The following is a 115,343-nucleotide window of genomic DNA, read 5'->3' as shown; positions in this document are numbered from 1 at the left end:
GGTATGTTTTTTATTGGTCCATGGTATCCTTCACCTTTGTGGCCACGACCATCTAGATGTAGAAGAGGAACACATCATGTTAGCGCAACAACGAATGATTATGGAAGCTTTGGAAGAAGGCGAACCTCCCTCCCGCGTTTGGGCTCATTGTGCGAGGTCGAAGGCATAAACGATGAATAGTATACGTCCTGATGATTGGTCTAGTCTTATTGTCATTGGTATTTGCCTCATAGCTTCTGCATTCTTCTCGGCGTCTGAGACCGCCATTACGTCCCTTGGAGCCCTCAAAGCACGCCACCTTCTAGATCAAAAAGGTAAGGCTGTCGCTCAACTTCGCTTGTGGTTGCAACACCCGTCTCGCGTTCTCACGACCATTCTTATTTTTAACAATCTCTTTAATATTCTAGCGTCGGCTCTCGCCTCGGAACTTGCTGGCCACTACTTCAAGAGCCAGGCAGTAGGTATTGCCACAGGTATCATCACCTTCCTCGTTTTGATTTTTGGCGAGATTGTTCCTAAGTCCTTTGCCCGAGCAAACTCAGAGAAGGTCGCCATCATATCCATGGCCGTCATAGGCTTTATCTACAGAATATTCTTCCCCGTGGTGTGGATGTTCTCCGAGCTTGCCAACAACGTGATCAAACTACTGGGTAGCGAGCAGTCACTGCAGCCTGCAATCACAGAGGAGGAGCTTGAGTTCCTGATCGAAGTTGGTGAAAAAGCAGGAGTACTTGAAGATACCAAAAAGAATATGATCAGCGGCGTCTTTGACTTCGATGAGACTAAGGTCCGCGAGATTATGACACCAAGAACCGACATCATCGCCGTAGAAAAAGAAGAGAGTATTGAAAACTCCGTAAAACTCATCATCCAAACTGGTCATTCGCGACTCCCCGTATACGAAGACCGAATCGACAACATCAATGGGGTTGTATTTGCGAAAGATCTCCTTCGCCTGCTTTCAGATCAGCAGAAAAAGGTCACGCACCTTACCCAAGTGATGAGAGAACCTCTTTTTGTACCAGAAAGCAAACCCCTCATGGAGGTTTTCAAAGACCTCAAACGAACCAAGAACCACATGGCCATTATTATTGATGAGTACGGTGGTACCGCTGGTATCGTAACTATGGAAGACATCCTTGAAGAAATCGTAGGTGATATCCAGGATGAGTTTGATGCTGAAGAGGCCGAGATTCTAAAAATTGATGACGACACCTTCGATGTGTCAGGATCAGTGAATATTAGTGACTTCGTTAACTACTTTGGCCTTGATGACTCCTTTGAGAAAGAAGTGGAAGGCGATGTGGATACCATAGCCGGCTGGATGACACAGCTTCTAGGTAATCTCCCTGAGGTCGGGCAAACTATGTCCTACGGACCATTAACGATCGAAGTCACTGACGTCGATCGCCACCGTATCGAACGACTGAGGGTCACAAAAGGAATGACTAACTTATCAGAAGAGAGTGGCTCGTAAGGAATTAACTTTATGCGCTGCATCCTGAAGCCTTTTGCTAAAGGCTGGGCTTTGGGCAGCTTCTCCTCTCAAACGCTCCAGGGCCAGCTTGCAGCGCCCCAGATCCCGACATACCAAGACCATATCAGCCCCTTGAGAAACCGCCTCGATAATTGCATCTGCCCAAGACTGCTCGTCCTGCGGAATTGCCTTCATATTCATATCATCGGTCACTAGTACACCACGGAACTCCAGCTCTTCCTGCAGCAGATCAACCATGATTCGCTTGGATAGACTTGCCGGTTGGGAGTCTATTTCCGAAAAAACAGCATGAGAAAGCATTACCATGCTAGCCATAGAGAGCATGCTTCTGAAGGGAAGCAGCTCTCGATCCCAGAGAACGTCGCGGCTTATGGGAATCGTGGTTCCCTTTAGATGCGTATCGTCACCCGCATCACCCTGCCCCGGAAAATGCTTCAAACACCCCTTCACTCCAGACGACTGTAAGCCGTTAAGAAAAGCCTCGGCGCGGCGAGCGGCGTGTTTTGGCTCATTTGAAAAGGCTCGATCACCAATTGCAATATTGCTAGGGTTGGTATTCACATCGCAAACCGGAGCAAAATTGACATTGATTCCCAGCCCTCTTAGGGAGGAGCCCATAATAAAGCCGTAGTTCTCTAGGTAAATCTGCTCGCCGATTTCGATGGGGTCTTGGATGTCTTGGGGAGCACCCAAATTGGGAAAAGGGCTGGGTATCCTAGAAACCCTACCGCCTTCTTGATCGATAGCAATGACTGGGGGAAAATTACGGTCTAAAAGGGAATGCAATTGCTGGCAAAGACTACGGATAGCTACAAAGGATGAGCTTAGATTACGCCGGAAAAGAGTCACACCAGCAGGACATTCTCGCTTGAAGAAACTCTGCTCTTCCTGAGAAAGCGTCAAGCCCTCAAGGGCAGCAACCAGAATCTGACTGGCAGCATCGGGACCAGACATTTTTACTCATCGATAATTTGTAGGATATAGCGACGATTTAACTTCGCAGCAGCGCAATTAAGAATCGTTCTGATCGCGTCAGCTGTTCGTCCCTGGCGGCCAATCACCTTGCCAATATCCTCTTTAGCCACTTTAAGTTCGATAATGTTAGTTTGGTTACCCGTGATCTCGCTGATCTCAATGCGATCAACCTCATCAACAAGAGCTTTCGCAACGAACTCAACCAACTCTTTCATGGAACCATCATCATTAGACATATCTACCATCCATTGTTAGATCAGTTTCCGCATTCAAGAAGCCACTCAAAAGTAGACTATCCGCCTGGTATTAATATTACCGAATTATTAGCCATCTGAAAAGGAGTCAATCCAAAAACGCCAAACTTTTGTCCCAAAAAACAAAAAACAAAGTTTCGAGATTTTAAGCTGCACTCCTTGCAAGATCACCTGACAAAGCTGCTGGAGTCTTACGAGGCCATATGCTGCACACTATGTATGCAGTGCTAGTACAGCACGACAGTAGTTGCCATTTTCGTCGCAGCACGAGACCTTTATCTTGACGACCTTCATAATCCCAGTCAGAAGCTCTATTTTCTACCCTATACGAGGCTTTGTAAGCCTTCAATATAATTAATTATATATAGTTTCCAGATTCAATTTTTTCAATGATTATTTTTTCTGGCATCTGAGGGTCACGGGGATCTACAGTGAAGTATGCCTGCTGCTCACAGCGGCGCTTGTGCTCAAGCAGCCAATGAAGAATGTCGGAGAGCCCCTTATTCTTTCGGCTCCTAAAAAACGGATCGTTTTCAAGAGCATCACGGGCCTTTTTCAGGGCTCTCACTTCTTGAGCATCACCTTCTTTTACTGGATAATCGTTCAAGTCGTAGCGCTTGATATCTTCCGGGAGAACTCCTAGAAACCTAACTTCAGGAGCCGAAAAGTCTGAGTTCCGAATGAGTGAAGCCGCTGATCCTGCTTTAAGAGTTCGATAAATGTTTTGTAAGGTGTAGGCATCAAGATCACCGAAAAAGTATAGGGGAATTTGAAGCTGATCCTGGATTCTCTTCAACCATCCCCGCACAGCATTGGAAGGCACCCCTTGAGCACCCACCACAATAGAGTTATGCCTCTTGGTAAAACCATTCGCTACCAGTGTATTGGCAGTACCTTCAGACTCTACAATCAAACAAAAGTCGATCGGCTGCTTGGCTTTGAGTTTAAGATTCTGTGGCCTATTTTTAGGCTGAAAAGGTGACGTTCCCAATGCTGACAAATCGATGGTTGCGGTTGTTCCATCCGCCATCGTTTCTTCTACAACAAGTTGCTTCGAGTAAGTTTGCCCGCCACGATCGTTGGCATAGCAATTCAGCTCCTCTCGATAACATTCAATGATCTCACAAACGAAGTCAATGATTGCATCTGACTCATTCTGCTCGTTAAAATCGAGCGGCTTTAGCAACGGGTTATGTTTCACCTCACCTTTGCTCATATAGTAAAGTTCGCGCTTGGTATTGACGTTGCCTGACTGTATGTTTCTGAGCAAGATTTCGAGCATGAATATGGTTCGTGACATCTTCTTTACCGAGGCAACATTAAGCTCTGTTTTAACTTTTTTTGAGCCAGGAGTTAGATAGCCTAGCTTTGGATCGTAGTTGGAATTATCAAGGCTACATTTTGTGGCTTGGATAAGGGGTTTCTTGGCCTTTTCTAACTGACTCAAGAGCCGATCGCAAAGTTCGTAGCTAATATCAGGGATATCTTCTTGAAGAACTCGCTTTGTCTTTACCATGACTTACACCTTATGTCCGATGATTCAATTTAGGTTAGTGAGATCCTAGCGCTTTTTCTTTACAGACTTGTTCTTAATTGCTCTCTTTTTGGCAGTCTTCTTAGCAGCCTTTGTTGACTTTTTCTTAGCTGCTTTCTTTTTGGCAGTCTTCTTGCTTGTAGAAACTTTCTTAGCAGCTTTTTTCTTAACTGCTTTCTTTTTGGCGGTCTTCTTAGCAGCTTTTTTCTTGACTGCTTTCTTTTTGGCAGTCTTCTTAGCGGCCTTTTTCTTTGCTGCCTTCTTTGGCGCCTTTTTCTTCTCCGCCCTCTTTTTGGCGGCTTTTGCTGCCTTCTTCTTGGCTGATTTTTTCTTTTTAACCCTATCCGCTTGGGTACTGTCTTCTAGAGAATCATCTAGCTCACCACTTTCGGCCTCTCCATTTTCCTTTTCCGACGCTTCCAAAGCTTCATCTTTTTCGAGCATAAGTGCCACGTGGCCAAGGCGTTTCCTCCGACTTTTCAAGTGCTTCTTGAGTTTATCCTCAGCAACTTCAAGATCCTTCTCAGCCTCACGGGTCTCGCGCCCTAATATTTTTAGTAGGCCTTTATGCGCGCGATCCTTTCTCGATTCGTCAGACTCGGTTATTCTTACTAGGCCCTCAACCAGAATCGGTGCAAAGGATTCGATATGTTGGATCTTGTTTTCAAGGATAGCCTCCTTATGCTCCCGACGAAGGTGCCGCCCTAGCCTTTGCCCAGCTTGCATCAGGGCACGCCTAATCTCCTCGACAAGTTCATCAGACGCATCGACTGTCTCCTTTGATGCGTTCTTAAATTTAATGAATGGTGAAACGAGACTGACTGCAACAATATAGGGGCCATATGGTAGCGACCCTCGGGCTTGCCTCAAACCGTAGGGTTTCCAATTAACGCTAGTAATTCCTTTAACTATGGCACAAGATGCCTTATCAAACTGCAAGGGCACTCGATTGGCAAAACGCAGGACTTGGACAGTTTCTTCACCTTCTCCTGGCTTTCCTGATAACCTCGCCAAAGCAACCTCGATCTGCACAGGTTTGAAGTCACAGATCGTAGGCTTACGGGTCAGTACGGAAAAATAATCAACATCTCCGAGTCGGAGGATGCTTTTAGCCAGCCCTTCTTCCCCAATAGACAAAACAGTTTTTGTAGATGGTGGCTTGAGTTCTGTGTCCTGAATCTTAATAAAAAGGTTTTTGAAGTCGGCTTCCTTTAGCTCATGCAAGCTCTTATCCAGCAGTGATTTTTTTACTCCAGCCTGCTTCAGAAGTTTGATACTTTCTTCATTGACCCGAGAAAATGCTGTCTTTAGCCATTCATAGGCGGAGATTTTACCAAACAACCTTGCATGAGCCAAAAACTCACCAAGCTTCATGGTGTGGGGGTGTGGAGCCATGGCCTCTGGGATTCTTGGTACATCCTCGCTAACACGCTCAATGGTGACAGGCTTTTGATCTAAAATCTGATAGCTCAGAGTTAGGTGGGGATTGACCAACACATTGCTCCTGAGAAAGGCGAGGATGCCTGCCTCGCCATTCATCTGCACCCTACCATCGATTAAGAATTCAACAAGGGTCCCATGGGGTCGATCCCATTTCACATCCTTCTTATCTTTGATATGACCCTTATTATGTTTGAGATCAACCTGGACCCGACAAGAAGTCGCTAACTTTTGCTTGGCTGTCTTGGTAATGACATGAACCCCCTTCGCGGTGGTTTGCATGGCCCAAGTGGTTGCAGCGGAAATTCCAATACCTTGCTGGCCTCGGGAGCAACGACCCTTGCCAAATTTTGAAGACGCCAAATACTCGCCAAAAACCTTAGCAACATCTCTCTGTTGAATTCCTGGCCCGTTATCCTCAACCCGGATCATGATCTGATCCGTATTCCGTAGAGAGCCCCGACCTTTCTTATCAATCGTAACCCTAATCTCAGGCAAAATGCCGTTTTCTTCGCAAGCATCCAAAGAGTTGTCAACGGCTTCTTTTAGAGTCGTCAAAACCGCTTTGGTAGGTGACGAAAAACCAACCTGTTGGAGGTTTTTCGCAAAGTATTCGGCTGTGCTACTCGCTCGAATGGTTCCCTTTTTGGAATCTTTTGAGGCCATATGAGATCCTGCTTTTGAATTCAATTCCGCCACATGCCATTACCTAATTGTCAGGTTTCCTCTTATTTTAGCAGAAATCTCAAAACTTGAGCACTAAGCAGAATCTTCTTCCCTGGACTCATTCTTAAAAACCCTCATCTACACTGCGAAGATATTCAAAACTATGAGCAAATTTATTAAAAGCTCCAATTCGGTCTTTTACTAGTAGGAAACGTTTAGCTACTCTGCCGCCCTTCTCTCCAAAAGCCTCACGAGAGACGAGAACAAGTCGGTAAATTTCTTCTATTAACTCTTCCAGAAAATGACCGACTACTCACAAGACGAGGAATGAAGGAATCGCCATGAACTCAGATACCAAGGTAAAAATTCTATTCGTCGACGACGAGATAGAAATTATCAACCCCCTGGCAATGGAAGCCGAGGAACAAGGCTTTGTGGCCCTTGTCGCGCAAAATGGTATAGAAGGTTTGGAACTCCTGAACGAGCATGCGGAATCTGTTGCTTTGGTCTTTGCCGACTATCATATGGGCGAGATTAACGGGCTAGAGTTCAGAAAACGCATGCTACCTGAGCTACAATCAATTCCCTTTATTATCTACTCAGGTTTCGTCAACAAGGAAATGCTCAGAAACGCTCTTGATCTCAAGGTATCTCGATTTATCGATAAACCCTTCGACGTTTATCGCATCAATGCGGTTATTAAAGAAGAAGCCAAAGACCGCATCGAACAGATCGAAGAAAAGCTTACTTTGAAAAAAATCTTTGTGGAGGAGGCCCGAGACCTTTTAGAAGATCTTGAAAATGAAATTCTCGCCTTAGAAAGCAGCCCGACCCCAGAGGCTATCAACAATATCTTCCGCTTGGTTCACACTATCAAAGGCGGTTCTGGAGTTCTGGAGTGGCCAGAGTTTACCAGAACGGTGCACTCATACGAAGATCTACTCAGTAAGATTAAGAACGGCGCACTCGATGCCACCAAACCTGTAGTTACTGTTCTACTCAAAGGGTTCGACTTCGTTTCAACAGCCATCTCAGAGCTTGAGGTGGGTACTAAAATAGATATCGATGTGGACCATTGGCAGGGCCTGTTCTCCATTGAAGAGAGTAAACAGCTTAATCTAGCAACAGGCGACATTGACCATGGTCAAGCAGCAGCTAAGAAATCTGAAGATGATGTCATCAAAGTTCCAACCAAAATACTTGATGAATTCATGGAACTCTCCGGGGAAATCACTGTCATTCGTAACACTGTCAATAAACTCGTATCAAACCTTCAAAAAGAATTTAAAGGTCACGCAGATCTCTATCTTCTCGCGGAGTTTTTGGATGAGATGCATAAAATCAACTCTTCCATGCAGAGTAAAATTACCGAGCTCCGAAAAGTCTCGCTAAAGAGCATTTATCGTACCTTCCCTAGAACTGTGAGAGACTTAAACCTGAGCCTAGGTAAACAGATAGACTTAAAAATCGTCGGTGACGAGCTGCGGGTTGATACCAAGTTAGCCCAGGTTTTGAAAAACAGCCTCATTCACGTGATACGCAATAGCGCGGACCATGGGATCGAATCCCCGGATGATCGAGCTTCAAAAAGCAAATCACCAAAGGGTGTGATCGAGCTTCGATCTTATGAGTTGGGTGACGATGTCATCGTTGAGGTGGAAGATGACGGTCGGGGCATTGATGCTCAATTTATTTCTAAGAGGGCCGTAGAGAAAAATCTCTACTCGTCTTCCGACGTTGCTAGCATGTCCGATAAGCAGATTTACAAAATCATCATGGAAGCTGGCTTTTCCACAGCCGCCCAAGTCACAGATATTTCAGGCCGTGGAGTCGGCATGGATATGGTAAAATCTTCGGTTGAGTCGATTGGAGGAAAAATCGATATAGACTCAGCTTTGGGTATGGGTAGCAAGTTTAGCCTTAAACTCCCCATTCCAAAGTCTGTCATGATAATCCAGTCATTGCTCGTGCGTATCGGTCAACGAGAATTTAATATCCCGCAAGATAACATCATACGCCTGATCAAAATCGATCAAGATAAGCGCGACGTCATGATCAAGCAGGCTCAAGGCTGCGAGCTATTGTGCCTCGATGATCATCTGGTAGAGCTTATTGAACTTTCTCCGGAGCTATCTCCTGAAGACAAAAATCCTATTCCGCTCAGACAGCGGTCCGAAATAAATATTGTTTTAGCGCGATCTGAAAAGCTAACTTTTGGGATGGTCGTTGATGAAATCAGTGATACCGAAGAAATAGTTGTTAAGAAGATCCCCCCACAGATCAAGGATCAAATTTTCAAGGGTGCGACGTTTATGGGAGATGGCTCGGTTGGCCTTATCCTCGATGTGGACGGAATTGCTGAATTTTACCAGCTAGGGGAATCCCATCAATTTGATGACACAATTTCAGGCCAAGAGCTTCATCAAGAAAACCATGACGGTGAAGAGTACATCATTTTTAGGCTTCCAGCCCGCGGCCTATTTTGTTTCCACCTGGACCAAATCTTCCGATTAGAAGAACTGCATACCCGCGACTTTACTAAGGTAGCGGGTCGACTCAGCACGATCTACAGAGAATCAGTTGCTCCTTTAACCTACGTGCATGAGAAGCTTGGAATTAAACCAGACTACCCATTGGTCGAAAGAGAGAAGCAGACAACAATCATAATCAAGGATCGCGACACGTTTCATGGGCTCATCATCGATTCGATTCGAGACATCAAAAGGATCAACAGTTCTTTGGATAGCGAACTAGCTGATCGAGATGAAATTGAAGGCAGCTTCATTTTCAATGACGAGGTTGTGACCGTACTAGACATCTATAAGTTAACAGGCATAACCCCTCCGGAAAAGCACGACCATCGTGTGGAGGACTTAGGCTTGCAAGATGATAAGCAAGAAAGTGACAACGAAGTCGAGGCAAGTGGCTGGGGTCTATTTTAATAAGAGGATCGTTCTATGTCGGCAATGGAAGAAGCAATTCAGGAGTTTACGAATGAATGTGAGGAAATGCTTGAACGCATCTCACTTTCGCTCAGTAGACTTGAAAAAGAAGGACCTGATAAGGAGACTCTTAGTAGTATCTATCGTGATATGCACACCATCAAGGGCTCATCGCAGTTATTTGGCTTCAATCAGATTGGCATGATCGCTCACGCAATGGAATCAAGCCTCGACCCACTTCGCCAAGAAATCACACCACTAAACCTGAACTTAATTGACATCATCTATCGTGGCTGTGATGTCATCGGCCAGCTATTAAACAGCATCAAAGATACTCAGGCCGAACATGAAGCTAAGGGTGAACTTACAGAAATCATCCCTCAGCTAATCGATCTCACTGTCTCATCCATGGGAGGGACTTCCAGATTTCTTAGAGACGACTTCGTTGGCTACGATATTAGGGAGGGCAAACAAGATAGCCAAGGAGCATTAGCTAAACCGACTGCTCAAGAGACGGCAAGCCCAAACCCAGTATCCCCTTCACCAGAGCCTTCCCAGCCCCAGACGGAAGCATCTCTCACGGAACCTGTTGCTCCTCCACAGGCTACCAAGCCAGAACCGAAACCAACTCCTCATGCACCCCAAGCACCTCAAACAGCGAAGGTAGAGTCAGAGAAACCAAGACCTGCTGCGGTTTCAGAACCGAAACAACAGTCCAAGCCTGAGCAACAATCCACGAGCCCGAAACCAAGTGATGCAAGCTCTACGGCTACAAAGCCAGAGCCTACCAAGCCAGTATCTTCTGAGCCATTAGCCAAGGCAACGTCCACAGAGTCTCGCGAAAAGAAAAGCGAAGGTGGTCAAGAAACCATACGCGTACAAGTCGCTTTGTTGGACAAACTTATGAATTTGGCCGGTGAACTTGTCTTGGTGCGAAACCAAGTTCTCAGATTCGCTACCGAACAAAAGGATGCTGAGTTCTCGAAGCTATCACAACGAATTAACCTGGTGACGACTGAGATACAAAATGAGGTTATGAAAACAAGGATGCAGCCTGTGGGCAGTGTTCTTTCAAAGTTTCACCGTGTTGTTCGCGACCTCGCCAAAGAGCTTAATAAGAAGATTGAACTCAAACTTGAAGGCACGGAAACAGAGCTTGATAAAACCCTGATAGAAGCGGTCAAAGACCCACTCACCCATATCGTCAGGAACTCCGCCGACCATGGCCTGGAAACTCCAGAGGATCGAAGGTCGGCAGGGAAGCCCGAGTTAGGTACCATATCGATTAAGTCCTATCACGAAGGCGGACAGGTTGTTATAGAAATCAATGACAATGGCCGAGGCCTAAGCCGAGATCGCATCGGCGAAAAGGCTATGGAAAAAAACATTATCAGTAGCGATCAGCTTAAGATGATGTCTGATAAAGAAGTCTACCAGTTAATATTTGCACCAGGGTTTTCTACGGCAGCAGCCGTGTCTAACATTTCAGGGCGTGGCGTCGGGATGGATGTCGTTAAAACCAATATTGAGCGCATTGGTGGTATCATCGATCTCAATGCTATCCCTGGCGAAGGAACGACGATTTTTCTCAAGATTCCGCTAACCCTCGCCATCGTTCCCGCTCTCCTTGTGCGAGAAGGACCATCGCGCTTCGCGATCCCTCAGGTGAAGCTACTAGAGCTTCTTCGCATCAATCAGGAAGAAGAAAATAAAGAAAATAGAATCGAAATTCTTCATGGCAAGCCGGTCTACAGACTGCGTGGCCAGCTTCTACCACTTGTAAGCCTTGCACAGATTACGGGCCTCGAAAGAGAAACGGATCACTTTATTCACAACGCCATCTGCAACATTGTTGTTCTAAAAGCTGGAACGGCGGTATTCGGCCTTATTGTTGAAGAGATTGAAGACTCGGCTGACATTGTCGTAAAACCACTGACAAGCTTCCTGAAAGCTCTCGGAATCTATGCTGGGGCGACCTTACTGGGTGATGGTAACGTGGCCCTGACACTGGACGTTATGGGCGTTGCTGAAAAAGCTATGATCAATCTTGGTGAAGACGAAGTCGACTTCTCTGCAGTTGCTAAGAAAAACAAAGAATTCCTCGATTCGATGACTGACTACCTTGTTGTTGATATTTACGACCACTGTAAGTATGCTTTTCCACTGCCCATAGTCAATCGACTCGAAGAGTTCAAGCAAACAGACTATGATTATTCTGGCAACCAAAAAGTCGTGCGCTATCGTGGATCACTGCTACCAATCATCTCGGTCACCGAGTTTTTCGATACCCACCATAAACACGAGCGGGAGGACGACGAAACAGATGCCATTGTAGTCATCCAACGATATGATCGATTATTTGGCCTACAGGTAGGGGGGATCTTGGATGTTATCAGCTCCACATCGAAAATCGATGATCAGATCAACTCTCATGTAGGCATCATGGGCAGCATTATAGAAAAAGATCGTGTTTTGGTAGTTATTGATGCCATGCGCCTTATCGATCATTACTGTTTCAATCATAACATAAAGCTTGGTGAACAAGGTGGCAAGGAGACAAAAACTTCTCAGGGCAAGACTCATATCCTCGTAGTCGAGGATAGCCGTTTCTTCCGCAACCATATCAAATCAATTCTTGAGTCCAATGGCTTTGAAGTTTCAACGGCAGAAAATGGAGAAGACGCTTTGGATCAAATGTACGAGCTTAAAGACGAGATCAACCTCGTTATCTCTGATATCGAAATGCCAAAGATGGACGGCTATGCCCTTGCTGGTCAAGTGCAGCGAGACGAAAATCTATCGAAGATCCCAATGATCGCTGTGACAACTCGATTCCGTCAGGCTGATATTGATAAGGGGATGGAACTTGGCTTTATCAAATACTTGGAAAAGCTCAATGAGGAGCAGCTCTTAAACTGTATTCAAGAAATTGTGATGAGGGGAGGTAGCGATGCCAGGTAATAAGGTTCAAAATACCGAACAATTCTCGACTTTCTACGTTTGTGATCGCTTGTATGGCTTAGACGTCACTCGGGTCCAAGAAATTGTTCGAGACATGCAAACCACAGGGATACCATTGGCACCAGCATACGTCAGAGGTCTCATCAACCTCAGGGGGCAGGTCGCTACTGCTATCGGCTTGCGGGAGCTTTTCAGCCTTCCCAAAGATGAAACATCCGAGGTACTCAACGTGGTTTGTAAGATCGAAGGATTCTTGATCTCGTTCCAGGTAGATAAGATCGGGGATGTTATGGAAGTTCAATCGAGCGACTTTGAGCCTACTCCCAACACAATTCCAGAGAGTACTCGGCGATTTTTAGCGGGCGTTTACAAGGTTTCGAGTCAGCTCCTGAGCATCATCGATATTGATAAGGTCATGTTCTATCTGAATGAGCAGAACAATAATGATAAAGCAGCGTAAGGAACGCTTATGAAAGCACTGGTTGTAGATGATTCTGTAGTATTTCGTAGCCAGATCAAATCGGCGCTGACATCGTGCGAACACTTTAAGGATATTGATGTTGCTGCAAATGGCAGGATTGCGATCAATAAGTTGGCCAAAGGCGCCTACGACTTAATAATTCTCGATCTGGAAATGCCGGAACTAAATGGTATAGAGACCCTTCAAGAGATGAAGCGCCTCGGCCTAAGATCGAAGGTGATTGTTTTCTCATCGCTAACTGCTCGTGGAGCTGACGCAACTTTAGAAGCTTTAGAACACGGCGCCTGTGATTTCGTTACCAAACCCCAGAACGTACAGAACTTCGAACTGGCGCTTCAGCACGTTAAAGATCAATTAATTCCAAAGGCCCTACAATTCACAGGTCGGTCCACAAACACAAGTACAGGAGCAGGGGTGGGAGTCAGTACTGGAAAAATCGCTGTTGGTGATACCACTATAGCCCCGCGAAAAAAAATTATCGATGCCCCGCCTCCCAAGTGGAAAAAGTATACACTCGCAAACTTTATTCCTAAAGTGTGTGTCATCGGCAGCTCAACTGGGGGTCCGGTTGCCCTCAAGGAACTGTTTAGCACCATTCGAGGGCCTTTGAAAACCCCTGTTCTGATAGCTCAACACATGCCGCCGGTCTTCACCCGTACTCTGGCTAAGAGTATCGAGGATCAAACAGGCATTCCAGCAAAAGAAGCCAAACACTTCGAGCCCATTGAGAATATCATTTATGTGGCTCCGGGAGACTTCCACCTGAGCCTAAAAATTTCCAATGATCGGATCTATACGGCCCTAGACAAGCGCGACAAGAGAAACTCGGTACGACCCGCTGTAGACTACCTTTTTGAATCCGCCGCAGAAGTTTACGGCAAGGGTGTATTGGGAATGATCTTGACTGGAATGGGTGGTGATGGTGCTGATGGTTGCTGCGAGATCAAGAATCATAACGGCTGCGTAGTAATACAAGACGAGAAGTCTTCTGTTGTATGGGGTATGCCTGGATCAGTTTACCGAGTAGGGGCTTATGATGCCGTACAAAGTATCGAAGAATGCTGCCATTCCATTGCTCGATTGATTGGGAGAAGCCAATGAGTCAATCTTTTTGTAAATTTCTAGTTCACGATGGTTGCATCAGCGCGGACGACTTGGTGAATGCATTTATCAAGCAAGCTCAGGCGAACCCAAGCTTGCCTACTCTGCTATTTGAAAATAGGATTTTGTCTGAAGATGAGATGCTGCAAGTTTATGCTCATCAAGCACAGAACGAAGTTAGCTTCGAACAAAGTTGCCGAGATCTAAAGATTTGGTCCAAAGCTATCGACCAAAAATTGGAAGCTGTGATTATCAAAGAAGTTCCTTCCATATTTAGAATTCTAGTAGATGAAGATCTGATCAGCCTGGAAGACCTTACAGTAAAGATGGATGAGTATATTTCCAATGTTATCGAAGACCCCGAGGCCTATGGCCTATCGGCCGCATCTTAGGAGCTGTGAACATGAGTTTTTTTGGAACCCAATTGATTGATAAAGGTTTGATACAAAAGTCAGATCTAGTGAAAGCATTGGTAAGCCAAAGCAACCAGCTTCCATCTCCTATTCAAATTGTCTACGAAGATGGCCTTCTCACAGCTGAACAGATTATCGAGGCAATTTCGGATCGCGATCGAGGTGAGTCGTTTGCAGCGACCTGCAAGTCCCTGAGCTACTGGAATGACGAGATTGACCAAAAGGTGAAGTCCATTCAAAAGAGGGAGCGCTCCCCTATTGGTCAAATATTAGTCGATCAGTTTGGAGTCGATCTATCGACCCTGAGTGATGAACTGGCACACACCAATGCTCCGACGCCAAACCAAAACATACCCGCACCAACCGACCCAAATCTGAGCTATGATTTCACATTTCCGCAGGTAAGTGGCGAAACAAAACGACAGTATATCGACTTTTTCTCTGCCGAGGTCAAAGAGTCTTTAGAAAAGGGGTTCCATAAATTTACGGAGGGCACCGCTGACGCTGAAACCTTGGCCAATCTAGAAGAAATTGTACAGCAGCTAACAGCAGCGGCAAGCTTTGCACGAATGGAAGTATCATTCACTATTTGCGAGAAGCTCGCATGTCTTGTCGAAAAAATCTCCCATCAAGGCTTAGGATGTTTTCAAGATCTAGCCTCGTTACAGCAGACATGCCTGAAAACTCTCGATGTCATGTGGGAATTGCACCGATTTATCGATGTCAGTGGCTCAGAGCAGGAATTCTGGGTAAACGATATATCAAGATCAAATTTTTCAAACGTGATTTCTCGTTTGAACGAATATGTGGCTTAGGAGACAATCATGAAAATTCTAGTTACCGATGATTCCCGATCCGTACATGGCTTTATCGAAGCCATGTTTGTGGATACTCCCCATGAGCTGGAGCACGCCTACGATGGAACAGAGGCTCTCGATCAAATCAAAGGAGGCCTCTCGGTCGATGTAATCTTACTCGACTGGGAGATGCCGCAGTTGTCTGGCGTAGAAGCGCTCAAGGCCCTCCGTGAGCAGGGCTGTGCAATTCCAATCCTGATGGTGACATCGCGAAACAATGTGAAGAACATCGCGGAAGCCCTAGAAGGTGGAGCCAATGAGTACATTATGAAACCATTTACCAAAGATATTCTATTTGAGAAGTTGGAAATGGTTTTGGGGCGAAAGGTAGCATAACATGGATATTAACGAATCAGTCTTAGAGTCCTTCTCTAAGTTTATATTCGATAGAATCGGCATTGTTTATACCCAAGTCAATTACTATCAGTTAGAAACACGACTTGAAAATGCGATGTCTCACTTTGGTTTTGCTTCAATTGATGAGTTGCAACGAAAAGCGCTGATCTTAAAGGATGATGCCGTCATTCGCTATATACTCGATATCGCAACCAATAACGAAACTTCGTTCTTTCGAGATGCAAAGGTATTTCATGCAATCATCAAAGAAGCCATCAAGCCCCTTGCGGCGGAGCCGGGCCATAAAATCCGAATTTGGTCGGCTGCTTGTTCCACTGGCCAAGAGCCCTACTCTTTGGCTATGGAGTTAGAAAACCTAAGGACCATCTACCCACAATTAAACTATGAAATATTCGCCACAGACTTTTCGAAACGAGTCCTCGATAAGGCTCAGTCTGGCCTTTACACGCAGCTTGAGGTGCAACGGGGCCTTAGCTCAATCAATCTGGTAAAGTACTTTAAGCAATCGGAACAATCCGACCCAACAGGCCCTCTGTGGGAGATTTCCGATAACATTAGAAATCGAGTGAAGTTCTCTCACTTCAACTTACTTGAATCGTGGAACTTATCAGGGAAGTTTGATCTTATCCTGTGTCGTAACGTGCTGATCTATCAGACTCCAGAGATGAAGAAAGATATTTTAAAAAAGCTCAACCAGTATATGAAACCAGAGAGTTATCTGGTGCTAGGCTGCGCTGAGTCCATTACCGGACTCCAAGACATGTACGAACCGGTCCAATTCGAAACCGCACGTTTTTTTAAGAAGGTTTCCAATGAAGGTGAAGAGAAAAAAGCCTCTTAGATGAGGCTAGTCAGTAGCCATCAACCATGCTAAAAGCCCTTTCGGATTTGTAACGTGAGGGTCTTCATGCTTGGCATTATTATCGCAATTGCGTGTGCGTTTACTTGGTCACTTTCGGTTATCTTGCTCAAGATAGCGAGCAATCACGTTCACCCGATCGTACTAAATTTAGGCAAGAATACTCTAGGCTTGGCCCTACTCATTCCCACGGCCTATCTCGTGGATGGCCCCCTGCCTGAGATATCCACCTTGAACCTGACACTCTTATTCCTGTCTGGCTTTTTCGGGATCGGGATCGCAGATGCAATGGTGCTCAAAGCCATGAACCTCCTGACGGCATCCAAAGTTGCTATTTTAGAATGTTTATTCGCCCCCTTCGTCATCACTCTGTCAGTGATTTTCTTCGGTGAAACCATCAACTTCACACAAGGACTTGGCGTTCTGGCTATCGGCGCCTCACTGTTTTTGGTTTTACCTAAAAAAGGCTCACAAGCAAAAACTGAGAACTCGCTAAAAGGCAGTATCTTAATGAGCCTCGGCCTCCTAACCATGGCCGGAGGAATTTTGATCGTGAAACCTATGTTTGAAGAGGTCCCCCTTTTTTGGATAATTACGATTCGTATGGTCGCTGGAGTTTTAGGCTCCCTGCCGCCAATGTTTCTTTTGAAGCATAAGCGCGCGGAGATCCTCCAGCTTTGGGGTATGCAGCGAAAGTTTCTTGTGTTTATCGCATTCTTTCTCAGTGCCTATGTCTCTATTAGTCTTTGGATTGCAGGTTATAAGTACTTGCAAGCTTCCGTAGCATCCGTACTGAACCAAACCTCCACCATTTTCACAGTCATATTGGCTGTAGTTGTCCTAAAAGAGGAGTTCACAACGCGAAAGGCTGTGGCAGCTATTCTGGCAACTGTCGGGGTGGTGATTATCTCAGCCCATTGACAAATAGTCTCTTAGACTTACATTGTGAAATGACTGGGCCCGCCCAACTGCACAATGAAGGTTAATATGTTCTTTAGACTTTTTCTGTTAATGACGCTAATCCCCATCCTTGAAATAATCTTTCTCCTTAAGATTCACGGTCACTTAGCCAGCTTTCTGGGAGGGGGAGAAGCTCTCCTTGTCACCATAGGTTCGATTCTACTAACGGGCGCTATTGGCGCAAATCTCGCAAGATCTCAGGGCTTTCAGGTTCTCAGGCGCATGCAGGAAGCCTCTGCTCGGGGTCAAATTCCTGGTGAAGAGCTTGTGGACGGCGCCATGATTCTAGTTGGTGGGGTTTTACTCCTCACGCCAGGCTACTTCACCGATGTGGTTGGCTTTATCTTGATGATTCCAGTGTCTCGAAACGCCCTTAAGGGCACTGTGAAGCGTTGGCTGCAAAACCAGGTGCAACGAGGTCATGTTCACGTTGCCTACTACTCATCGTCACCTGGCACCACCAACGCCCCCAGGCATCAGCACGATCCCAATGTCATCGACATCGATCCCATTTCGGATCGATCCGATCGCTAAAAGTAGATCTGCTTCATACAGAAAACGCTTCCACCAGATTTTATGAACTCACTGGTATCCAGCGGGATAGGAGTGAAACCAGCGAGCTCCAGAAGCCTTTCGGTTTCTGGGTTACCTTGCTGCAAAATCACATGCTTGCCATCGGGGCAGTGAGCGTTACAAGCAAAACCTGGGGAGTCTGCCTCCACCAATGGAACCATAATGATCTGATCAAAGACAGTTTCTAGTGCCTGCCAATCAGAGTCTTGAAATGCCTCCCGGCACGCTAGAATAGTGGTTTCATTCAATATGCTCAAGCATGTGTCCAGATGATAGAACTTTGGATTCTTAAGCTCTAAAGCTAAGATAGGCGCATCAACAAGCCTCGATACCGATTCATAGATACTGGCATGAGTTCGAAAGCCATAGCCCCCGCAGATGAACCGCTTTCCGGGAACCCAAAGCGCATCTCCCATACCTTCGAGCAAAGTTGTTGGTGTTCGCTCCGGTAGGTAGGAGGTTTGAAAGCCGAGGTTTTTTAAAGAATCAGCAATAGACTCAACTTCAGCATGGCGGGTATCATCTGCCATATTGCTCATCAAAGCAGATGGTCGACCTTGCTGATCTAGGTACGGAAAGGACTGGTTGGCGCAAAAAACCATGTCCGGACAGCCTTGTTTGGCTGCAAGTACCTTGGTTTGCAAACCTAAGCCCTGATAAACCTCTTTGAGGGCCTGCCATTGCTCATCTGCCAAGCTCTTTGAAATTTTGTGAGGCTTGCCATCGGCATCAAGCATATGAGGATTTAAGGCATGGTCCACATCGAAGTAGTCCGGCTTCACAAAGAACACACCACGGGGCATCGGCATCGTAGCCGCTTTCTGAATGGAATGGCGATCGAGTGATTCTTTACCGAAAAGGTGGCGTCCCATAAATTCTCCTCAACGTTTAGAGAGTGACTATTTTAGTCATTTATTAAGGAGAATTGAATAAAAGACAAGTGAAAGAAAACAACAGAGGCGCAGGACGCCTCTGAATTGACTAGGACTTATGGAGCTTCACTGACTTCACACTTTGGCGACTTAGCTTATTTCCAATAGCCTTAACTCCCTTAGGCTGCACGATGTCAGAGAGATCCAGAACCTCTGAATCTGGGGTGCCACGTTTGCCCTTCTTGAAGCTCACTTCCACGGCGGGTTCCGGATTGAAACTTAGAATAAGAAGCTTCGTTCCAGGCTCCTGAGGAATAAACTCCTCGCGACGACCGATCGACAATTCTTCCATTTTGAATCGCTTCACATAGTAGTCTTTCTTCTCACCGTGGTAGTAGACACAGCTAATAATAATGTCGTCACTGTACTTGCCCATGTGGAGAATATTTTCATCAAAATAGGTATCTAAATCATACCCCGATAGCTCGATGGAACCAGAACGATAAAGAGTAAAGATCTTATCATCTCCTGCAAAGGAGCCTAACTTTTTGCCTTTCTTATCAACATTGAGTCGTCTCAACTTGCTATCGAACCATAGATCAACAGACTCTACCACCGGAGCATCGCGACTCACAACGTCGACATTCGCCACTGGCTCTTTGGTAACTAGTAGCCCTTTTACAGATCGGGTTTTAATAGCAAGCTCTGAAAAGTCTACATCGATTACCTTATTGCGTGCCTTGGCCTCGGGTTTTAAGATCACTTCAACCACTTCACCCTCTCCCGAGGGGTTGACACTAAAGTGATGAACACGACTGCCCTTGTTACCACGGGTCAGATCGTAAGCCCGATCGCGGGTTGCCGCGGCCATTGCGAAACGTTTCTGGTAGGTGGGGCCCCCGCGTCCGTCTTGATAGATCATATGGTAGACAGTCTTATCATCACCACGTGTAAACACTCCAGCATAGATGATATTTTTTCCATAGAAGGTCTTTTCACTGACCTTGCTTACCATACACTGCCCGTCTTTAGTAAAGGCAACGATTTCGTCCAAATCTGAGCAATCGAACAAGAACTCGTCTTTTTTAAGGGACGTACCGATAAAGCCTTCGCGACGGTTGATATAGAGCTTCTGATTAACCACAGCTACCGCACGGGCCTCCACGGTTTCAAACACCTCGATCTTAGTTCGCCGCTCCCGACCAGGACCATACTCCTTCTTGAGCTTTTTGAAATAGCTGATAGTTGTCGCGACCATATCTGAAAGCTTATCGTCCACCTCTTGAATCTGTTCCTTGAGTTTGACGAGATGCTCTTCAGCCTTACTACGATCAAATTTTGTGATGCGTTTGATTTTAATCTCTGTGAGCTTTGATATATCGTCATCAGTAAGCTCTCGGATCATATCCTTGCTAAAAGGCTTCAAGCCCCGCCTTATGGTGGCTAAAACCTGATCCCAATTTTCGGCGTTTTCTATTTTGCGGTAGATCTTATGCTCAATAAACAAAAGTTCTAGGCTAGATAGGTGAAGCTTCTCTAATAGTGCTTGCTTTTGAATTTTGTATTCAAGTTCAAGCAAGTCCTTACTGTGGTCGACCGACTCCTGTAACAGGTCGGTTACCGAGCAGAAATACGGCTTGGTGTCCCGAATTACACAACATGAAGGCGCAAGACTAACTTCACAATCTGTGAAGGCAAACAGAGCATCCATTGCCACATGGGGCGATACCCCTGGGCTTAGATGCACCAGAATCTCCACAAACTCGGCGGTGTTATCCTCAACCTTTTTGACTTTGATCTTACCCTTATCGTTGGCTGAGATGATCGAGTCGATCAAAGATGCGGTAGTGACTCCATAGGGTAGATCCGCAACCTTGATGGTCTTATTATCCACGATCTCAAGTTTCGCACGAACCTTGACTCGCCCTGTTTTTCGCCCATCTTTGTACTGCCGTACATCAACTGAGCCACCGGTTAGAAAGTCAGGATACAAAGTCACCGACTTGCCTTGCAAGTAGCCAATCGCCTGATCGATCACTTCATTAAAGTTATGGGGCAGGACTCTTGTGGATAGACCTACAGCAATCCCTTCGACGCCAGTGACCAGCAACAGAGGGAATTTAACGGGCAGGGTCAAGGGCTCCTTATTCCTGCCATCATAGGATGACTGCCACTCGGTAACCTCATCCTTAAAGAGAACTTCCTTGGCAAACTTTGTCAGTCGAGCTTCGATATATCGGGGTGCAGCAGCCCGATCACCTGTTGCAACATTACCCCAGTTTCCCTGCGTATCGATCAAGAGATCTTTTTGAGCCATCTTCACCATGGCGTCTTCGATCGCCATATCGCCGTGAGGATGGTAGCGCATGGTATGACCAATAATATTGGCAGCCTTATTATAACGGCCGTCTTCTAGTTCGCTCATAGCATGAAGGATGCGCCTTTGTACCGGCTTGAGTCCGTCGTATAGATTTGGTACTGCCCGATCTAAAATTACATAACTTGCATAGTCCAAGAACCAGGACTCATACATGTCTTCAACATCGCCACGGCCTCCCGCTCCGCCAGGGGCAGGAGGGACTGACTGGGAGGGTACGCTGGCCGAGCCCTTGTCATTAGTGGTTTCTTGTGTCACGCTTCCGCTCCTTCAACGATTGGTTCTTCAGCTCGGAGGTTATCAATAATAAATTTCTGTCGATCCTGTGTGTTCTTACCCATGAAGTAACTAAGGAGATCGGCGACGGCTGTTTGCTGAGACATGCGGACGGTTTCAACCCGCATGTCGTCTCCGATAAACTGGCTGAACTCTTTGGGAGAGATTTCACCTAGACCCTTAAACCGGGTGATTTCGGCCTTCTTGCCAATTTTACCAAGGGCAGCCTGTTTCTCACGATCGTTGTAGCAGTAGATCGTCTTTTCCTTATTTCTAACTCTGAAAAGAGGGGTCTGAAGAATTTGAACATGGCCTTCGCGGACCAACTCTGGAAAGTACTGAAGGAAGAAGGTCATCAGCAGCAGGCGAATATGCATACCATCCACATCAGCATCGGTCGCTATAATGATATTGTTATAGCGAAGGTTCTCGACACCGTCTTCTACATTCAGGGCGTGTTGCAATAGATTAAACTCTTCGTTTTCGTAGACGACTTTCTTGGTTAGTCCAAAGCAATTGAGCGGCTTTCCTCGAAGGCTGAAAACTGCTTGGGTTTGAACATCCCTGGCCTTTGTCAATGAGCCACTGGCCGAGTCGCCCTCAGTAATAAAGATCGTTGACTCATCTTTTCGATTTTTTTTGCTATCCAGGTGAACTCGACAATCTCGCAACTTCTTATTGAATAAGTTAGCTTTCTTCGCTCGCTCGGTGGCAATCTTTTTGATGCCTGCCATCTCTTTGCGTTCTTTTTCAGACTGAAGGATTTTCTTCTGCAAGGCGATCGCGACTTCCGGCTGCCGATGCAGGTCATTATCCAGTTCTTTCTTAAGAAAGTCGACAACCCAGCTACGAACCGTAGGTCCCTCAGGGCCAACGTTCTGGGAACCAAGCTTGGTTTTAGTCTGAGACTCGAAAACAGGATCTTGCACCTTGATACTGATCGCAGCAATCATGCCAGAGCGAATGTCAGACGCATCATAGTCTTTTTTGAAGAAGTCACGGATAGCTCGTACCACACCCTCACGCAAGGCAGACTGATGACTACCTCCCATAGTCGTGTGCTGACCATTGACAAACGAATAGTGCTCCTCGCCATACTGCTCACCATGGGTGACCGCCACTTCAATATCATGTCCCTTCAGATGAATGATAGGGTAGCGAATATCTTGAGATTGAGTTTTCCTCTCAAGCAAGTCGAGCAGGCCTCGCTGCGAGACATACTTTGTGCCATTAAAAACGAGGCGCAAGCCAGCATTGAGGTAGGCATAGTTCCATATCATCTGCTCGATAAAGTCGGCCCGAAATTTGTAATCGACAAAAATGCTAGGGTCAGGTTTGAAACGAACTTGGGTGCCATTGGATTCTTTGGTAGCAACAACTTTCTTCTCTTCCACCAACTCGCCTTTGGCAAAGCGGGCGACCTTGCACTTACCGTCGCGATACGATGCTACCTCAAAACTGATTGAAAGGGCGTTGACAGCTTTTGTACCCACCCCGTTGAGACCAACTGACTTCTTGAAGGCTTCAGAGTCATACTTGCCTCCTGTATTGATCTTAGAAACACAGTCAACCACCTTACCTAGAGGGATACCACGGCCATAATCACGAATGATAACTTCTGTATCGTCGACATTGATGTCGATCTGTTTGCCAGCCCCCATCACAAACTCATCGATGCTGTTGTCCATGATCTCTTTAACAAGAACGTAGATTCCATCATCGGGTGCATGACCATCGCCTAATTTACCGATGTACATGCCTGGACGCATGCGAATGTGTTCTTTCCAGTCGAGGGACCGAATGTTATCTTCCGTGTAGTTGACCTTAGGCATTTTTACTCCTGTGCCAAGCGCTCAAGTTCTGCGTTAGAAAAAGAGTCCGATATCAATACTATATTTACTTCAGCCGATCCGACAACGCGCCAATTTACCCCATCAAGAACGGAGACGAGTTCCTGAACTCAGGGACTATTACACATAATGCCTCGTTGAGCTGATGTAAAGAGCTTGAAAGACGATAGAAATAAATGTCATGGCATAGAAGATTCGATTGGCATGTCATGAGTGGTAGGACAACATCAAGCCTAGTGACAATCTGATGAGCTGGGTCTTGATGTTGTCATAGTAAGATTAAACCGCGTCGACCCAGACACTCATCCAGGGGTAGTCTGTCTCCAGTTTGACATCCCTAAGCCCCTCATGTGCCGTTCCGACACTTAGCACCATCCGCGAGAATACATCGGAAATGCCCGTATTCTGCGACCACAAATAGTCTGAAAGATACTTGCCAGGCGAGATATAAACCGCCTCCGCAAGCGTCAACGATACATCCTGAAGATGACAGTCGTTGCGATCGAAGATACGTATCCTGACTTGCTTCTCCACATCCAACCTCCTATCTAAGATTGCTTGAAAAATTGCGATACCCCCTTTAAGCCGGAACGATCGAGGCTAGTCGATTGTTCGAAATTCACTAGTTAGAATGCATTCTGATTTGATTATATGGGATAAATGCACTGAATCATAGATATTGGAATTACCAGACCTTCGATCAGGAAAGGATTCTGACAGCTTGTGGTAAGATTACGGGGCAAATTATCCGCCATTCAAGATTCTTGCTTATACTCAGCCGAAATGTAGATATTCTACGCAAGTTTTGTTCTCGTTCACGAAGAAAACTTTTATTTCCAACTGCTGTTGCTTGGGTTCATTGCGCGATAAAGTTACACTTTAAATGTGGAAACAAGCCCATTCCGAGACATAAGTCCTAGCTAAGATAAACTAAGATGAAACTCCTAAGCCTTAGTCATCAAGGCCTAGAGCCCTAGAATCATTCGCCGCGAACCCTTGGAACTAAAATTGCTCCTATAAGACCGAACCAATACTAAGGAGTATCGACATGCGTCTCATGGGAATCACAAGCCTCTTATTCTTACTAAGTCAAAGCACTCAAGCTAACGAAGCTCCAGACCCGTCAAAGGTATACATAAAGAAGATCACTTGGGCTGGAAGTGGCTGCGCCGACTCTACCGCCGTGGGCTCAAACATCTCTGCGGATGCTCAGGCCTTTACGTTAACCTTCAATTCATTCTCAGCGGAAATTGGGCCAGGTATTCCTCTGGGCGACCGCCGATCCAAATGTAAGATCAAGGTCGATCTTCGTATTCCAGGGGGCTGGAGCTACGCGCTATTTGATGTGGACTATCGTGGTGAAGTCGCCCTTGAGGAAGGTGTCAATGCAACCTTCAACTCTCAGTACTACTTTCAATCGAGGTCGTCCGATCGAGTTATATTTGAAAGCCATCTTCAGGGAGAGATTTTCGACTTTTTCCAAAGGCGGGATACAGTTGGTATTTCAGATGTGGTCTGGTCTCCTTGCGGCAAAAATAGGGCTCTTAACATTGAAAGCGAAGTTTCTTTAGATACCGATCACTCCGATCGCAGCGGCGCCTTCTACATAGACTCGATGGATGGTTCCTTCACCCAAGTCTATAGCATTCAGTGGCTAAAATGCTAAAAGTAAGCATATAACCACTCCTGAGGAGTACAGAAGTTTGCATAGGAAGCTCCTTTCCTATTCCAGTGCCCGGTGGTTTCGTTTAGGTTTGTCCTCGAAATTAACCGCCTTTTAGGAAAGGACTTCTTATGAATTATAAAGCTCTACTCACCATCGCAGCCTTAAGCTCAACATTTTCTGCACACGCTGGAGAAAACTGCGGCAAGCTACTAAGACAGCCTTGTGTCACTGTCTACGAACCAGCAATTTGTACGATTATCGGTACGAATTCATCATTTCACGGCAGCAACAGCTGTGTCGCGCGGAACCAAGCGCTCTATTACGGGTGTGTTGAGGATCTCAATATCACCTACAGTGATATCAAGTGTGAAACTGACCTGGAATGGGGACTGCTAAAGGCTATCGCTCCTCAAAAGTGCCCCGTATTCTCACCACCTGCTCCTGGCTTCTGTGAAGATGGCGAGCTTGTTGTCGACGAAGACGATCGCGGTTGCCTTCTTCCACCTCGCTGCGTTCGCTAAGATTTAGGCAGTTGGTTAAGAGATCTTAGGAATCGCTTAAATGCATCCTAAGATCTACGATGATAAAAATATTTAACCACCCTGAGCACTTTCCTAACTTACTAAAATCAATATTCATTCCTCAGTATTCACGCAATAAACAAATGTTCAACATATGAAAAGTATTCATTACGAATGTTGACGGGAGATCCCATCAAAACTAGAACTTCCAAGAGTTCTAAGCCAACAATGGGATCAAATCATGGTGAGTGTCACGAAGTCAGTATTGCTATCGCACTCTGGAATTGAGTCGCTAGAAAAAATTATCGCCCTTCGAAAAACTGAGAAGCCTTCGTTCTCCAAAAACTACATCTCTAAGCGAATCGGCCTGAAATCTCGGGGTTATCTTACCGATGTCTTTAAAGGTCGAAAGAAACTGAGTGCCCGCTATGTAGGGCCCATCATTGAGACTTTGAGTCTCGATACCACTGAAGCAACTCTACTTGAAAAGAAGATCCTTTTAGAGACTGAGTTCGCCAAATCTGAAAAGGTTCGCGATCAATTAGATCGTGAAATTAAGATCCTAACAAAAACACTTAAATATCACGAAATCAATATGGACGACATGAGAGATATCTTTACTTTCTCACTTGTCTACCTGAGCCTCTTCTTGTTCCCAGAACATCAAGCTTCGGAACGAGAACTTATGGCCATCTTGAAAGACGTCCCCGCGCAAAGAATTCAAAGCGCCCTCCGCTGCCTTCACCAACGGGAGTTGGTTACTAAAGCCGACGGCATTTACAAGATCAATCACAAGAAAGACTTCTCCTTTCTATTCACAAATTTTAGCCAGCAGCATGAGATCAAACACTTGCAAAGCGCTATCGATGAAAGTCGAAGTAAGGTTCCCGATATTGCTAAAAAGCGGGATGAGGTGCTTTTTCTCAGCTCACTGTTAACAGTTAAAAAACAAAGTTATATGGAGGCCATAGATAAACTTAAAGATACGTTTCGAACTGTCCATTCTGAATTAGAAGACGATGAGCCCGATACCCTGGTTCGTCTCAATTTACAAATGTATCCTGTAATCTCAAAAGAGAAGGAGAGGTGTTTACATGAAGCTTAAACTCATATCAAGCCTATGTTTGGTTATGGCTAGCGGTTCTGCTTGGGGCCAATCGATATCTGAGGACAGATTTTTCGAGATTCTAGAGTCCAACCCTGAATCCCATGAGATTCATTATGAGAACACCAAAACCTATCGAAGTGGTAGTCGCACCATTCTAGCGATGGAAACTGCGAAAGTCTCTGCTCAAGATTTTTGTATATTTGGAATAGAAGCCCCAGACAACTTACAAGAGGGGTCATACTCTGGTGAATTCAATACCGTATTCGCCTGCCGTTTCAACGAAGGACTGGTTGAAATCAATCCTCTGCCTCCTTTAAGACCATCTCCTGGAAACGATGGTCGAACACCAGTCGTTGTCATAGGCAACCTCAGTGTCGGCCAATATCTATCAAGTACTTTAGACTATCCTGGTTCCATCCAGCTTCGTCTCAACGTCGACTGATCCGGTGTGGGCCCTTGAGCCCACACTTCTATATATTCTAAAGCGATAAAAGCTTAGTCAAGTTCCCTTTCCAAGAAATCCTGACTTTCCATCGAATTGATATCAACAAACTTTTGATATTGAATCACTTCATCTTCTGCGTTTCGCCCGTAGCTCAAGCCAGACGTGATACCAGCGAGCTGCCCTCGCACAAAAAGAGGCTTGCCTGGAAAAATATCTAGTGCTGTCATACTTTCATTGAGAGATCGAGTATCGCCAGAGCCTAGGTTGCTTTCGGCTACCAGCATCCCATCCAACTTACTAGCAACGTAATCCTGAGCAAATTGCTTTTGAAGCTGTGTTAGCCCGGGCTCATCTTCCATGGGATCACCTTTCGCCTGGAGAAGGCTATAGCCGACCACTGCAACTTCCTGTGCAATACTAGGCGCCAGTGATGCGAGGCTCCTCACTCCTGGAGCCGTGTATGCTGGAAACTTGATGATACCAATATCTTGACCGTTCACACCACGACTCTGCCATCGGGAGTAATTTGGATTCAAAACAAGCTCTTCAGCCTGGGCCCTTGGATAAAACGATAGCTGACCATCAACCACACGAGGCTCGACAATCTGAATATTCGGATTCGAGACCCTGGTATCGAAAACGCAACTTGCTGCTGTAATCAATTGTGAGTCATTCACAAAGGTTCCTGTGCAAAAGTCACGACCATTGACTCGCAACAAAACAACACTTGGATATTCGGAGTGATCAATCTCCACACCATTCGACACCTTTAACGTCATCACGTCAGAACTGTTTTTGCCACAAGCTAGCAAAAGACTAGCTGAGATAAGGCTAAACGCGCCACTCTTTGCCCGAAGATACAAACGCCTTTTCATGTGACTTCTCCTTATGTGGTATTGCAACCCTAGAGTAGCGTAGACTGAAGAAATAATAAATTGAGCTCTTTTTATCGAATGTCGATAAACCAATAAAAACCCTACGAAAAAGGGCCTTCTGATGGATATTTAGTGCTAAATGCAACACCGATCGCTGCAAAAATAAAGTAAGTCCGTGGTTTGCCGCAAGGTGTAGGATGTAGTTTATCCAACTCTGGAGTGGAACATCTCCCCAACCCTGACAGCAATAATTCGCCTGGTTTCTTCTCATTCCCGTTCAGTCAGCATCTAGCTAGTTATGCTGTTTAGAAAGCTGTGGAAGCGATATGGTCCGTCTAGTCTTCGGCAATCAAGCCATTATGACCACTAACTTTCAATATGAGGAAACATTCCATGAAGATCATACGAGCCTTATCAATCATGTCCACTCTAACGGCAGCCTTCGTCGGTCTAACAGCTTCTGCCTTCCCCGGTGGCTTTGGCCCTGAATGCTACGAAGGTCGCGTATTTTACAGCCAATCGCGCTTGGAGCGAACCTATTTAGATTCATGGCAGGCAGTTCTTGACCCAGCTTTGGGAAAGATAAATTTCTATGAGCTGCAGCGACAAGGCAATCTAATCCAGCTAGAGGCTTATAAGTACGATCAAGCTGTAGAGCTCGATCTTGATCATGGCACGATTTCCTTTTCTGGAGAACTGGTGTCCAAGACCTACCCCATTGCTAATATGGGATATCGATGTCTTTACAACCCATGGCTTATTAATAGTGTCACATACAATGAGCGAGGGCGATTCGAAGTGGTCGACATGGAAGCATCGGGCGGCCTCTCTTGGGTAGAAAAAGGCCTTATTGGCGATGTCATCGATAGGTACCGCGAGATCGAACGTTTTCCCAACGCTATCATTTTGCAATCTAAATCTCGCCCCGATCTGCAAGTTACCATGCATCTTGACTCTAAGACCATCGCCTACACCACGAAGCCTTGGGACGATGATATCACTCGTTTTACAACAGCCGATAAGGACCTAGACTACCAGCTTTGGAAGATCTCAGCGATTCGGCATAGCGGTGGTGGCCGCTTTGAACCCACCGTAGATAGTGAAGGCACTATTACTTGGATTGAACGAGACCCTCATGGAGCTGTTATTTTCAAGTTTGAGAGATTTTATAGAGGTGGTTCACAGCTTGAGCTTGTGGACGAGGACCGCAACCTATCCCTCACCATAGATCTAAAACAAAAGAATATCGACATGAGTCTATACGAATCAGGTGAGAGCTTCTGGCTATACCACGTCACAGGTGTTGATCTAAATCAACAATAAGTCTCATTGCACGAGCTGAACAGCTCGTGCCCTTTCGCTACCATGAGATGCTACCGTCATCTGGAGAGATGGTCCAAGACCTCCCCAAGAAACATATGGTAGTTTTCTTGGCAAATATCTGAAACCATGCCTCCCGTACCATTTACTAGGGATAAATAGCTAGCTGGGTTGGGTGGCTCCTGATAGTAGCCCGATGAAGCACAACGCTTCGGTGCAGACCAAGGGGGATCTTCAAGGAGTAGTAGAGCAAAGACAGTGGTTTCAAAAAAAACCTGATTAAAGTAGTCGTCCGCAGACTGAAACCCTTGCCCCTGGCAGCTTTCTTGAACTGCTGAACCACAGTTTTTCTCGTCTGTTAGCAAAAGGGCTGCGACCTCAGCATCATCCCGCAACCATGGGGTAATCCCCTGGGAGCATTGCCCAAACAGTCCCTTTGTTAAAGACTCGATGCCACGCTCTATAGAATTACCCTGATCGCCCACCTTGATCATCGCTTCTAGATTAGTAGCGACTTGTTCAGAGTTCACCCTGTATTGATCTCTGGTTAGAGTCAACTGATTGCCAAGAGTTCTCACAAGGCAAGGACTAGACGTGGTTACAACTGCAATCTGCCAGTCAAACCGATCTGTCAGCTCAGGAAGAGCTGCCCGCCATGCCGTTGATAAATCCCTTTGATATGCAACCATTGAAGCACTATCATCTATCACTAGAAGGATGTCGAGCTTCTGGCTAGGATCGTCACTCACGACCTGGTTACAAACCCTATCCTGAATAATGTCATCATACGTCTTACCAATCTCTATTTGGCCATCAATACAAATGAGATTGTAGAAACCGTCATCGCGAAGCTCTAGCCTAACAATGTCTCGAAACGCCATAATTTCTTGGCTGGAAGCAAGGTGAGTTGCAAGAATCAGAGACATCACCAGTAGCAATCGAAGCATACTATTCCTCCATATAATACTTATGGCCTCTTGGCCACGACAGGATGCATCGGCGCTTGGGAGCAGAAAATTGAATGGAGACCTTATCAAACACGAGAGAAATGGGCTAGGCTTCTTATTATTTAGTAAGGTTGACTCAGAAAATTTACTGAGTCAACCATGTACAGGTTATTGAATTCCTATCATTGGAAAGTTTTCCGGTAAGCTTACCTGCCATTTCCTAACAGAAACTTGATCCTTAACTTCTAGTCTTGCCTCGTCAATCGCCTGTGCAATAGGCATAGCAGAGCTTTTCTCTGCTGCTACGATGGCCCTATCACGATTGACAATTCCCGAGGACGAGACTTTATCTTGGAATTCGTCCCGCTGGTCCACGGTTGCCATGATGATCTTTTTGAGATCCACGGGGCGCAGAGCGGGATTGATGTCTTTAAGCTCAGCAGCTAAGCCAGCAACATAGGGTGCTGCTTGGCTTGTTCCACTGAGTTTCAGATAGAGGTCATTGGGAATCGCTGATCGAATCGCAACTCCCGGTGCAAGCACATGTACCGCTTGGCCGTAGTTAGAGAACGGTGCCAAGGCTTGTAATCCAAACGTCGCTCCTACAGTAATACTATTCTCTGCACTGATATTTGCTGGTGACACAGGAAATTGATCGTTGTTGGTTCCATCATTGCCCGCAGCAAAAACAAATAGGGTATTCGGCGCTTCTTCAACCAGTATACGTTGCTCAGCCACGGTACGATTCACGAAAAAGATTGCAAGATCTTCCACAGATTTTGGGTCAGGCGTATTTCCTCCCATCGCTAAGCGGACAATCGGTTCAATGATAAGCTTAGCTTGCATTACGCCAGTTCCTAGAGATGCATTGGCGACATCTGAATTGTGGCCATGGATATAGCTTCCCACTGAAGCAAAGGCTTGCCCTTGGGCTTTCGCGAGAAGATATAGGCCTCCTTTTATGATTTCCTTTAATATAAAGTTGAGAGATTTACCCTCTTCCAAAGCTCGTACTACATCCTTTTCTAGCTGTTGAAGAGGATTGTCAACAGGCAGCAACCTAATGGTAAGAATCCGCGCATCTTCATTTGAGCCTGCTGCTATAGACGCTACATGCGTCCCGTGAACATAGGCTCCGAACTTATTGAGCCTTGCCACAAAATCTCGATTCTGTGCCTTCTCCTGAAGCCAACGAAGATCCTCAGGCTCAATGGTACCTTCAAGTGCCAAGCCTTGAAGCTGAAAGAAGCGTTCGATATCACTATCGAAGAGGTCATTGTACTTGTAATCAATGATGCGATTGTTGTTACCGAAAAAGTTCCAACCCCAGATATCATCTCGATAGCCATTGTTATCTTCATCTCGGCGATTCACAGTATTATCCACTGGATTCTCCCAGATTCTCCCTTGTAAAAATTCGTGCTGATAGTCGACCCCAGAATCAACGATCGCTATGGTAGAGGCTGTTGCTACGCTAGATACCATGGCACAACTTGCCACCAGTGATAAGAGCTTCATAATGACTCCACAATGATAAAATCCGCAATTAGAAATATTTGCGAACGATTCTTGAGCATCTGGTGGTGCTAGTCAATAGGAAGGCACCTGCACGACCTTATCTCTAACTTCGATGAGGTAGGAAAGAATACACCCATCGGTGTATTCTTCTAGGGTAGCTACTTAGAGACATAGGAATCGCTAACTTAAGATTTTGAGTAGAAGTCGAGGTTTCTGAGCGAGCCCCATCACGGTAGCAATTCGAATCATAGGATCTAAGGCAAAAGCTCGCGAATAGATACCACCATGGACCTGTTCAGCGAATAGTTGCTGCGGATCATCCTGCACTTTATGATCCTGATTTAGCAGATCGTAGAGTAGCAGCAGACCACTTAACGCCTGGGTGGTTTGCACTTCAAAGATCTCGACTCCAAAAGTCTTAGCTCCCAAGAAGGCAGCTTGAAACACCGGGTGCTGCAAGGAGCGAGTTTTCGTGATGCCAGCGACATTTGCCGAAACCCGCAATGGCTTGGCATCACCGTCAAGGCTAACCCCTTGAGTCGCAAACACTTCTGCTGCTAAAGTTTTTGAAATGTACTGGGCTGCCTGATAGCCAACGCCTTGAAGAGGCACGATCGCTCGTGCTACGGGAAGCCCTTCCTTCTCGAACTGGTTTTCCAAATTCAAAAGTCCCAAGGTTTTAAGGACTCCTTGCCAGGCAGGAGGGCTTCGATGCATGGTCTTGGCTCGATCGAGGTCTTCTGGCTGCATGACCGCTGGTGAAGTTGGTGAAACCAGCATAGAAACCGAACCCACGATAGAAGGCTCAAGGCTTCGAACGATGCCATTCATAGTTGCTGTCAATCGCCACTCTTGACTCGCACCAGCAGCATAGGCAAACATTCCGATATGAACAGGCTCACCATCAGCAAAGGCTTCGATCGTTGATCCAATCGTTTGTGGCTCAAGGAGTATGTTTCGAGCTTTTTCGCCAAAGTATAACGTACCACTCAAACCTTTATGACGATCGACAAAGCTCTTGCAATCTTGAATGTCAACCCAAAGGACTGACGCACCCGCCTTGAGCAACATCGCTGTTGGAGCTAGCTCCGCTGATGCTCCCAAAATCACAAACTTCTGGCCCTTCAAGTTGATACAACCATCATCATTGAGCGCTTCTCGACTTATCCAAGTGATTGCCTTTGCTGCAGCTTTCGTGATCTGGTGCTCTTGCAACATAAGCTCTGCGAGATCTTTCAACCGCGCACCTTCGTAACGCTGACCACGAAAGGGAACTTCAGGTTTAAAGCCTTCGCTTTCCCCTAGGTCAATAGTCTCTAGAGGAGATGGTTTGCTATTACCTGCCATGTACTGTGTAAAAGGACCTGTGAAAATCGGGCTTTTATACTGCAGCTGATCCTGCGTTCGCCTCACCATGTATTTAGCGATTTCACTGCGCAATTTAGAATTGACTCGCGCCGCTTCGAATCGAACAACTGTCTCGCCATAGCTTTTTTTAAAGTCTTTTCGAGATGGTAGCTTGATATCCTTGAAGTCGTTTGGATAGCGTTGCATCGCCTCTTCTAGAATGTGCCTAAAAAAGCTCGAACCGGTAAAACCTTCCGGTAGGGTGACACCTTCATCGCTTTGCTTACTCAAAGTATACTCCTCCTATTAACTCATCCACGTTCCCCTACCCCATCACTAATTGATACAGTAGTCCTTTTAGTTGGAAAATTTGATGGAAAGACTAGCAGATCGGAAGGAAAAAACATCTCTATAATGACGATTAAAACAGATCGAAGGTGAATTTTACATATCAGGCGATACATACATATAATAACCTGATTCAATTAGACGTATTAAGAGACTGAAGCGAAACGCTTTAGAAACTTGTGGGATCATACCCCACAAGTTTAGATCCTAGTGGGGTCATGACAAGCCTAGAAGAAACCATTTTTATTCATCTTACGACCACCGACAAATGTTGCATAGAGTCTCATAGGTAGATCAATCGCTTGCACAGCATCCCAGTGCTCCACAAGCTTACCATTGTCCACGCGCCAGGTGTCTATGATGTTGAACCCCTTCTCCTGATTACCTCTGTGCTTGTGTTTTAGAGTGGCATGTGAATGAAGGCTTACCATATCGCCATCAACGATGATTTTTTTGACATCGTAGTTGAACTCAGGGAAGTTTTTGACAAACTTTTTTAGGTAACCTACAAGGCCATCGATACCGTCAGGCATATTTCGATTATGCTGGACGTAATTGTGCTTGCCAAACGTTTCCGTGATGTATTCGAAATCATGGTCATTCATGATGCCTTGAACGAAATCTATCACTAGATTGGCATTCTGCTCTTGCGTTTGGTTCCAATGAGGTCTCTTAAGTGCGTTAAAATCAATTTTTTGAACTGTCATCATCGTTCTCCTGTTTCTATTTTATCTGGTGGATTAAACTATTCAAAAGCTCTTTGTAGTAATTACTGTCTTGCCTGACGCGTGCGATCAGCATGCCCCCTTCTAAGGAGGCGACCAACACCTTAGACCATGCGTTTTCATTTAGATCGTCGCGGAATTCGCCTAGGGCCTTGCCTTTCTTGATTTGGTCTTCGATCCATTTTTCAAAGTGTTGGAAGAAACTCATAAGTGTTGGTTTAAGATCATCTTTTAAAGTACCAAAGTCGCTGGCAAGCATCCCTCCAAGGCAAAACTCCCCTTTGCTAGCGTTTGCAATGAAGAATTTGAAAACCTCATCAAGTCGCTCGCTAGGTCTCATATCTTGATTTTGTAAGGACTCAAGAGACTGCTGGTGGCGCTCATAAAACCTTTCCGCTACGGCAATTCCCAGCGCAGACTTGGTCGAGAAATAGTAATGTATAGTTGATGTTTTTACCCCCACCTCATTCTGAAGGTCTTTGAAACTAAAAGCATTAAAACCCTTGGTTTTGATCAAAGCCTCTGCTGAATCTAAAAGTTTATGGGCCGTAGCATTCCAGGTCAATTTGATCTCCATTTCCTTATCTATCTATTAGTAGATACAATCTTGTTATCGTCATTTGCTGTAGGAAGTGAAGCACTTTTTTTAAAAACTCGAATAAGTGAGCTATTTCGGTGATATACATGGGTCATGTAGCCAAGTAATTGGGGGCTGAGAGAGCTTAACTTTTACTTTGAGTAAGTTTTTGTAGGGGGGAGGCTCCAAAGGAGAGATAAACCTGGCCAATAGGGCACATTTAGATGATTTCGGAGCCCATGAATCGACCAACTAGAAATCATAATGACGGCTATAGGTGCTCTTCGAAATCAAATGTACGACATCGCCCGGAGAAAGAATGCCTACCATTCCTGTGTGGTCCAGACGAATAAGGCATTATCGTTATACGATCCTGGGATAATATCCCAGGTAGAACCATCCTGAGATCGTTCCATGTGAACCTTATCAGGAATAGCATTGAACTCACCTTGAGATGGAAACCCAAATGCGTTGACAGCATCATTACCAAAGACCCGATACCCTGAAATTGCAGCTCCCAGCAAGCCAAAGTCTAGCTCTATGTATTCTCCACCTCGGATGCCATCGTGGGAGCTAAATTGCTCAGACTCAAAGTACTTACCGCTTCGCCAAAACTCGCGGTCGTTATCGCTAAATACGAAATGCCCTGCGTAACTAGAAAGATTATTGTAAGTGGATGAAGACGTAACTGTCACTGGGCGGCTATCGATCGAGCCCTTTTCGCTAGAGAAGCTATAGTCGCTGGCCCAAACCCCACCGAATTGCAGTTCAAGCTGCTCCAATTGCAGAATTTCGCCGCTTATTACCGAGTCTACGACAAAGCGATAGTAACGATAGTAATCTTTAGCTATAGGGACTGCGCGCTCTAGAACAGAGTCTGAATAGTTGAAAGCTGCATCGTAGGAAAATAGCCCGTAGTAGTAGACGCTTCCATCGCTGAGTAGACCATTTTCTGTTGCCGAAAGACTTTTTCCCCATGAGACAATCTCATAATCCCCATGGCGACCCACATCATACACAACTCCAGCAGATGGCTCGAATGGCTTGGGGCTAGTACTTCGCACTAAAAGATAGCCGATTTCCGTTCCCAAAGAAGAAGACCATTGATGATTTACTGCCCCCTCATTAACGCTGAGTTTATAGTCAAGTGGTGTCAGCGGTACCGTAGGCGGCGAAAAGTGATATCGATAGCTTTCATTTGCAGTGGATACTTGGCGATTCGAACCAGCAACCGGTGTCCATGAACTACCATCCTGAGACCTCGCAAGATAGAAATTGTCTGGAGCACAGTCTGAGTAGAACGGGGGTTCACCCCCTAATATTTCCATACCCATCAATGCCTTTGGCCCTTCTGGAAATTCGAGTTCAATATAGATCGAATCAGCAGATTTTACATCAAAAGGAGAGCTGGAGCGAAAAACCGAGGATGCAGCTGACCAAGCGTTATTATTGCTTTGAAACGCAAAGTACACAGCATAGGCATCGTTGTACACTGAACTAGCAGAAACTCTCGCCCGGTTCGCCCCGATTAACCCTTCATATGTTTGGCTATCAATTTTTACCCGTGTCTCTTCAGAAAAATCATTGCTGAGCCACTGCCCATCAATGTAAAATCGAAGTTCCTGAACCTCTGTGGTATCGTAGCCACCGCAATCACTAGCAGTAGAATTAAAGTAAATACGATAGTATTTGGCCAGATCGGGATTGCGTGCCGCCGTCTCTATCTTGCTTAGAGGCTCAGAATAGAGCTTTTTCTCGTTGTAGGCAAATAAGGTGTAAGTGTAGGAGCTGCCAGACTCAACTGTAGAATCAATATAGTAGAGATCTGACCCTAAGTATAAGATGGAACCATTCCCCAGCGTCTCTTGACCTTCATAGAGCTGACCAGCGGTTGGCAGCTGCTCCAGTTCTCCGTCACTGCGAACGAGCAAGTATCCAGATGTACCTGCCCCTCCAGAGGCCCAACTAAGAACAATCCGATCCCCAAAAGATTCTCCACTCAAGTTTGCTGGGCGATTAGGGGTTGAAAAGAACATCATATTCTTCTCCGCGCCAATACTTAGTGCAAGTCTTTCCGTAGTGTCTGGCTCCTGCACTTGTGATACTAGCTCTAAGGCTTCTGGATTTTCGAACTGCGATATCCTAAGCTCATGCTCCCCCACAGGTACATTATCCAAGGTATAAAGACCATTTTTTTCTGGTGTCATTGCGACTAATTTTGTGCCTGGTAAACCAACCTCAATAGAATCGAAAGCTGATACTCCAACCATTTCCAAGCGTCCGCTGATACTCCCGGTATACGGCAAGTCAATCTCTTCAACTCCAGAATCGTCATTGTTTACATGACGAGTCATCCGAATTCCCACATTGTAACCTGAGTTCCCGGACTTCCCTATGGTTTCACCTTCTTTCTTTGCAGTAATGATAACGTCATACTCACCAGCAGGGACACCCTCTAGCTGATAGGTTGTATCATCGATTTGAACCACCTTGCTCTCGTCTACGTACCCGACTGCATAGGCATCAACACTTCCTGGCTCTATATCAGATCCGACTTTAAATGTAAGCTGGGCACCGGTCACTGGGACACTTGGCGCGGACACAATCTCTTCTGTATCTGTTGTTTTATCGCTATAACCGGACTGTGAGGTTCCATGATCAACGACTTTACTTGATTCGCCGGTACTTTCTTCGGTTGGACTACATGATAGCAGCAGTATGCTAGATAATACCGCGAGCAATGGCTGCCAGGGCCGAGGTGTTTCATGACTCATAATGTCACCATTTCAATTCTTCGTTAAGCCTAATCTCTAAGTGCTTCTGGAACTGAGGGTGAGGGAAACTATATATGTGTTCTCCCCCCTTTGTGGGGGAGCTAGCGATAAGCTAATTGATCTCGAAGCCCACAACACGATCGAACGTCAAAGAATCTTTTTCAATGCTCAGACTAAGGCCGTTTTCAGCCTCAGTTTCAAAGAAAACTGGTGACGCAGGCAGTGGCACACTATCGTTGCGACACTGAACCCCGACCATGCTCGCCTCTGTATTATCATATGAATCGAGAAGTATGTTAACGACTTCTGAATAGAGCTTGGATTCAAAAAGGTCCAAGCTTTCTTGCGGTAAGCCTTGAACCTGGAATTGTATGGTACAGTTCCAATCGTAGGAACATTGACCATCGTGATAATTGGCCAAGTCATCAAAGTTGCTCGCTGCTGGATCCTGGCAGCCTTCTCGGAACTCAGCCACATCGCTACCTCCCAGTAGCTTTGAAATCAGATGCTTTAAGCGGGCTCGATTGCGATCAATCTTGTTATCGAATACCTGATCTCGAAATGTATAGATTTGATCGGATATTCCTGCTATTCGATTGATGCGTTTGAGATATCGAGCAGCCTTTCTATTTTTGCCGGCTAAGAGAAGTTCGTCCCTCTCGGCGGATAGTCTAAGGACCCTCATCGACTTTCGATAAATTCTTTCGGAGGTTCTCAAAGCCCGCAAGCGTAGCTGACTGTCTGGTAAGTCGCCGATGATTCCTTGGTAAAACGAAACCTCAGCCCGAGCACCTGCCTGCGATATCCCAAATGCTGGCGCAAATTGTTCGATCTCTTCAGCCGGATTTAAACTAAGACACTCAGCTTCATCAATGACTAGAAATCCATCCTGGTAAATGGCACGAGCATTAGCTAAGTTTTCGCAAAAGCCAAAATCATTGTAATAGGCGATCCCGTGATCGTAGTAATCGTATGGTTCGAAGTCATTGCTGTTTCTAACTTCTATGGCGACCTCTGGAATCTGGCCTTCGTCTTTCTTAATATCGACGCGATTTCCTAAGGAGAATGTCGCTGAAGCAGCAAGAGCAGAAGATGATGACAAGAGAAGTAATATAACTGTAAGGATCGTTAGTCTCACAAGGGGACTCCTAGCGAAATGATTGCCGATATCTCTAAAGAGCCTGAGCCAACGATTACTGAATTTTGACTGCTTGTAAAAGCGCTATCGCCTGTTTTAGTAAGAGAGTCAAAAGAATCTTATTTCTTACCAAGTATCAGCACCTTAAAAGTTTAATTTTGATTTTCTAGACAGACTTTAGACCTAGATTTTAATTGGGACAGACTTTCTTAAAGTCAGGACCTTAGGGGAAGTTCCTGATCTGGCACGGATATTTTTCTTTTATGGCATACCGCCAGTGCATTGCGACAGGACTCTTGGATACCCTGCAACTTACGCTCAAATGCACTAATCTCTTTCAGGCTGCGTTTCGCCCGCGCTACTTGCTCATCTCTAAACTGCAGTTTGTTCCTGAGTATAAACTGATTTCCCTCACGCAAGCCCTTCAATTTAAGCTGCTCCTCAAAGAGCCTGCCTAGTTTGTGTTGGATCGACTCATAGTTCATGGGTTTCTTACCTTCTGGCAGGATTAAATCTCGATATGACTGCAAAATAAAGCTGAAGCGGGTGGCATTATCCACTCCCACCGATTTTGTGTACGTCTTTAGTGTATCTGTTGCTTGGCTTAAGGATCTAAGTTTCATTTCAACTCGTGGCCCCCCATTCTGAAATACGTGATAGCTTAACTCATGAGTTTCTTCGAGCTCGCGAACCATTGTTTTCACATCAGCGTCCTCCTGATCACGGATGACCAGCTCAAACAGATCCGATATCTCGTCGGCTTCTCCCCTATCCCGAGCCTTCATACCGACCAGGACAAATAGCTCTCCCCCCTCCTTGTAGCCGAGGACAAATTCATCTCCACAGCTCTTGCGAAACCACCCCGCACCATATTCAGCGAAGGCCTCGTAGCTCTCTACTTTAAGAGTTGGCTCAATGAGCAAGGTCGACTTCAAACTGACCTGCGCCCTTCCTAAAAAGTAAACCCCATAGGGTTCGATTGGTGCAGCTAAAATAAAATCCCGCTTTTTACGTTCGGCCATCAAGCCAAAGGCATGATTCAGATCGGTATCCCCATAGATCGCCTTTGCCAGTTCTCGGTGTGTTTTAACTCGCTGCCAGCCAAATTCGACAAGGGTTTTAGTATGAACCTCCCGTTCTCCCTGAAGGTCGATGCAAAGACCACGGGATTGATGCTTGAGTCCATCGTAGCCCAAGCCTAGCACTGATCTTATTGTTTTTTCTTTTGGCTCTAGTTTAACTTTTGAGGGAACTTTTGTTTCCCTGGTAACACATGACAGAGTTAGCAGTAATGTTAGAGAAAGAGCATGGAATGGCCGCAAAACCTTAACCTCTCCGGTATGATAACTTTAGAATTCCCGAACTTATCATGACTGAATTCTTACGCACGGACAAGCCTAGAGCTATGTCCTCATTTTATGAGGACGAGTCGCAGGCAAATTTTAGATGCTAATAACAAATTCCATGCAATAACTAATACTCATAAAGACATTCCCTGGCCAACAATAGGCTCGTCGATAAGTTTTCTATCAATGAAAGGGCTCAGTTCAACCACCCGATATGATGTTATTAAATTGGGAAATACAGTAAGTCGCTACAAGCTAGCTACAAAATTTATCAAGTAAGATTCAAAACTTCCGAATGTAGGACAGGAGCAATGACCTTGACCTCGACAACGAGATGATTCATGAGCGACGAGCCTAAGTCAATTCAAACAATGTCTGTAGACCTTGATGCCGATTTCGGCGATGCCAATATCAAGAAACTCCACTCTATTCAGGCCCGCATAGCTGAAGCTGCTGGGGAAGCTGAAAACTTAGCTCAGAAAATTGAAATCTACCAGAATCAAGTCGAACAATTGCAGATGACAATTGAAGACCTCAGCCGTGATCGGGATGCTGCCTACGAAACGATCCGCGAGCAAGAAGACAAGATTACAGACAATCGTAAATTCGAGCAGGACCTAGAAATTGAGGTTAGCAAGCACTATCAAGACCTAGAAAATTTAAAAGAACAGATTCGAACGCTAGCAGAAACAGTCGAGATCAGGCAAAAGAAGAGTCAACAGGTTATCACAGCAGAAAAAGAGTATGCTGACGATAAGGTCAAATCGATCCGATCGGAACTTCAGGAAGAAGAAGAACGACTACAGCGAGAGTTTGAGAAGTTCAGAAGTCAACTCGAACAAGAAGCAAAAGCCCTTGACCAAGAACTTATTGATCGCCGGAAAACAGAAACACGGGCTTTTGAAGTTGAGTTTCACGAAAAGCGCCGAAAAGCAGAGGAGCAAGTAAATCGTATGCTCCAGGATGCACGAAATAAAAGTGAAGCGATGGTAAAGGCAACTGAGCATACGGTGCTTGAGGTTCATCGTGAATCTGAATCTGCTGCCAAGAGACTCATCACTGAGGCAGAGGATAAAGCAGCAGAGATAGTTCGCACAGCTCAACTGGAGGCTGAAGATGTACGCCGACGAACTCACAGCTCCGAGATCGCCTTCCTCAAAGAGAAGAATACTAGCCTAGCAGAACTCAAGCAGATGATGGCTGAAGCAAAACGAAATGCCGAAGAAATCGTCGATAAAGCCAAACAAGAAGCTCAAGATAAGATTGAATCTGTTGATGAGGACAATGAGCAAAAAATCAATCTTGCTAATACAAAGAGCAGCAAGCTCGTCCGAGAGGCTCAGGAAAAGGCCGACAACCTTGTGGCTCAGACACAGAACGAATTGATTCGAAAAGAGCGTGAACTTGAGGAAAAGTTCAGTCGTAAGGTGAAAGCGGCAGAAGAGCAACTGACTCAAGAACGTGAGAAACATGAGGAATATGGTCAAAGCATTTTGGCTAGCGCTCGCGAACGAGCCGAAGCCATTCTGGAATCAGCCAAGAGCGAATATAACTTTAAGATGGAAGAATTACGCGCTCATGAAGCCAATATCACTCAAAATTCTCAGAAATCTGCTGAAAAGGTGATCAGTGATGCTGAGGCCATCGCCTTACAAATTGTTGAGACCTCCCGCCAGCGAGCCAAGAACATCGAAGAAACATTAAAGTCTATATTATCAGAGGCTCATCGCGAGGCGGACTCCATTCGCACAGAAGCACATCGGTACGCGGAAAGAGTGAAAAAAGAGGTTCCTGATCCCAGTCGCTGGGAAAGTGAACTCATGCGCATTCGACGTGAGGAGCAAGATAGGCTCAGGGGTTTGATTGAGCCAACCGCGTCCAATTATCTTAAGGCAATCGATATTGCGATCAGCAATATCTTTGTCAACCTGCCCGCCAAATACCAAAAAAGTAAAGCAATTCAGGAGTTCACAGAAGCCATAGCAAATATTCAAAGCCGTAAGAATCAAATTGATATTGCTCGCTTAATTCCCGACTCAAATCAGACCAAAGCCCCGCCTCCACCAGAGATGGACCCTTTGAAGAAGCCATCATGAAAAATGCCCCATATAACTGAGGTTAGACCCTACTTTTTGTAACCATATTTGCGAAGAAGCCCCCGGAACTGATGGTAACTCAACTTTAGATGCTCGGCGGCTAGCTTTTGGCTGCCATGGCAACTCGTTAGAGCCGTCTCGATCAAGCCTCTCTCAAAATCTTCCACATGATCGGTAAATGACTTTTGAACCGAGGACTGCTCGTTCTTGCGAGGTGTTTCGGGAGACCCGCTGGGCTTGCTAACCTGACGCCATGAGACTATATGGCCCTGATCTCGACTGCCAAATACAGTCCTCTCGACTACATTCTTAAGCTCTCGAATATTGCCTGGCCATTGGTGCTGATAGAGCTGCTGCCAAGCGCTTTCTTCAATCACTGGTGGAGGAATGTCAAAATCGAGACAGAATCTACGAATAAAGTATTCTGCCAGAAGCCGAATATCACTGCCTCTGTCTCTCAAAGGGGGAATCTCTATCATGTCGAAGCAAAGACGATCATAAAGATCAGGAAGGAATTCCTTTCGATCTACCAAAGCTTGCAGGTGCTGATTGCTCGCTACCACAAGCCGAATACTGACCTTCACTGGTCGATTCGACGAAAGCCGATAGAACTCGCCGTATTCGATCACTCTAAGAAGCTTCTCTTGAACCTGCTTCGAGGCCAAAGCGATCTCATCTAGAAAAAGCGTTCCACCATCTGCAGCCTCGATTTTGCCCAAGCGCTTCTTATCTGCCCCTGTGAACGCACCGGCTTCGTAGCCGAACAGCTCCGCATCGAGCAAGCTGCCACCAAGAGTCCCACAGTTTACTTTGATAAAGGGCTCGGTCCACCATGGTGCGTGATAATGAAGGCGATCAGCCACCAGTTCCTTGCCGACGCCTCGCTCCCCGAAAACGATCACTGGCCGATGGATTTTTGCAAGATCGGAGGTCTGTTCCATCATCGCTGTAAACACTTCAGATTCGCCGATCGCTTCTTGGTTCATTGAGAGCCCTACCACTAGAATAGCCAAGTAAGCTAATCAATCGGCTAATATCACCAACTCAGCAAGGATTAATTGATAAAACTATGTATTTTTAGGTAGTTATGAATTGGCACTCCCCTTGCTTTACGGAAGGTGTGTTTGAATTCCACCATCCTTTTAGGAGTAAATACGATGAAGAAAGCAATTCGAACAGCTCAAGCAGCCTTGGACCCAGGAAAGCTTTTTCTTTGCCCATGGCAGATGAGCATGATTGGCCTTGCGACAGCCCTTTTGCCTCTGTTAGTCGTTTTTTACAGTTACAAAAATTTTAGCGTTTGATAGCTATAGTACTCTAAGCTGAGGAGTTAATATTATGGGAATTTTTTCCAGATTTACTGATATTGTTAATGCAAATATTACCGCTCTCCTTGATAAAGCCGAAGATCCAGTTAAAATGGTACGCCTAATGATTCGAGAGATGGAAGAAACCCTCTTCGATGTCAAAGCATCGGCAGCGAGGATCGTAGCTGATCAGAAGACCCTTGAACGCCGACTACTTGAGCTGAAGGACCACTCTGAACTTTGGCAGGGTCGGGCTGAGTTAGCGATCGAGAGAGGCGAAGAAGATCTGGCTCGGTCAGCCCTGATTGAGAAGTCCAAGATCGAAAAAGAGCATGAAGGCGTTCATCGTCAGCTGGATGATCTAAACCAAAACCTTCAGAAGTTCCGAGAGGATATTCAAACCCTCGAAAAGAAACTGGATGAGGCCAAAAGTAAAAAACGAGCGATTGAAGCCCGTGCCTTTACGCTCGAAAGCCAAAGCAAGATCCAAAAACAGATCATCAAAGCCAATTCCAGCGATGGAGCGTTTCACAAGTTTGAACGTATGGAGCGTGACTTAGATCGCCTCGAAGGTGATTTGATCGCCCATAGACCCGAAGCTGATTTGGAAGAAAAGTTTAAGAAGCTAGAGCATGAACAGTCCGTAGAAGCCGAGTTGGAAGCCCTTAAGGAAAAGGTGAAGGCTGGCAAATCAGATTAGAAAGGGTCGAGGAGAAATGGAGAACCTAGAATCCATCGTAGCCATTGTTTGTATTTTCGTGATCTGCCCGCTGATCGTTTTCCACTATGTCTTTGGCTCACGTCGCACAGTATCCAATGACGACGGGGGCAAGTATCAGGAACTCCAACAAAAGGCGAGACTACTTGAAGATAGGATTCAAACCCTAGAAAGAATTTTGGATCGGGAGTATCCCCGTTGGAGAAAATCATGAGATTTTACCGGGATGGGAGCAAGGGAAAGATTGCTGGGGTCTGCTATGGATTGGGGCAAGGCTTAGGTATTAAGGTTGGCGCCTTACGGTTCCTGTGTCTTCTTTCAATCTTAGTATTGGGCCCTGGTAGCTTACTAATCTATCTCGTCTTGACTGCAGTTTTACCCAATGTTTCTCTCGACGAGCGGCGCAAGCGCAGTAACGCCCAGGCATCCCACCATCTTGACTATGTGTTCGAAAGCCTAGACTTGAGAATCAAGAAAATAGAAAGCTACGTAACAACAGAAACTTTTGCCGTAGAAACCCGTTATCGACAGCTTGAAAGCCAGTCTGAGGCTAGCCACCTGTCAAGCAACGAGAGACTCTAAAGTTCGCTCTATTGCTAGAGCTAGCTTCTGAAAGTTTATTGGTTTGGCACAAAAGGCATCAAAGCCTTTCGCCTCCAAATCACAGTCCTCATCAACCTTTGCACTGACCGCAATCACTTTAACATCGGGATGGCTCTTCTTGATCATTCGAGTCGCCTCCCAGCCATCCATTCGAGGCATCATCAAATCCATTAAGACAAGGTCTGGTTGCCCTCGTTCGCGGATACAATCTATGGCATCAAGACCATCACATGCTTGGGCAATGATAAAACCCTTGCGAAGCAAACGACGCTTTAAGATCAAGACATTCATTTCTTCGTCGTCTACTAAAAGAACTTTGGTTTGTTGCTGAGTCATATTTTTTCCTAGTCACTAATACTATCCCAAAGCTTTTTACGGCTGTTTCCCTTCCGAGCTTCAGTCAATTCGAAAGCAAGAACACTGAGCTTATCGTAATAATAGATTTGTATTGCAAGGCAAGAAAATATTTCTATTTGAGGGTAATATATCATTGGGCAGTTATTTATTTTTATTGGGCTACTTATGCGACGTTTATTATGGTGCGTTATCACATTGTGTCATGCAAGCCAAGGCCTAAGCAAAGAGCCCAAAAGCCTCACCGTTTGCCTTGGCAATCAAGAGAAATTTCCAATCTATCGCAAAATTGGTGATGAAAATAAGCCCTTTCCAGGCTACTTCTTTGACTTTTTAGAAGAGCTTTCTAAAAAGCTCAAAATTCCTGTTCGGTACGAAAGACATCCATGGCCTCGGTGCCTAGCAAAGTTACAACAGGGTAAGCTTGATGCTGTATGTGCAGGAAGCTACAAAAAAGATCGAGAGGACGTTGGCCTATTTCCCAAAAAACCTGATGGTACGGTGGACGAAAGCCGTAAGGTAAACGCCAATGGCTACTACCTGTATGTCCTTCAAGATTCAGGTGTGGATTGGGACGGTGAGCGCTTTATAAATCTGAAAAAGCCATTAGGGACCATCACTGGCTACTCTGTGATCGATAGACTTGAGAGGCTAGGAGCAACCATCGACACCGCTCGCAATGATCAACTTAACTTAAAGAAACTACTCCTTGGTAGACTTGATGGTGTGGTAACTCATGAAACATCCGGTCAGCTATTCACCAATCACCCCAATATTCGAAAAGTTGAACCTCCGATAAGCTCCAAGCCCTATTACATCATAATCTCCCATGCCCTTCAAAAGACCTACCCTGGCTATGCAGATAAGATATGGGATACTATGGTAGAGGTGCGAGATGCTCCCGAGATGCAGGAGCGATATCGCTCCTACTGGGATTTAGAAGACTGGCAATAGATCTTGATCTAATTTGTTTTCTGACTTCTAGATGCCTCACCGTGGTAGTAGAGAGGAACTAAGGCAACTCCTGTCGCAAGGTCCGAAGAGGTATCCCAAGCAGTCATATGATAATGAAAGATGCCATCTGGAAAATCGGAAGTCGCGTGGGTATGTCCGTAGGAATTCGCCTCTAGCGCCGGGTAAGAACCCGTCCCCGGCTCAGAGCCATCCTCCTCTAGGGGGCCATAGATAGGATAGCCGTCAATCATCACACCTAAGAGGCTCTTAGAGTAATCTGTAAACTTTGTTGGTTCCGCATGATAGTGATACTGTTTGCTCCCACCTGCCGAGTGACCTTGCCCCAAATCAAGAGTCAGTAACTCGTCATCAAGCGATCCCGTGCTAGACTCACCACCATAGAATGCAATGCCGTTGAGAGCAACGCCCACCATTCCTGCGAAACCTTCTTGAGGGCTTGACAATGCCACTGGAGTCGTAGGAACTTTTAGGGTTAACTCCTGGGCTTCAAAAGTAAAGTTTTGAAGGGTTTGGCCTTCGCCAATGTCTTCATAGTAGTCGCTATCCGATCCCCAGTAAGGAGATTTGTGATTAGGTAGATTATCCGTCTCGAATACCACATACTCCACACCATCGACGGTGGACAGATAAGCTGTAACACATGCAAAGTTACTTTGAATCCAAGCGGGAACATCATCCGCAATGTCCGTGTCATCTCCGTAGCACTCGACCACTTCAGTTTCAGATGTCGCGGTTCCACCGGCACCAGCACGGGTGCCTGTTGCGGATTGGTTTCGCGGTCTCCGTTGTGCCTCAACCTCTCCTTCAGGGGGAGTTTCACTGGTTTCCCCAATGTGTTCATCAACAGTTGTATCCTCTTCCGCACTGTCTTCATCGTCTGTAGTAAGAATATCAGTATCACAGCTTTGAAACGACAGTGCAGTTAACGCAGCAATAGAGAAACGAAATATATGTTTGATAATGAGTCCCATGGCTTACCTTCAGATGGAATTGAAATCAAGCATCTCCTACAATGGTATGATATCATTTTTTTAACGTGAGAACCTAGATCGAGGGTTTCATGGCAAGAGCAATATTTCCGATCTTTGTATTGAGTTTGCTACTGGGTGGCAGCGAGACAAAGACTGACCCCATCCCCCATAACAAACTTCAAAGGCAAGGCCGCCACAAGCTCTATCAAGACCAAAATTTTACCGGGATAGCTATCAAACGATACCCGAATTCCAAGGCCATAAAAGCCTGGATTCCATACCGGGATGGATTGCGCCACGGGCTGCAAAAAAAATGGTTTCCCAATGGAACACCACTTTCCTATCGATTTTACTCCGCTGACCTCAAGCATGGCAATCATCGTGGATGGCACCGCAATGGCAAGAAAAGGTTCTATTATAACTTTAAAGATGACAAACACACCGGCGAGAACTGGGCATGGCATGATAATGGAAAGATTGCCCAATACTTTAAGATAGAACATGGCAGGCAGGTGGCTTATAAGCAATGGCGCTACGAAGGCAAAATATTTTGGAATGCCAGTCGCCAAGTGGATCAACAAGTGGGATTGAAGGGTGGCCGACTATGCCGGCAAGTGAAGGGAGCATCCGATGGTAAATCAATTCGACTATAGGCGTGTAGTCATCGTAAATCTAAGCATTTTCTTCCTAACTGCATGCTTAGAGCGTGAATCCCCAGAACAGGATTTTGATCTAGCGATTGCAAACCTGAAGGCTTCTGGATTGACTCGTCATCAGGCAGATGGAGAGGGCCTACCTTGGTTTACCCAAAAATTATTCGATCCTGTGTGGGACCGAAAAGGCCAAAACCTGATCCAACTCCCCTCATTTAAATTAACAAACCAGTTCGGTAAAACAGTCACGAGAGTTGATCTTAATAATCGCATTGTCTTTGCCAATTTTTTCTATGCTCGCTGCGGAGGCATGTGCCCGTCGACCATGAGACGCATAAAGAAGCTCTACGAATCAGTGGGACACGAAGAGTCGGTACTATTCTTATCTCATACCTTGACCCCTGACATGGACACACCCTCTGAGCTGCATCGCTATCAGCAAGAGCTTGGCATTGCTGATGAGCAACGCTGGTTACTGCTGACAGGATCGAAGGACGACATTTACAGATTAGCGAGAGAAAATTATTACGCTGACACCACTCGCCTCGATCAGAAAAGCCAGCAGAATTTTCGTCATTCTGAGCACCTATACCTTTTCGATCGAGAAGGCTATCTGCGAGGCATCTACAATAGCAAAAACCCCATGGCCATGAAACGAGCTGCCAAGGACTATAAGGCACTCCTCTAGCCTCCCTGAAGGGGCCCAGCTTACCTTCTGCACGATCACAGTTACTTCACGGCCCGCTCATTTTTGGCCAGAGGATTGGTTCAGAACCCATTTTAGATACTCAGGGTGTCCTTCTGAGAGTGAGACTGTGGTTATGCAGGGGCAATCATAAGAATGCAGTTCGGTGACTCTCGAAATCACTGCAGATACCCGATTTTCTTGTGATTTTGCTAGAATCAGAACTTCGCTGTCTTCTTGGATTTCGCCTTGCCAGTGGTAAATAGATTTGATTTGCGGGATAAGGTTGCAACATGCTACCAGTTTTTCTTCTACAAGGGTTCTGGCAATGGTGGTTGCTTCCTCTGTGGTTGCTGCTGTGATGTAGATGAGTCGGTGCATTTCTTTAACCGTAACTTTTAGATAAAACTGTTGAATCATAGCCCCAAGATACTGGAATCCCTATCTATTTGATACCCCCTTTGCTGATGAAACGACAAGCCCTAGCATTATTTCATAAATAATTGATATTATTAGATAAAATAGAGCATTTTTAATCTTTACAACTTCGCTATATTGCGATATACGTATATTTGGCATATTCATACCTTTCTTTCAGGTGAAAATTTATGTATGAACGAAAGACTGCTGGTCGATTCAAGCTTTATCTAGACCTCAACTTAGGATTAATTGCACTGATACTCAGCGCCTGTTCGCCCCTAACAAATCACTTCGAGAACCTCCAGTTGAAATGTGGCAATGTAGCACCTGAAAAGAGCTATGTGAAAGTAAGTTCAGCTGATGATACCTCACCTATTTCTTTAAGTGCGTATGTCATCAATCAGAAAGGTAAATTTGAGCCTGCTAAGGTTACAGAAAAATCCTGCGTGGAATTCTCAGACAGTGATACTGCTCTTATTGTTGCTGATAACAATCGCGAGTTTGGAGCTACTGTTAACCTAGAGAATACGGACCAAACCTTCCTGGAGCTCTCTCTAAAAGACTTTAGAGGAAAGCCCCCAGTCCTAGCATGTCCAACACAAACCGCTGCCCGAGCCTTCACAACCAAAGACTTCTTTAAAGTTGCTGACACCTATGGACTTGTAGGTTTGAAAGTTGACATTTCAGCAGATTCCCCTGAGCAAGTTTTCGAAGTCCTGCTTGATGAGAATACGAGGGAGGAAGGTTATACTTTAAATAGTGCAGGGCCCTTTCAATTGCAAGAAGGACAGTACAAACTGAGGCTTAAAGCTTTAAACTTATTCAAAGACGGACTCTTAGAGGAAATTGAGTGCAACGTCATAGTCGATCAAGTGAGCCCAAAAATCGAGATTGTAGATCCTGGATCGTCCTATGATTTGCAGAATGGCTTTCAAGTTGCCGTCGATCAAGCCAACCTAGAAATCGAAGTATCTGACGAAAACCCATATAGAATTTTTTACTGTATTCAAGAACTCTTAGAATCCGAATCTCCTGGGGGTTCGGAGAATTGTATATTCCAAGAAAGCTCAAAGCAAACCATTCAGATTGATAGCCCAGGCTATAAACAGCTTTTTACTTTCGCTATGGATCGCGCAGGTAACAAGTCAGAGATCCGCGAGCAGAGGATTCTTGTCATAGATCAAAAAGAAGTAGAGTTCATTCAACAACTCGCTCTTTTAGGCTCTGAACAGGCAAAGAAGCCAAAGACATATATGGAAGGCGTCAGAAAAATCCTTGAAGCTGAGATGCGGCGAAAAACGTTAGCTAGCCAATTGGAACGCGACCTAGCTGAAAATCACAGCAAGCTTGCGATGATGAGTTTAGGCTACTCCCAGTCAGTCTCAAATCAAAGTCGCCTACCGTACTACCCCTGGCGAGCAGAATACACCGCAGATGGAGAACATGTTGTGGTCATCACCCAGGGAAAGGGCTTAATAGTCGTTTACTCAAAGTCTGGAGAAATGCTGTGGCAATCAGATGAGATCGGCTCGGAAATCGACTACATGTGGATGATAGGTGACTCGAATCGAATACTCATCAGCACTAGGCTGGGTGGCCTTCAGCTCTGGAGCATTAAGACAAAGTCTATTTTGAAAAGATGGGACCTTGAAGAGCCTATTTGGAAGGCATCCATTAACCCATCGAAGTCAAAAGTGGGTGTTGCTGGCATTACAAGTATGGCATGGACTATCGATCTATCAACTTTTGAAACTCAAGCCTTGAAAGCCCACAGCGGACAAATTCGTGGGATAGCATGGCTAGACGACGAGAACCTAATTACTGGCACTATAAATGGTGAGGTTTTAATATCGAATCGAGGTGAAGTTATCGACGAAATAGACTTACCTGGAGGAGATAACGGAGTTTTTTCACTGAAGAGACTAGGTAATAGTCTCGCTATTTCCTCCTTTCTTAATGAACCAGAGCAAACAATCTCTGCAGTCGATAAGAGTCGAATTAGTTTCTGGTCTTTGACTGGAGAATTAGTTTACGACGCCGGCTTGGTTCCATCGATTGCACTCGAGATTACAACTGATACGAATGAGAATCACCTAGCACTCGATACTACTGGCCAAGGAGCACATATCATTCCTAACTGGAAAGCAATGATCGAAAAAAAAGTTCTAGCAAAAGACACTCTATACAACATATCGCCGAACCAACAGTCTTATGGAACCTCATGGATACCAGGGTCTAGTAATTTCATTAGTCTACCGGAAGACTTTGAGTCTTTTGTTCAAGTGAACGGCATCTACCCGGGAAATGTAGGGTACATAAGAAACCTTAAGCATCAACACTCTAGACCCTTAAATAGTCTGAGCTTCTCACCTGATGGAAAGAGGTTTATAACAACATCAAATGACAAACTGGTAAACTTTCATAGCATAGAAACAAGCTTAGCTGACCAAGTCTATCTACCAGGTCATTACTTCTTTCATACCGAGCCCAATGACTTCAATGAAGAAAGTCTCCTGACTCTAAGCTATGACACTGCGAATGGTGGTATCTTCTTAAGTACGTTCAATAAGAATAAGCTGGATTATTCTATTCCAGTCTCTATATGGACTGCAGAGCAGCTTTCTACTTTTAGGTGGGTTGATTCGAACACAATCGTTGGAACTGAAAGCCAGGATAATCAGGGTTCAAGGCAAGTAAGTCTAATAAAGTATAGAGTCGATCAAGGTACGAAGGAAGTACTATTAGATTATGGATCCACGACCATTACCACGTTTCACCTATCAGGGAACCTAGTATTTATTGGCGATACGGATGGCTATGTTAAGAAAGTGAACCTGTCAAATAACGAGTCAGTAGAACTAGCTAGGCTCGATGTGGGAACAACGCTTTCAAGTAAAGACAAAGAAATTGGTGAAAGGGTTGTTAGGTGGATCCAATACGATCCAAAGAATGATAGACTCTACGCCGGAGGCTTTGACAAGGCGATTTATTTAGTAGAAGGCGCCAAGACTAAGCAACCTAATGTTCGAGTTAAGAAGAATGCTCATTCGAGTGTGATTAATGACGCACTTCTAGCTGAGACGATACTCTATACCGCTGGTCGAGATCAAGAAGTTAAGGCTTGGAACTCTTCAGATCTATCTTTTACAACAATATATTCTGGGCATGTTGGAGGGGTAAGAGCTATCAGTCTCGCACAGCGACAAAAAATCGGACTATCTGTTAGTACTGATGCAACTCTTCAAGCTTGGAATCCTTTTAGCGGTAAAAAGTTTTTAGATATACTTGAAGTTCAAAAGGGCACTAACTCGATAAACGCAGTAAAAGTATCATTGCAAGACTATATTGTAGTAGGTGGTTCGGTAGATACAGTCCATTTTTCGATGAAGACTCGCAACCTCTTCCTGAGAGGATGTCAGTTTTTCGAAGTTTTTCTTCGGGTAAACCACAAGGATCTATCCAATTTTTGTGTCGAATACTAAAAGAGGAAGGCAAAAAGCCTTCCTCTTTTTTATTTTATAAACAAGCTACTACTATTGCGCGACACTTACAGAGTCAAAAGCAAACCCTAAGTTAGCCGTAGCAAACTCAGCGAGCCAGGTCGATCCAGTAGCACCGCCTGTCGCAACAACCTCTCCTTCTGGAGTACCAAAGGTACCTTCAACAAGGGAGTAAGTCGCGTGACTCGAAGCATAGTAGTTATCAATGAGAGGGTAGATCCCTTTGATAGTCAATGGCTTGTCAGATTTCACACGAAGCTCTTTCACACCGATCACCTTCTTCTGATCTTCACCCTGGGCTTTTTCCCAAACTGTCGCGATGATAGATGCGTTGGTTCCAGCAACATCAGAGATATCAACTTCTACATCGTAGAGTTTGACAGCAAAGATCTCTGTATTTGGATCCATGCGAGGTGTTACAAGCACATAGCTCAAACGGGCTCCACCTTCACGCTCACGAAGGGTGATCGTCTGTGGGCCAGCAGCCAGCGTAACTTCCTGCGGCACAGGCTCATCATCTTCAGTCATCAACTGACGCCATGCCCATTGATCGACAGTCGGATCGCCAATTAATGTAAAATCATTGGCACCATCATTGACGAAGAACTCATTCTGGTCATCATCAGGAAGCATCGCTCGAACCCATACATAGTGAACCCCAGCAGTGGCGACTTCGATGTTGTAGGCAGCCGTACCAGCAGCAGCATCATTCGCGTTTCGCGGGTTGCCACCTGCCGGAGCTGTCACGTAACCATTGATAGCACCATCAGGTGAATCCATCACTGGAGTTGCCCAAGTATTGGTTGTTGTAGCAGCGGAAATTGCACCACCCATGTACTCAGCAGGGTTGACAACCAGAGTGTGGTCCGTCGAATCTGCAAAGGCCGTTGTTGCCTTGGCTTTCGCACCAAACTCTTGCTCTGGAAGCTCAAAGCCTCTCGCAACTAGCTCATCAAGCCAAGCCTGGATCCCCGCTTGAAGAATGTCCGCATCTTCGTTACAGTCGCTTCCCCAGCAGCTGTGTCCACCGCGAACTCGAACCACTGTTGAAGATGACTCAACTTTTGTGAAGTCAGCACCACGTTCAAGAAAGTAGTTATGAGAGTTTTCAGCACTTTCGTGGTGACCACTCTCTTCGTGGTGACAACTATTACAGAATTGCCCTGATATAGGCTCATAAACATTAGAAGTGAATAGTTCTAGAGATTCTGACGGTAACCCTTCCACTTCGGGAACTTGATCACCTGAAGCGGCTCCACCTGCAGAGCCAGATATTTTTGGCGGCTTTGAACAGCCTACGGCAAGCACCAGTAGGCTGATAGCTCCAATTATGGTCCCTCGTTTAATAGTCTTCATGATCCACCCTAGTTGCAAACCTTAGTTCACGTTATGTTCTCTTTATCGTCCCAATGATCCCGTATGCTCTCACACAAACTTGGGCCCGAAGGCCCAAGCAAATCTTGTGTTCGTTCTAGTTACGCCTTAGGAGCGAAAGCTAGGTATTCCTTTTCATTGAAAGGATTCGTTCCGCCTGCAGAAGCGACTTGAGTGTCGAATGCAGCCATGTTGCCAGAGAAAGCAGCATAGTTGTACGCAATCATAAGTGCCTGAAGGTTCGGCGAGTTACTTGTAACAAGGTAGCTAGTATCAACCGCACCTTGATCGTTGAACTTACCAATTTGGTTTTGGATCATGTCTGGAGCAGCGGCTGCACCAATTGCAAACATCAAGCAAGATCCCCGAGCACCTGAGTCAGCTCGGTGAGCTACGTGGCCCGTTCCACCCTGCTGTGCAGCAGTCGAACCGTCAGACGTTATAGCGATGAAAAGTGGCTGACCTTTACGGTGAGCTGTTTCAAGTGCTAGTCCGATCACAACACCGACTTCCTGATCACGATCGTTCTGTGCCTGACGTCCACGGCCGTGGTAGTCATAACCACCCATCTCGATCGTACCACCAGAAGCTAGGTTGTCTGTTAGAAGCTTCGACATGATGATCGAGCGCTGCTGGTTCTCATCAGCATTGATCTGGTTCAAAGTCAAAGCACCGTAAGGAGCTCCAGTAATCATTGCATCTGAACTTGGCGCAAGCCTATCAGCAGTAAACTCTGTAAGAAGATCTTTTGAGCCGAGGTATCCACAAGCTACAAGCTCCTGAACCTGAGTCGGTAGATCCTGCGCGTTAAATCGTGCAAGCTTAGATTCGGAAAGCTTACCAGCAGCTTCAGAAATCTTTACAGCGGCGTCGACAGAAAGACGCTCAGCGATCAATCCAGGGTCAACCAGGTTTGCTAGAGAGGCCTCGTCAGAAACGATTGCCTTAGCAATTGACGGATCATCACCTAGATCAAGTGGAGCGGTTCGTCCACCTGAGTTTCGACCATCAGCCTGGATTGCCATAGTAGTCAAGGCACCGTTTGAACGGGTCTTAACTGCAAGCTGAATCGGGTTCAGAGGGTTGTTTCGAGAGTCATCACCTGATGTACCAGCACCACCGGCAGCTCTAGTTTTAGCTGCAGCTTCTGCTGACATTACAGAAAGCATACCTTGTAGGATTCGGCTTTCAGGATGGAAAGGTGCACCAAAAGTTGTATTTGGCTCTACTGTACCAGGCTTGATATCGTTACCGAAACCTAGAGTTGAGTAATCAGCAAGGTACTCGATAGGAGCGCCCGCAGACTGCTTACCGAAAACCATGTTACCAGCAAGTGAAGCACCACCGGAAAGCTCGATGTGTAGGTAACCAGCAGGAGCAGCAGCAGCGTCTCCAGCATTGGCATCAGCCTTACACTTCTCCGCATCGATACCGTAAGCCTTCTGCGTGATCGCAGAAAGAATTCCTGGTACTACAGCGTAGCTCAGACCAGTCATCAAACCAGCACCAACCAACTCACGACGAGTGGACGGAAGTTTGTGATCAGGGTGAAGAAGAGGAGTCTTCATTTCTTTCATAATCTGAAGCTGCTGCTTCCAAGCTGCTTCGTTAGCTCTTTCAGCTTCCTTCGCAGCGAATCTTGCCATTGCTTCTTCTTTTCTGTTCTTGAATTTCATAGTTTAGTATCCCTATTTAAGTCTTGTTTTTCGTGTCGTTGTAAATTGAGTCCCTAAAAATACTTTCTAACCGTAATTCTTAGTACATGTAGAATTCAGCGCTTGATAGAATCGCTGCACATGTTCCCATGAATACTGAAGAAGCTGGAGCAGCAGCGTTGTTCACCTGAACTGCTCGTAGATCTGTAACCAAACCAGTAACTGTAGCAGTGTCGATCACGCGATCGCCTTGCAATGCAGTCTCAGGTCCGTAGAAAGCGTCTAACATCTGGGCTGCCATCTCACCTGGAGTTGCAGCGCCAAGTCCGTCGATACCAGAACCGAACTTAGCTGTTAGAAGGGCGTCGTCCAAACTTAGAACGTCACAGTAAGAAGCAGCAAGCTTAGTCGCTGCGGATACTTTCGCAGCAGAGATCGCTGCAGGATCGAAGCTCTTGGGTAGAGAGGCAAGCTGCTTCTCATACTCTGCAAGAACTTCTTCGTTGTCAAGAGTTACACCAGTAAGGCTTTCGAAAGTTGCTGCCAACTGACGGAAGTTCATTAAACCGTAAGATGATGCGAATTCGTCTTCTTGCCCTACTTCTTCCTCAGTTGTACCTGGAGGAGTCACTTCAGGTTCAGTAACCTCTGCGGTACCTCCATTGCCACTAACTTTTTTCTTACCGCTACAAGCGTTACCCATAAAGGCTAGACCTGCAACAACCGCTAAAATACTGAATTTTTTTGATACTAGTCTCATACGTCCCTCTTTCCTTTCTCTAAATTAAAAAGGTATTGTGTGTTATGTTGGTCCCCAAAAGAGGGGGGGTAACGTCCTATGCTATAAGTTAAGATCTTCGCCACATGTCACCGCTGCGTTCATAAACAGCGCCTTCATGTTATAGCCATCTTGTACGAACTGACCGGCAAGTGAACTGATGTCGGCTTTCGCCTTGTTGGTTGATGAGTCTCGAAGACAAACAACCTCGTACACTCGCTCTGCCATACACTCTGGGAACATTTCAGTTTCAGACATCGCTTGTCCCCAGGATTTTGGACCGTTACCGCTTGTGATTTCCTTGGACCAGCCAAGACCCGCGTTCGTTCCTTCTAACCATATGTTCTGCCAAGCATCGTCCTCAACAACCGCACCGTTTGGAAAGGTGTCGTTGTTTCGGTTAACCTTAGCTACAGGAGTCGCTCCATAAGTGATCTGAGCTGCATCTGGATCGAAGTCAACAAAAGCAAAGGCCTTTGTCATCGGGTCCATACCAGCATGACAACCAACACACTCAGTTCGGAACTTTTCACCGTCTCCACCAGGAGTTCGGTCAACGTCTCGTCTTACGTAGATATCAGGACGCGTAACATCGGAAAGCTCTTCCATGTCGCGACATAGATAGTTGATGAAAGTGTAACGAAGTGGTGATCGGTTGGTACCATCGTTATAGAATACAGATCCGTATCCACGAAGTGAGTAGATACCAGCTTGGATAGCGTATCCAGTGGTCGCCGACTGAGCAACCTGAGTCAAGCTAGCTGCAAGCTCTACCTGACCACGCTTCACACCCTCTTCCAAGCGTTGGAATGCGAAGTTATCTGTTGGGCTATATGGCCCAAGCTGTACCGCAGCCACGTTGCCGTCATCCGCAGGATCTGGCACTGTAACTGTTACAGTTGGAGTAGCTGTGTACATGATGTCATCATGGAGGATCCGACGGTAGTCAAGTTCGTCCTTAATGAAACCAACAATAGTTGCGGTGTAGTCACTCAAGTTTTGAGCAAGAATTTCTTCACCTTCGTTTGTTTCTGGGTCAGCAAAGTTCATGACGGTCTTCGAGTAGAAGTTATCATTCGCTACAGCTGCGGCGGCTACCTTAGCAAGTGCTGCACGTTTTCCAGCGGCATCAGTTGCAGCTGCGTACTCTCCTGCCCATGTCTCTATTTCAGCCGATGTAGCGGGAACACTTGCAAGTCTTTTATAGACTGTCGAAACCTTTGCTCGAGCAACCTTTAACTTGTCAGCGTCCTGTGCGTTCAGCTGCGCAGGCAAACCTAAAAACCCAGTCAATAACCCAACGGCCATTAATTTTTTCATCTGTTCTCATCCCCTATGTCTTCTAGCTTTTCCCAAAGCACAGAAATACTTAGTACTGCCTTAGCCCTCTATATCGGTTTTTTGCCAATTTTCTTTAGAGAAGAAGGAAAGTTAAATAAAACTGTTAGGAATGATAAGTAGTTGCCGGGCTTGAATTTTTGATAATTACAAAAAGTAAATGATCGCGATTCTACGTTAAAAAACGGCGATTTGTACGAAAAATGGGACAACTACTTTAACAGAAATTGCTAACCCCTTCTCTTTCCAGCCCTCTCTTCGGCGAAGCAGGCTCGCAGGATTTAGAGAAAGTGGTAAAATTGAAGACAAACAATTGGGGAAGAAAAAATATGAAGCACACCAACGTGGTTTTAGACTTAGCGCAATGCCCTAAGTGCCAAGGAAAACTAAGGGAAGCATCGGATGGTGGAGTCGCCTGCGAGGATTGCAATTCCCTCTATCCCGAATTTGGCAACATCATCTGGCTCTTCGAAGAACCTCATTATATGAGAGCGGATTGGAAGAACAGATTCGACTACTTCCTTCAGATGAATCGCTTGGAGGTGCAGAAGTTAAAGATCCAGCAGCAGGCCCCCCACTTGCTTGATAATACTAAGAAACGATTGAGCAAGCTGATTCAGAGCAAGATTGAGCATGGACGAGAAGTTTCCAAGGCTATCGAACCCATCGTCAGCGATGAAGATGGTGATCCCGCGATCCACCTAGCTGCTGGGACAAAACTACCCGAAACCCAGGCTCTCATGTCTTATTATGATAACATTTGCCGGGATTGGAGCTATGGTGACGAGGAAAACAAGATCTGCTTGGATACCATTGCGAATGTTTTAGGTGATAATAGGAGTTTAGGCAAGCTGGCGGTGCTGGGGTCAGGAGCCTGCCGTTTGGCCTACGACATCCATCGAAATTTTGAAGCCGATCTAACACTCAATATTGATATCAACCCATTTCTTTTTTTTGTGGCCCAACGCTTGGTAGCGGGGAAGGCTGTCAATCTATATGAGTTCCCCATGGCCCCTAAGAACTTAGAAAGTGTTGCCGTGAAGCTTAAATGCAAGGCACCAGAAACTATCAAAGACGGCTTCCACTTCCTTCTTTCGGATGCTATGAACCCTAGCTTTCAAGCTGAAGCATTCAACACTCTTCTAACACCATGGCTTATTGATATTGTTCACCAGGATATTCGGGACCAGTTCCGACGCTACAATCGCCTCCTGCAGCTAGGAGGTCGCTGGATAAACTTCGGCTCGTTAGCGTTCTTTCATCGAGATAGCCTGATTTGTTATAGTTTGGAAGAAACCTTGGATATTGCCAAGGAAGCAGGCTTTGAAATTGAGAGCTATAGCCACGAAGAGATACCCTACTTACATTCTCCTTATAGCTGTCAGAAACGTTATGAAAGAGTTCTTTGCTTTAGCGCCCGCAAGGTTAATGATGTAGAGCAGCCGGAGCAAGCCTTCAATTTCCGCGCCGATTGGCTACGAGATACTAACTTAGCAGTCCCTTTAAGCCAGGAAGTCCAACAGCAGACTATGGTGCACAATACTCTGCAAAATCTATTTCAACTCGTTGATGGTAAGCGGTCGATCCAAGATATGGCTCAGGAAGCCACGTTTTTAGGTGTACCACCTGAAAACGCGGTGCTCATCATTCAAAATGTGCTGACAAAGTTCTTTGATGATAGGCTCAAGGGACGACAATTTTAAAGAGCATTGATCAAAGCCCGATTCCTAGATCGAACTAAGGAGAGGGCTTCCTCTTTAGAAAAGAAGCCCACTTGCTTGATATCGTCATGCAACTCATCACTCACCTTTTCTCTTGCATAGCAAGTGAAGATCGCCATCACGGTTTCCTGGGGATAGGGGCACTGAAGCTCGCGATTGATAGCCTCTTCCTTGTTATGGATGTGACCTAGAAAGGCTAAACTATCATCTTCGACGGTGTGTCCACTTTCTTCAAGTACTTCCCGATGCAATCCAGAACGAATGTCAGTGCTAACCACTTCCTCAGCATTCAGGTGTCCGCCACAGACTTCCCAGCCACGTTTGGGGTGGTCTACCAAAAGCAGTTCTTCCTTTCGATTTTGAACAAGGCCAAAAACCGATCGAACTGCCTTAAGGATCGTCTGGTCGAAGGTGAAGCCTCGCACGTCATAAACCCGAACAGTTTGGGTTTCGTGATCATCTTCAAAAACAGGAGTTAGCTTTGCGAACGACACTTCAAGCAATTTTGATATTTTTTTCGGGTCGGCAACGTAGTCCATCACATCTCTCAATTATTAAGCCCCTACCATTGTGCAAGGCTTCTCTATCAAGATGCAAGTGGAGATGGACAAACTATTGCAAGCCGTCTCGAATCCAGGCTTCTAAAATCGCCTGTTGGTCAGAAGTCACTTTCTTCAAGCGACCAAAGGGAGGTAGTTGGGAACCCCAAAGCTTCACCACCTGCTCCTGGGTGAAGTCTGTGTGAGGGAGGTCTTTTCGGGCTTCTGCTCCTGCTGGGTGGCAAGATACACAATTAGTATCTAAAACTTCCTTAACTCCAGCAAGGTAGTCAGCTTCAGTTAAACCGTTATCGATCCAGTCATTGATTGTCTGCTGGTCTTCGGCGCTCAGGTCGGCGAACAGCCGAAAAGTTGGCATCAACGAGCCGTAAGGGCGAGCTGCCTCGAATGTAGAAAAATCAGAGTCGGGCTTGCCATTGGCCTCCGCCGCCTCAGCATTATGACAGCTGATACAGTACTCATCGATGATAGGTTTCACATGACTGGCATAGGTCACCAATTCGGTGGGAAGCTCAACCGAGGGTGTCTCCGGGCTTGAGTCTTGATTCGTAGCCTCCGCGACAGCAGGATCTCGACTTTCCGCGACCTGCTCATTGTTACAAGAGCTTAGGCTCAGATAAAGCGCAAGTACTCGAATCCAAAGCATGCCGATCCCCCAGAATCTAAAAATCTTGGGGCTCTTATCGGCTAAATCATGAAAATCTTTAGCTTAGATTTCAAATTCTTGAAAAAGTGCCTATGGGTCACCTAAGTGAAATACTTAGTCCCTAATTTGGCAGTCAGAGCTTCCAAAGCTTCCCGATCGGCCTGGCTAAAAGCTGCTGGATCATCTGAGTCCACATCAAGCACAGCAACCGTCTTGCCCTGACTGTCGATCACGGGAACGACAATCTCACTTTGAGTCGACGCTGCACATGCAATATGCCCAGGGAATTGATTGACATCATCGACCAATTGAGTCTCTTGCTCGCGAGCAGCAGCGCCGCAGACACCTTTTTCAAATGGGATTAACAAGCAACCATGACCACCTTGATAGGGGCCGATTTTTAAGACTCCATCGGCAACGGTTCGGTAAAAGCCTGTCCAATTGTAATAGTCGAAGCTATGATGAAGCTCGCACACGACAGTCGCCATAGCAGCAACCCAATCGTCTTCGTTGAGCAGCAGCGCATCAATACGATCCAGAACGTCTTGATAATTGCTTTTCTTCTGGCTTTCACTAGCTTTGTAAGGAATCGACGGATGCATAATGTCCTCCAACCGCAAATCATTGGAGAGATTTATAGCAGAGCCGTTCCTAAACGCAAACCGCATAATTGTGGCTTAGCTATGAAGCTCACCGGCTGTGCTACCTTCCATCATAATGCTGTAGGTTTGAGGCGGTGTGTACTTAATTTTAACATTAAGTTTCGCTAGCTTACGACGGATATTGAAGATATGAACATCGAGGGTTTTCGCACCTACGGATACATCCTTCCACACCTTATTGATCAGGTCTCCGCGCTTAATCTGGCGATTGGGAGACGTATTGATCATATCGAAGATCATAAGTTCTTTGGAAGTCAGTTCGGTCTGTAGATTGTCTTTAGTGATGACTCTCCGTCGCAAGGGATCCACAGACAGTTCATCCTCAACCCGAGCTACCCGGCTCAGCGACCGCTCAATCTTGACGAGTAGCTCAGACCGATTAAAAGGCTTCGTGATGTAATCGACAACCCCTTCGCCGAGGCAGTAGCGAATAATATCGAGATCATCGCAAACCGAAACGATTACAATGGAAAGCTTTCCTAACTCTTCTTGAGGAACCTCGTTTAGAAAGCTAACGAAGGAACCATCTGGCAAGCGAAGATCGGCTAGCACCAACTGGGGCCGCTCTACACCCTCCCGAAAGTACTCGGTGCGGAACTCCTCAAGAGTCTTAAATATCCGATAGTTATACTTGTGCTGTAGAATCTCTTCGTAGATGAAATTACAGCCATCATCGTCTTCGAGAATCCAAAAAGGAATTTTCCTCTTGAGCTTCAGGATCGAATCGTTTTCTTCGCCCGTCACGGTTTGAAACATATTGCCCACCACAATAAGAACACTAATGTACTAAGAGCCGAAACCCATAGTATGTATGCGCTAGTAGAAGATTCTTTAACCTTTAAATCAATTGCTGTCAAATAAGGAACGTAATCCTAGGATAAAATCCTCGTGGTTAAAGTAACTTAGAAAGAAACTTATTTTTATTAACCTTGAAATGTAACCATGGCCCCTCTTATCTCACACAGCTCCGATTGTTCTAGCAGAACCCACCCAAGGCCGCTATGATTTGCAGTCACAGGCCACAAAGAGACTTAAAGGAGCTTAAGTGGACTCAATTGAGATTCCAGTCGAACGCATGGACCGTGACACCCTTAACCGGGTCATCGAGGAGTTTGTGAGTCGTGAAGGAACAGACTACGGCGAAATAGATTACACCCTTCAAGAAAAGGTGACACAGGTTCGTCAGCAGCTAGAATCGGGCCTCGCCGTGCTGATCTTCGATCGAGAGACAAGTACTTGCAATATCTTGCCCAAAAACTAAAAGGTTCTGTTACCTCAGGGCAGAATTTATCGGATTTTTTTAAGTTTCATTTGTGACTCTCCATGGGAATGTGCTTCTCATTGAATAATTTAGCAGATGAGAACTAACTGAACTCGTTCCAGTTTTTGGGCATGGGGGAAGATCTGTAGAGCCTCTCTCAAGTTTTGTCATCGTGGACCGATCCCGCCTTTAGAAGAACGAAGAACGAGAACGTTGATCAAAGAAATCGCCGTCTGTTCAATGAGTTGATTGGATCTACAGTGAATGGGTTGAAATCGTGACCAAGACAGTTCTGTTTTACGACAATGTAAATTTTAATAGACGATCAGCTGCAACAACCTTAGCTGTGGCGGACTGTAGAACTCTTATTCCAAAAAACGAAAAAGAGTTCATGGACATATTAAAATTATCGAAATTCGACCTGCTCGTTTATCCCATCGAATATCACGAAGTCGTTCTTCGGATGAGTAAGCAGAACCTTCATGCGGCAACAATCTTACTTTCTCAATCAAAAATCAAGGAACTCCATCGTTATTTCAGCAAGGAGCATTCCACAAACATCTTGGCTAAGGGCAAGGATGGCCAGTTGAACCCGAGGGAGTTGGTAACCACCGTTCGAAAAATCTTCAATCAAGACATTTTCGGCGTCAAACATTATGTAAATTACGGTACCGAGTCCGAGGTTTACCACATTCGTGATTCAGATCAACGATCCGAGTACATCGATACAGTTCGAGAATTCTGCAACCGGTTTCACCTCAGAACGTCAACCATTCAATCCGTTGAGCTTTTCTGTGAAGAGCTACTTATGAACGCCATCTATGACGCTCCACGCGACAGCGATGGCAACGAACTATACGGCAGAATTTCTCGGAAAGATCGGGTGATTTTGAAGCCACGGGACGCAGCCCGCATGGAGTTTGCCTGTGATGGCGAAAAACTGGTTGTCTCCGTATCGGACCCTTTCGGAGGCATTACCTGGGAAGTTGTTCAAAGATATCTTGCGCGGTGTTTTTCAGGCAACCGAAAGATCGCCAATTTGAGCGATGGTGGCGGAGCGGGATTAGGACTCTACTTCTGCTTCACAGCCGCCAACTCCTTCATCATCAACGTACATCCGGACAAACGATCCGAGTTCATAGGGATTTTCGACTTAACCTCGTCACCCAGGGACCGAAACCGCCTTTATTCTAGCCTTCACTTTTTCTCGACCGAGCAAGGAAGCGAAAAAGCTCTTGCCAAAGAGCTCATCACCGCTTCCTAGTCCCATTGGAATGTCTTATCCCTTAAGGGAGTTCGAGTTTACATCCCAAGACGCAAAGGTTATACTCCAGCCTCCAAAATTAGGTATATTGACTTAGTATGCGACGGATGGAGTAAAAACAATGCTACGCACTCACACGGCAGGTCAGCTGACCGAACAAGATGTTAATAAAACGGTTACATTGGCAGGCTGGGTTGACCGCGTCAGAGATTTAGGTCAGCTATTCTTTCTGAATCTGCGCGACCGTTACGGCTTGACACAGTGCGTCTACGAAAGCTCGGACAGCAATGATTCCACCATGTCCTCGCTAAAAAGTTTGGCTAACGAATACTGCGTCCAAGTCACTGGTGCAGTGCGAAAGCGCAACGCTAAGGATATCAACAGTGAACTCTCAACTGGAGCTGTAGAAATTGTCATTGAGACAGTCAAAGTCCTCAATACCTCGGAAGTGCTCCCCGTGCAGGTTCGCGACGATATCAACGTCTCAGACGACTTGCGGCTCAAATATCGCTACCTTGACCTACGGCGGTCGCGGATGCAGAAAAATATGCAAACCCGACACAAGACTTTGCAAGCAGCTCGGGATGCTCTCTGCGAGATGGGCTTCTTAGAAATTGAAACTCCTTTGCTGATCCGCTCCACACCTGAGGGCGCCAGAGACTTCGTGGTGCCTTCACGGCTACACCCAGGAAAGTTCTATGCCTTGCCACAGAGCCCTCAACTCTACAAGCAGATGCTAATGATCTCAGGTATGGATCGCTATTTTCAGTTTGCTCCGGCTTTTAGGGACGAAGACTTGCGGGCAGATCGCGTGCCTGTCCACACCCAGATCGATATGGAGATGAGCTTTGTCGATCAGGAAGATGTGCATCATGCCGTTGAAACCATGATGAAACGAATCTTTAAAGACGTAAAAGGTGTCGAGCTGGAGGATAAGTTCCTAGCCATGCCTTATGCCGAAGCTATGGAGCGCTTTGGGAACGATAAGCCTGATATGCGCTTTGCAATGGAGCTAAAGACCATCACGGAGCAAGCCAAGCAAACTGACTTCAAAGTTTTCGCTGAAGCTGAATCCGTTCGCTGCATCGTCATTGAAGAAGGCTCCCAGGTGTCGCGCAAGGATATCGACACAACCTTGCTTGATAAGGCGAAGATTTATGGCGCTAAAGGCCTCGCTTGGACAAGAGTTAAAGACGGCGAATTATCTGGTGGTGTAGGGAAATTTTTAGCCCCGCTCAAAGATACTTTGATGAGCCTAGACGATGTCAAGGAAGGTACTCTCATCCTGTTCGTTGCGGATAGCTATAAGGTCGCTTGTGCAGCTCTTTCTGCAGTTCGGTTGGAGTTGGGTAAGAAGCTCGATCTCATCGATCATAGTGAGTATAAGTTCCTTTGGGTGAATGATTTCCCACTTTTTGAGCAGGATGATGAGAGCGGAAAGTGGATCGCGATGCACCACCTATTCACTCACCCCAAAGACGAAGACATGCAATACCTCGACAGCGACCCTAGTAAGGTGCGCGGAAAACTCTATGACTTGGTGCTGAATGGTGTCGAGCTGTTGTCTGGCAGTATCCGGATTAATACTCCAGAACTGCAGCAGAAGGTTTTAGATATCGTTGAGATGCCTCGCGAGGAGTCCGAAGGCAAGTTTGGCTTTTTGATGAATGCTTTCAAATACGGAGCACCTCCCCATGGTGGTAGTGCAGTGGGGTTTGATCGGCTCGTCGCGCTTCTCTGTGGCGAAGATAGCATTCGTGAAGTGATAGCCTACCCCTGTAACAACCAGGGTATCTTCCCTCTTGATGGATCACCAGCAGAAGCCTCTCCAGATCAGCTTGAGGAGCTTCAAATCAAGTTTAAAAAGCCAGATTAAGGATGCCAGAGGCGGGAGTACTAAAACAAGTACTTCGCCTTCCAACCCAGCTGATACATACATCGCTGATGATTTTTCTCTTGCAATAAGAGATCATCCCGTGTTTGTAAGCCTGCCTGATTGCACGAGGCAATATCAAGCTGAAGTTTTTTATCCAAATCTTCCTCGCTGAAAGATTCTTCACCTTCATATTCGTAGATGACCTCTTCAGGTGTGGATATACACGACACAGAAAACAATCCCATTAGTACCGGCAACAAGAATTTCAACATTTAATCACTCCAGGTGTGTAGGCTTAAAGCTTTACCTTTAGTAAAGCAACGAATGTACCATTTTGTGGCAACGTAAATTCAGTGATTTATCAATAAGTTTTCGTCAAAGAATTGACACTGTCTCCAGGGGGCTGAACATCTGATTAACCCGAACTTGAACTCGGTCGTTCAATTAGCAGAACTATTTGCCGAGCTGTGTTCGGACCCCTTGAGCTAAAATAAATAGTGGTGCGAGCTTCAAAGCGATCACCCTATTGTGACCTCCCGTTCCTCCAATTGATGAATAGAACAGAATGCCGAAAATAACTGGTCGACAATTTAAGACAGTATTGGTGATCGAAGTTATCGTCATCACCTTGATGATCGTCTTAGGGACTAGCTTTATATCGATTACCTGTGACGGGTCGATGCGAGGCTGTATGGGCGATCAAAACTATTCACCTCATAGGTTTCTGATCCTGGCCTTGTTACGACCATTCTTTTTTACCCCGATTATGGTGCCAGCGATGATTGGGGGCAGCAATTTTGGGCCGCTACTAGCAACCCTGCTCACTGCTGCTGCCACCGCGCTATCAGCTCTTGTTTTTTACCTGCCTGGATATTACCTCGGCAAGAAGCTAGTTCGGCCTTGGCTAATGACCAATCTTCCTAGCACCTGGAGTCTCATAAGGTCTCAGGATTTCAAGCTTATATTTATCACCCGCTGGGTACCGTTATTCCCTTTCGACCTCATGTCCTTTTTATTTGGCGCTGCAAACTTCCACGCCAGTCGCTTGGTGATGTTCTCTTTTCTCGGAATCATTCCCGAAGTATGGTTGTTCAGCAATCTAGCCAGCCCAAGCAACCAAGCTATCGGCAATGGCTTTTTGCAAATCCTCGCTTTTAGTTTGATCACCTCGCTGCCTCTTCTTGGCTATGAATATGTATACCGACGGCGAGGAACTAGTCTTTGGCATCAGTTAAAGCGGGTCTATTATGAAGTTTTCTATGAAGTTCAAGTCAACAACGAGATCAAGAAAAAGCAGGTATTCACCAATCAAAAGCCACCGGTGATAATTCTTTACGGCTTCTTTTCATCGCGGCGAACCCTTGGAGTCATGGAGCGCCTGATGAATGTTCGCGGCTACCAGGTGATGACCTTCAATCTTGGCGGTGTTTTAGGTACCTTTTTCACCCGTGGAATCGAAGAAACAGCCGATTTCATCGATCGTAAGATTCGGCGCCAGATTCAGCGCCACGGCTTTAATAAGATATATATCGTCAGTCACTCAAAAGGCGGTTTAGTTGCATTATGGTGGATTCTACGTATGGGAGGGCACAAGTACTGCGATCATGTGATCACTATGGGTACTCCATTTAAAGGCAGTCGCCTCACCTATCTCGCTCTGTTTACCCCACTAGGGTTTTTCTGGAAAGACGTTTGGCAGATGCGGCCAGGTTCAAGGTTCTTAAGAGAGCTTCATGAAAGTCCACCACAAGACAAGCTAACTATATACAATATTTATTCGGATCGCGATGGAGTTGCTACCGGCACTGCAGGAGTCTTTCATCACCCTAGCAATGTCAAGCTTATCCCTATGCATCGCTACGCCCACTTTGAATTTTTATTCAAGCGTGCCGTGGCAGATCAGTTGGTAGCGATTCTCAATCAGGCGGAAAAGCAGCGCCTAGAGCAAGAGTCGCTCCAGCAGCCCATGCAAGATCGTCGTCGCCCCCGCAACGGGAACCTCAACGAGGACGACGGCAATCAAGGTCTAGCCTAGATCTAGCTCTTAGAACCGACTGCATCTAAATCAGTAACAAACTCTCTATCGCTCAATAAGGTGTAGTCGCTATCCAAGATAGAACTGACAAAGCTAAAGCGAGCACTCACCTTTTCCGGGCTAAAGGTAAGTGTTAGAAAGCCTCGATCCTTGCTGTTGCAATATTGTAGTCCTTCAACCAATGCTACCAATTGGGCTTCTGTTTGAGGAATGGCTGCATCTGGAATTCCTAGATAAGACTCCAAGCCAGGTGACGTCACAGAAGAGGTCGCAAACTCCATGCCGCATAGGTCACCCTCTAGACTCTTCAGCTGATTTGCCCAAGCATTATGGGTGTCACCTGCAAGAACGATAAGGTTAGCGCCTGACTCTTTTGCTGTATTCAAGATCAGTTGCCGCTCGGCATCAAAGGCATCCCAAGCATCAAGGTTGTAAGGAAGTCTGGGAATCGCAAGCAAGGCCTGATTGTCTTGCAGAAACTTTAGCTCCTCTGCGGTAAGAGTGTCTCCAGCAGCAGCTCGTTGGGCTAGGGTCGCTAGTCGCGCAAAGTCAGCAATGCTGATCTGCTGGGTTGCTACCGCTCCAGGTAGATACATCCGCCCCATGAGGACTTGCTGCCCTAATACCTGCCAGGTCGCCTTGTTACGCTTTAACTTGCCCAGCAACCAATCCCGTTGCTCAGCACCGAGAAGGGTTCGCTCAGGATCTGCGATCGCTTGTAGTGCTGCAGCAAAGTCTAAGCCTTCCTCTCCCACAAAGTTTCCATATTCCAGGGGCTCATCACGACCGATGATGCGGGTATCAAGCATATGAAGGTCGACAAGGTTACCAAACGCGAAGGAGCGGTAGATCGTCTCGTTATCTTCTGCTGATGCAGGACGAATCGGCATCCACTCAGCATAGGCTTGTAGGGCCGCCAGCTTTCGAACTGAGAACTCGCCTTCGTCCTCTTGATGATTTTCTGCACCGTTTCGCCAGGCATCGTTGGCAACTTCATGATCATCCCAAACAACGATGAAGGGATGAGCTTGATGCACCGCCTGGAGATCCCGATCACTGCGATATTGCTGGTAACGTTGGCGATAATCGTCTAACTTTAGCAGCTCAAGCTCAGGCTGTGACTCTCTCCCTAGTTCAGGTGCATTCTCAGAAGCGTAGCCACCTCGTTGGTACTCGTAGATATAGTCACCGAGATGCAAGATGGCATCTAGATCATCCTGTTTTGCAAGTTCACGATACACATAGAATCGTCCAGCAGGATAGTTACTACAAGATACTGCTGCAAGTTTCACCTGGCTCACACTGCCAACTGGAAGGGTTTTAGTTCGTCCAGCGGGAGACAAGGTATCGCTACTTCGGAATCGATAAAAGTAACTTGTCGCTGGTGATAGCCCACCGACATCAACTTTAACAGTATAATCACGATCTCTATTGGTATCGAAAACACCAGCTACAACAATATTCTGAAAGTTTTGATCAGTAGCCACTTCAAAAGCAACCGTATAGGCTTCGGCCGTTGCAGGATCATCAGGAGTTACGCGAGTCCAGAGAATGACACGATCGGCAAGTGGGTCGCCACTAGCAACCCCATCCTTAAATCGGATTCCGTCATCCAAAACATCATCGCAAGCAGAGATCCCTGATGCGAAAACGGCGGCACCGAATCCCAGGGCTGAAAGCTTAAAAAAATCACGGCGGGTGTTAAAAACCGACATTGGCTTGGCTCCTTCTCGAATGGGCTTAGAGGCTGCCTTTTAGATCCAATCTCCGCGCTGTACCTCGATCGAAGACTTCATTTGGAACATCCAAAATCCGCCTGGTATCGTCATTTAGCCTTGATCTTAAACTCTTCAGACAGCCTCGTAGTATGTCTTCTATTGAATGCTTCGAGTGCTATAGCCGGTTTATAGTTGGGAATCAAGTCCCATAATAGATCTTAAAAACTCTTATAGTCTGTGATTCACAGAATATAAATTTTCCCATAAATTATTGCCAAGGAAATTAATCTTTATCGTCAGAAAGAAGTACCTCAAGCATTTTATCATCGATATTCGCTACAGACTGAACTACGTAGTCTGGCTTGTAGGCAAACTTTCGAAGGTCCATCTCTTGAGTCCCCCCACTAAGGACCAAGATCCCGGTATACCCTAATTGCACCGCACCGAGGATATCAGTTTCCATCGTATCGCCTATCATAATGGTTTCCCCAGATCGCAGATCCAGTTGCTTACGGGCCTCACGGAAGATCACGGGGCTAGGCTTGCCAGGACTAAAGGCTTTGAATCCCGTCGCCTCCTCAATCGTGCGGACATAGGCGCCACAGCCAGGGCGCACACCACCATCCTGAGTCGGGCAGCTCGGATCGAGATTTGTAGCAATGAGTCGCGCTCCATCGGCGACCATCTGTACAGCCTTCTCCATATTTTCAAGAGTCATGGTTCGCCCCTCACCGATCACAACATAATCTGGATTGGAATCAACCACAGCGTAGCCCTCGCCATTGAGAGCAGTCAGTAACCCACCTTCGCCAATCACATAGGCAGTGCCTTGAGGGTTTTGATGGGCAAGGTAGGATGCTGTCGCCATGGCACTTGTGTAGACATGCTCAGCACTCACCTTAAATCCGAGTCGCTGCAGGCGTGTCGCTATATCAATAGGAGTACGCTGGCTATTATTGGTAAGAAACATAAAGGGAATCTTACGCTCCACAAGGCGATCTATGAATTCCACTGCACCAGCAATGAGTTCACTACCCCGGTAGACCACACCATCCATATCTATAAGAAAACCTTTGTTCATCATAACCTCACTCAAAAAACGGCATCCGATTTCGCTTCGGATGGCCTGATCATTTGCTATTCTTCATATTCCAATCTGGAGCCTCAAGACTCATCATCATTCTAGGGGAAGCTCATTGCCATGGGAACCCGCAATCCTGCACGGTCTGGCCTTTTCGCAGGACTCTGGAGAATCGAGATGGAAGGATATTATCGCAAGGCACGCTTGAATAGCGCAGTAAAGTCTTCTAACAAAGCGTAGGCGCAGGGAACCCAGATAAGAGTAAGAATAGTGCCAGTCACCAAGCCCCAAGCCATGGCCAAGGTCATTGGCATTAAGATGAGATCTGCCCCACCCCAGCCATAAGCTGTCGGCAGGAGCCCACTGATTGTGGTTAAAGATGTCACCATGACTGCCTTTAGGCGTAGCCCACTGGCCTTAACTAGTACATCATGGAGTCGCTCTCCACTTTCATCCCGCAGCTCGTCAATAAAGCTGATAAGAACAATACCCGAGTTTACGATTATCCCTGCCAAACCAATGATGCCAATCATTGCCAGAAAGCTTACGGGCTTATCATGGATTAGAAAAGCGATTGAAACGCCAGTAATCCCTAATGGGATGGTGGACATGATAATCAATGGCCTTAGATAAGAGCTGAAAAGGAACACCAAGACCCCAAAAATCCCCAGAATCGCAAGACCTAGGGCTTGGGCTAAACTCTGCATGGATTCTCGGGTGCTTTCTTCCTCGCCACCAATGGCAAGACTCACTTCGGGATATTTTTGATTTAACTCTTGGAATATAGCAATAGCCCGCTTGTTTGCTTCACCACTGGTGGTGAGAGCTGCATCGATATCCGCTGTTAGGGTTTTCGATCGTTGATAGTCATAGCGCTTGATCACAAGAGAGCCACTCTTTTTCTTTAATTGAGCAAGATTAGAAAGTCTGATTAAATTGCCTCGACGATCCATAATCTTGATGTTTTCCAGATTCCGAATCGAACTCTTATCAGAATCTCGAAGGCGAAGGCGAATATTGAACTTTTTGTTTTTCAAGTTAAGCTCAGAAATAACACGCCCATCGAGGAGATCCTTAATGGTAGACCCAATCTGCCCAACACTGAGCCCTAGTCTCTGTATTTTTGAATGATTCAAAAGCACTTCCACCTCGTCGTCCCCATAGGTGTCGTTGATTTCAGGATTTTCGACTCCGTCCAGCTTTTTCACTTTTTCCAGCAGTTTATAGCTCAAGGCCTGGAGCTGCTCTGAGTTATGAGAACGAAGAGTTAAGTTTACAGGAGCTCCAACAGGCGGCCCATTAATCACGGTATTATAGGTAACCGAATCGAGATAGCTAGTATCGATGGCTCTCATCTTTTCTAGTGCATCAGTGTAGTAAAGAGAAAAAGATGCTTCTTGGGTGACATAAATTTTTAGGATACCGACGTTGTCACCTTCTTTTGACTTAGGATCAGAGATATCCTGCTCAGACTTTCCAGAAACAGCCACAATATACTCGACATCGTCACCTAGGGCCTCTTTGATCTGCTTCGACAGGCGTTCTGACGCCTTCTGGCTGGCTTCAAGAGTGGTGCCTTTTTTCATCTCGAAACGAGCCGTATAGATCTCTGTTTGTTCTGAGGGAAAGAGAATAAACTTGTTCACTCCGAATAGCAGGTAACCAGAGCCGAAGAGAACAAAGCTAAAACCGATTGCCACCAGATACCGTTTGCGGATCATGACATCCATGAAGGACTCAAACTTCTTCACCATGATTTTAAACCAATCAGAGTCCTTGTTTTTCTTGGCTGGCTTCGAGTCTACAGCCCGCAAGCGCATGGGCAAAAGAAAGAAGCTTTCTATCAAACTGCCAATTAGAGAAAGAGTCACAATGATTGGAATATAGCGAATAAACTGCCCCAACACGCCCTTGGTAACCAACATGGGTAGAAAACCAGCAATGGTCGTCATAGCTGTACAGGTGATCGGTAGCCAAAACTGATGAGCAGCCTTCAATGCCGCAGCGTGGGACTCAAGCCCATCCTCCCTGAGCCTCACATAGTTTTCTGCAATGACTACGGAGTTATCAACTAGCATGCCGAGCGCGATGACAAGTGCACAGATGGTAATGACGTTAAGGTTCATCTCCAGGATCGGCATAACACCAAAGGTCGCGATAAGTGCCAGCGGTAGGGATAAGGATGCTACGATACCCACTTTTCCTGGCAGGAAAATCAACATAAAGACAATAACTAGGGCTAAACCAATATAGGCATTTGAGATGAGAACTTCAGTCCGGTTCTTAACTTTCTCAGCCTCATTAAAGTAAACTTTAACCTCTAGACCCTCAGGGACTGCAACCGACTCAAGAAGCTCCTCGATATGTCCAACAAGAGCAATGGTGTCAGCTCCGCCGCGCTTGGTGACAACTAGTAAGGTTGCTGCTTGACCATTGACTGAAGTCAAGCGCACCGCATCCTCCTGCCCATCATAGACTTCAGCAACGTCCCCCAGGAGCACCTGCTTCCCAGAGTAATTGGTTCGAATGGGGGTCGCTAGTAGCTCATCGACATTATCAGTTTTGCCATCTAGCCTGACAAGAAGCTGCTCCTTGTCACCGACCAAGTCTCCCGCAGGAATACTCAAGTTTCGAGCACTCAAGGTTTGAATGACTTCGTCAGCACCCACATGAAACTTGTTCAGCTTGCGTTGGTTAAGGTAGATTGAAAACTCTCGTTCTCGATAGCCATTAAGCTCTACCTTCAAGACACCTTTTAGATCCTCAACGGCCTCTTTCAAATAATCCGCAAAACGATCACGCTTGCGGTTCTGGTTATCGCCCACAACACCGATTTCTAGGGCAGGAAATTCTTCAGATTTGACTTCAACATACTTTGGTGCAGGTATACCGGGAGGAAGGTCTGAGACGCTTTTTACAGCACTCTCAATGTCATCCATCACCGTTGCCACATCATAGTTATCAATATCTGCCTTGATCACGATCCGGCTTAGCCCAATCTGGCTAACAGATTTAACTTCCTTAAGGCCCCTTACCTTGCGGACTTCTTCTTCTATAGGTTTGGTAACATCGGCCTCGACATCTTCTGGTGCTGCCCCTGGATAGGGTGTCACCACAATGGCAACCCCAAGATCAACAGTGGGGTAAGACTCGCTGTTAAGACTTAAAATGCCACGAAGGCCAATCATCGTGATCATCACCATGATAATAACGGTGAATTTATGGTTTTTGAGAAAGAAATGGATCAGAGCCTTCATCATGACTTCCTATTAAAAGAACAGGGCGCTTGATTAAATATGGAATAGTAAGTCAGCATTTCAAGAATCAAACGCTCTTCTAGGCCCAAGACTTGGAGCTTGGAGTTGAGCAAAGTATTCTGGCTAGAAATATAGTCAAATACCGAAATTCGCCCCTGGCGGAACTTGCGTTCGGTAGTTTTGAATGCATCTTCCTGATCCCGAATGCTTTTGTGGTAAAGATCCACAGCCTCAGCCAATGGAGCGAAGTTCTTTTGTAAATTAGAGTGAGACGCCTTAAATTCGGCAGCAAGCCTCACTCTCAGGATCGAGGCATTCATCTTTTCATTGCGGACAAGTTGCTTCTCTGTATCGTCTAGTCCCAACGGAACACTTACACTGAGGACAGCCTCATAAGCGCTTTTTTCAAGGGCGAAAGGCTGCCCTGCCGCCTCCGACCACTCTTCATCAAGCCCAAACCCTCGCCCAACAAAACTTAGTTTTACATCTGGATCATCGTAGCTATCAAGCTCTTCTGATTTAAGGCGCAGCTCGTCATCCACAGCGCGAATGAGTTCATCATATTCCGTATAATCATAGGGGATTGATGTCATGCGGCCAATCGCTCTTGAGCAATTGACCGATTCAGCTACAGCACGCCGGACTCCCACGTAGTTATCTCGAACTCTTATAGTGTAGGTTTGTAACGTTGGCACAAGAACCTTCAAATCACGTTCTAAGAAATTTCGATCGATGGTTGATTTTCGAAAGTTTGCCTCTGCACTAGATAGATTAGCCGCCATTTCAGCAACAGCACCGTCATCGGCGATACTATCTGCCTCGCGACGTTTCATATTGCGATAGCCACGCCTAGCAGTAGCTACGAGGTTCTTAAAGATCTGTATCCGGCGATCTTGAGCAACCAGACGCCAGTAAAGTGCTCGCATGTGATTATGGAGCTTCTTGAGTTCAAGCTTCTTATTGAGCTTAGATTTGTCGATCATGGCCTTAATATGCCTGACTTTGGTGCTATCGAGGGAACCCAAAAGGTTCTTCCAAAGATCCATCTCGAAAGTCAAAGCCAGTGAAGGTAAATAGAACTTTTTTAAACCGTACTCAGGGCCAAAAAAGGCACTGAATTTTTCGTAGCGATAAATATAGGCTAAACCACCAGAAACACCATAAGGCAAGGTCTGCTGCACGCCGATCTGCTGCTGCTTCACCCAGATTGACTCTCTGGGATCGTCTGACTCGCTCAAAGTAGTTTCAGCGCCAATCCCTAAAACGTATTGATCATTGAATTGTGATAGCGCTGTAGTTGCCTTGTGGTGATTTAGATTCACTTGATCATACTGAGGAACACCATCCTTGAGATACGACTTTAGCACCTCTTCAGAAAGTTCAATCGGTCGAGCTTGTACCCCGTTGGGGGCGTCTATTAAGAAGAAAGCCGCTAAGATTGCTGTGAGCAATCGCAGTTTGACATCCATAGGATCAAATCCATTGATAACAACAGTTTTACAAGAGACATGCGGGATAGAACTCCGCCTAGCTTGTCTCCCAAGACAGCTAGAGAGCCTACGCCCTAATTATAAGGCATAGGGCTAGGCAAATACGTTCCTAATCGGCGAGATAGATGAGTTTAGGATAGAGGCGCGCTTGAAGCCTGCTTGGACTCAAGAAAGCTTTCGGATACGGCGTCTTCAAGAACAGCTCGCCCGACCTTAAGGCCGTCGAGTGCTGCGCTGACGATGCCTCCAGCAAATCCAGCACCCTCTCCTGTAGGGAAGATACCAGGGTGGCTTTGTGATTGAAGGCTTTTGTCGCGCATCATAACAATTGGAGAGGAAGTTTTGGTTTCCACTCCGGCTACGATCGCTTCATGGCTGATATAGCCTCGCATTTTTTTATTGTATTCAAAAAGAGCACCTTGCAGGGCTTCCACAACAAAGTCTGGCAAAACCTTGTCTAACCGCGCGGGAGTGACCCCAGGTTTATAGGTAGACTTGAGTTCACCCTTGCTAGCACGACCTTTCAAAAAGTCTCCAAGACGCTGGGCGGGGGTAAAATAGTTTCCGCCCCCTGCCTGGAAAGCCTTGCGCTCGATCGATTCTTGGAACCTCATGCCATCAAGAACGTGGCCCTTAAAAAAATCTTCCCGATTGATATTCACAACCACAGCAGCATTGGCAAAGCCACTATTTCGCGCATGGTAGCTCATTCCGTTGATAGCAAGGTGCTCCGCTTGGGCGTTGGTCGGCAAAAGTTGCCCACCAGGACACATGCAAAAAGTCCAGATCCCTCGCTCTCCGGCCCGAGCTGCTAACTTGTACTCCGCTGCCGGTAGGAGGCTGCAAGATCCAAATTGGATCTGATCAATCACTTCTTGGGGATGCTCGAATCGCGCGCCGATGGCAAAGGGCTTGGGGCCAATAGCTAAACCTTGATCCAACAAAAGCTGGTAGGTATCGCGGGCTGAGTGACCAATGGCAATGATCAGGTGATCGGTTTCCAACACTTCACCACCATCAAGCAAAACTTCGTAGCGGCTTGATTTTCCCGGACGGAAGCCTTTAAAAATAGTATTGAAACGAAACTCTGTACCGGCTTGCTTCAGGTAATCCCGCATGCGCTTGGCTATCACCATCAGAAAATCTGTACCAATATGAGGATGGGCATCATATAGGATCTCTTCAGGAGCACCAAATCGGACCCACTCTTGAAAGAGATATTTAATCAGAGGATGATTTCGTCCACAGGTTAGTTTACCGTCTGAGAACGTTCCGGCACCGCCTTCGCCAAAGCAGTAGTTGCTACGCTCTGAAAACTCTCCAGTTCGTCGCAAACGGTTTACAGTACGGAGGCGATCTTCAACGGGTTCACCACGTTCGATGACAAGGCTCTGTTGCCCCGCTTCAGCAAGCACATGGGCAGCAAAAATCCCCGCTGGTCCTGTACCGATGATTATAGGTTTGCGCTTCATGGATTTGCCTTTGAGTGGCAAACCCTCAAGAGGATCGTAGAGCTTGGCATCGGGGATGGGAGTTACGGTACTACTGTGGTGGTTCAAGAGATGCTGCTCATTGGCAATCTTTGCCTCTACTTGATAGTGATAGACGATCCGGCGCTTGCGACGAGCATCTAGAGACTTTTTCTTAATGCGGAAGCCGTGAATATCACTTGGCTTGAGCCCGTACTCTTGAACAAGAGCCTGGGTAATATGTTGATCTGGGTCTTTATCGACGACAGGAACGGTGAGCTGTTTGATAAGAACGGCCATGTAAATCCCCAATTTTAGGTTCGGATGCGAAGGCAACTAGAGGACGGAGATTACATGATTTTTTGGCGTATTTCCATTAAAAAATTTATCTATTATTCCTTATATTTACAACTAGTTATCAGCTAGAAGTGATCCAGAATGAACTCTACTGTCTCTTTGACAGCTTTGCTGCGGACCAGGTCGCCATCATTGTAAACTTCATGAAACGCCGAGGGAAATACGATCTTAAAGCAATTCTTGGCATTTTTACAGACCATATCCTGCCCCTCAGTATCCACATAAAAGTCATCTCCTGCTTGTAACATCAAAACCGGGACTGTGATCAGATGAGCATTGCGCTTCATATACCAGGTAGCTTCGAGGCTGGATCGTAGCCAGGAGAAGCTAGCGCCGTTGGTGATCGTCTCAGGATTCTGTGCTTTATAGTTTACCGTTTTCCAGTAGCGAGTCTCACTTCGGGTAGAGATATTCACGACATCTTCTTTAACAAACGGTCCATGGCCGGGAAGAAAACTATCTCCCTGCCCCATAAGTTCCATCACACGGGCAATCAGCCAAGCCACCCACTCTGGATAAGGCGCAGTTTTTATGTCAAGCATAGGCGACGAGAACACCACCTTATCCAGAATAGACTTGCCCTTACTAAGATAGATCGAGGTGATGTTTGCTCCCATAGAATGGGCAATCCCTACAATCCGCCGGCCTTCAGCTCGGGGCTTGACAACAGTTTTGAGAAAGGTATCCAGGTCAATCACGTACTCTTCGTAGGTAGTCACATGGGTTCGTTCAGGGTGAGACGAAATTCGTTCTGAATAGCCCTGCCCTCGCCACTCTAGAAGATGGATGTTGAACTTGAATTGATAGAGGTCAAAGATCAGTTCGGCATACTTTTGCCCGGCTTCCGTCCAGCCTGGGAGTATCACAACGTCTGCCACGGGCTCAGGATGCTGATAGAACACATGGCTGATGGTAATCCCATCGGGAGTCTGAAACTTGCCCCACTCCGCTTGCGACTTAAAAAATGGCATAACTTCTTGCTGGTAAACCTGATCGTAATTCACCTCAGAAATTGCCGATGCTAAACTGGATGATAGCATTAAAATAAAGATTGTAAGCCTTTGCATAGCGGACCTCCTATTGCCTTATGTCATTATACACAGGTCTGCAAGACCAAGCCAAAAAAACACATAAATGACTTTGGTTTGCTGGTCTTCCCGTGTTTTGCTATGGATGAGCCTAGTTATCTTAGTCATTAGAAAGTGAGCCCTACCTTGACCAAACTCCACTCCCTTGCCAAAAGATTGTTAGGTCCTCCAGCGCCTGTCTCGGTGCCACGAAACTATTATAAGGACCTTAGTTACCAACTGCTGCTTGGTTCCTCGCAACCGCTCCTGGGAGCCATTGCCGTTATTATCATCAAGCAAGTTTTAGATGGCAGCAATCAACAAGTCGCACTCATTCAAGCCGGTTCTATGGCTGGGCTTTTGCTATCATTGCCTTACACTAAATACCTTTCCACTTCTCTTCCACAGAAGGACTACGCCCTGCCACAGGTTTTAGCTTGGATCGCCATGATCTTAGCTGGCTTTGCTGGAGATGCTCTCTGGTTTTCACTTTTGGTCTTTCTTGCTTTGGCTTTGTTTCATATCAGTAGCCCCTGCCAGGGTGTTTTATACCAGCAGATCTACGAGCCTCAGGTGCGTGGTACTTTGGTCGGTCGGATCAAGCAATGGCAATTATTTCTAGTCATGGGCTTATCGTGGCTTTTAGGTCATTTAATAGACGTCAGCCCCGAATCATATCACCCCGCCTATGTCTTGGCTGGAATCTTAGGCTTCATCACCTGCTTTCTATTTATGTCCATCGATACTGGTTTCGTTAAGGTTCCAAAGATCGAGCGCCCCTCATTTTTGAACTATCTTCAGATTCTTTTCAAGGACCGTAAATTTAGTCTGTTCATGGCCTTTCAGTTTCTTTTAGGAATCGCCAACATTTCAGGAGTAGCTGTGTTTCAGGTTTACATTAATGATAAGGGCTTTTTAGGCCTATCCCCTGATAAAGCCGCTCTACTAGCTGGGGTGCTACCACCCCTTGCAATGTTTCTAAGCATTCGTTTCTGGGGCGGGATCTTCGATCGTATCAACATCGTGCAATATCGTGTCATCACCAGCATTGTGATTGGCTTAGGTTTTATATTTTATCCACTGTTTGGTTTTTGGGGTGCCTTCATTGGCTCGATTATCTGGGGTATTGGCCGAGGTGGAGGCCAGCTTGCTTGGAGCATTGGTATCCTCGATTTTGCCCCTGAGGGCCAGTCCTCGACCTATCTTTCGATCCATACCTTCTTAACGGGAGTCCGCGGAGTGATCGCCCCATTTTTAGGTGTTTGGGCCTTGGAAACCCAATTCGCTCCACAGGAGCTTTTCTGGATGATTGCTACCATCATTTTTCTCAGCGCTGCACTCACAGGCTTACTCGTGCAAGTTCCCACTGAATCGCGACAGTAGCCAACTGTTAGATCACGCTGCTGTATCACCGGTGTTCTGCTTCAAATCTTGTCCAAGATCTCGCAGAACACCGAGAATCAGCCTAAACGCAGCGATGATGGAGGTGTTGGCCTGCGAAATTTCAGGTCCTGTTCTGAGGGCCTTTACATAGGACTGAAGAGTTTTAAAATTAGCCTTGAGATGAGTTCGCAAATCTTCCCAATCATCGTCGCGACACTGGGATATATCCGTGATAATTCCGTTGACCCGTGTAAGGATAATATTCTTCGATGAAGCATACTCACTCGAATGAGGGTCCAGAGGCTTCAAGCATTGCAGCAGACTGTTTTGAAAAGACTGATCACTCAACCGATGAATGCATTCGACCTTTAGGGAATAGCTTTTAGGTAGCCGAGTGGTCTTCGATGAAGTCTTTCTTGCAGCTGCTGGCTTACTCGCTGATTCTGGACTTCCAAGTTCGCTCTTCTTAATAACCACCGCCCGAGGCGGAGCATCCTGTTGGAGACGTTTATAAACACCTAGCCCCAAAACTAGAACACAAAGTAGAAAGCCAAATACCAGAAACATGGCTTTTGAGTCGGCCATGTCACCTGCTTTGTCTGCATTACGTGGATTATCTCTGATTCCCGATTTTGCTGATAAGCTCATGGCAACGTTCGGTTCCAGCTTTTCAGGCGGTGGTTGGCTCATTTTCTCTAAATCTTGCAAAAGGTCTCTAAGATTCAAAACGTAGGCGGCTAACTGCTCTTCATCGAGGGTTTTTTTCGAGTCCTGGCTGTGTTTCATTCCTTTGAGTAAGTTTCTATAAAGAGATTGGAAGTGCGTGCCCTGGGCTAGGCGGATAGACTCATCATAAGATCCGTCTTTACGATGAGTTAGGTACTGCTCAACGGCTTGTTGGTAAGGTTTAAAACCAACACCCTGGGGATAACCCGCAAGGATTTTTTTGATCTGACTCCAATTGCCTTCGACACTCCGGCGATCTTTCAATGACCGCACAAAGTCCCCCTTCCACTGGCCCTGAGTTGGATCAACCTCAGAGGTTTTCAGAACTTGACGATGGAAATCCCGCAGCGCGATGATGTCCTTATCATTAGTTTGAGTCGTCATGTCTTGCTTGAGCTGGGCTGTGTGCTGCTCAATGTTCGAGAGGATATTAAATTGCCTCTGGGCGTCAACGGCCAGACTGTAGGGACTTGCCAACAAGAGGCATGCTGTGAGTATCCACCTTAACCGTTTCATATTACTCTGCCATCATCGTCTCTTAGATAGAGCGATGATCGACATTTAAGCTGAAAAGTTAAGCTCTTTTTAATTGATTAATGGGCAGCCAAACCATAGTCAGGTTTCTGACAACGAAAATTACCCAGACCCTGAGCATGTTCGCAGGGCTTGCAGCTTACAGCTCCAAACACCTCTGAATATGTTCCTTCTGGGCAAAGGTAGGTTAGCCGTTCACCCTCGTGAGGAACGTATGCTCCTGGTTGAGCGACAGTGCACTGCTCTGAGCCCGGCTCTTCTGCGTAAGTTCCCGCCGGACATTGCTGACAGGCCCCTAAGCCATCGGCGAAATTGCCCGCTGGACACTCAGCAGCAGCTGCTGACCCAACGAACCAAAGCCATGATTGTAAGATAATGATCGTCGTTTTTTTCATTGTGCTATTCCCCCGCTTATAGTTTTTGCCATGCAAGGGAAATTCCAGATCTAAACAAGCAATTTTCTTATTGCCACAAGGCGAAACTGTGCGTTGCTTGAACAAACTGCCAAAAATCTAGTCGATCAGAAAGTTCTTAAACAGCAGAGACTTCGAGATGATCCCCCAAGTTGTGCTGTAACCTACCCAAGAGTAAAGAACTTTTCCTTTGGCATCCACCAGGTAGTAACTGGGAAAGGCCTCGATCTTCAAGTTTCTGCCGTGGATCCTATCATCACCGAGAAAAACCGGAGCACTTAAGGAAGCTTCGGTAACGAACTGCTTGATAGACTCCTGAGACTCCCAGGACAACGCAAGGGGCTTTACCGTTACCACTCCACCTAAGTCGTTCAAATCTTCGGCGGTCATGCGACAAACACCACACCATGGAGCAAAGGCGTAAACTAAGGTCAGAGGATCTTGACTTTCGATCAAGGGAGAGCTTGCACCATCGAGCCTTGCTAAAGGTTTGAGAAATATGGGGTCTAACTGCCCCGATGGGTGATTTCTAGCCTGAAACCACTCAGCCGCAAAAATAATTGTTAGAAGCCAGAGAATATTGATTCCAAGACGACGCCACCAGATCTTGGACTGCAAACTTTCTTTAGCTCTCGTAAATATACCCATGTAAACCTCATCATTTGCCCTGTACCATAATGAGTAGCACGAAGAACACGAGGATCCTATGCTACGCCACGTTTTTTTAAAACTGCCTTGGCTGTGCCTTTGCTTAAGCTGTACGACAGTAGCCCCGGTATCCGATCAGGATCAGCCAAGCCCTGATTCCCGAGTTCAAGTACCTGTACAAGAAGAGCCCCCAAACGCAGCTGATGAGCCACCCATGCATTCGTCACAGCCTCCACCGAAAATCGACTGTCGTGTCGATCTTGTGCCTAGTAAGACCGATCCGAAAGGCCAGATCACATGTCGCGTCCTATCTCAGGCTACCGATCAAGGCCCATTTTACTGGCGTATTGTAAATCAAGAGCAAGCATCTGCCGAGGTCAAACTATTGAAGGCTGACGCCGAGGGTTCAATTGTTAAGATCCAGTTTTTGGGAGATTCATCAGCACAAAATCTCGGCGGAATGCGCGATCTTCAACTCGCTGTTGGTCACTCCGAAGCCCCCTCCACCGACGGAATCCTTCTATCAGAGCTCTTGGATCTCGACCCACGAAACTCCAGCGAGCTGGAGGACATGCGCATCGCCTTAATCACCAGCTATAAACCCGAGCTGGATCAACCTCATCGAGATTACAAAAACTACAATCGTACGGGGGTTGATATTATGAACTCCTATCTCGCCGAGTTGCAACTCTTGGCTTTCGGCACCTTGCGCTGGTGCCAAAACATCGAGCTATTCAAGCAAGAAGCCACCTTGTTTCAAAACCCAGCGATGGGAGTTCATCCCGATAACTTGGCCTTGATCAATAAAGCTCGTGGAGATGGCGTAGATCTTCAAGAACAGGCTCACTGTGAGGCCAACACCAAGTTTGAAGATAAGATTATTGTCGAGAAGCTAGGCTATTCTGAATATGAGGTTGAACCTGCCGCTATCCTGATTCATGAAGTTGAGCGTCGTGGCCGTAAGCTAAAAAGCGTAGGATTAAGGGTCGAGATCACCAACTTTCAAAGTCATTGGCTTATGTGTCAGGCTACATTTCAAACCAAGATTCAAAATGGTAACGAAACAAGAATTGGCCCAAAAATCACCATCCCCGAAGCCACCCCCATTTTCCTAACGCCACCCCAAGACAAGAAGCGCAGCCATCGCGAACTTTCTAGTATTCTAGAGGAGTTTCGTGAATTAAAGGATGGTGAAGGCTTTCTTGCTTCGGAGAGTAAAGTTCAGCTCACTTGTTTGCCGTGCAAAGAGCGAGATAAAACTCTATGCTTCACTAGCTTCGAACGGCAAGCATCAGCGCTTCAAGCGAACTAAAACCTTTGGTTGACGGGTATTTGCTTGATCATCAACTACTGTTACATCACGTACCTTGAGTTGCTTGAGAGACCGCATTCTAAGTTTTTTACCTTCACGCTTTCCAGATGCCAAATTTTCAAAATTAAGACTTCCAGTTTCGTTTAAAGTATCGATCGTAAAACTCATCCAGCCTATGGTATAAGGCAAGCGATTTTCAACCGCCACTTCCACCAACCCACTCTTGCTGATAGCTTTTAAATCGACAATTAGGTGGTGGGCATTCGATTTTGCCAGGGCCTTATCGCAAATACAGCTCACCAAAAATAGAAACGCGGCGCCCATGAGCATTCGCTTCAAAATAGTCATCACAGCTCCTTTTCCACATCAACAGCAGCTTACAGGGTAATAGCACCCACAGCCTCTATATACCATTCTGGCATCTTTGCAATAGAAAAGATGTATCCGGCTTAAAATTAAAGACTTTTAGACCCGCGATGGGAGGAGAGGTCGAAATGTGAGGGAGCTGGGCCTGCGAAGGGGCAGGCCTGACGGGGCTTCTTTAGCCCGCTCGTTTCCAGTCATCACGGAACTTCACCGTGAGAATATCGTGGGCTGTACCTAAAAACTCTTCTAAATTGCAAGTTCTGTAGCCTGTTGGCAAGGTGTGCATTTCAGCCTCGCGATTTGCTGACCACACTTTGAATAGTTCGTGGATGCAGATTCTCTCGCCGGTATCGGGAAAACCAACTTTGACGTTCTTGAGGTCCTTGAGGTCAATATGAAGATAACCTAGCTCTTCTCGTTTACCAGCATTTCTATGAATATGCAGTGTACCTACCTTCATAGAAAACGAGCTTGTCTTCATCCGAAGGATGGTGATGAACTGGCTCTGCTGGGTGAGATAGTCTTTGTTTTTATAAAGGGGCTCTGATAATTCGCGATTTCTAAAATAGATACTCACGGAAGTCACTCCCAACTTACCTAAAAATTAATTGAAAAGCTTACTTTTCCTATCGGTGAGCAGTCCTTACAATTTGAGAATTTTTCTAATATCAACGAAATTCTCTTAATTATGCAGTCATTTCAATTATTTTCACCTAAAACCCCTGCTGCTTCGAAAGCCATAATTTATTTGATGGATTTAAAGATCCTCATAAGCCACTAATTTTTAAACTGTAAACAGGTTTTCGGCAATTAGACTCAAGTTTGACTTTGGCAATGCCGATCTTGCCTACGAAGGGGACTACGCATGAGACACAAGCTCACACGCTTTATATCTACATTTGCCATTCTATATTTGATTGGTAATGTATTTATTTGTTCTCTACCCCGTTGCGGATTTATTTTTTCCGCTGCAAATACAATCAGCCAGCACATTGCGAGCTTCGCCCACGAGAGCAGCTGCCACCACGTCGAACCTTCTGACGAGCACAAGACTCCTGGCCCAATGATTTCTAATAAGCGCTTTTGTGAGTGTGAACTGCTGAACTTTGTGATGACAGTTCCGAAGGACTCCATTCGCTCTATTGATCAAAAACAAGTGACCAAGCCATTGGTCTACCAGTCTTCCTATGCTCGTACCATCCCAACTGTTCACTTGGAGTTAGATACTCCACCACCACGTTTCGCCTAATTTTTCCGTGCTTTTTAAATGGTGTTCGAAAGCTTTAGTTTTGCCATTTCCGATAACTTAGATGCCTCTGCATGCCAAGCTCGGCTAGGGGTCACATGAGTTTTCCTAAAGCAATCAGGACTTTCGAATACCAAGTAGACTTAATCTTAGCTTTATCCAGTGCTTTAAGATTTGCAGATCAGATTTTTGCTCTGTCTGGCACAAGTGCGTCTGAAACGCGATAAAAGAACATATATCACTCAACTACAACACTAGGGATAGACAATGAAAATAATTACTTTACTTATGACAGCTCTACTATTCACAGCTTGCAACGAAAGTTCTGATGACAACAGCATGGGCGATGGTGCTCAGATGGATCATGACCACAGTGCTCACGACCATGGCGATCACAATATGGAAGGCGGCGAGCTTTCCGATCAAGTTGCTTCATTAAGTTCTGGATACCAGGCAAAGGGTGCTTGGCAATCGGAAACTCTTGTTGCTGGGGATCAGACCCACGAGCTCATGGTTAGCTTTTTTGATAGTGAAGGAGCTATGCTTCACAACGTAACAATCACCGAGGTCACTCCATGGATGCAGGTTCACGGCCATGGCTCAAACGATGATGAGTTGATGTTTCAGCAGCACGACGACATGGGTCAGATGTGGATGATCATGGGTATCAAGTTTTCCATGGCCGGTAGTGCTGGAGACTGGATCATCAAAGTCAAGTTCACTGTCGATGGCACTGAAGATGAAGTTCATCTCCCCGTTATCCAGGATGTGACTCAGTGATTCCACTAGTGCGACTCATCATTGGCCTTGGGATCGGTTTGCTAGCCTACCAGCAGAGTTTGGCATGCTCCAGTTGTGGCAGTGGTGCAGCCGATCCGATCATCTTGTTTCCTAATGAAAACTATAAGTTTTACTTAGGACTCAGCGATCAGCGAGGCTTCAGAGATTATAATGCGGATGGCGAGCTGGTTGATAGCTTTGGTCCCGATGTGAAGCAACGCCTGACACTGTCGGGAGGGTTAAGGCTAAGCGCAGCAATGACCCTTAGCCTAACCAGTGGCTGGCAGCGTAATACCAAGGGGAATCGAGAGGACTCCGGCCAAACAGACCCATTATTCGCATGGCGCTACAACATCATTTCCCAAAGTTTTACCTCGCCCCTAAGGCCCCAGGTCCAGGTCGTTGCGAGCCACAAACTGGCGGTCGGGCGTTCTATTCATGACAGTTCGGCGCTGAACATGATCGACGTCTTCGGCAGTGGTTTTAAAGAAAGCAGTGCTGGGGTGGATCTTTGGTTTGGTAACTTGCCCTTTAAGTTTGGAGGCACTGTGCTCTACACTCATGTTCATGATGCAAGGCATAACGACACCCAACTACAGCCTGGGGCTCGCTGGACTCGGATCTTGACATTGGGTACTGTTGCGTGGAATACCAAGTTCATTGGGGGATTGATCGCCATGGATCAAGGGGGAATCAAGGATGACGGTCAACGAGTGGCTCGCAGCGATCGCTACCAACGAGACCTGTTCGTCACAATCGAAACCCTTAGTCTACCATGGGGCAATCTTCGCTTGAATCTAGTCCGCCAGGGAATGTTTGAGCCGGGAAAAAATAGTATCCAAGCTCAGTCTTTAACCATATCATATATGAGGGGCTTTCTTTGAGATTTATTCTGGCTTTAACGATAAGTCTTATTTCTGGATCAAGCTATGGTGCAGACTGCCAGCCGTTTCAAAAATCCGTGCACGAGAAGGCTGTTGCAGGTGCTAAGTCGATTGTTTTTTTTGCATCATGGTGCAGTTCCTGCCTTGAGTCAATTCGAAAGTCAGACCCGAAGAAAAGCCTCTACGTAGCTATCTATGACGAAAAATCCAGCGCCCAGGAGGCGTTGGATTTCGCTCTAGGTGATAAGATTAGTTCAGCTAGCTGTGTTTGGGACGTTGAGCAAGTACTCGGCAAGCGGTTTGGCGCTAAGAGCCTGCCTTTTGTTTTTAAGAAGTCCCCAGGAGTCAACACCCCCTAGTTTCGGTCCTACATCAAATCCCATCGCAAGTTTTATTGCTATATTTGAAGACATCGCCCTACATCCCCCAACCTGATGAAGATGGTGGCACCATAAATAGTAGTGTGCTCTCAAAAAGACAATATGCTAACATTGCCGTAAAGTGATTCAAAAGTTGAGGTAAAAATGAGAGTTTTTATTACTATTTTTGCCAGCCTCTCTTTCTCGATGGGGCCTACGGAAATAGTGCTGGCTACTGAGACCGACAGCTTAATGGATGCCTATTACAAGCAGAAAGTGGCCCTAAAAAAAGAAGCTGATGCAGTGCTTAAGAGCTTGCAATCCGGAGACTGGAGCATCATTATCGATCATCTTGAAAAAGTCAATCGCAGGTATCCTAAGGGCCTTGAGCGCACTGACAAATCCACTCCTCGTGGGCAAAACTTCGACACAATGGATACTGAGTGGCGAGCGTGGAGCGAATCCTTTAGAAACCCAAAAGGTAAGAAGTCTAAGGGCAAGACCCCAGACTGGATTAAACAAGTCCTAGATAATGATTGCTCAAAGTATCTCGCTCAAAAGACTAAAAATAAATCCAATGTAGCAGAAATCTTCGTAATGGATCGCCTAGGTGGGACCAGCTGTACAATTGAACCCACGTCAGACTTTGATCAGGGGGATGAAGCTAAGTTTCAAATTCCTCGATCGACACGCAAGGTTCATCAGGGAGAATTGAAGAAGGACAAAAGCTCGAATAGTGTGTCTATACAGGTGAGTTATCCAATTGTAGAAAAAGGTCAATTTGTTGGTGCTGTCACAATTGGTTTAACGTTAGACTAAGCTCTCGATGTCATGAAGTCGTGCAAAGGCTTTCCTCAAAACTACTCATTGATCCATACTTGAGCCAAGAGGCTCAAGTTTCTGAGTCTTCAATTGTAGTGGCCTAGGCGAGGCTTGCTCTGATACTATTGAATAGCATCATAGTTAGGCGAAACTTTCGACTTAGCATTCCACTATACGTTTTAATCACCATGGGAATGAACAACTTCAAATCCCCCATAGATTAACCTCTTACCATCAAACGGCATTGGGTTATTCTCCGGTGTCATTGCAGGGTCCTCCACAAATTTCTTCATCCCCTCGTCTCTAATAGCCTTTGAAGGCCAGGTAATCCATGAGAAGACGATCACCTCGTCATCTTTCTTTTGCACCGCTAATGGCATCGAGGTGACTTTGCCGTCAGGGACATCATCACCCCAGCAGTCAACCACTGAGAGAGCACCGCAGTTCATGAGAACCTCGGTACAGGCCTTAGAGTGTTCAATAAACTTATCTCTATTTTCTTTTGGTACAGCTGCCAAGAATCCATCGACGTATTTCATTGGTTTTCCTTTCGATTTACAGAAATCGTTGAAACGTCCTGCGTGTTGAGACCCTTCATATGGAGAAGCCCCTCTAACACTAAGATCTGGAGTCAATACAGTCTCGCACAGAAACGAATCGATAACCAGCTGACCGTACATTTTTGATCAGCGTCTCCAGCGCACCCAAAGTCGAAGAGCTACGATCGTGATTCAGATCTAGAATCGACCGATTCCCCAACCTAGAAGATTCCTGTAAGTCCAGATGTTGATTGAGGCGGTCAATCACTCGTACTGAACCAATGTCTTGCCAGTCATAGCGATCTGAATTCCAAATCACAGCCGTGTAACCTGCATCTCTCAAGGTTTCCCCCACCGTATCATCAATCTCTCCGTAGGGCGGTCGATAAAAGTAGCTTTCCTCACCGCTATATCCGAAAGGTCCTAGAATATCCTGAATGACAGCTCTGGTTTGATCGAGCTGCTCCAAGGCTTGTTCGGGACTTAGAGAAATTAAGCTTGGGTGTGACATGGTATGATTCGCAATCATATGCCCTTCTTGGAAGGCCCGTTGCAATAAGGATTTTTGCTGAGTCGATTGGAGATGGTTTCCTAAGACGAAAAAGGTCGCAGGAATTTTATACGTGCGAAGAATATCGAGAACCTTCGGAGCTAGGTGACTTGGCCCATCGTCAAAGGTAAGCGCATACTGATCGTTTGCCTGACAGTGGAAGTGGGCTCCTTTAAAACGTACAAAAGTTCCACCGTTAACACTGGCGATCGGCTTACTGCGAAATGCTTTGATATCCTCTACGATTTCACAGCTTCCATTCTGACAGTAGGAAAAACTCGGCACATCGGCTTTCAAAGTTTGCCCTTGAAAAGCCATAACCATAGATATCGTCGCACTCCATCGCATCTTTGAGAACTTCATGTCCACTCCTCATCCAAATTATTTGTTGTAGTCTGTGACTTGTACCACGGGAGACGGATAGCTTAAAGTTAGAGATAGATAAAACACTTTACTGCGAAAATGAATCAATCTGACAACGAACTAGAAGAAAACAACTGAGGTTGAAAAACGCTTCTAGTTCCACTGCTCTCATCATAACCCTCCAGATGAGACAAGGAAACTCCAACTAAGCGTACCGGCCGACGCCCCCACTCCGTTTTAAGGATTAGCTCTTGGAGGTGTTCGAGAATCTGCTGGGAATTAGCTATTCCATGAGGCAGGCTTAAGGAGCGGGTGATCTGCTTGAAGTCCCCGTATTTGACTTTAAGGGTTAAGGTTTTGCCACGGACCCGCGCTTTTTCCAAACGTCGGCAAACCTCATCAACCACATGCTTAAGTCGCTCGAAGAGATCGTCTGCATCTGTGATATCTTTTGAAAACGTTGTCTCAGCCCCCAAGCTCTTGCGCTTGCGATCGGTTTCCACCGCTCTCTCATCAATACCCTGGGCTCTTAAAAACAGCCACTCACCAAAGCGTTGCCCAAACCACTCCACCAGTTTGATTTGCCCAACGGTTAACACATCTCGGCATTGATGAATCCCTTTCCTTGCGAGACGCTCTGCTGACTTTGGTCCGATTCCGGGAATCTTTTTCACCGGCATCCCTTGCATGAAAAGAAACACGTTCTCAGGTGGCACAATCGTGATTCCATCAGGCTTGCGCAAATCGGATGCGATCTTGGCAATCATTTTGTTCGGCCCTACACCGGTGGAGGCGGTGAGTTTAGTGACCTCCAAGATCCTTGCCTTCATTTCTAGAGCGATCTTAGTTGCAGTGATCCCCTGATGATGAGTCACATCAACAAAGGCTTCATCAAGGGATAGGGGTTCGACTAAAGAGCTGTAAGAATGAAACACGTCGCGAATCTGCTGCGAAACTTGACGATAGACATCAAAGCGCGAGGGTCTCAGAATTAACTGAGGGCAAAGCCTTAGGGCGCGGCTGGTGGGCATCGCACTGTGAACTCCAAAAGCCCGAGCTTCATAGCTACATGTCGAGATCACCCCGCGGCCCTCACGGCTTCCTCCCACCGCTATGGGCTTTCCCCTTAAGCTAGGGTCATCACGCACCTCGATCGAGGCGTAGAATGCATCCATGTCAATATGGATTATTTTACGCTTCGTCAGAGATGGGTGGATCTCATGATGGGGCCGCACTGACTTGCTCACCTTTTGCCTGATCGGTTGCTCGTTTCTGTGGCCGACGCTTCCACATTAGAACCATCAGCAGCAAGGGGATTCCCCAATGAGGGGCTCGGAGAATCATATCAGGAATCCCCTGTATGTCAGCAAAAATAACACGGGCCCCTGCTGTTAGTGCCCCCCAAATTGCCATATAGCCTAAAGACCATAGGGATGGCCTCATCATCACGAGCATAGCCACGACGATATCGATGAGCCCGATAGCAATCAGGGCATTGCGAGCGAAACCTTCTGTGGCTGGAAGCCATGGAAATTTCGTATTGGCGACGATAATAAAATCGATAAACTTAGGATGCATCATAAGCGCCTCAACACCGTGGACCACAAAAGTGCCCGAAATCGCAAGCCGCAGGAAGAACAGGACATCCCGACGTTTCAGGCTTTGCCCCGTGGAATCGAAGCTTAAAGACAAGCCCAGCAATAGGGGCCACATATAGCGAACCATGTGGGCACCTAGAGTGAGATTGCTTGCAAACTGCCCACCTAAAACTGTCTTAAAAAAAGCCTCAGTTATAAACACAAACCCCATTACGAGAAGAGGCCAAGCGCGCACCTCTTTCAGAGTTGCCATGGCCACTCCTAAAAGAACGATGGCTATGGCGTAGTTTAAGGCATAGGAAAAAACCTCTTCGAGTCCTGTATACAGAAACAGATAGGTCCCGACTGCGGTACCATCGAGAATCGCAATTGCTCCCAAGCCTAAGCACTGAAGCAGCACGATTAATCGAACGATGAGTTTTTGAGCTAGCATGACACCCCCGGCCCATTTTTCACTAGATAGAGTTTTTAGCATTCCTAGGAAGAATACTCGTCCCCTACAAATTGGCAAGTCATCAAAAAATAGTCCCTCATAAGTACGTACTTCCACACGGTAGTTTCTCAAGGTCTTTAAGGGGAAGGTCTGCCTTGAAGGGACAAGCTATGGCGCACTTAAGTATTCTAAAGTCAGCCACTCCTCTATTGCATTCCGATTTCGAATTTCTCAATAATGCGAAAAATTTTTCAATTGCAATCTTCACGTTTCATCATGAAGGGGTTCAAGATGTTGAGTAAGCCTTTGCGACGATGGATACTTTTTTGCCAATTATTTGGGTTGGTAGGCACCGTATGGGGCCAGTCACAAGCATTTCGGATAGCGATCGAACCCAGCCGAGTGGCTGCGCTAGGTCTCGACCAAAGCCAGCGCCTGCGGGTGATTAGCCTCCGTGACAATGGTACGAGCTATTTTTTTAGAGGCAAGGTGGAATGGCAGTCCCTAACCCCAAGTCTCGCTAGCGTCTCTAAAGATGGCTGGGTGAAAGGACTTGGCGAAGGAGATGCCAGAATCAAAGCAATAGCACCTGACCTTGGTATGGAAGCGGAATTTAGCCTGTCGGTGGTAGCTAAGCCTTTCGAAATTTACCTCCAGGCTCCAAGAAATTGGCAAAAGGCGCACATCTGGTATTGGTACTTACAAGGCGGCGCGGATATCACAGGCCGTGATCCCACGGGAGAGCCGTGGCCAGCTGCGTTCAGTCAAAGCTTGGGGGCCTGGCCTGGCCCTGCTATGGAAGCTGTTGAAGGGATGCCGGGTTGGTTTAAGGCAAAGCTGCCGCGCTTTGATAATCATCAGGAGTTTCCTGATACCCCGCTGAAACCCCAGCCAGTTAGGATGGTGTTCAGCAACCCTGATCGTGGTGAACAGACTCGTGATATGATCCATGGTAACGGCTGTTTTCTGGCCTACAATCGCTATCTAGGGGATCCATCAAATAAGGTCATTGATGGTCGTTGGGATTCGCCCAACAACTGCCCTGCATTCTTCAAGCCCCTAAGAGCTGTGGTGGAAGCACCCGGAGGGCCGATTTATGCGAGTCAGGCAACGGTAAGGATTCGTAGTCAGGGAGCTGAGAATACGCAACTCTTCTACAATCTTGAAGGCCGCTTGGCCCAAGCAACAGACCCCATGGCCTCATCGTCTCAGTCCATATCTATAGGTCCGGCAATCACTAAGCAAGGCGAAGTTGACCTCTGCCTAGCCGCCCTCACTGCTGAAAATTATGGGCACAATCGCTGCTTTCATTTTTGGGCTGGAGATCCTAGTAAGTTTAAGAAGCTGGGAGCAGTATACTCCACCAATGAAACAACATTTTCCATCTGGTCTCCTGACAGAAGCTCCGTAGAACTCTGGCTCGATGGGCGCACGATTCCAATGGGCTACATCGGTGATGCTGTTAATAAGCCAGGTATCTGGGCCGTGACTGTAGCCGGAGACTACAAGCTCAAGCCTTATAACTTTGTGATCGATGGTGTTACAGTCCGAGACCCCTACGGAACCATGGTGCAGCCAGGCACAGACTTTAATATTGTGATGAATACTAGCGGTATCGAACCAGAGGGCGGCTGGCATGGAAGCCCTCATCTCAACAAGCGGGAAGACGCGATCATCTATGAAATGAATATTCGTGATTTTACCTGGGACCCAAGTTCTGGAGTGAATCCAGACCATAGAGGGCGCTTTCTTGGAGCCGTTGAATCAGGAACTCACTTATTCAAAGGTGGGTTTCAGGAAAATCCAAGAATTTCTACCGGTATCGATCATTTGAAAGAACTTGGCATCACCCACGTTCAGCTTCTGCCAGTATTCGACTACGCTACATGCTCGGCGAAAGATCCTCAAAACTCTGATAGTTGCTATAACTGGGGCTATGACCCAGAAAACTTCAATATTCCTGAAGAACGCTATAGCCTCCGCCCCGACGACTATGAATTCCGTGTGCAAGAGTTCCAGACTATGGTCAACGAATTTCATAAAGCCGGTATCTCAGTTGTCATGGATGTTGTTTACAACCATACCTGGGTAAGGCCTTGGCGTGAAACCGACGAAGGAGAAAAAGTACTTGGCGACATCACTGGCCAATACTTTCTTCAAGATGAGGAAGGCTTTGGCTATCAGCTCACTGGCACAGGTAACACTGTCGACCCCAGCCGCAACCCCATGGTAGACCAGTTTATTTTGGACTCCCTTATTTATTGGATTGAAACCTATCACGTGGATGGCTTTCGATTTGATCTAGCCGGTGTCTTCGACCACCAGATCATCAGTCGCTGGGCTACCGCGTTACAAGAGCGATTTCCAGACAAGAAACTTCTGCTTTATGGCGAACCATGGACTGCCCTCGATGATCCGAATCCAGATCACTTCCGACTCTATCACATGCCTCAAATGTTTGACCGTCAGGGACGATTCTCCCATTTCGGGGGCTTTAATTTTCCTTTCCGGGAAGCCATCAAGGGATTTAACGACTGGGGAGGCGGCGGCGGCTTCGCATTCAATCAAATTACGAGCAGCCGAACGATCATGAACGGCCTCAGAGGGAGCATTGGTCGCAGCAACTATCTCGCCAGCGAATTCGCAATCGACCCTGCACAAACCATCAACTATGTTTCGTCCCATGATAACCTGACTCTCTATGACAAGATTAGTGCATGGGCTGTAAGCCAGGGTCGCTTTATCTCGACGGGCTATAAGGCTAGAATTTCTGCCTTCGCAAATAGTATCGTCCTGATGTCCCAGGGAGTACCGTTCATTCACAGCGGAGCGGAACTGCTTAGAAGCAAGAACGGTGTCGCCAATAGCTACCAGGCTGGAGACTTGATTAACCGTATTGATTGGAGACGGAAGGCTGAACATTGGCCCGTGTTTGACATGTATCGCCATGTCATCCACAATCGCAAGCGATTTGAAGGCCTACGCCTAGGAACTGAAGATGAGATAAACCAAGCTGTTAGGGTCTATGACCGCGGCTATGGCTTGATTGAGGTCTCGATCCGGGGGGATGGCACCTCTAGACATGAGCTGTTGATCTTACTCAACTCCGGGCCTGACAGGGATTACATCCTGCCGCCTGGCCTTTGGACAGCGGCGATTGAGCAAGGCATCTCCACCCGTGACCGCCCCGTGCAAGGAGTTATCAAAGCCGCTGGAACTGCCGTGACGCTCCTCTACCGCCCCTAACTACGTGCTATTTAGCACTAGAAAGAGAGGCTCAAATGCCTCTTTTTCTTATGATCTAAAGAAAAATATCTTCATCAAGTCCTACGAGCCTGTTATGATCGTGGTCTATCGAGCAATTCCTGCTTAAATGACACATTAAACCAGGGAGAACCATGGAAGCTCTACGGCTTACTCTCGTATGGTTGGCGCTGATTATTTGCGGGACCGCACCAGCTCAGATCATCGATCTTAGCGAACAAGAATACAAAGACAAAGTTAGGCAGTTCGAAGCACTGTTTGCATCAGCACCTGTCCAACACTTTGAAGCCCAGCCTTATCAAGATCAAGCGGTTCAGCTTGAATACAAGGCTTTCCGCCACCCCGAAGCACGGGGCTCTGTGTTCATTGTTCACGGTTATACAGGGAACTACTATAAGTACCAGGAGCTGATCTACGACCTCTACCAAAGCTCTTATTCAGTATTCATGTTTAACCAGAGAGGCCATGGCAGTTCCTATTTGCTAAAAGACCAATCCGTCTATGTAGAAGACTTTAACCACTACGTCGAAGACTTAAAGACATTTGTTGAAACGATCAGGCCACAGGCTAAGCAACCACTTTTTATTTTGGGGCATTCGGTCGGTGGCGCTGTCACCACTAGTTTTTTACAACGGTACCCCAATCTTGTGGACGGAAGTATTCTCAGCGCTCCCATGATCCGAATTAAAACCACACCGTTTCCAGAATGGCTAGCTCAGATCATGGCAAAAGTTGCTGAACTCGCTGGATTGAACACATTCCTAGCCCCTGGCCAAGAGCTTCCCAAAGACGATTGGAACTACGAAACAGCGAACACTTCATCCCGACTGCGCTTCGACTACCATCGTAGCACCTTCTTTAGGCCCGACCTGAGCAAAATGCAGCGAGGCGGTGTGACCGTAGGCTATATCAATGCAGCGTTTCAGGGGATTCGTGAGATCAACGATGATGAGCAAATCAGAAAGATGACCAAGCCCATTCTTTTGTTGCAAGCGGAGCTTGATAGCTGGGTGCAGAACGTTCCTCAAGAAGAGCTGTGCGAACGGGCTCCCCAATGCGAGCTGGTATCAATTCCAAGCTCTAAGCATGAGATATTTCTGGAAGCTGAGTCGATTCGTAACCTCTATCTTAATCGTATTTTGAGTTTCCTTCATGAGCAAACTCTGATCTAGCTGATTGAAAAGCATAAGAGAGTGATTACCCCAAATGAGTTTCTATCGACGAGACGTCAAATGAGATCATAAACACACTTCGCCAGGAGCGCGATCAAAACCACCTGAAAAACAGGCCGAACGACTTTCTCAGCGTTATTCAAAACCATCCCGCTGCCCAGGTAGTTGCCGATCATAGCAGCAATTAGGGCCACACCCACCACAGGCCAGTAGATGCGCCCCTCATATAGAAAGACAAAAAAGGCAGAAAGATTTGAGATATAGTTGATAATTCGTCCATTGGCACTAGCCTGGCGATAGTCCATATTTACAAAGAGGACAAAAGCTATTAACAAAAAAGTTCCCGTGCCAGGACCAAATAGCCCATCATAGCCACCTATGACAAAACCAATCACAGCGGCCTTGATAGCCAGGGTTCGATCGAAACCCTTAACGCCTTCGGAAGCCTTGGCTCGGATATCAATTTTTCGCTGGATTAGAAGAATCGCTGGAATGACCACAAGAAGGATTCCCGTCATCATGGAACGAGAGAGATACTTCGAAAGGCTTGCCCCGATGTAGGAACCCAGCATCGATAGCACAATGGCACCGGCCATCAGCTTCCAGAGGATTGCCTTGTTTTTTGCAAATCGAAAAACAGCGATGCTAGTCCCGGTTGTACTAACCGTTTTATTAGTCCCCAGCACGAGATCTGGGGGAACACCAAGAGCCAGGTAAGTAGGAATCGTAATCATCCCACCGCCCCCCGCAATGGAATCCACGAAGCCAGCAAAACCGATGAGAGCGAACATAACGCCAAGTTCAAGAAACGAAAGCTCCAATCTGTGGCTCCTTTGTACATTGGTCAAGATCGGCATTCTTTAGCAGCTTTTTTGTGGATTTGCGATAGCTAGTGTGCCTATGTCGCGATTCCCTATCAATCTCTGAGAGCCCTACAAGCCTTTAATAGCAAGGTTTCCAAGCCTTGACCCCGGCAGGGCGTGATCACTAGCTCAAAACGTTGTATAATGATTGCTATCAAGCCAATCCTACCTAGACGACCTAATGGACACTTCAACTATGGCTTGTCTTAGATTTCAGATGTTTGTAGGTTGGTAAGATCGCCAGCAAAAATGGCGAGTTTAGTCGTAATGCCACAACTAAAGAGCGTGACATGAAGCATAGTTTACAGATTATCAGCCCATTCCTATTATTGACCCACTTTTCCTGCACTTCCCAGCTCGATAGTCAGCCGATGGAGCCCTTTTTAGAGAAGCCTCAAGAGTTGCACGGTGACGAGCCCGAAGTTGTCCCCGATGAGATCGATGAAGTGATTGAATCCACCGTTGAGAAACCAAGGACAGAGCCTCCTCCCCCCATTGGCACCGAAAAAGATGAAATTAATGAGTCATTGGAGCAAGGCATTCCGCTAGAGATCAACGCCGAAGTTCAGCGTTGGATCGAAGTCTTTACGGGCAGCCACCGGGATATGTTTCAGCGCTATCTTAATCGCGGGGAACGTTTTAAACCTATGATCATAACTACACTGCGCGACCAGGGAGTTCCCACCGAACTCTACTACCTAGCAATGATCGAAAGTGGATTCAGCACTCACGCTTACTCCCATGCCAAGGCTTTAGGCCTTTGGCAGTTTATTGCTGGAACTGGCAAACGCTACGGTCTCCGCATTGATCGCTACGTGGACGAACGCCGCGATCCAATTCGTGCCACCATTTCAGCATCCATGTATCTGAATGATCTAAATAATGTCTTCGACTCTTGGTACCTGGCAATGGCAGCTTACAATGCAGGGGAGCTAAGAATTTTGCGGGCTATTATGAAAGCGAAGACGAGGGACTTTTGGCAGCTTGCCCGAGGCAACTACCTCCCTGATGAAACCATGAACTATATCCCTAAATTCCTAGCGGCGCTAACTATTGGTAGCAACCCCGAAAAATATGGGTTTACTATCGAACCAGCCACAGATATTCCACCACTCGTCAGCGTCAAGGTCCCGTCTCCAGTCAAGCTTGACCAAATAGCTAAACTAAGCGGCGTGTCGCTAAAAGAGCTTAAAGAAAACAACCCTCATATCCGACGCAACATGACCCCCCCAGGCCTTAAAGAATACCGCCTTTGGGTTCCTGAATACGAGCGCGCGCAAGTGCTAGCCGTCCAAGATGGGCTCAAGACTCACCGACTCAAAATATCATCTTCTCAACGCAAGGTGGCAAGACGCTATCATCGCGTGAGACGGGGCGAAACCTTGGCATCCATCTCTCGACGCTACGGTCTTACAATCAGACAATTGAAGGCACGAAACGGTCTCCGCTCAAACCGTATCTATGCAGGGAGCCGACTTATCATTCGTGACAGCAAAAGTACTGAACGATATCGAGTCCGTCGCGGTGATAACTTAAATCTTATTGCACGAAAGTTTAATACCAGTGTCCGAAATATCAAACGTCTGAATAATCTAAAGTCGACCCGCATCTATGCTGGTCAGATACTTAAAGTTAGACCTAGGGGCTGACATGAAAGTAAAGTTGACCGAAATCCCAATCTTTAAGTATGTTGATCAAGACCTCGCTCATCATTTGAACGAATGCTCACAGCTCATCGTGAAGGATCAGGGTCAACCTATCTTACTTCGGGATGAGCCAACTCCTGGCTTATTCATCCTAGTGGCCGGTAAAGTTGATATATTTGTCGGCAATGATAAAGAGCCCACATTCCAGTTTCCCGAAGGTGAAGTCTTTGGTGAAATGTCGTTGATCGATCAAGCCAAGGCTTCGGCAACCATTCGAGCTGCAGTGGATCAAACAAAGCTTATTTTTGTGCACAAGGAAAAATTCGAAGCTCGGCTTAAACAAGACTCCGCTCTTGCGAGCGGCTTCTACAAAGGAGCTGCGGCAGTCCTCACCAAGAGAATGCGCCTCGCCAATGGCAAACTAGCCACCGAGATGGCCCAGCTTGATTCCTTTCAAGAGGACGGCTCATCATTGATCCAAATTCTAAATCAGCTTTCCGAGCATTGCCACAAGGCATTAGCCAGTCATCGGCAGAATAGCCAAGCCAGCGCGCGGCTAGTGAAAATGCTGGCTGAAGGATCTGACGAAAGTCGGGAACTCGCAGCAGGACAGACAGCTCATGGAGCCTCGCTAACAAAGATGAGTGAACTTCTCGATCAGTTGGTACAGGTTAGCCGACAAGCTCATACCCCAAAGGCTAGCTAGGCATTGCGGTGTCTTCACTATTCACCATCCAGCCAGAAAACCCCTCTAAAAATGCCTTAAAAGCGGGAATTTCCTGATCGGGGAACCGATAGCGCTCCGAGTTTTCTAGAACCTTGTAAAAGCATGCTAGCCAAACTTGGCGATGTGATTCAGTAATCTTAAAAGGCAAATGACGCATACGCATCCGAGGGGGGCCGTACGTTTGGTGATAGAGAGGTGGCCCACCAAGTAAGCCAATAAAGAATAAGGCGGACTTAGCCGCAGCTTGCTCTAGCTCTTGCGGAAACATTGGTGCGATCTCAGATGAGCCTAGCAACTTGTAAAAGTCTTTTAGCATCAGCTGGATACTCTGCTCCCCCATTTGGTCGTACACTCGGGGCGGTGAAGGGGAGGCTCCGGGACCTCCTGGTGGGATATGAAGCGGGTCATTTTTGGAGCGGAAAAAATCTTTCTTCTGTTTCATAAAATCATTCCCGCGATACATGCTGTCATAAAGGCAGCAAGGGTACCGCCGATCATTGCCTTCAGTCCATGGCGTGCGAAGTCTTTCTTGCGTCCTGGCTCGATCGCCCCGATACCACCCACCTGAATGGCAATCGACGAAAAGTTTGCGAATCCACAAAGAGCATAGGTTGTGATGGTGATGGCTCTTTCCGAAAGCTGGCCAACTTTATCGCCGTTGATATATTCTCCGAGCTGAATGAATGATAAAAATTCGTTTACGACAACCTTTGTACCGAGCATCTGACCGACGATAAAGCTCTCTTCCCAGCTAATCCCCATAAAGAATGCTAGAGGTTGAAAAATAAATCCCAGCAGGATTTCAAGACTGATGGTCCAGCCAAATAAGTTTCCAATCTCTCCGAGACCAACATTGATAAGCTTGACTAGGGAAATGAAGGCGATCAGCATGGCACCGACATTTAAAGCAAGTTTTAAGCCTTCAGCAGCTCCCTTGCAAGCAGCTTCGAAAACGTTCACTTCGTCTTTTTCAAGGGTAATACGAACTGTTCCTAACGTGGGTGAGATTTCCGTTTCTGGAAACATAATCTTAGCAAGAACAATAGCTGCTGGAGCTGACATGATCGAAGCAGCAAGCAAATGACCAGCGGACACCCCAAAGCCTACGTAGGCTGCAAGGACTCCACCGGCAACCGTCGCCATGCCACCAGTCATCATCACCATAATCTCGGACTGGGTCATAGATTTGAGATACGGCTTGATGAATAACGGAGCTTCTGTTTGACCAATAAAAACGTTGGCAGCTGTGACAAGAGATTCGGCACCGGAAATATTCATGACTTTTTTCATAACCCAAGCCAAGCCTTCCACCACCTTCTGCATCACGCCGAGATAGAACAGAATATAAGATAGAGTCGATGCGAATATGATTGTTGGCAAAACTTTGAAGGCAAAAAAGTGATCTTTGTAGGACGCTCCAAAAAGAAATTCCGCTCCCGCGTCGGACATTTCGATAATTGCTGTGACCAGGTCTTTCGACCAAATGAAAAACGACTTTCCAAAACCTGTTTTCATGATAACGAAGGCTAGGACGAACTGAAGAGCAATACCACCGCCGATGACTCGAAAATCCATCTTCTTGCGATTGCTTGATAGCGACCATGCGATCCCCATCATCACAAAGAGGCCTAAAAAGCTCATGAATCGTTCCATTGACTAGCTCCGAAGCAGTATGAAGGACTCGTTAAGATACCCTGGTCCCCGGTGAAGTCAAGGCCTAGATTTTTTTGGCAGGCTCAGGTCAAAGCGATGAGTAAAAAATCAATGATCATAGTATCTTTGATTCTTCCAACCCAGTTTTATCGTGTCAATATGAATAAGATCGATTTCCTCATCCCGTTGCTGTCCTGCATGGCGAAGGATCAGTTTTGCCTGTGGAGCAAATGAGACCGATGAGACGTTCCCATCCCAGTCCTTAAACTTCATTGAGGGTGCTCGCCAAAGGCTCCAAAAGCTGCGGGGAGCTTTAACCTTAAGGAATTGGACATCCCCACGTTGCAGTGCAGCCTTGCCCTGCTGCTCGATTTTGAAGCCCAAGATATCGCCCCAATAGCGCCGACCGCCGTGGAGAACAAGCTCATCCCAGGTGGGAAGTTGACCCAAAAGAGAGATCAGGCCTGAAAAGTCCCAAGATCCCTTGGAGCGCTTTTGCCAAAACTTCTTTTTTGGAGCATCGCAGCGGGCTACAATCTGCTGCTCTAGGTCTTCGAGTCGCACGATGGATTTTAGAGAGCTTAGCTTGCGCCCTAGCTGGACATTTGGATTGCTCAAAACCAAGAGAGAATGAATACGGCTTTTTGGAATCACCAAGCCCCTTTGTTTGAGCCAAGTTTGCAAGGCTGCTTCCCGTTCTTCCATAAGGGGCAAGGGGTTCTTCAAGGATTTATCGTGATCGCGACGGGTCTGGAGCCATGTCTGGCCTTGGGCATTCAGATTTCCTCCCCAGTGTTTTACCTCTAGAGCCAGTACTCCGTAGGCGCTAACGACGAGCAAATCAATCTCTAGCTTGCCCTTGCCTTTGGCCTTAGGAACTCTCACTGACTCCAAAACCGTCGACTGACAGGAAAGCTTGCGGAGTGCCTTTCGGGCTGAAGCCAGGGCCATGGCTTCTCCAGTTTCTCCGGCAATACGATCGACTTCTGGCGCAAACGTTTCTCTTGCTAGCTTTAATAGGTTCCATTGACTCAATATCATTTTATCTCCGCGTTCGGACAAGGTCTCGGGGGGAAACTTGCAAGGGCTAAACCTGAGGAAGGGGCTGAATTATTGGCACTTTTTAGAAGAAAAGTGCCTAAACTTTAATCAGCTGTTTATCGGCTTCTTTTTGGAGCAGGCATCCGAGCTATGGGTCGGTTTGCTGGTTTTCGCAACAAAGACATAGAGACAAGAGCCTTACCTTTGCCAAATCCTAGCCCCAAGATGGCCGTTGCCCCTTGGTGGCGACGCCGAAGCCGACGGCAGGCTTGCATAGTGCCATATTTTCGATGACGGACACGAATCAGGTGCCTGCCTAAGGCGGGTGATTCATCGAGACGGATCGTTTTTTTTGCATGTCTAAAAGTCATAACGGCTCCTTCAAACGATAGGAAACATCTTTACATTATCGCTTGAATTTCCGGGTCATGCTAACCAAATTTGGTTGCGTGACCCGGAACTACAGTTCTCTACTTGGGGAGTCTCTGTCCTAATAAGCCATCGTAACTTGGCGAAGCTAAGCTGAGGAATCGAAACTAGCTGAATTATCATAGTTAGTTAAACCAGGGAATTACTGGACATGCCTAGCGAAGTGGGGCGATAATTTGAAATGTTCGGCCAGGGAAACTATGAGGACTTTTTCGAGTCATCTTCCCCAAATAGTGCGTCCAAAAGGATGGATTTGGTTCGTTCCTCCCCGTCAAGATTTTCACTGTCTTGCTCGGAAGGGGCCTCGTGGCCTTCTCTGTTAGCGTCATTTTCTTCCTGTAAGCTTTGGCTCTCAGCGGTTCTAGACGATGGCTCGTCGGCCTGCTCTGGATGAGACCCATCGTCGCCTTCGACAACGTCTTCTGCGGCCAACGCCAAGTTGTTTTTCACATTGCGAGTTTCTTCAAGATCTTCGAGATAGATAGCTATGGCTTCTTTGCGCTGTTTAATCTGGGATTCGTACGTTTCGATCTCAGTATCCAAGGTTTGAATCTTGCTCTCTAACTTTGACTCTTTTTCATCAGCATCTGCGATAATTTGTGACACATTGATGTTGGTTGATTCAAGAGTTTCCTTGATCACTGCTGCTAAAATACGCATGTCCCCCTTGGGTAGCTTTCTCATCAAAGCGATGGCTTCATTGATACCGTACTTTGGGGCCTGCGCAGCGACTTGGGTTCGGGCAAGTGACTTCTTTCTTTGCGGAGGTGGCACTACTGGAGAGCCTGCTACTGACTCTCCATCTGGCCGAGGCACCGGGGGTGGCATCGCCGATCCCGCCGCTGATGGCTCACTCCGATGGCGTTCCGCTTGAATCCTCTGCGACATCGTCGGAGGCTTCTTGGTTTTATTTTGCTCAGACAAGCTCCACTCCTCGTCATTCACCGGAATTTTCTAATTATCTATCGGCAGCCATCGCCAGGGATTGCGGACCAAATTGCTAGCTAGCCAATAATACTGTACTTAATTTTATAAGAAGGTCTCCTAACGACATCAGCCATTTAGGCTAACTTGTAAATTCGACATCCATGGGATATAGCAATCCATTGGAGTTTTTAGGACATTTGGAGCTGTAGACCCCGTGCAAACACTGGAAGAAAAAAAAACTGAGCTGACTGCTAAATTAAAGCAAATTCCCAACAAAGACGAACGATTAAAGTTCATCATTGAGCAGGGAAAGGCCATGCCTCCTATGGCTGATAAATTTAAGATTGACCAATTCCTAGTGAAAGGTTGCATATCTAAAGCTTGGCTTTTTCCGCAGCTTAAAGACGGTCGCATCCTGTTTCATGCAGACTCAGAAGCGATGATCGTAAAAGGCATCATCGCCATACTCTTGCAAGTCTACAGCGAAGCCACACCCGAAGAAGTGCTCCAGGAAGATGGCAGCTTTCTCGCAGACGTGGGTGTCACCGAACATCTGTCCATGAATCGGCGCAACGGCCTTGCCAACGTACTCAAGATGATTCAGGCCTACGCCACAGCGTTCAAGGCGCAAAGTTAAGGAGAAGCAGATGAACCAGATACCTTGGACCTTAGATTCGTGGCGGTCCAAACCTATCAAGCAACAACCCAATTATGATTCCCAGGATGAGCTGAATGAGGTCCTTGGCCAGATCAAGTCACTACCACCCCTTGTGTTTGTGGGTGAGATAGAAGCCTTAAAGAATAATATGGCCCAAGCAGGGCGCGGGGAGTGCTTTATCCTGCAAGGGGGAGACTGTGCCGAGCGTTTTCAAGACTGCAACGAGCTGTCAATCACTGCCAAACTGAAAATACTCCTCCAAATGTCCGTTGTACTTTGCTATGGAGCTAAAAAACCCATCGTTCGGATTGGGCGAATTGCAGGTCAGTATGCAAAACCCCGTTCGAACCCCACTGAGGTTGTGGACGGCAAGGAAGTTCCTGTCTACCGCGGCGATATTATCAACTCGTTTGAAGCCCACGGAGATGCCCGTAAGCCTGATCCTAGCCGCATCTTGCAGGCATTCTATCGCTCAACAGCCACCCTCAACTACATCCGTGCTCTTACCAAGGGTGGATTCGCTGATCTCCATCATCCCCAAAATTGGGACCTGGACTTCGTCAACAAAGCCCCGAAGCGCCAGGAATATGAGCAGATTGTATCCAGTATCCAGGACGCGATCACTTTCATGGAGTCGCTTGGAGCGAAGGAAGATAAGCTTCACTCCGTTGAGTTTTATACCTCTCACGAAGGCCTACTGCTCCCCATGGAAGAGGCCTTGACCCAATACGTTGAAGAATACAATGGATGGTACAACCTAGGCGCTCACATGCTATGGATTGGCGATCGTACCCGCCAGCTTGATGGAGCCCACATTGAGTATTTCCGTGGCATTCGCAACCCCGTGGGCCTTAAAGTTGGCCCTAGTGCTGATCCTCGTGAGATTATCCAGATCGTACAGGCCTTGAATCCAAGTAACGAAGAGGGCAAGGTCACCCTGATCACTCGCTATGGTGAAGGCAAGGTTCAGGAGCACCTGCCGAAGATGATCGATGCCATCACCGAGTCTAAGCTTAATGTCTTGTGGAGTGCAGACCCGATGCACGGTAATGCAAGCAAGACAGACGATGGGGTAAAGACACGAAACTTCGATAGCATCCTCTCTGAGGTGAACGATTCTTTTGAAGTTCATAGTGGTAAGCCTAGCAACCTGGCTGGGATTCACTTCGAGCTGACAGGAGAAGACGTCACAGAATGCATTGGTGGCACGGCTGGGATCGGAGTCAAAGACTTAGATCAGAAGTATGAAACATACTGCGATCCGCGACTTAACTATAGCCAATCGTTGGAGATGGCGTTTTTGATTTCCAAGATGCTTGGCAAAGGAAAAACCCCCTAATAAGCAGCAAGTTCACCTTGAGGCAGGCGAGCCGCCTCAGGGAACGAACTATCTTAGAACGACTGCATCAAAACTGGTAAGACCCCAAGCGGAGTCACCGGAGTCACGTTTTTCGACACATCGATAAAGTCCTCTTGAATCTTTAGTCTCTCTCGCAAGGCTTCATTGTACTGAAACTGCACCTGATCCTTCACTTGCCACTCAAACTGCTCAAGAATGATCCAAGCAAAAAGGCTTAGAAGGCCTAAAGTCTGGCCAGACTTATACACCCCAGGCTCATCAATTCCATAGCCAACGGCGGTGACAGCAAAAAAGCCCGCACTTGTATAGAAAGCATAATCCCCAGCCCTGTCATAGGACTCAATCTCATCGAGATCCTGCCTCAAAGTAGGGACCAAGTCTTCAATCGTAGGGCGTAGGGACTTCAAACTGTAGCCATCAACTTCTTTCGCTGATCCAAGCAGATAGAAATAAGTGCCATCGACTCCTGCCCAATCTGCAATCTCATACTTTTGGAAGATTTTTTGCCTTTGCTCTTCACTCGCGTCTGAGTTTGGCTTCGGCACCACGCCCATGGTCCAAGGTTTTGAAGTACTTGCGCAAGAGGATATGAGTAAAACAAAAGCAAGGAGGAATGGGTGCCCCATGAGAATACTCCAGAAGGATATGAACCTGGTATCTGAAACATTATTTCAGAAGCTGTGAATCTTTCATATCTGGCTAAGCTACGCCTACCAGTCTATCATGCTCGAAAGGCTCCATCCTAATTTATTCGCCTCGCCTTTGAATGCGGCTGACCGTTCACGATCATGGGCTTCTTAGAAGATCTCAGCAGTGAAAATCCAAGCGATTTAGGGCTTCTCCCCCTGAGATGTTCGTTAGTGTATCTCCGTGTTACAGGAGATGGTGCGACAAGATTATAAGATCGATGTTCTCTTAGGCTTATACAACCGTGAACCCACGGATCAACTCAGCCTGTAAAAACAAATAAAATAGTGCTGCAAGACAATTAAAGAGCTAAGCGATTAATAAATTTCAGCTTATTGGCCTGGGATTCGCTCATTAACCTCGGTTACAGGATTGCATCAGTTGAATGTTGACGACACAACATGAAGGAGTGGGTATGAAACTCAATCATCTCATAGTTCCCGGAGCAGCGGCCTTACTTTTTATAGGCTGCAATCAGACGCCACCGCAGCCGAACTATAACACTACAAGAAGAGTTAGCGACCAGATATCGAATCCTGTGAACAACCCAAATGGTCAAGTGAGCCCAGGGTCTCCACAGCAGGGAGGTATCATAGCGGAAATAGTCAATTATCAAGAACCCACACCATATTCCTACCCAGCTGGCTACAACGATCCCACTCTTGCACCCAACAAACACCTTTTAGTATGGACAACCAATCCAGCCCAAGAGGCAACGATTTCCTGGAGCCTTCCCGATTTAATTGCAAATACGCAACATAATGTCTACTTAAGTGAGCAGCAACGGAACGGCAGTCAATTGAACCTCTATGAGATGAAGGTCCCGGCACAGGAATCGGGAATGGACCAAGCTTGTAACAGTCAACTTCCCATATTCCAAAGCCGCGTGACTGGCTTGAAGCCCAATACAACCTATTTCTATGTGATCGAAAGCAATGGCCAGCAATCTCAAGAAATGCATTTCGTCACAGCACCGGCGAACTCCACAACTTCCTTCAAGTTGTTTTCGGGGGGTGACTCTCGATCCGATCCAGGCCAACGAGTGGTCATGAATCGGCAGATCAGCTCGCTACTTAGCCAAGACTCAAGCTATCTGGCATTGATTCATGGCGGCGACTTCATTGAATCTGGCTCTAACTGCGAGCAATGGTCCACGTGGCTAGACAACCACCAGTCGACGATGACAAGCAAAGGTAGAGTGCTACCGGTGGTCGCAACCTTTGGCAACCACGAATCTGGTGGAGAAGCTCAGTTCACCGCTCTCTTTGGCGACCCGCTGGGAGGGGAAAAATTCTACTTCAATACCAAGATAGGATCACTTGATCTCATTATCCTTAATTCGGAAATTTCAGTCGAAGGAACCCAACGCCAGTGGTTAACGACAACCATGAACTCTTTGGCTAAGCAAGCGACTTTCATTATCGCCGGCTACCATCGCCCTGCCTGGCCGGCCGAGAAGTCACCTGGAAGCACGACATCTTGGATTCCTATCTTTGAACAAAACCAAGTGGATTTAGTATTTGAATCAGATGGCCACGTTCTGAAACAAACCTGCCCTATTTTCAACAATGCGTGCAACCCCGAAAGAGGGATTGTCTACGTGGGAGAAGGCGGTTTGGGCGTTGCTCAACGAGGAGCATCACAGAGTGGCCAATGGTACTTTGAGGGAGGCTATGCCATCGGGCAACACCACATTCAATCCTTAAGTTTTCAAATGAATAGCGCCACGCCACAGATTGAATACAAGGTTTACTATGACAACACGTCACACTACCCACTGACTCTAAGAAAGAGAAATCGATAACCAAACCCTGAGAGGTAAGCTCGTTGGATAGCATCATACGTAAAAACAAACAAAATCAGATTGTCATACTCTGCAAAGTTATCCTTCTGTTCCAAATTGCAGGCATGTTCTCTCAAATCTGGAATTATGGCTCTAAGTTTTCATCCAACCTTTGGTACTACTTAGGGCTCGACTCAGACCTAGCGAAGTATGTCGACAAGGGCGCCATGGGTATCATCCTAGGTTTGACTCTCCTTGGATTTGTCTACGAAAAACGATGGATTTATTCCGCCATAGCCGCTTGGGTGTTTTTCCTGGCATGCAATGCATTCTACCATGGAGGCAGCTTTGGGGCCGTCTACAGCCCCTTCGCGCATGGAGTCAGATACGGATTACCGTTATCTCTGGCAATCTATCTGGGACATAAGGAGTCTCGGTTTGAGCACTTGCTTATAGGATTGAGATGGGGAGTCGCCATCACCTTTATTGCTCACGGGATAGAAGCCATCTACCTAAACCCCAAGTTCATCGACTTTCTGATTCGAATTCCAAGAACTTATCTTGATATTGAGGTTAGCCAGGGGCTGGCGGAAAGCCTCCTCATACCGATTGGAGTGATCGACATTTTCCTCGGTGTGGTGATCCTTCGGCAAGAGAACAAGTATGTCTTAGCATACATGGCTTTCTGGGGCTTACTGACGGCCACTGTAAGGCTGATGTTTTCCCCAAGCCATGGTTTTGACCCAATGCTTATCAGAGCCGCCAATGGCTTAGTACCAATTGCAATCCTCATGGCTGCCTTAGCTCGCACCCTAAGCAAAGGCTCGGACGAAGGAAACCTTGAGCCTACTCCCGTACCAGGCACCAGAAAAGCCGCTGTATAGGCTCATTGCCCAGATCAAAAAAGCCCCACCTTACGGCAGGGCTTTCATACTGGTAGCTTGATTAAGCGCTTAGTAATTCACAAACTGGCCCAAGAAATCCTTGGAGGTGCTTGAGTGGATATCGATATAAAGAGATCGTGCTCGGCCAAAGCTATTGCCACCGCCAGAGGTTACACCAGCTAACTCTCCATCAATGAATAGTGGTCCACCTGAATCGCCACTGCTAGACGAGGCATCACTTCCATCTCCATTGGTGGTTTCAGTTTGTCCCGTGAACTGAATGAAGCCTCCGGAAACGCTACTAACTGTGTTGTAGCCAATACGCTTGATTCCAGCGCTACTGCCATCCTGTAGATCGTTCGTCTGATTCAGGCCATAGCCGACAATGGTAAACTCATCTCCAGACCGTGCTGACCCAGCAGTGAGGTCACTGACCGCACGCGCTGTTCCTTTGGGAAAGTAAACCACTCCAAGATCGTATCGGTTAACATTGCGGCCGTTGCTATCCCACAACGGATTGCGGTAAATTTTTGTCGATTGTGCGACCAACTTGGCTTTGCCTTCAGCAGCATCTTCGATTTCAATGATGCCCAGAGTTAGGTCGACTTCACCGGTTCTGGTGTTCACATCACCGCTCATGGAGCAGTGAGCTGCCGTCAATACGATCTCTTCTGTGATAAATGTTCCCGTACAGATCGAACCTGCTTGATCATAAAGCAAGACCACCGACGGAAATGTTGTTTCGGGAATTTCAATGCCGTTTGCTACTTTTACGTCGGACGACGTGTCCGTGCCGCAGTTGCTAAGCCCTAAGCCAAGGCCTAAGGATAGAGAAAATACCTTTGCGAATTGACGTAGATTTGTCATGGATGACTCCCTTTTCTGAAACCCATTATCGACTGAGAAATACTTATATTTCCAAGTCTTTTTGATGAATAACCTAAGACCAAGCTTAAGCAAGTCCCCCAATCGCGTCTATAGAAAATCCCTAAGATTTCTTGTGAAAGCGGAAATAATTGGCCAGCCAACCAACAGAAATGTAGGGATGTGCTTGATGGCATGCTAAATGCTTCTCGTAGTAAAGTTGTTGAAGCTCAATATGCGCGAAAAATGCTCAGGTGATACGGAATGGATGGCAGACTCACAAATTTTTACCTTGAAGTCACATGTTTATCAGAAAACATACCTGCAAACCTAGATCCTGCGCGAAATGTAATGTTTCAAGCTATGAAAACCATTACCTGTTTAAAGTTTTATCAACTGGCGATACATGAGCGTCGATAAGAATTTTACGCAAGAATGTTAGGTGAGGGGAATCAAATGAAAGACTTTGGTAAGATTTTAGCTCTTATGCTTGGGCTGGGCTTACACTCCTGTGCTGATGAGTCCAGCTTCTCTGGGAGCAACGGGTCACAGCTCGATCAAGCTGAGCCTGTGGTGGACTTAGATGCTACACCGGAGCCACCTCCAGAAGACATTCCGGTGGATCCAATTGAGGTTATAGAATCTGTTGAACTCCTCGACTATCAACTCGAAGCAAAAAACTTTGCTTATGGTCAGCCAGATACGGCGATCGATTATGTTTTTGTAATCGATAACTCCGTATCCATGGGTTCTATTTTGAACCTCGTCCAGCAGGGCTTCAGCTCGCTGGTAGCAGACAATGTTTTTCCACCTAATTCTCAGGTAGCAGTCATGTCAACTATGATCGGCGACCCAAACAATTTTAATATGACCAACTCTCTTCTCTCAGCTTATACCGGGATGGAATACGAGCCAGGCTTCTTAGACTTTGTTTATCAAGGAGCTATCCAAAACTATCGAGACCTTGTTCCAGGCCAGGCGGGCAAGTGGGCTATGGATGGTTGCAACAATCGATGGTTCAAGCCCAACGAGAAGAACGCAGCGGGAAACTACTGTTTGATCGCCGCGACCCAATCAACGTTTTCAGCTCTGGGCGGCGAGCCTGGGATTACAGCTTACGAACACCTCATGCTTAAAAATGCTGGCCAGCAAACGTTTCGGACCAACGCAATCGTTAATATTATATACGTGTCCGATACCCACGATCCCGGCTTTAATCGCCAGGAGTTGATCGATAACCGGAAAAACTTTAATCAGCTGGATCAGCTAACCCGTGCATCTAATCAAATCCAAGGTTTGAAGTTTCATGCCATGGCACCTGCTTCCAGATGCAGTGGTGAAAACTTGTATGATCTTTCCTACTACACTCTAGTAGACGCAGCCAAAGGCCAAAAGGCCGATTCGTGTGTGACGGCTGACTACACCGAGTTCTTAAAGAAGATGGTGGAATCTAGTCAAGTTGCAGAGCCCAGGTTTGTTCTGAACAAGCCCATCCGCGATGTTCTTAAAGTGAAAGTCAATGGCACTGAAACAAAAGACTACGAAATTCACGAAGACAAACAAAGCATCATTATATCTGGCCTTGACCCTAAGGTACCTGTCACCGTAGATGTGATCTATAGCACACCGAACTCAGCTCCGGAAGAAACAGGAGCGGACTATGAGGATCAAGGCGAAGAGCAGGACTAGTCTGGTGCCATGGGCAGATCGGGGAGCTTTCGATCGTCATCAACGTCGAAGTCGCCCTCATCCACTGCTTCACTAGGCTTTGGAGGCCTTGGGTTCAAGTCCTTGCAATCGCTATAGCCCCAGTCTTCTACCAAGCCTTCTTTATTGATATCCAAGTTCGCTACGCAGATTTTTTTAATCAGCTCGCCAGAAAGTGGCTCTTCGTCCACGCTCATCACGCTTTCGTATTTCACAGACTGGCCGTTGGATTTTGGGAGTTTGTAGTCTGGCTCGCCCCACTGCGTCATAATATATTCTAGAGACATATCGGTGAGCCCTAGGATTTCCTCGCGATAAGCAGATCCCGAGGAGGTCGCACAGGCCCCGCAGATCATCCAGAGCATTAAGTACCCTTTTCCCGACATGGAGACTCCAAAAGTGGTTTTAATCTGGAACGATGGTAGTATTTTACTGAATCCGATCGATTTTATCATCAATCAACAAAGGTTGTCCTTATGAAGCTTATGATTTGCCTGTTCGTAGTTTTACTGACACCTCTTGGCATAGCCCAAGGCCTTGAAGACTACAATCCCAAAATGGCTAAAAAGATGGTTACAGAGCAAGGGGCACTTCTCCTTGACGTAAGGAGCGACCGCGAATATAAGTCAGGCTCATTGCCCGGCGCTAAGCATCTTCCCCATCACGATATTCGTCATCGCGCCGATCAAATATTGAAGTGGCAAGGGGGAGACAAAAGCAAACCCATAGTGGTTTTCTGTGCTGTGGGAGGACGGGCCAACCGAGCGAAGGCTGAGCTAGTCAGGTTAGGCTTCTCTCAAGTGACTAACATGGGTGGTTTGAAGGACTGGCCCAAATAGGAGTTTCGAACTTGAATCAACGTCATCTCATTGCAACGATTTTTGGCAGCATTCTGAGCGGCTGTGTCAGCACTAACCCAACGCTGCACCCTGCGGATAAGCCTCTTGGCACCGTGCAAACCCTCGCTTTTGGTTCATGTAACGACCAAAACAGGCCCCAACCTTTATGGCAACCCATCAAAGCCATTAAGCCTGACTTGTGGATCTGGGCCGGTGATATGGTTTATGCAGATACCGACCAGAAAAAAGAGTGGCAGGCTGCTTACAGCAAGCAACTTGAAAATCCTGGTTACCAGTCATTGGTGAGTCAGGTGCCGGTGATTGGAGTGTGGGACGACCACGACTTTGCATTAAATGATTCCGACCGAACCGCAAAAAACAAATCGACGTCTCAAGAAGTCACCCTCGACTTTCTCAATGAACCGGATGAGTCACCGCGCAGGCAGCGAAACGGGATTTACCAAGACTACCACTTTACTTCAACTTTAGGCCCAGTGCATATCTACCTCCTCGACACGCGGTATCACAAAGATCCTTGGGGGCCCGAACAAGGAAATATTCTGGGTGAACAGCAATGGCAATGGCTAGACGAAAGCCTCCAACAGCACTCCAAGGGGATCCACCTTTTCGTAAGTAGCATCCAGCTAGTGCCACAAGACCACCCGTGGGAGTCTTGGAATCGCTTTGCCAACGAACGATCCAAGTTCCTAGACTTGATCAAGAAGCATAGGCTTCAGATTCCCATTGTTCTCAGTGGCGATCGGCACATCGCCGAACTATCACACATTCCCGGCGAAGAGCTTGAGAACCAACATGGGCTTTGGGAAATAACGTCCAGCGGCCTAACCCATAGCTATATTGCCTTTGAGTCAGAACGAAACCGCTACCGAGTGGGGACGGTATTCGCAGAATTGAATTTTGGGAGCTTAGTTTTCGATGCAGAGACCAAATCAATCACATTGAGAATACACGATCATCAAAGCCAGGTCGTTCGAAGTGCAAGCATCAGCTTAGAAAAGGGATCGTAGAAGGTCAAAAGGGGCTGCCAAAGCCCCGAAGACTACTTTAGTGATGATCGTCTCCATGATGGCTTACCGCCTCAGTTCCGCAGAACGTATATTCATGACGCTTGCACTCTGGAGATGCGGCGCTATTTAATGCAAACACGGCTACGATTGACCCAACAATCGCTACAAGCATTACCGGAATAATCACACGATCCCATTTTTCGACATACTGTTTAGCATCAAATTGTCCTGCCATCGCATCCTCTTTTGGAAAAATCAAACAATGAACCTGTTGGTATACTGTATTTTTCCTTCATATTCTAGAGGCAAACAGCATGAGATACCACGGCAATTAAATCTACATATTTGTAGCTTTTTGTCGGTTCCCACTCCTTAGGCTCTTCGATACTCTTGCCATCAGCCACTCCGCATCGAAAAGCCCCGAACCAAGAGCTGAATCGACATACTTCCAACCTACGGAATTGTCCTCTAAAAACCATAAAACTACAAAATTGTATGATTTTACTAATATCTACATCCGTCGAGGAGACTTAATAAGCCAGTTAAACCACCAATAATATTGGAATAAAAAAATATATTAAAGATTGGCACAAAATCTGCTTTTCCTCGATCGATTCCAAGTATGGTATCCGAATTCTCAGTTAAAAGGAACAAGCCTATGACCAGTTATCAAACCGAAGCCATCCGCTACAAAGCCGAGTATATTTGGGTTGACGGTACGGAGCCTACCCCTTTGCTTCGTTCAAAGACAAAAATCTTAGAAGCCGGTCAAGAGCCACCACTATGGGGCTTCGATGGCTCTTCCACGAATCAAGCGCCTGGAGACTCCTCAGACTGTGTTCTGAAACCGGTCTATGTTTGCCACGACCCGATTCGGGGCGGCGACAACAAGCTAGTGGTCTGCGAAGTGCTGACAGTCGACATGGAAGTTCACCCCTCCAACACTCGCGCCAAATGCGCAGCGACAGCAGAAGAATACTCCGCACAAAAACCACTATTCGGGCTTGAGCAAGAATACACACTTTTCGACGGCAACAAGCCTCTAGGCTGGCCGGATCAAGGCTTTCCTGGCCCACAAGGCCCATACTATTGCAGCGTCGGTGCCAACAATGTGGCAGGAAGAAAACTCGTTGAGGAGCACCTTGACGCGTGTCTTGCAGCTGGACTTGCAGTATCAGGAATCAACGCGGAAGTGATGCCTGGCCAATGGGAATTCCAAGTAGGCCCGGTAGGCCCCCTTGAAGTTTCCGACCAACTCATCATCGCTCGATGGCTGCTCGACCGGATCGCCGAAGAGCATGGAGTCTCAGTAAGCTTCGCGTCGAAGCCTGTAAAAGGTGACTGGAACGGCGCAGGATGCCATACCAACTTCTCTACCAACGCCATGCGCGAATCGTTTGACAAGTGTGTCGAGGCCTGCGAGGCACTTGGCGAAAAAGCAGATCTCCACATTGCAAATTACGGTGCTGGCATTGAGGATCGACTCACTGGTCTCCATGAGACCTGCTCCTACAAGGAGTTCAAATACGGAGTTTCCGATCGTGGTGCTTCAATCCGTATTCCCTGGCAAGTTAAGCAGGATGGCAAGGGCTACATCGAAGATCGTCGACCAAACGCGAACTGTGATCCCTACAAGGTGACTCAGCTCATCACTGAGACAGTTTGCTCGAAAATCGGCTAGTCCTAGCGATTCTCACCAATGGTTATCGAGTCTTGGCTACCTAGCAACTAGGCAGCCAAGCCTTTGATATCATGTATCTTTAAGACCTTTTTCCTTTTTGCCTAAATATATTTTTAGAATCTACCGAATAGTCACTGCACATACGTCTATTTCGGGGGCATTCATGGAGTTATTTCGGCTTTCTGCAGGCTTTGCTATCCTTTTGTCAATTATCTCATGTAACTCCGAGCCAAAGAGCTACCGCACCGAATCAGCGGGCGGATCTGCGACGTCCGCGAGCCAAACATCAAGCTCCAATGCCACCGCAGCTCTCAACCCCCAATGCCAATCATCACGGTCGGCCCTCACTTTGGCTGGTCAACAAGGGTTTGGAATTGTTCAGGGTACTGTGGCTCGCAACGAAGACCCGGTTACCGCTTCCACGGTCAAAGTATACCTACCAGGGGGCCATTGTACGGGCACTCTTATTGGGCCAAATCAAATCGTCACTGCCGCTCACTGCTTCGAGTCAGGCAGCGACGCGACACAGCTTAAATTTTTGACCAGCGCCAACTCTGTAAAAATTGGAATGGGTGTTAACGGACAGGTTCTACAGAATGTGGCCGTTGAGTCCTTCGTCGTTCACCCCTGCTACGAAGGCATCCTTGGTGATGCGGAAACTGGCCGGTATTTGGAGAGAGTGTACTACGACGTGGGCTTGATCACCTTTAGCGGCACTCTTCCCACCGAATTTGCGCCAGTGAACATCGCGACCCCAGCGGAGCTTCAATCCCAGCCAAGAGTAACCATCGCTGGATATGGTGCCTATAGCCAAAATGACAGAAACGTTCGCCCTCTGACCCAGGTCGACACCTTTATCGAAGAGATCAATGCCCTTCAAGAGATTCAACTTGAAGTCAATGGCAAGGGAGCTTGTTTTGGCGACTCTGGAGGCCCCACTTATATTGCCGATAGCAGTGGCAACCTAAAACTCGTGGGATCGACCACAGGCCCAGGACGAGCCTCTGACTACAGCTGCGAAGACGGCAGCGGAACCATGATGGATATAACCAGTTATCGCGGCTGGATCAAGTGCTCCCTCGAAGCGATGAACGAGCCGCTTGACTACCTCGATTTTGACGACAGTGCTCAATTTTGCAAAGACAACGCGATCATTAATTGACGTCCTCCCGCCACTAAACCGCTGATGCGGCTATAATGCGGGATTCCTGGGCCACTTCAGGACACCAGCGATTCACGCCCGAATCGGAGAATGTTCAGTGCAGCATTTACATCACGATCATGGACCGCTCCACAACTGCTGCACACCCACTCTCTCACCCCAAGATCTTTCACACCTTTCGGTGCGCTATCTGGAATCTCTTCACAGCTAGAACAGATTT

General features: G+C 46.6%; 107 protein-coding genes (1 of these 107 running past the window's edge). 51 read left to right on the top strand and 56 right to left on the bottom strand.

The annotated features are described in order from the left end of the window. Both ybeY and B9N89_RS13560 read left to right on the top strand, forming a co-directional pair. Positions 1 to 169: the final stretch of an rRNA maturation RNase YbeY gene (gene ybeY, locus B9N89_RS13565; protein WP_132319324.1), read on the top strand. It extends 371 nt beyond the left edge of the window; only the last 169 of its 540 coding nucleotides appear in the window; its start codon lies off the left edge, out of view; its stop codon occupies positions 167 to 169. A 3-nt stretch (positions 170 to 172) separates the two neighbouring features. Further along, positions 173 to 1,477, top strand: coding sequence for a hemolysin family protein (locus tag B9N89_RS13560; RefSeq protein ID WP_132319326.1), 1,305 nt, complete (start codon positions 173 to 175; stop codon positions 1,475 to 1,477). Here the strand turns inward: B9N89_RS13560 and nagZ are convergent. From nagZ to B9N89_RS13535, 4 genes are all read right to left on the bottom strand, one after another. Next, positions 1,457 to 2,452 carry a beta-N-acetylhexosaminidase gene (gene nagZ / locus B9N89_RS13555; RefSeq protein ID WP_132319328.1) on the bottom strand — a complete coding sequence of 332 codons (996 nt, stop codon included), beginning with the start codon at positions 2,450 to 2,452 and terminating at the stop codon, positions 1,457 to 1,459. The two genes, B9N89_RS13560 and nagZ, sit on opposite strands and share 21 nt — an antisense overlap. Before the next feature lie 2 nt (positions 2,453 to 2,454). Further along, positions 2,455 to 2,688, bottom strand: a complete 234-nt coding sequence (locus B9N89_RS13550) for a KH domain-containing protein (RefSeq protein ID WP_132319532.1) — start codon at positions 2,686 to 2,688, stop codon at positions 2,455 to 2,457. 397 nt (positions 2,689 to 3,085) lie between these two features. Further along, entirely contained in the window at positions 3,086 to 4,243 is a 1,158-nt protein-coding gene (locus tag B9N89_RS13545; RefSeq protein WP_132319330.1) for a DNA topoisomerase VI, read from the bottom strand. A gap of 45 nt (positions 4,244 to 4,288) precedes the next feature. Next, the gene (locus B9N89_RS13535; protein ID WP_200820714.1) at positions 4,289 to 6,367 is read right to left on the bottom strand and encodes a DNA topoisomerase VI subunit B; all 2,079 of its coding nucleotides are present in this window, start codon (positions 6,365 to 6,367) and stop codon (positions 4,289 to 4,291) included. A 341-nt stretch (positions 6,368 to 6,708) separates the two neighbouring features. Between B9N89_RS13535 and B9N89_RS13530 the strand changes: the two genes are divergently transcribed. From B9N89_RS13530 to B9N89_RS13485, 10 genes are all read left to right on the top strand, one after another. After that, positions 6,709 to 9,309, top strand: a complete 2,601-nt coding sequence (locus B9N89_RS13530; protein WP_132319332.1) for a chemotaxis protein CheW — start codon at positions 6,709 to 6,711, stop codon at positions 9,307 to 9,309. Positions 9,310 to 9,324: 15 nt separating this feature from the next. Beyond that, on the top strand, positions 9,325 to 12,270 hold the full coding sequence (locus B9N89_RS13525; protein WP_132319334.1) for a chemotaxis protein CheW: 2,946 nt from the start codon (positions 9,325 to 9,327) through the stop codon (positions 12,268 to 12,270). Beyond that, the gene (locus B9N89_RS13520) at positions 12,260 to 12,730 is read left to right on the top strand and encodes a chemotaxis protein CheW (protein ID WP_132319336.1); all 471 of its coding nucleotides are present in this window, start codon (positions 12,260 to 12,262) and stop codon (positions 12,728 to 12,730) included. Before B9N89_RS13525 ends, B9N89_RS13520 begins: the two co-directional genes overlap by 11 nt. A gap of 9 nt (positions 12,731 to 12,739) precedes the next feature. After that, positions 12,740 to 13,852 (top strand): chemotaxis-specific protein-glutamate methyltransferase CheB, encoded by a 1,113-nt coding sequence (gene cheB, locus B9N89_RS13515; protein ID WP_132319338.1) that lies wholly within the window; start codon positions 12,740 to 12,742, stop codon positions 13,850 to 13,852. Then, positions 13,849 to 14,244 carry a hypothetical protein gene (locus B9N89_RS13510; protein WP_132319340.1) on the top strand — a complete coding sequence of 132 codons (396 nt, stop codon included), beginning with the start codon at positions 13,849 to 13,851 and terminating at the stop codon, positions 14,242 to 14,244. Before cheB ends, B9N89_RS13510 begins: the two co-directional genes overlap by 4 nt. An 11-nt stretch (positions 14,245 to 14,255) precedes the next feature. Then, positions 14,256 to 15,080 (top strand): hypothetical protein, encoded by an 825-nt coding sequence (locus B9N89_RS13505; RefSeq protein WP_132319342.1) that lies wholly within the window; start codon positions 14,256 to 14,258, stop codon positions 15,078 to 15,080. 9 nt (positions 15,081 to 15,089) lie between these two features. Then, positions 15,090 to 15,458 (top strand): response regulator transcription factor, encoded by a 369-nt coding sequence (locus B9N89_RS13500; RefSeq protein ID WP_132319344.1) that lies wholly within the window; start codon positions 15,090 to 15,092, stop codon positions 15,456 to 15,458. Between the two features lies 1 nt (position 15,459). Beyond that, the gene (locus B9N89_RS13495; protein ID WP_132319346.1) at positions 15,460 to 16,320 is read left to right on the top strand and encodes a CheR family methyltransferase; all 861 of its coding nucleotides are present in this window, start codon (positions 15,460 to 15,462) and stop codon (positions 16,318 to 16,320) included. Positions 16,321 to 16,386: 66 nt separating this feature from the next. Next, positions 16,387 to 17,259, top strand: a complete 873-nt coding sequence (locus B9N89_RS13490) for a DMT family transporter (protein WP_132319348.1) — start codon at positions 16,387 to 16,389, stop codon at positions 17,257 to 17,259. 66 nt (positions 17,260 to 17,325) lie between these two features. After that, entirely contained in the window at positions 17,326 to 17,832 is a 507-nt protein-coding gene (locus B9N89_RS13485) for an FxsA family protein (protein WP_159455360.1), read from the top strand. Here the strand turns inward: B9N89_RS13485 and B9N89_RS13480 are convergent. The 4 genes from B9N89_RS13480 to B9N89_RS13465 all read right to left on the bottom strand — a co-directional run bounded on the left by B9N89_RS13480 (position 17,829) and on the right by B9N89_RS13465 (position 23,780). Then, positions 17,829 to 18,743: a dimethylarginine dimethylaminohydrolase family protein gene (locus B9N89_RS13480; RefSeq protein WP_132319352.1), complete on the bottom strand. Its 915-nt coding sequence runs from the start codon at positions 18,741 to 18,743 to the stop codon at positions 17,829 to 17,831. The genes B9N89_RS13485 and B9N89_RS13480 overlap by 4 nt on opposite strands. Positions 18,744 to 18,852: 109 nt before the next feature. After that, positions 18,853 to 21,378: a DNA gyrase/topoisomerase IV subunit A gene (locus B9N89_RS13475; protein WP_132319354.1), complete on the bottom strand. Its 2,526-nt coding sequence runs from the start codon at positions 21,376 to 21,378 to the stop codon at positions 18,853 to 18,855. Beyond that, positions 21,375 to 23,228 carry a DNA topoisomerase IV subunit B gene (locus B9N89_RS13470; RefSeq protein WP_132319356.1) on the bottom strand — a complete coding sequence of 618 codons (1,854 nt, stop codon included), beginning with the start codon at positions 23,226 to 23,228 and terminating at the stop codon, positions 21,375 to 21,377. The genes B9N89_RS13475 and B9N89_RS13470 overlap by 4 nt, the downstream gene beginning before the upstream one ends. Before the next feature lie 297 nt (positions 23,229 to 23,525). After that, positions 23,526 to 23,780 (bottom strand): hypothetical protein, encoded by a 255-nt coding sequence (locus B9N89_RS13465; protein WP_132319358.1) that lies wholly within the window; start codon positions 23,778 to 23,780, stop codon positions 23,526 to 23,528. Positions 23,781 to 24,294: 514 nt separating this feature from the next. Here B9N89_RS13465 and B9N89_RS13460 point away from each other — a divergent pair. From B9N89_RS13460 to B9N89_RS13445, 4 genes are all read left to right on the top strand, one after another. Next, positions 24,295 to 24,912, top strand: a complete 618-nt coding sequence (locus B9N89_RS13460) for a DUF4360 domain-containing protein (RefSeq protein WP_132319360.1) — start codon at positions 24,295 to 24,297, stop codon at positions 24,910 to 24,912. Positions 24,913 to 25,040: 128 nt separating this feature from the next. Beyond that, complete coding sequence (locus B9N89_RS13455) at positions 25,041 to 25,433, top strand: hypothetical protein (protein WP_132319362.1); 393 nt, start codon at positions 25,041 to 25,043, stop codon at positions 25,431 to 25,433. Between the two features lie 241 nt (positions 25,434 to 25,674). Continuing rightward, positions 25,675 to 26,538: a TIGR02147 family protein gene (locus B9N89_RS13450; RefSeq protein WP_132319364.1), complete on the top strand. Its 864-nt coding sequence runs from the start codon at positions 25,675 to 25,677 to the stop codon at positions 26,536 to 26,538. Beyond that, positions 26,528 to 26,983 carry a hypothetical protein gene (locus tag B9N89_RS13445; RefSeq protein ID WP_132319366.1) on the top strand — a complete coding sequence of 152 codons (456 nt, stop codon included), beginning with the start codon at positions 26,528 to 26,530 and terminating at the stop codon, positions 26,981 to 26,983. Before B9N89_RS13450 ends, B9N89_RS13445 begins: the two co-directional genes overlap by 11 nt. A gap of 53 nt (positions 26,984 to 27,036) precedes the next feature. Here B9N89_RS13445 and B9N89_RS13440 read toward each other — a convergent pair whose 3' ends face one another. After that, on the bottom strand, positions 27,037 to 27,861 hold the full coding sequence (locus B9N89_RS13440) for a trypsin-like serine protease (protein WP_132319368.1): 825 nt from the start codon (positions 27,859 to 27,861) through the stop codon (positions 27,037 to 27,039). A gap of 393 nt (positions 27,862 to 28,254) precedes the next feature. Here B9N89_RS13440 and B9N89_RS13435 point away from each other — a divergent pair, with 393 nt between their 5' ends. Next, a complete protein-coding gene (locus B9N89_RS13435; protein WP_132319370.1) occupies positions 28,255 to 29,184 on the top strand; it encodes a hypothetical protein in 930 nt (309 codons plus the stop codon). 56 nt (positions 29,185 to 29,240) lie between these two features. Here the strand turns inward: B9N89_RS13435 and B9N89_RS13430 are convergent, their stop codons facing one another. From B9N89_RS13430 to B9N89_RS13395, 8 genes are all read right to left on the bottom strand, one after another. Beyond that, entirely contained in the window at positions 29,241 to 30,128 is an 888-nt protein-coding gene (locus B9N89_RS13430) for a VWA domain-containing protein (protein ID WP_132319372.1), read from the bottom strand. A 168-nt stretch (positions 30,129 to 30,296) separates the two neighbouring features. Further along, positions 30,297 to 31,646 carry a S8 family serine peptidase gene (locus B9N89_RS13425; RefSeq protein WP_132319374.1) on the bottom strand — a complete coding sequence of 450 codons (1,350 nt, stop codon included), beginning with the start codon at positions 31,644 to 31,646 and terminating at the stop codon, positions 30,297 to 30,299. A 180-nt stretch (positions 31,647 to 31,826) separates the two neighbouring features. Next, positions 31,827 to 33,284: a hypothetical protein gene (locus B9N89_RS13420; protein ID WP_132319376.1), complete on the bottom strand. Its 1,458-nt coding sequence runs from the start codon at positions 33,282 to 33,284 to the stop codon at positions 31,827 to 31,829. 284 nt (positions 33,285 to 33,568) lie between these two features. After that, the gene (locus B9N89_RS13415) at positions 33,569 to 34,048 is read right to left on the bottom strand and encodes a nuclear transport factor 2 family protein (RefSeq protein ID WP_132319378.1); all 480 of its coding nucleotides are present in this window, start codon (positions 34,046 to 34,048) and stop codon (positions 33,569 to 33,571) included. A 16-nt stretch (positions 34,049 to 34,064) separates the two neighbouring features. Continuing rightward, complete coding sequence (locus B9N89_RS13410; protein ID WP_132319380.1) at positions 34,065 to 34,643, bottom strand: TetR/AcrR family transcriptional regulator; 579 nt, start codon at positions 34,641 to 34,643, stop codon at positions 34,065 to 34,067. A gap of 323 nt (positions 34,644 to 34,966) precedes the next feature. Beyond that, positions 34,967 to 37,417 (bottom strand): fibronectin type III domain-containing protein, encoded by a 2,451-nt coding sequence (locus tag B9N89_RS13405; protein ID WP_132319382.1) that lies wholly within the window; start codon positions 37,415 to 37,417, stop codon positions 34,967 to 34,969. A 112-nt stretch (positions 37,418 to 37,529) separates the two neighbouring features. Further along, the gene (locus B9N89_RS13400) at positions 37,530 to 38,555 is read right to left on the bottom strand and encodes a hypothetical protein (protein ID WP_132319384.1); all 1,026 of its coding nucleotides are present in this window, start codon (positions 38,553 to 38,555) and stop codon (positions 37,530 to 37,532) included. Positions 38,556 to 38,770: 215 nt separating this feature from the next. Further along, positions 38,771 to 39,760, bottom strand: a complete 990-nt coding sequence (locus tag B9N89_RS13395) for a hypothetical protein (RefSeq protein WP_159455359.1) — start codon at positions 39,758 to 39,760, stop codon at positions 38,771 to 38,773. 482 nt (positions 39,761 to 40,242) lie between these two features. Here B9N89_RS13395 and B9N89_RS13390 point away from each other — a divergent pair, with 482 nt between their 5' ends. After that, on the top strand, positions 40,243 to 41,997 hold the full coding sequence (locus tag B9N89_RS13390; protein ID WP_132319388.1) for a coiled-coil domain-containing protein: 1,755 nt from the start codon (positions 40,243 to 40,245) through the stop codon (positions 41,995 to 41,997). A 29-nt stretch (positions 41,998 to 42,026) separates the two neighbouring features. Here the strand turns inward: B9N89_RS13390 and B9N89_RS13385 are convergent, their stop codons facing one another. Further along, entirely contained in the window at positions 42,027 to 42,983 is a 957-nt protein-coding gene (locus tag B9N89_RS13385) for a sigma 54-interacting transcriptional regulator (protein WP_132319390.1), read from the bottom strand. A gap of 171 nt (positions 42,984 to 43,154) precedes the next feature. On the opposite strand from B9N89_RS13385, the gene B9N89_RS31360 reads away from it, so the two are divergent. Genes B9N89_RS31360 through B9N89_RS13370 form a run of 4 tightly spaced genes read left to right on the top strand, consistent with a single transcriptional unit; the run spans position 43,155 to position 44,604 of the window. Then, positions 43,155 to 43,301 carry a hypothetical protein gene (locus B9N89_RS31360; RefSeq protein ID WP_159455358.1) on the top strand — a complete coding sequence of 49 codons (147 nt, stop codon included), beginning with the start codon at positions 43,155 to 43,157 and terminating at the stop codon, positions 43,299 to 43,301. A 34-nt stretch (positions 43,302 to 43,335) separates the two neighbouring features. Next, a complete protein-coding gene (locus tag B9N89_RS13380) occupies positions 43,336 to 44,004 on the top strand; it encodes a PspA/IM30 family protein (RefSeq protein ID WP_132319392.1) in 669 nt (222 codons plus the stop codon). 16 nt (positions 44,005 to 44,020) lie between these two features. Continuing rightward, entirely contained in the window at positions 44,021 to 44,236 is a 216-nt protein-coding gene (gene pspB, locus B9N89_RS13375; RefSeq protein WP_132319394.1) for an envelope stress response membrane protein PspB, read from the top strand. Further along, positions 44,233 to 44,604, top strand: a complete 372-nt coding sequence (locus tag B9N89_RS13370) for a PspC domain-containing protein (RefSeq protein WP_132319396.1) — start codon at positions 44,233 to 44,235, stop codon at positions 44,602 to 44,604. Before pspB ends, B9N89_RS13370 begins: the two co-directional genes overlap by 4 nt. Here B9N89_RS13370 and B9N89_RS13365 read toward each other — a convergent pair. Then, complete coding sequence (locus B9N89_RS13365; RefSeq protein WP_132319398.1) at positions 44,584 to 44,961, bottom strand: response regulator; 378 nt, start codon at positions 44,959 to 44,961, stop codon at positions 44,584 to 44,586. The two genes, B9N89_RS13370 and B9N89_RS13365, sit on opposite strands and share 21 nt — an antisense overlap. A gap of 186 nt (positions 44,962 to 45,147) precedes the next feature. On the opposite strand from B9N89_RS13365, the gene B9N89_RS13360 reads away from it, so the two are divergent. After that, on the top strand, positions 45,148 to 45,933 hold the full coding sequence (locus tag B9N89_RS13360) for a substrate-binding periplasmic protein (RefSeq protein ID WP_132319400.1): 786 nt from the start codon (positions 45,148 to 45,150) through the stop codon (positions 45,931 to 45,933). A gap of 8 nt (positions 45,934 to 45,941) precedes the next feature. Here the strand turns inward: B9N89_RS13360 and B9N89_RS13355 are convergent, their stop codons facing one another. Further along, a complete protein-coding gene (locus B9N89_RS13355; RefSeq protein ID WP_132319402.1) occupies positions 45,942 to 46,925 on the bottom strand; it encodes a YHYH protein in 984 nt (327 codons plus the stop codon). An 89-nt stretch (positions 46,926 to 47,014) separates the two neighbouring features. On the opposite strand from B9N89_RS13355, the gene B9N89_RS13350 reads away from it, so the two are divergent. Together B9N89_RS13350 and B9N89_RS13345 are read left to right on the top strand one after the other, a co-directional pair. Further along, positions 47,015 to 47,578, top strand: a complete 564-nt coding sequence (locus tag B9N89_RS13350; RefSeq protein WP_132319404.1) for a toxin-antitoxin system YwqK family antitoxin — start codon at positions 47,015 to 47,017, stop codon at positions 47,576 to 47,578. Continuing rightward, positions 47,556 to 48,266 carry an SCO family protein gene (locus tag B9N89_RS13345; RefSeq protein ID WP_132319406.1) on the top strand — a complete coding sequence of 237 codons (711 nt, stop codon included), beginning with the start codon at positions 47,556 to 47,558 and terminating at the stop codon, positions 48,264 to 48,266. The genes B9N89_RS13350 and B9N89_RS13345 overlap by 23 nt, the downstream gene beginning before the upstream one ends. Before the next feature lie 57 nt (positions 48,267 to 48,323). Here the strand turns inward: B9N89_RS13345 and cutA are convergent, their stop codons facing one another. Further along, positions 48,324 to 48,683, bottom strand: coding sequence for a divalent-cation tolerance protein CutA (cutA, locus tag B9N89_RS13340; protein ID WP_132319408.1), 360 nt, complete (start codon positions 48,681 to 48,683; stop codon positions 48,324 to 48,326). Positions 48,684 to 48,871: 188 nt separating this feature from the next. Here cutA and B9N89_RS13335 point away from each other — a divergent pair, with 188 nt between their 5' ends. Continuing rightward, positions 48,872 to 52,165 (top strand): WD40 repeat domain-containing protein, encoded by a 3,294-nt coding sequence (locus tag B9N89_RS13335; protein WP_132319410.1) that lies wholly within the window; start codon positions 48,872 to 48,874, stop codon positions 52,163 to 52,165. Between the two features lie 51 nt (positions 52,166 to 52,216). On the opposite strand, the gene B9N89_RS13330 is transcribed toward B9N89_RS13335, so the two are convergent. The 4 genes from B9N89_RS13330 to B9N89_RS13315 form a co-directional block, all read right to left on the bottom strand. Continuing rightward, positions 52,217 to 53,539, bottom strand: coding sequence for a hypothetical protein (locus tag B9N89_RS13330; protein WP_132319412.1), 1,323 nt, complete (start codon positions 53,537 to 53,539; stop codon positions 52,217 to 52,219). A 119-nt stretch (positions 53,540 to 53,658) separates the two neighbouring features. Continuing rightward, positions 53,659 to 55,233 (bottom strand): hypothetical protein, encoded by a 1,575-nt coding sequence (locus B9N89_RS13325; RefSeq protein ID WP_132319414.1) that lies wholly within the window; start codon positions 55,231 to 55,233, stop codon positions 53,659 to 53,661. A gap of 79 nt (positions 55,234 to 55,312) precedes the next feature. Then, positions 55,313 to 55,972 (bottom strand): hypothetical protein, encoded by a 660-nt coding sequence (locus B9N89_RS13320; protein ID WP_132319416.1) that lies wholly within the window; start codon positions 55,970 to 55,972, stop codon positions 55,313 to 55,315. Positions 55,973 to 56,053: 81 nt separating this feature from the next. After that, on the bottom strand, positions 56,054 to 57,310 hold the full coding sequence (locus tag B9N89_RS13315) for a hypothetical protein (protein ID WP_132319418.1): 1,257 nt from the start codon (positions 57,308 to 57,310) through the stop codon (positions 56,054 to 56,056). A gap of 347 nt (positions 57,311 to 57,657) precedes the next feature. On the opposite strand from B9N89_RS13315, the gene B9N89_RS13310 reads away from it, so the two are divergent. Continuing rightward, positions 57,658 to 59,031 (top strand): class I SAM-dependent methyltransferase, encoded by a 1,374-nt coding sequence (locus B9N89_RS13310; RefSeq protein WP_132319420.1) that lies wholly within the window; start codon positions 57,658 to 57,660, stop codon positions 59,029 to 59,031. On the opposite strand, the gene B9N89_RS13305 is transcribed toward B9N89_RS13310, so the two are convergent. From B9N89_RS13305 to B9N89_RS13290, 4 genes are all read right to left on the bottom strand, one after another. Next, the gene (locus B9N89_RS13305; protein ID WP_234996111.1) at positions 59,028 to 59,591 is read right to left on the bottom strand and encodes an NUDIX hydrolase; all 564 of its coding nucleotides are present in this window, start codon (positions 59,589 to 59,591) and stop codon (positions 59,028 to 59,030) included. The genes B9N89_RS13310 and B9N89_RS13305 overlap by 4 nt on opposite strands. 70 nt (positions 59,592 to 59,661) lie before the next feature. Continuing rightward, positions 59,662 to 60,255, bottom strand: coding sequence for a hypothetical protein (locus B9N89_RS13300; RefSeq protein ID WP_132319424.1), 594 nt, complete (start codon positions 60,253 to 60,255; stop codon positions 59,662 to 59,664). A 101-nt stretch (positions 60,256 to 60,356) separates the two neighbouring features. Continuing rightward, positions 60,357 to 60,857, bottom strand: a complete 501-nt coding sequence (locus tag B9N89_RS13295) for a GAF domain-containing protein (RefSeq protein WP_132319426.1) — start codon at positions 60,855 to 60,857, stop codon at positions 60,357 to 60,359. 75 nt (positions 60,858 to 60,932) lie between these two features. Then, entirely contained in the window at positions 60,933 to 61,673 is a 741-nt protein-coding gene (locus tag B9N89_RS13290; protein WP_132319428.1) for a response regulator transcription factor, read from the bottom strand. A gap of 289 nt (positions 61,674 to 61,962) precedes the next feature. Between B9N89_RS13290 and B9N89_RS13285 the strand changes: the two genes are divergently transcribed. From B9N89_RS13285 to aspS, 3 genes are all read left to right on the top strand, one after another. Beyond that, positions 61,963 to 62,178: a YheU family protein gene (locus B9N89_RS13285; protein ID WP_234996106.1), complete on the top strand. Its 216-nt coding sequence runs from the start codon at positions 61,963 to 61,965 to the stop codon at positions 62,176 to 62,178. Positions 62,179 to 62,455: 277 nt separating this feature from the next. Then, complete coding sequence (locus B9N89_RS13280) at positions 62,456 to 63,442, top strand: ATP-binding protein (RefSeq protein ID WP_132319430.1); 987 nt, start codon at positions 62,456 to 62,458, stop codon at positions 63,440 to 63,442. Between the two features lie 121 nt (positions 63,443 to 63,563). Further along, positions 63,564 to 65,318, top strand: coding sequence for an aspartate--tRNA ligase (gene aspS / locus B9N89_RS13275; RefSeq protein WP_132319432.1), 1,755 nt, complete (start codon positions 63,564 to 63,566; stop codon positions 65,316 to 65,318). A gap of 20 nt (positions 65,319 to 65,338) precedes the next feature. Here aspS and B9N89_RS13270 read toward each other — a convergent pair whose 3' ends face one another. Continuing rightward, entirely contained in the window at positions 65,339 to 65,590 is a 252-nt protein-coding gene (locus tag B9N89_RS13270; protein ID WP_132319434.1) for a hypothetical protein, read from the bottom strand. A 293-nt stretch (positions 65,591 to 65,883) separates the two neighbouring features. Here B9N89_RS13270 and B9N89_RS13265 point away from each other — a divergent pair, with 293 nt between their 5' ends. After that, on the top strand, positions 65,884 to 67,353 hold the full coding sequence (locus B9N89_RS13265; RefSeq protein WP_132319436.1) for an alpha/beta fold hydrolase: 1,470 nt from the start codon (positions 65,884 to 65,886) through the stop codon (positions 67,351 to 67,353). A 2-nt stretch (positions 67,354 to 67,355) separates the two neighbouring features. Here B9N89_RS13265 and B9N89_RS13260 read toward each other — a convergent pair whose 3' ends face one another. The 6 genes from B9N89_RS13260 to B9N89_RS13235 form a co-directional block, all read right to left on the bottom strand. Continuing rightward, positions 67,356 to 69,068: an alkaline phosphatase D family protein gene (locus tag B9N89_RS13260; protein ID WP_132319438.1), complete on the bottom strand. Its 1,713-nt coding sequence runs from the start codon at positions 69,066 to 69,068 to the stop codon at positions 67,356 to 67,358. Positions 69,069 to 69,354: 286 nt separating this feature from the next. Next, positions 69,355 to 70,152 (bottom strand): HAD-IIA family hydrolase, encoded by a 798-nt coding sequence (locus tag B9N89_RS13255; protein WP_132319536.1) that lies wholly within the window; start codon positions 70,150 to 70,152, stop codon positions 69,355 to 69,357. A gap of 188 nt (positions 70,153 to 70,340) precedes the next feature. Continuing rightward, positions 70,341 to 73,409, bottom strand: a complete 3,069-nt coding sequence (locus B9N89_RS13250; RefSeq protein ID WP_159455357.1) for an efflux RND transporter permease subunit — start codon at positions 73,407 to 73,409, stop codon at positions 70,341 to 70,343. Next, a complete protein-coding gene (locus B9N89_RS13245) occupies positions 73,409 to 74,878 on the bottom strand; it encodes a TolC family protein (RefSeq protein WP_132319442.1) in 1,470 nt (489 codons plus the stop codon). Before B9N89_RS13245 ends, B9N89_RS13250 begins: the two co-directional genes overlap by 1 nt. Positions 74,879 to 75,030: 152 nt before the next feature. Next, positions 75,031 to 76,668 carry an NAD(P)/FAD-dependent oxidoreductase gene (locus tag B9N89_RS13240; RefSeq protein ID WP_132319444.1) on the bottom strand — a complete coding sequence of 546 codons (1,638 nt, stop codon included), beginning with the start codon at positions 76,666 to 76,668 and terminating at the stop codon, positions 75,031 to 75,033. A 122-nt stretch (positions 76,669 to 76,790) separates the two neighbouring features. After that, the gene (locus B9N89_RS13235) at positions 76,791 to 77,792 is read right to left on the bottom strand and encodes an alpha/beta fold hydrolase (RefSeq protein WP_132319446.1); all 1,002 of its coding nucleotides are present in this window, start codon (positions 77,790 to 77,792) and stop codon (positions 76,791 to 76,793) included. A 147-nt stretch (positions 77,793 to 77,939) separates the two neighbouring features. On the opposite strand from B9N89_RS13235, the gene B9N89_RS13230 reads away from it, so the two are divergent. Then, positions 77,940 to 79,175 carry an MFS transporter gene (locus B9N89_RS13230; protein WP_132319448.1) on the top strand — a complete coding sequence of 412 codons (1,236 nt, stop codon included), beginning with the start codon at positions 77,940 to 77,942 and terminating at the stop codon, positions 79,173 to 79,175. Between the two features lie 12 nt (positions 79,176 to 79,187). Here B9N89_RS13230 and B9N89_RS13225 read toward each other — a convergent pair whose 3' ends face one another. The 3 genes from B9N89_RS13225 to B9N89_RS13215 all read right to left on the bottom strand — a co-directional run bounded on the left by B9N89_RS13225 (position 79,188) and on the right by B9N89_RS13215 (position 81,496). Then, positions 79,188 to 80,417, bottom strand: a complete 1,230-nt coding sequence (locus B9N89_RS13225) for a hypothetical protein (protein WP_132319450.1) — start codon at positions 80,415 to 80,417, stop codon at positions 79,188 to 79,190. 77 nt (positions 80,418 to 80,494) lie between these two features. Then, positions 80,495 to 80,830, bottom strand: a complete 336-nt coding sequence (locus B9N89_RS13220) for a tumor necrosis factor receptor family protein (RefSeq protein WP_132319452.1) — start codon at positions 80,828 to 80,830, stop codon at positions 80,495 to 80,497. A 117-nt stretch (positions 80,831 to 80,947) separates the two neighbouring features. Then, positions 80,948 to 81,496: a TlpA family protein disulfide reductase gene (locus B9N89_RS13215; protein WP_132319454.1), complete on the bottom strand. Its 549-nt coding sequence runs from the start codon at positions 81,494 to 81,496 to the stop codon at positions 80,948 to 80,950. 58 nt (positions 81,497 to 81,554) lie between these two features. On the opposite strand from B9N89_RS13215, the gene B9N89_RS13210 reads away from it, so the two are divergent. Beyond that, a complete protein-coding gene (locus B9N89_RS13210; protein ID WP_132319456.1) occupies positions 81,555 to 82,808 on the top strand; it encodes a hypothetical protein in 1,254 nt (417 codons plus the stop codon). Here B9N89_RS13210 and B9N89_RS13205 read toward each other — a convergent pair. After that, the gene (locus B9N89_RS13205) at positions 82,788 to 83,156 is read right to left on the bottom strand and encodes a hypothetical protein (RefSeq protein WP_132319458.1); all 369 of its coding nucleotides are present in this window, start codon (positions 83,154 to 83,156) and stop codon (positions 82,788 to 82,790) included. The genes B9N89_RS13210 and B9N89_RS13205 overlap by 21 nt on opposite strands. Positions 83,157 to 83,349: 193 nt before the next feature. Continuing rightward, on the bottom strand, positions 83,350 to 83,751 hold the full coding sequence (locus B9N89_RS13200; RefSeq protein WP_132319460.1) for a hypothetical protein: 402 nt from the start codon (positions 83,749 to 83,751) through the stop codon (positions 83,350 to 83,352). A gap of 288 nt (positions 83,752 to 84,039) precedes the next feature. On the opposite strand from B9N89_RS13200, the gene B9N89_RS13195 reads away from it, so the two are divergent. The 5 genes from B9N89_RS13195 to B9N89_RS13175 all read left to right on the top strand — a co-directional run bounded on the left by B9N89_RS13195 (position 84,040) and on the right by B9N89_RS13175 (position 87,262). Further along, positions 84,040 to 84,423: a hypothetical protein gene (locus B9N89_RS13195; RefSeq protein ID WP_132319462.1), complete on the top strand. Its 384-nt coding sequence runs from the start codon at positions 84,040 to 84,042 to the stop codon at positions 84,421 to 84,423. Between the two features lie 264 nt (positions 84,424 to 84,687). Further along, positions 84,688 to 85,200 (top strand): hypothetical protein, encoded by a 513-nt coding sequence (locus tag B9N89_RS13190; RefSeq protein WP_132319464.1) that lies wholly within the window; start codon positions 84,688 to 84,690, stop codon positions 85,198 to 85,200. Continuing rightward, positions 85,197 to 86,084 (top strand): hypothetical protein, encoded by an 888-nt coding sequence (locus B9N89_RS13185; RefSeq protein ID WP_132319466.1) that lies wholly within the window; start codon positions 85,197 to 85,199, stop codon positions 86,082 to 86,084. Before B9N89_RS13190 ends, B9N89_RS13185 begins: the two co-directional genes overlap by 4 nt. Then, positions 86,081 to 86,443 carry a thioredoxin domain-containing protein gene (locus tag B9N89_RS13180; protein ID WP_132319468.1) on the top strand — a complete coding sequence of 121 codons (363 nt, stop codon included), beginning with the start codon at positions 86,081 to 86,083 and terminating at the stop codon, positions 86,441 to 86,443. Before B9N89_RS13185 ends, B9N89_RS13180 begins: the two co-directional genes overlap by 4 nt. Positions 86,444 to 86,608: 165 nt before the next feature. After that, positions 86,609 to 87,262 (top strand): PDC sensor domain-containing protein, encoded by a 654-nt coding sequence (locus tag B9N89_RS13175; RefSeq protein ID WP_132319470.1) that lies wholly within the window; start codon positions 86,609 to 86,611, stop codon positions 87,260 to 87,262. A gap of 182 nt (positions 87,263 to 87,444) precedes the next feature. On the opposite strand, the gene B9N89_RS13170 is transcribed toward B9N89_RS13175, so the two are convergent. The 4 genes from B9N89_RS13170 to B9N89_RS13155 form a co-directional block, all read right to left on the bottom strand. Beyond that, positions 87,445 to 87,804: a DUF1428 domain-containing protein gene (locus B9N89_RS13170; RefSeq protein ID WP_132319472.1), complete on the bottom strand. Its 360-nt coding sequence runs from the start codon at positions 87,802 to 87,804 to the stop codon at positions 87,445 to 87,447. A 79-nt stretch (positions 87,805 to 87,883) separates the two neighbouring features. After that, entirely contained in the window at positions 87,884 to 88,717 is an 834-nt protein-coding gene (locus B9N89_RS13165) for a polysaccharide deacetylase family protein (RefSeq protein ID WP_132319474.1), read from the bottom strand. Between the two features lie 104 nt (positions 88,718 to 88,821). Continuing rightward, entirely contained in the window at positions 88,822 to 89,952 is a 1,131-nt protein-coding gene (dinB, locus tag B9N89_RS13160; RefSeq protein WP_268808759.1) for a DNA polymerase IV, read from the bottom strand. Continuing rightward, on the bottom strand, positions 89,936 to 90,865 hold the full coding sequence (locus B9N89_RS13155) for a hypothetical protein (protein WP_132319476.1): 930 nt from the start codon (positions 90,863 to 90,865) through the stop codon (positions 89,936 to 89,938). The genes dinB and B9N89_RS13155 overlap by 17 nt, the downstream gene beginning before the upstream one ends. Before the next feature lie 174 nt (positions 90,866 to 91,039). On the opposite strand from B9N89_RS13155, the gene B9N89_RS13150 reads away from it, so the two are divergent. Continuing rightward, on the top strand, positions 91,040 to 93,994 hold the full coding sequence (locus tag B9N89_RS13150; RefSeq protein ID WP_159455356.1) for an alpha-amylase family glycosyl hydrolase: 2,955 nt from the start codon (positions 91,040 to 91,042) through the stop codon (positions 93,992 to 93,994). Positions 93,995 to 94,146: 152 nt separating this feature from the next. Continuing rightward, complete coding sequence (locus tag B9N89_RS13145) at positions 94,147 to 95,184, top strand: alpha/beta fold hydrolase (protein WP_132319480.1); 1,038 nt, start codon at positions 94,147 to 94,149, stop codon at positions 95,182 to 95,184. 56 nt (positions 95,185 to 95,240) lie between these two features. Here B9N89_RS13145 and B9N89_RS13140 read toward each other — a convergent pair whose 3' ends face one another. After that, complete coding sequence (locus B9N89_RS13140) at positions 95,241 to 96,005, bottom strand: TSUP family transporter (RefSeq protein WP_159455355.1); 765 nt, start codon at positions 96,003 to 96,005, stop codon at positions 95,241 to 95,243. Positions 96,006 to 96,337: 332 nt separating this feature from the next. Here B9N89_RS13140 and B9N89_RS13135 point away from each other — a divergent pair, with 332 nt between their 5' ends. Next, on the top strand, positions 96,338 to 97,696 hold the full coding sequence (locus B9N89_RS13135) for a LysM peptidoglycan-binding domain-containing protein (RefSeq protein ID WP_132319484.1): 1,359 nt from the start codon (positions 96,338 to 96,340) through the stop codon (positions 97,694 to 97,696). Between the two features lies 1 nt (position 97,697). Continuing rightward, positions 97,698 to 98,399, top strand: coding sequence for a Crp/Fnr family transcriptional regulator (locus B9N89_RS13130; protein ID WP_159455354.1), 702 nt, complete (start codon positions 97,698 to 97,700; stop codon positions 98,397 to 98,399). On the opposite strand, the gene B9N89_RS13125 is transcribed toward B9N89_RS13130, so the two are convergent. The 5 genes from B9N89_RS13125 to B9N89_RS13105 all read right to left on the bottom strand — a co-directional run bounded on the left by B9N89_RS13125 (position 98,392) and on the right by B9N89_RS13105 (position 102,467). Beyond that, complete coding sequence (locus tag B9N89_RS13125; RefSeq protein ID WP_132319488.1) at positions 98,392 to 98,862, bottom strand: globin domain-containing protein; 471 nt, start codon at positions 98,860 to 98,862, stop codon at positions 98,392 to 98,394. The two genes, B9N89_RS13130 and B9N89_RS13125, sit on opposite strands and share 8 nt — an antisense overlap. Continuing rightward, positions 98,859 to 100,073, bottom strand: a complete 1,215-nt coding sequence (locus tag B9N89_RS13120) for a NupC/NupG family nucleoside CNT transporter (protein WP_132319490.1) — start codon at positions 100,071 to 100,073, stop codon at positions 98,859 to 98,861. Before B9N89_RS13120 ends, B9N89_RS13125 begins: the two co-directional genes overlap by 4 nt. Before the next feature lie 108 nt (positions 100,074 to 100,181). Next, positions 100,182 to 101,114 (bottom strand): nuclease-related domain-containing protein, encoded by a 933-nt coding sequence (locus B9N89_RS13115; RefSeq protein WP_132319492.1) that lies wholly within the window; start codon positions 101,112 to 101,114, stop codon positions 100,182 to 100,184. Between the two features lie 116 nt (positions 101,115 to 101,230). Beyond that, complete coding sequence (locus B9N89_RS13110) at positions 101,231 to 101,485, bottom strand: hypothetical protein (protein ID WP_132319494.1); 255 nt, start codon at positions 101,483 to 101,485, stop codon at positions 101,231 to 101,233. A 256-nt stretch (positions 101,486 to 101,741) separates the two neighbouring features. Continuing rightward, positions 101,742 to 102,467 (bottom strand): hypothetical protein, encoded by a 726-nt coding sequence (locus B9N89_RS13105; protein ID WP_132319496.1) that lies wholly within the window; start codon positions 102,465 to 102,467, stop codon positions 101,742 to 101,744. Positions 102,468 to 102,684: 217 nt separating this feature from the next. Between B9N89_RS13105 and B9N89_RS13100 the strand changes: the two genes are divergently transcribed. Together B9N89_RS13100 and B9N89_RS13095 are read left to right on the top strand one after the other, a co-directional pair. After that, positions 102,685 to 103,107, top strand: coding sequence for a SufE family protein (locus B9N89_RS13100; RefSeq protein WP_159455353.1), 423 nt, complete (start codon positions 102,685 to 102,687; stop codon positions 103,105 to 103,107). Between the two features lie 10 nt (positions 103,108 to 103,117). Continuing rightward, positions 103,118 to 104,467: a class II 3-deoxy-7-phosphoheptulonate synthase gene (locus tag B9N89_RS13095; protein WP_132319500.1), complete on the top strand. Its 1,350-nt coding sequence runs from the start codon at positions 103,118 to 103,120 to the stop codon at positions 104,465 to 104,467. Positions 104,468 to 104,520: 53 nt separating this feature from the next. Here B9N89_RS13095 and B9N89_RS13090 read toward each other — a convergent pair whose 3' ends face one another. After that, the gene (locus B9N89_RS13090) at positions 104,521 to 105,114 is read right to left on the bottom strand and encodes a hypothetical protein (RefSeq protein WP_132319502.1); all 594 of its coding nucleotides are present in this window, start codon (positions 105,112 to 105,114) and stop codon (positions 104,521 to 104,523) included. 476 nt (positions 105,115 to 105,590) lie between these two features. On the opposite strand from B9N89_RS13090, the gene B9N89_RS13085 reads away from it, so the two are divergent. Next, positions 105,591 to 106,979, top strand: coding sequence for a purple acid phosphatase family protein (locus tag B9N89_RS13085; protein WP_159455352.1), 1,389 nt, complete (start codon positions 105,591 to 105,593; stop codon positions 106,977 to 106,979). Positions 106,980 to 107,002: 23 nt separating this feature from the next. Beyond that, on the top strand, positions 107,003 to 107,842 hold the full coding sequence (locus tag B9N89_RS13080; protein WP_132319506.1) for a hypothetical protein: 840 nt from the start codon (positions 107,003 to 107,005) through the stop codon (positions 107,840 to 107,842). A 69-nt stretch (positions 107,843 to 107,911) separates the two neighbouring features. On the opposite strand, the gene B9N89_RS13075 is transcribed toward B9N89_RS13080, so the two are convergent. Continuing rightward, positions 107,912 to 108,709 (bottom strand): trypsin-like serine protease, encoded by a 798-nt coding sequence (locus B9N89_RS13075; RefSeq protein WP_132319508.1) that lies wholly within the window; start codon positions 108,707 to 108,709, stop codon positions 107,912 to 107,914. Positions 108,710 to 109,162: 453 nt separating this feature from the next. Here B9N89_RS13075 and B9N89_RS13070 point away from each other — a divergent pair, with 453 nt between their 5' ends. Further along, positions 109,163 to 110,395, top strand: a complete 1,233-nt coding sequence (locus B9N89_RS13070; RefSeq protein WP_132319510.1) for a hypothetical protein — start codon at positions 109,163 to 109,165, stop codon at positions 110,393 to 110,395. Here B9N89_RS13070 and B9N89_RS13065 read toward each other — a convergent pair. Then, on the bottom strand, positions 110,392 to 110,799 hold the full coding sequence (locus B9N89_RS13065; protein ID WP_132319512.1) for a hypothetical protein: 408 nt from the start codon (positions 110,797 to 110,799) through the stop codon (positions 110,392 to 110,394). The genes B9N89_RS13070 and B9N89_RS13065 overlap by 4 nt on opposite strands. Before the next feature lie 90 nt (positions 110,800 to 110,889). Here B9N89_RS13065 and B9N89_RS13060 point away from each other — a divergent pair, with 90 nt between their 5' ends. Continuing rightward, positions 110,890 to 111,252, top strand: a complete 363-nt coding sequence (locus tag B9N89_RS13060; protein ID WP_132319514.1) for a rhodanese-like domain-containing protein — start codon at positions 110,890 to 110,892, stop codon at positions 111,250 to 111,252. 11 nt (positions 111,253 to 111,263) lie between these two features. Then, the gene (locus tag B9N89_RS13055; protein ID WP_132319516.1) at positions 111,264 to 112,280 is read left to right on the top strand and encodes an alkaline phosphatase D family protein; all 1,017 of its coding nucleotides are present in this window, start codon (positions 111,264 to 111,266) and stop codon (positions 112,278 to 112,280) included. Between the two features lie 37 nt (positions 112,281 to 112,317). Here the strand turns inward: B9N89_RS13055 and B9N89_RS13050 are convergent, their stop codons facing one another. Further along, a complete protein-coding gene (locus B9N89_RS13050; protein ID WP_132319518.1) occupies positions 112,318 to 112,515 on the bottom strand; it encodes a hypothetical protein in 198 nt (65 codons plus the stop codon). 447 nt (positions 112,516 to 112,962) lie between these two features. Between B9N89_RS13050 and glnII the strand changes: the two genes are divergently transcribed. Together glnII and B9N89_RS13040 are read left to right on the top strand one after the other, a co-directional pair. Then, on the top strand, positions 112,963 to 113,961 hold the full coding sequence (gene glnII / locus B9N89_RS13045; protein WP_132319540.1) for a glutamine synthetase GlnII: 999 nt from the start codon (positions 112,963 to 112,965) through the stop codon (positions 113,959 to 113,961). A 163-nt stretch (positions 113,962 to 114,124) separates the two neighbouring features. Then, positions 114,125 to 115,123 (top strand): S1 family peptidase, encoded by a 999-nt coding sequence (locus tag B9N89_RS13040; protein WP_132319520.1) that lies wholly within the window; start codon positions 114,125 to 114,127, stop codon positions 115,121 to 115,123. 56 nt (positions 115,124 to 115,179) lie between these two features. Here B9N89_RS13040 and B9N89_RS32170 read toward each other — a convergent pair. Then, positions 115,180 to 115,343 (bottom strand): zinc ribbon domain-containing protein (locus B9N89_RS32170; protein WP_143478181.1); only part of this gene is annotated, 164 nt, incomplete at its 5' end.

It is taken from the genome of Pseudobacteriovorax antillogorgiicola (assembly GCF_900177345.1).
GTDB classification, from domain to species: Bacteria; Bdellovibrionota_B; Oligoflexia; order Oligoflexales; family Oligoflexaceae; genus Pseudobacteriovorax; species Pseudobacteriovorax antillogorgiicola.
This window is presented reverse-complemented; position numbering and strand designations above follow the sequence as displayed.

What these genes read in the sequence shown, in the direction of transcription:
- B9N89_RS13560 (WP_132319326.1), top strand. Translation starts at nt 173, where the DNA reads ATGAATAGTATACGTCCTGATGATTGGTCTAGTCTTATTGTCATTGGT.
- nagZ (WP_132319328.1), bottom strand. Translation starts at nt 2,452, where the DNA reads ATGTCTGGTCCCGATGCTGCCAGTCAGATTCTGGTTGCTGCCCTTGAG.
- B9N89_RS13550 (WP_132319532.1), bottom strand. Translation starts at nt 2,688, where the DNA reads ATGAAAGAGTTGGTTGAGTTCGTTGCGAAAGCTCTTGTTGATGAGGTT.
- B9N89_RS13545 (WP_132319330.1), bottom strand. Translation starts at nt 4,243, where the DNA reads ATGGTAAAGACAAAGCGAGTTCTTCAAGAAGATATCCCTGATATTAGC.
- B9N89_RS13535 (WP_200820714.1), bottom strand. Translation starts at nt 6,367, where the DNA reads ATGGCCTCAAAAGATTCCAAAAAGGGAACCATTCGAGCGAGTAGCACA.
- B9N89_RS13530 (WP_132319332.1), top strand. Translation starts at nt 6,709, where the DNA reads ATGAACTCAGATACCAAGGTAAAAATTCTATTCGTCGACGACGAGATA.
- B9N89_RS13525 (WP_132319334.1), top strand. Translation starts at nt 9,325, where the DNA reads ATGTCGGCAATGGAAGAAGCAATTCAGGAGTTTACGAATGAATGTGAG.
- B9N89_RS13520 (WP_132319336.1), top strand. Translation starts at nt 12,260, where the DNA reads ATGCCAGGTAATAAGGTTCAAAATACCGAACAATTCTCGACTTTCTAC.
- cheB (WP_132319338.1), top strand. Translation starts at nt 12,740, where the DNA reads ATGAAAGCACTGGTTGTAGATGATTCTGTAGTATTTCGTAGCCAGATC.
- B9N89_RS13510 (WP_132319340.1), top strand. Translation starts at nt 13,849, where the DNA reads ATGAGTCAATCTTTTTGTAAATTTCTAGTTCACGATGGTTGCATCAGC.
- B9N89_RS13505 (WP_132319342.1), top strand. Translation starts at nt 14,256, where the DNA reads ATGAGTTTTTTTGGAACCCAATTGATTGATAAAGGTTTGATACAAAAG.
- B9N89_RS13500 (WP_132319344.1), top strand. Translation starts at nt 15,090, where the DNA reads ATGAAAATTCTAGTTACCGATGATTCCCGATCCGTACATGGCTTTATC.
- B9N89_RS13495 (WP_132319346.1), top strand. Translation starts at nt 15,460, where the DNA reads ATGGATATTAACGAATCAGTCTTAGAGTCCTTCTCTAAGTTTATATTC.
- B9N89_RS13490 (WP_132319348.1), top strand. Translation starts at nt 16,387, where the DNA reads ATGCTTGGCATTATTATCGCAATTGCGTGTGCGTTTACTTGGTCACTT.
- B9N89_RS13485 (WP_159455360.1), top strand. Translation starts at nt 17,326, where the DNA reads ATGTTCTTTAGACTTTTTCTGTTAATGACGCTAATCCCCATCCTTGAA.
- B9N89_RS13480 (WP_132319352.1), bottom strand. Translation starts at nt 18,743, where the DNA reads ATGGGACGCCACCTTTTCGGTAAAGAATCACTCGATCGCCATTCCATT.
- B9N89_RS13470 (WP_132319356.1), bottom strand. Translation starts at nt 23,228, where the DNA reads ATGCCTAAGGTCAACTACACGGAAGATAACATTCGGTCCCTCGACTGG.
- B9N89_RS13460 (WP_132319360.1), top strand. Translation starts at nt 24,295, where the DNA reads ATGCGTCTCATGGGAATCACAAGCCTCTTATTCTTACTAAGTCAAAGC.
- B9N89_RS13455 (WP_132319362.1), top strand. Translation starts at nt 25,041, where the DNA reads ATGAATTATAAAGCTCTACTCACCATCGCAGCCTTAAGCTCAACATTT.
- B9N89_RS13450 (WP_132319364.1), top strand. Translation starts at nt 25,675, where the DNA reads ATGGTGAGTGTCACGAAGTCAGTATTGCTATCGCACTCTGGAATTGAG.
- B9N89_RS13445 (WP_132319366.1), top strand. Translation starts at nt 26,528, where the DNA reads ATGAAGCTTAAACTCATATCAAGCCTATGTTTGGTTATGGCTAGCGGT.
- B9N89_RS13440 (WP_132319368.1), bottom strand. Translation starts at nt 27,861, where the DNA reads ATGAAAAGGCGTTTGTATCTTCGGGCAAAGAGTGGCGCGTTTAGCCTT.
- B9N89_RS13435 (WP_132319370.1), top strand. Translation starts at nt 28,255, where the DNA reads ATGAAGATCATACGAGCCTTATCAATCATGTCCACTCTAACGGCAGCC.
- B9N89_RS13430 (WP_132319372.1), bottom strand. Translation starts at nt 30,128, where the DNA reads ATGCTTCGATTGCTACTGGTGATGTCTCTGATTCTTGCAACTCACCTT.
- B9N89_RS13425 (WP_132319374.1), bottom strand. Translation starts at nt 31,646, where the DNA reads ATGAAGCTCTTATCACTGGTGGCAAGTTGTGCCATGGTATCTAGCGTA.
- B9N89_RS13415 (WP_132319378.1), bottom strand. Translation starts at nt 34,048, where the DNA reads ATGACAGTTCAAAAAATTGATTTTAACGCACTTAAGAGACCTCATTGG.
- B9N89_RS13410 (WP_132319380.1), bottom strand. Translation starts at nt 34,643, where the DNA reads ATGGAGATCAAATTGACCTGGAATGCTACGGCCCATAAACTTTTAGAT.
- B9N89_RS13405 (WP_132319382.1), bottom strand. Translation starts at nt 37,417, where the DNA reads ATGAGTCATGAAACACCTCGGCCCTGGCAGCCATTGCTCGCGGTATTA.
- B9N89_RS13390 (WP_132319388.1), top strand. Translation starts at nt 40,243, where the DNA reads ATGAGCGACGAGCCTAAGTCAATTCAAACAATGTCTGTAGACCTTGAT.
- B9N89_RS13385 (WP_132319390.1), bottom strand. Translation starts at nt 42,983, where the DNA reads ATGAACCAAGAAGCGATCGGCGAATCTGAAGTGTTTACAGCGATGATG.
- B9N89_RS31360 (WP_159455358.1), top strand. Translation starts at nt 43,155, where the DNA reads ATGAAGAAAGCAATTCGAACAGCTCAAGCAGCCTTGGACCCAGGAAAG.
- B9N89_RS13380 (WP_132319392.1), top strand. Translation starts at nt 43,336, where the DNA reads ATGGGAATTTTTTCCAGATTTACTGATATTGTTAATGCAAATATTACC.
- pspB (WP_132319394.1), top strand. Translation starts at nt 44,021, where the DNA reads ATGGAGAACCTAGAATCCATCGTAGCCATTGTTTGTATTTTCGTGATC.
- B9N89_RS13370 (WP_132319396.1), top strand. Translation starts at nt 44,233, where the DNA reads ATGAGATTTTACCGGGATGGGAGCAAGGGAAAGATTGCTGGGGTCTGC.
- B9N89_RS13365 (WP_132319398.1), bottom strand. Translation starts at nt 44,961, where the DNA reads ATGACTCAGCAACAAACCAAAGTTCTTTTAGTAGACGACGAAGAAATG.
- B9N89_RS13360 (WP_132319400.1), top strand. Translation starts at nt 45,148, where the DNA reads ATGCGACGTTTATTATGGTGCGTTATCACATTGTGTCATGCAAGCCAA.
- B9N89_RS13355 (WP_132319402.1), bottom strand. Translation starts at nt 46,925, where the DNA reads ATGGGACTCATTATCAAACATATATTTCGTTTCTCTATTGCTGCGTTA.
- B9N89_RS13350 (WP_132319404.1), top strand. Translation starts at nt 47,015, where the DNA reads ATGGCAAGAGCAATATTTCCGATCTTTGTATTGAGTTTGCTACTGGGT.
- B9N89_RS13345 (WP_132319406.1), top strand. Translation starts at nt 47,556, where the DNA reads ATGGTAAATCAATTCGACTATAGGCGTGTAGTCATCGTAAATCTAAGC.
- cutA (WP_132319408.1), bottom strand. Translation starts at nt 48,683, where the DNA reads ATGATTCAACAGTTTTATCTAAAAGTTACGGTTAAAGAAATGCACCGA.
- B9N89_RS13335 (WP_132319410.1), top strand. Translation starts at nt 48,872, where the DNA reads ATGTATGAACGAAAGACTGCTGGTCGATTCAAGCTTTATCTAGACCTC.
- B9N89_RS13330 (WP_132319412.1), bottom strand. Translation starts at nt 53,539, where the DNA reads ATGAAGACTATTAAACGAGGGACCATAATTGGAGCTATCAGCCTACTG.
- B9N89_RS13325 (WP_132319414.1), bottom strand. Translation starts at nt 55,233, where the DNA reads ATGAAATTCAAGAACAGAAAAGAAGAAGCAATGGCAAGATTCGCTGCG.
- B9N89_RS13320 (WP_132319416.1), bottom strand. Translation starts at nt 55,972, where the DNA reads ATGAGACTAGTATCAAAAAAATTCAGTATTTTAGCGGTTGTTGCAGGT.
- B9N89_RS13315 (WP_132319418.1), bottom strand. Translation starts at nt 57,310, where the DNA reads ATGAAAAAATTAATGGCCGTTGGGTTATTGACTGGGTTTTTAGGTTTG.
- B9N89_RS13310 (WP_132319420.1), top strand. Translation starts at nt 57,658, where the DNA reads ATGAAGCACACCAACGTGGTTTTAGACTTAGCGCAATGCCCTAAGTGC.
- B9N89_RS13300 (WP_132319424.1), bottom strand. Translation starts at nt 60,255, where the DNA reads ATGCTTTGGATTCGAGTACTTGCGCTTTATCTGAGCCTAAGCTCTTGT.
- B9N89_RS13295 (WP_132319426.1), bottom strand. Translation starts at nt 60,857, where the DNA reads ATGCATCCGTCGATTCCTTACAAAGCTAGTGAAAGCCAGAAGAAAAGC.
- B9N89_RS13290 (WP_132319428.1), bottom strand. Translation starts at nt 61,673, where the DNA reads ATGTTTCAAACCGTGACGGGCGAAGAAAACGATTCGATCCTGAAGCTC.
- aspS (WP_132319432.1), top strand. Translation starts at nt 63,564, where the DNA reads ATGCTACGCACTCACACGGCAGGTCAGCTGACCGAACAAGATGTTAAT.
- B9N89_RS13270 (WP_132319434.1), bottom strand. Translation starts at nt 65,590, where the DNA reads ATGTTGAAATTCTTGTTGCCGGTACTAATGGGATTGTTTTCTGTGTCG.
- B9N89_RS13265 (WP_132319436.1), top strand. Translation starts at nt 65,884, where the DNA reads ATGCCGAAAATAACTGGTCGACAATTTAAGACAGTATTGGTGATCGAA.
- B9N89_RS13260 (WP_132319438.1), bottom strand. Translation starts at nt 69,068, where the DNA reads ATGTCGGTTTTTAACACCCGCCGTGATTTTTTTAAGCTTTCAGCCCTG.
- B9N89_RS13255 (WP_132319536.1), bottom strand. Translation starts at nt 70,152, where the DNA reads ATGAACAAAGGTTTTCTTATAGATATGGATGGTGTGGTCTACCGGGGT.
- B9N89_RS13250 (WP_159455357.1), bottom strand. Translation starts at nt 73,409, where the DNA reads ATGAAGGCTCTGATCCATTTCTTTCTCAAAAACCATAAATTCACCGTT.
- B9N89_RS13245 (WP_132319442.1), bottom strand. Translation starts at nt 74,878, where the DNA reads ATGGATGTCAAACTGCGATTGCTCACAGCAATCTTAGCGGCTTTCTTC.
- B9N89_RS13240 (WP_132319444.1), bottom strand. Translation starts at nt 76,668, where the DNA reads ATGGCCGTTCTTATCAAACAGCTCACCGTTCCTGTCGTCGATAAAGAC.
- B9N89_RS13235 (WP_132319446.1), bottom strand. Translation starts at nt 77,792, where the DNA reads ATGCAAAGGCTTACAATCTTTATTTTAATGCTATCATCCAGTTTAGCA.
- B9N89_RS13225 (WP_132319450.1), bottom strand. Translation starts at nt 80,417, where the DNA reads ATGAAACGGTTAAGGTGGATACTCACAGCATGCCTCTTGTTGGCAAGT.
- B9N89_RS13220 (WP_132319452.1), bottom strand. Translation starts at nt 80,830, where the DNA reads ATGAAAAAAACGACGATCATTATCTTACAATCATGGCTTTGGTTCGTT.
- B9N89_RS13215 (WP_132319454.1), bottom strand. Translation starts at nt 81,496, where the DNA reads ATGGGTATATTTACGAGAGCTAAAGAAAGTTTGCAGTCCAAGATCTGG.
- B9N89_RS13210 (WP_132319456.1), top strand. Translation starts at nt 81,555, where the DNA reads ATGCTACGCCACGTTTTTTTAAAACTGCCTTGGCTGTGCCTTTGCTTA.
- B9N89_RS13205 (WP_132319458.1), bottom strand. Translation starts at nt 83,156, where the DNA reads ATGACTATTTTGAAGCGAATGCTCATGGGCGCCGCGTTTCTATTTTTG.
- B9N89_RS13195 (WP_132319462.1), top strand. Translation starts at nt 84,040, where the DNA reads ATGAGACACAAGCTCACACGCTTTATATCTACATTTGCCATTCTATAT.
- B9N89_RS13190 (WP_132319464.1), top strand. Translation starts at nt 84,688, where the DNA reads ATGAAAATAATTACTTTACTTATGACAGCTCTACTATTCACAGCTTGC.
- B9N89_RS13175 (WP_132319470.1), top strand. Translation starts at nt 86,609, where the DNA reads ATGAGAGTTTTTATTACTATTTTTGCCAGCCTCTCTTTCTCGATGGGG.
- B9N89_RS13170 (WP_132319472.1), bottom strand. Translation starts at nt 87,804, where the DNA reads ATGAAATACGTCGATGGATTCTTGGCAGCTGTACCAAAAGAAAATAGA.
- B9N89_RS13165 (WP_132319474.1), bottom strand. Translation starts at nt 88,717, where the DNA reads ATGAAGTTCTCAAAGATGCGATGGAGTGCGACGATATCTATGGTTATG.
- B9N89_RS13150 (WP_159455356.1), top strand. Translation starts at nt 91,040, where the DNA reads ATGTTGAGTAAGCCTTTGCGACGATGGATACTTTTTTGCCAATTATTT.
- B9N89_RS13145 (WP_132319480.1), top strand. Translation starts at nt 94,147, where the DNA reads ATGGAAGCTCTACGGCTTACTCTCGTATGGTTGGCGCTGATTATTTGC.
- B9N89_RS13135 (WP_132319484.1), top strand. Translation starts at nt 96,338, where the DNA reads ATGAAGCATAGTTTACAGATTATCAGCCCATTCCTATTATTGACCCAC.
- B9N89_RS13130 (WP_159455354.1), top strand. Translation starts at nt 97,698, where the DNA reads ATGAAAGTAAAGTTGACCGAAATCCCAATCTTTAAGTATGTTGATCAA.
- B9N89_RS13125 (WP_132319488.1), bottom strand. Translation starts at nt 98,862, where the DNA reads ATGAAACAGAAGAAAGATTTTTTCCGCTCCAAAAATGACCCGCTTCAT.
- B9N89_RS13120 (WP_132319490.1), bottom strand. Translation starts at nt 100,073, where the DNA reads ATGGAACGATTCATGAGCTTTTTAGGCCTCTTTGTGATGATGGGGATC.
- B9N89_RS13115 (WP_132319492.1), bottom strand. Translation starts at nt 101,114, where the DNA reads ATGATATTGAGTCAATGGAACCTATTAAAGCTAGCAAGAGAAACGTTT.
- B9N89_RS13110 (WP_132319494.1), bottom strand. Translation starts at nt 101,485, where the DNA reads ATGACTTTTAGACATGCAAAAAAAACGATCCGTCTCGATGAATCACCC.
- B9N89_RS13095 (WP_132319500.1), top strand. Translation starts at nt 103,118, where the DNA reads ATGAACCAGATACCTTGGACCTTAGATTCGTGGCGGTCCAAACCTATC.
- B9N89_RS13090 (WP_132319502.1), bottom strand. Translation starts at nt 105,114, where the DNA reads ATGGGGCACCCATTCCTCCTTGCTTTTGTTTTACTCATATCCTCTTGC.
- B9N89_RS13085 (WP_159455352.1), top strand. Translation starts at nt 105,591, where the DNA reads ATGAAACTCAATCATCTCATAGTTCCCGGAGCAGCGGCCTTACTTTTT.
- B9N89_RS13075 (WP_132319508.1), bottom strand. Translation starts at nt 108,709, where the DNA reads ATGACAAATCTACGTCAATTCGCAAAGGTATTTTCTCTATCCTTAGGC.
- B9N89_RS13070 (WP_132319510.1), top strand. Translation starts at nt 109,163, where the DNA reads ATGAAAGACTTTGGTAAGATTTTAGCTCTTATGCTTGGGCTGGGCTTA.
- B9N89_RS13065 (WP_132319512.1), bottom strand. Translation starts at nt 110,799, where the DNA reads ATGTCGGGAAAAGGGTACTTAATGCTCTGGATGATCTGCGGGGCCTGT.
- B9N89_RS13060 (WP_132319514.1), top strand. Translation starts at nt 110,890, where the DNA reads ATGAAGCTTATGATTTGCCTGTTCGTAGTTTTACTGACACCTCTTGGC.
- B9N89_RS13050 (WP_132319518.1), bottom strand. Translation starts at nt 112,515, where the DNA reads ATGGCAGGACAATTTGATGCTAAACAGTATGTCGAAAAATGGGATCGT.
- B9N89_RS13040 (WP_132319520.1), top strand. Translation starts at nt 114,125, where the DNA reads ATGGAGTTATTTCGGCTTTCTGCAGGCTTTGCTATCCTTTTGTCAATT.